Source organism: Sphingobacterium allocomposti, from assembly GCF_008124885.1.
Taxonomy (GTDB): Bacteria; Bacteroidota; Bacteroidia; order Sphingobacteriales; family Sphingobacteriaceae; genus Sphingobacterium; species Sphingobacterium allocomposti.
Window position 1 is genome coordinate 1 of record NZ_VNHX01000021.1, and the last position, 85,733, is coordinate 85,733.

At 46.3% G+C, this 85,733-nt stretch carries 69 protein-coding genes; 38 read left to right on the forward strand and 31 right to left on the reverse strand.

The window, feature by feature from the left end:
• Positions 1 to 211: 211 nt before the first annotated feature.
• The 9 genes from BC792_RS14090 to nagA all read right to left on the reverse strand — a co-directional run bounded on the left by BC792_RS14090 (position 212) and on the right by nagA (position 16,307).
• Positions 212 to 1,078, reverse strand: a complete 867-nt coding sequence (locus BC792_RS14090) for a hypothetical protein (RefSeq protein ID WP_148909655.1) — start codon at positions 1,076 to 1,078, stop codon at positions 212 to 214.
• Positions 1,079 to 1,109: 31 nt separating this feature from the next.
• Complete coding sequence (locus BC792_RS14095) at positions 1,110 to 2,975, reverse strand: SusD/RagB family nutrient-binding outer membrane lipoprotein (protein WP_148909656.1); 1,866 nt, start codon at positions 2,973 to 2,975, stop codon at positions 1,110 to 1,112.
• A gap of 11 nt (positions 2,976 to 2,986) precedes the next feature.
• Complete coding sequence (locus tag BC792_RS14100) at positions 2,987 to 6,136, reverse strand: SusC/RagA family TonB-linked outer membrane protein (RefSeq protein ID WP_148909657.1); 3,150 nt, start codon at positions 6,134 to 6,136, stop codon at positions 2,987 to 2,989.
• A gap of 227 nt (positions 6,137 to 6,363) precedes the next feature.
• On the reverse strand, positions 6,364 to 7,590 hold the full coding sequence (locus BC792_RS14105; RefSeq protein ID WP_148909658.1) for an exo-beta-N-acetylmuramidase NamZ family protein: 1,227 nt from the start codon (positions 7,588 to 7,590) through the stop codon (positions 6,364 to 6,366).
• A gap of 101 nt (positions 7,591 to 7,691) precedes the next feature.
• The gene (locus BC792_RS14110) at positions 7,692 to 9,332 is read right to left on the reverse strand and encodes a SusD/RagB family nutrient-binding outer membrane lipoprotein (protein ID WP_148909659.1); all 1,641 of its coding nucleotides are present in this window, start codon (positions 9,330 to 9,332) and stop codon (positions 7,692 to 7,694) included.
• A gap of 88 nt (positions 9,333 to 9,420) precedes the next feature.
• The gene (locus BC792_RS14115) at positions 9,421 to 12,552 is read right to left on the reverse strand and encodes a SusC/RagA family TonB-linked outer membrane protein (protein ID WP_246155086.1); all 3,132 of its coding nucleotides are present in this window, start codon (positions 12,550 to 12,552) and stop codon (positions 9,421 to 9,423) included.
• Positions 12,553 to 12,746: 194 nt separating this feature from the next.
• Positions 12,747 to 13,412, reverse strand: a complete 666-nt coding sequence (locus BC792_RS14120; protein ID WP_148909660.1) for an N-acetylmuramoyl-L-alanine amidase — start codon at positions 13,410 to 13,412, stop codon at positions 12,747 to 12,749.
• A gap of 53 nt (positions 13,413 to 13,465) precedes the next feature.
• Positions 13,466 to 15,115 carry a glycoside hydrolase family 10-like protein gene (locus BC792_RS14125; RefSeq protein ID WP_148909661.1) on the reverse strand — a complete coding sequence of 550 codons (1,650 nt, stop codon included), beginning with the start codon at positions 15,113 to 15,115 and terminating at the stop codon, positions 13,466 to 13,468.
• 73 nt (positions 15,116 to 15,188) lie between these two features.
• Positions 15,189 to 16,307, reverse strand: coding sequence for an N-acetylglucosamine-6-phosphate deacetylase (gene nagA / locus BC792_RS14130; RefSeq protein WP_246155090.1), 1,119 nt, complete (start codon positions 16,305 to 16,307; stop codon positions 15,189 to 15,191).
• A 510-nt stretch (positions 16,308 to 16,817) separates the two neighbouring features.
• Between nagA and BC792_RS14135 the strand changes: the two genes are divergently transcribed.
• The 3 genes from BC792_RS14135 to recG all read left to right on the forward strand — a co-directional run bounded on the left by BC792_RS14135 (position 16,818) and on the right by recG (position 20,314).
• Complete coding sequence (locus tag BC792_RS14135; RefSeq protein ID WP_148909662.1) at positions 16,818 to 17,207, forward strand: RidA family protein; 390 nt, start codon at positions 16,818 to 16,820, stop codon at positions 17,205 to 17,207.
• 3 nt (positions 17,208 to 17,210) lie between these two features.
• Positions 17,211 to 18,140 (forward strand): EamA family transporter, encoded by a 930-nt coding sequence (locus BC792_RS14140; RefSeq protein WP_246155091.1) that lies wholly within the window; start codon positions 17,211 to 17,213, stop codon positions 18,138 to 18,140.
• 68 nt (positions 18,141 to 18,208) lie between these two features.
• Positions 18,209 to 20,314, forward strand: a complete 2,106-nt coding sequence (gene recG, locus BC792_RS14145; protein ID WP_148909663.1) for an ATP-dependent DNA helicase RecG — start codon at positions 18,209 to 18,211, stop codon at positions 20,312 to 20,314.
• A 4-nt stretch (positions 20,315 to 20,318) separates the two neighbouring features.
• On the opposite strand, the gene BC792_RS14150 is transcribed toward recG, so the two are convergent.
• Positions 20,319 to 20,543, reverse strand: coding sequence for a helix-turn-helix domain-containing protein (locus BC792_RS14150; RefSeq protein ID WP_148909664.1), 225 nt, complete (start codon positions 20,541 to 20,543; stop codon positions 20,319 to 20,321).
• Positions 20,544 to 20,675: 132 nt separating this feature from the next.
• Here BC792_RS14150 and BC792_RS14155 point away from each other — a divergent pair, with 132 nt between their 5' ends.
• The 4 genes from BC792_RS14155 (at position 20,676) to BC792_RS14170 (ending at position 24,467) form a co-directional block, all read left to right on the forward strand.
• Positions 20,676 to 22,469 carry a hypothetical protein gene (locus BC792_RS14155; RefSeq protein ID WP_148909665.1) on the forward strand — a complete coding sequence of 598 codons (1,794 nt, stop codon included), beginning with the start codon at positions 20,676 to 20,678 and terminating at the stop codon, positions 22,467 to 22,469.
• Between the two features lie 165 nt (positions 22,470 to 22,634).
• A complete protein-coding gene (locus BC792_RS14160) occupies positions 22,635 to 23,342 on the forward strand; it encodes a hypothetical protein (protein WP_148909666.1) in 708 nt (235 codons plus the stop codon).
• Entirely contained in the window at positions 23,339 to 24,109 is a 771-nt protein-coding gene (locus BC792_RS14165; RefSeq protein ID WP_148909667.1) for a hypothetical protein, read from the forward strand. Before BC792_RS14160 ends, BC792_RS14165 begins: the two co-directional genes overlap by 4 nt.
• Positions 24,096 to 24,467, forward strand: a complete 372-nt coding sequence (locus BC792_RS14170; protein WP_148909668.1) for a hypothetical protein — start codon at positions 24,096 to 24,098, stop codon at positions 24,465 to 24,467. Before BC792_RS14165 ends, BC792_RS14170 begins: the two co-directional genes overlap by 14 nt.
• A gap of 100 nt (positions 24,468 to 24,567) precedes the next feature.
• Here the strand turns inward: BC792_RS14170 and BC792_RS14175 are convergent, their stop codons facing one another.
• Positions 24,568 to 25,110, reverse strand: a complete 543-nt coding sequence (locus tag BC792_RS14175; RefSeq protein ID WP_148909669.1) for a hypothetical protein — start codon at positions 25,108 to 25,110, stop codon at positions 24,568 to 24,570.
• 95 nt (positions 25,111 to 25,205) lie between these two features.
• On the opposite strand from BC792_RS14175, the gene BC792_RS14180 reads away from it, so the two are divergent.
• The 3 genes from BC792_RS14180 (at position 25,206) to lipB (ending at position 27,673) form a co-directional block, all read left to right on the forward strand.
• Complete coding sequence (locus tag BC792_RS14180; RefSeq protein ID WP_148909670.1) at positions 25,206 to 25,604, forward strand: hypothetical protein; 399 nt, start codon at positions 25,206 to 25,208, stop codon at positions 25,602 to 25,604.
• Positions 25,605 to 25,778: 174 nt separating this feature from the next.
• Positions 25,779 to 26,969: a GTPase HflX gene (hflX, locus tag BC792_RS14185; RefSeq protein ID WP_148909671.1), complete on the forward strand. Its 1,191-nt coding sequence runs from the start codon at positions 25,779 to 25,781 to the stop codon at positions 26,967 to 26,969.
• Between the two features lie 2 nt (positions 26,970 to 26,971).
• Complete coding sequence (gene lipB / locus BC792_RS14190; RefSeq protein ID WP_148909672.1) at positions 26,972 to 27,673, forward strand: lipoyl(octanoyl) transferase LipB; 702 nt, start codon at positions 26,972 to 26,974, stop codon at positions 27,671 to 27,673.
• A gap of 427 nt (positions 27,674 to 28,100) precedes the next feature.
• Here the strand turns inward: lipB and BC792_RS14195 are convergent, their stop codons facing one another.
• The 7 genes from BC792_RS14195 to BC792_RS14225 form a co-directional block, all read right to left on the reverse strand.
• On the reverse strand, positions 28,101 to 28,934 hold the full coding sequence (locus BC792_RS14195) for an MBL fold metallo-hydrolase (RefSeq protein WP_148909673.1): 834 nt from the start codon (positions 28,932 to 28,934) through the stop codon (positions 28,101 to 28,103).
• A 1-nt stretch (position 28,935) separates the two neighbouring features.
• Positions 28,936 to 30,363 (reverse strand): L-serine ammonia-lyase, encoded by a 1,428-nt coding sequence (locus BC792_RS14200; protein WP_148909674.1) that lies wholly within the window; start codon positions 30,361 to 30,363, stop codon positions 28,936 to 28,938.
• A gap of 395 nt (positions 30,364 to 30,758) precedes the next feature.
• Positions 30,759 to 32,462, reverse strand: coding sequence for a glycoside hydrolase family 3 protein (locus BC792_RS14205; protein WP_148909675.1), 1,704 nt, complete (start codon positions 32,460 to 32,462; stop codon positions 30,759 to 30,761).
• A 90-nt stretch (positions 32,463 to 32,552) separates the two neighbouring features.
• The gene (locus BC792_RS14210; RefSeq protein WP_148909676.1) at positions 32,553 to 33,095 is read right to left on the reverse strand and encodes a TetR/AcrR family transcriptional regulator; all 543 of its coding nucleotides are present in this window, start codon (positions 33,093 to 33,095) and stop codon (positions 32,553 to 32,555) included.
• Positions 33,096 to 33,348: 253 nt separating this feature from the next.
• On the reverse strand, positions 33,349 to 33,939 hold the full coding sequence (gene pncA, locus BC792_RS14215; protein ID WP_148909677.1) for a bifunctional nicotinamidase/pyrazinamidase: 591 nt from the start codon (positions 33,937 to 33,939) through the stop codon (positions 33,349 to 33,351).
• Positions 33,940 to 33,944: 5 nt separating this feature from the next.
• Positions 33,945 to 34,622: a response regulator transcription factor gene (locus BC792_RS14220; protein WP_148909678.1), complete on the reverse strand. Its 678-nt coding sequence runs from the start codon at positions 34,620 to 34,622 to the stop codon at positions 33,945 to 33,947.
• A gap of 1 nt (position 34,623) precedes the next feature.
• Complete coding sequence (locus tag BC792_RS14225; protein ID WP_148909679.1) at positions 34,624 to 36,045, reverse strand: sensor histidine kinase; 1,422 nt, start codon at positions 36,043 to 36,045, stop codon at positions 34,624 to 34,626.
• A 223-nt stretch (positions 36,046 to 36,268) separates the two neighbouring features.
• Between BC792_RS14225 and BC792_RS14230 the strand changes: the two genes are divergently transcribed.
• Positions 36,269 to 37,639 carry a DUF4270 family protein gene (locus BC792_RS14230; protein WP_148909680.1) on the forward strand — a complete coding sequence of 457 codons (1,371 nt, stop codon included), beginning with the start codon at positions 36,269 to 36,271 and terminating at the stop codon, positions 37,637 to 37,639.
• 3 nt (positions 37,640 to 37,642) lie between these two features.
• The gene (locus BC792_RS14235; RefSeq protein WP_148909681.1) at positions 37,643 to 38,638 is read left to right on the forward strand and encodes a Kelch repeat-containing protein; all 996 of its coding nucleotides are present in this window, start codon (positions 37,643 to 37,645) and stop codon (positions 38,636 to 38,638) included.
• 581 nt (positions 38,639 to 39,219) lie between these two features.
• Here BC792_RS14235 and BC792_RS14240 read toward each other — a convergent pair.
• On the reverse strand, positions 39,220 to 40,209 hold the full coding sequence (locus tag BC792_RS14240) for an aspartate-semialdehyde dehydrogenase (RefSeq protein WP_148909682.1): 990 nt from the start codon (positions 40,207 to 40,209) through the stop codon (positions 39,220 to 39,222).
• Between the two features lie 443 nt (positions 40,210 to 40,652).
• On the opposite strand from BC792_RS14240, the gene BC792_RS14245 reads away from it, so the two are divergent.
• The 10 genes from BC792_RS14245 to trhO all read left to right on the forward strand — a co-directional run bounded on the left by BC792_RS14245 (position 40,653) and on the right by trhO (position 49,813).
• Positions 40,653 to 41,597: an NAD-dependent epimerase/dehydratase family protein gene (locus BC792_RS14245; RefSeq protein WP_148909683.1), complete on the forward strand. Its 945-nt coding sequence runs from the start codon at positions 40,653 to 40,655 to the stop codon at positions 41,595 to 41,597.
• Positions 41,598 to 41,603: 6 nt separating this feature from the next.
• On the forward strand, positions 41,604 to 42,329 hold the full coding sequence (locus BC792_RS14250) for a YebC/PmpR family DNA-binding transcriptional regulator (protein WP_148909684.1): 726 nt from the start codon (positions 41,604 to 41,606) through the stop codon (positions 42,327 to 42,329).
• Positions 42,330 to 42,605: 276 nt separating this feature from the next.
• Complete coding sequence (locus BC792_RS14255; protein WP_148909685.1) at positions 42,606 to 43,607, forward strand: hypothetical protein; 1,002 nt, start codon at positions 42,606 to 42,608, stop codon at positions 43,605 to 43,607.
• 36 nt (positions 43,608 to 43,643) lie between these two features.
• The gene (locus tag BC792_RS14260; RefSeq protein WP_148909686.1) at positions 43,644 to 44,387 is read left to right on the forward strand and encodes a DeoR/GlpR family DNA-binding transcription regulator; all 744 of its coding nucleotides are present in this window, start codon (positions 43,644 to 43,646) and stop codon (positions 44,385 to 44,387) included.
• A 36-nt stretch (positions 44,388 to 44,423) separates the two neighbouring features.
• The gene (locus BC792_RS14265; RefSeq protein WP_148909687.1) at positions 44,424 to 45,896 is read left to right on the forward strand and encodes a lipopolysaccharide biosynthesis protein; all 1,473 of its coding nucleotides are present in this window, start codon (positions 44,424 to 44,426) and stop codon (positions 45,894 to 45,896) included.
• Complete coding sequence (locus BC792_RS14270) at positions 45,896 to 46,774, forward strand: glycosyltransferase family 2 protein (protein WP_148909688.1); 879 nt, start codon at positions 45,896 to 45,898, stop codon at positions 46,772 to 46,774. The genes BC792_RS14265 and BC792_RS14270 overlap by 1 nt, the downstream gene beginning before the upstream one ends.
• Positions 46,775 to 46,860: 86 nt before the next feature.
• The gene (locus tag BC792_RS14275; RefSeq protein WP_148909689.1) at positions 46,861 to 47,769 is read left to right on the forward strand and encodes a glycosyltransferase; all 909 of its coding nucleotides are present in this window, start codon (positions 46,861 to 46,863) and stop codon (positions 47,767 to 47,769) included.
• A 2-nt stretch (positions 47,770 to 47,771) separates the two neighbouring features.
• Positions 47,772 to 48,524 carry a glycosyltransferase family 2 protein gene (locus BC792_RS14280; protein WP_148909690.1) on the forward strand — a complete coding sequence of 251 codons (753 nt, stop codon included), beginning with the start codon at positions 47,772 to 47,774 and terminating at the stop codon, positions 48,522 to 48,524.
• Entirely contained in the window at positions 48,505 to 48,741 is a 237-nt protein-coding gene (locus BC792_RS14285; RefSeq protein WP_211357547.1) for a DUF3820 family protein, read from the forward strand. Before BC792_RS14280 ends, BC792_RS14285 begins: the two co-directional genes overlap by 20 nt.
• 91 nt (positions 48,742 to 48,832) lie before the next feature.
• On the forward strand, positions 48,833 to 49,813 hold the full coding sequence (gene trhO, locus BC792_RS14290) for an oxygen-dependent tRNA uridine(34) hydroxylase TrhO (protein ID WP_148909691.1): 981 nt from the start codon (positions 48,833 to 48,835) through the stop codon (positions 49,811 to 49,813).
• 150 nt (positions 49,814 to 49,963) lie between these two features.
• Here trhO and fabD read toward each other — a convergent pair whose 3' ends face one another.
• The 4 genes from fabD to BC792_RS14310 all read right to left on the reverse strand — a co-directional run bounded on the left by fabD (position 49,964) and on the right by BC792_RS14310 (position 56,330).
• On the reverse strand, positions 49,964 to 50,848 hold the full coding sequence (fabD, locus tag BC792_RS14295; protein WP_148909692.1) for an ACP S-malonyltransferase: 885 nt from the start codon (positions 50,846 to 50,848) through the stop codon (positions 49,964 to 49,966).
• A 539-nt stretch (positions 50,849 to 51,387) separates the two neighbouring features.
• Entirely contained in the window at positions 51,388 to 52,617 is a 1,230-nt protein-coding gene (locus BC792_RS14300; protein WP_211357548.1) for a M16 family metallopeptidase, read from the reverse strand.
• Positions 52,618 to 52,777: 160 nt separating this feature from the next.
• Positions 52,778 to 55,597 carry an outer membrane beta-barrel protein gene (locus BC792_RS14305; RefSeq protein ID WP_246155095.1) on the reverse strand — a complete coding sequence of 940 codons (2,820 nt, stop codon included), beginning with the start codon at positions 55,595 to 55,597 and terminating at the stop codon, positions 52,778 to 52,780.
• Between the two features lie 10 nt (positions 55,598 to 55,607).
• A complete protein-coding gene (locus BC792_RS14310) occupies positions 55,608 to 56,330 on the reverse strand; it encodes a hypothetical protein (protein WP_148909694.1) in 723 nt (240 codons plus the stop codon).
• A gap of 176 nt (positions 56,331 to 56,506) precedes the next feature.
• On the opposite strand from BC792_RS14310, the gene BC792_RS14315 reads away from it, so the two are divergent.
• Complete coding sequence (locus tag BC792_RS14315; RefSeq protein ID WP_148909695.1) at positions 56,507 to 57,103, forward strand: ribonuclease HII; 597 nt, start codon at positions 56,507 to 56,509, stop codon at positions 57,101 to 57,103.
• A gap of 402 nt (positions 57,104 to 57,505) precedes the next feature.
• On the opposite strand, the gene BC792_RS14320 is transcribed toward BC792_RS14315, so the two are convergent.
• From BC792_RS14320 to rsgA, 5 genes are all read right to left on the reverse strand, one after another.
• A complete protein-coding gene (locus tag BC792_RS14320; protein WP_148909696.1) occupies positions 57,506 to 59,971 on the reverse strand; it encodes a YfhO family protein in 2,466 nt (821 codons plus the stop codon).
• Between the two features lie 577 nt (positions 59,972 to 60,548).
• On the reverse strand, positions 60,549 to 61,235 hold the full coding sequence (locus tag BC792_RS14325) for a potassium channel family protein (RefSeq protein WP_148909697.1): 687 nt from the start codon (positions 61,233 to 61,235) through the stop codon (positions 60,549 to 60,551).
• A 2-nt stretch (positions 61,236 to 61,237) separates the two neighbouring features.
• A complete protein-coding gene (locus BC792_RS14330) occupies positions 61,238 to 63,016 on the reverse strand; it encodes a TrkH family potassium uptake protein (RefSeq protein WP_148909698.1) in 1,779 nt (592 codons plus the stop codon).
• Between the two features lie 54 nt (positions 63,017 to 63,070).
• Positions 63,071 to 64,864: an AsmA family protein gene (locus tag BC792_RS14335; RefSeq protein WP_148909699.1), complete on the reverse strand. Its 1,794-nt coding sequence runs from the start codon at positions 64,862 to 64,864 to the stop codon at positions 63,071 to 63,073.
• A 237-nt stretch (positions 64,865 to 65,101) separates the two neighbouring features.
• The gene (gene rsgA / locus BC792_RS14340; RefSeq protein ID WP_148909700.1) at positions 65,102 to 66,022 is read right to left on the reverse strand and encodes a ribosome small subunit-dependent GTPase A; all 921 of its coding nucleotides are present in this window, start codon (positions 66,020 to 66,022) and stop codon (positions 65,102 to 65,104) included.
• 286 nt (positions 66,023 to 66,308) lie between these two features.
• Between rsgA and polA the strand changes: the two genes are divergently transcribed.
• The 11 genes from polA to BC792_RS14395 all read left to right on the forward strand — a co-directional run bounded on the left by polA (position 66,309) and on the right by BC792_RS14395 (position 80,072).
• Positions 66,309 to 69,107 carry a DNA polymerase I gene (gene polA, locus BC792_RS14345; protein WP_148909701.1) on the forward strand — a complete coding sequence of 933 codons (2,799 nt, stop codon included), beginning with the start codon at positions 66,309 to 66,311 and terminating at the stop codon, positions 69,105 to 69,107.
• Positions 69,108 to 69,109: 2 nt separating this feature from the next.
• Positions 69,110 to 70,225 (forward strand): toxin-antitoxin system YwqK family antitoxin, encoded by a 1,116-nt coding sequence (locus BC792_RS14350; protein ID WP_148909702.1) that lies wholly within the window; start codon positions 69,110 to 69,112, stop codon positions 70,223 to 70,225.
• A 232-nt stretch (positions 70,226 to 70,457) separates the two neighbouring features.
• Complete coding sequence (locus tag BC792_RS14355; protein ID WP_148909703.1) at positions 70,458 to 71,111, forward strand: phosphatidylserine decarboxylase family protein; 654 nt, start codon at positions 70,458 to 70,460, stop codon at positions 71,109 to 71,111.
• 185 nt (positions 71,112 to 71,296) lie between these two features.
• Entirely contained in the window at positions 71,297 to 72,331 is a 1,035-nt protein-coding gene (locus tag BC792_RS14360; protein ID WP_148909704.1) for a sensor histidine kinase, read from the forward strand.
• An 83-nt stretch (positions 72,332 to 72,414) separates the two neighbouring features.
• Entirely contained in the window at positions 72,415 to 73,062 is a 648-nt protein-coding gene (locus BC792_RS14365) for a DUF47 domain-containing protein (RefSeq protein ID WP_148909705.1), read from the forward strand.
• Positions 73,063 to 73,094: 32 nt separating this feature from the next.
• On the forward strand, positions 73,095 to 74,105 hold the full coding sequence (locus tag BC792_RS14370; protein WP_148909723.1) for an inorganic phosphate transporter: 1,011 nt from the start codon (positions 73,095 to 73,097) through the stop codon (positions 74,103 to 74,105).
• A 243-nt stretch (positions 74,106 to 74,348) separates the two neighbouring features.
• A complete protein-coding gene (locus BC792_RS14375; RefSeq protein WP_148909706.1) occupies positions 74,349 to 75,743 on the forward strand; it encodes an OmpA family protein in 1,395 nt (464 codons plus the stop codon).
• 199 nt (positions 75,744 to 75,942) lie between these two features.
• The gene (locus tag BC792_RS14380; RefSeq protein ID WP_148909707.1) at positions 75,943 to 77,358 is read left to right on the forward strand and encodes a tetratricopeptide repeat protein; all 1,416 of its coding nucleotides are present in this window, start codon (positions 75,943 to 75,945) and stop codon (positions 77,356 to 77,358) included.
• On the forward strand, positions 77,355 to 78,113 hold the full coding sequence (locus BC792_RS14385) for a shikimate dehydrogenase family protein (RefSeq protein WP_148909708.1): 759 nt from the start codon (positions 77,355 to 77,357) through the stop codon (positions 78,111 to 78,113). The genes BC792_RS14380 and BC792_RS14385 overlap by 4 nt, the downstream gene beginning before the upstream one ends.
• 75 nt (positions 78,114 to 78,188) lie before the next feature.
• On the forward strand, positions 78,189 to 78,830 hold the full coding sequence (locus tag BC792_RS14390) for an MBL fold metallo-hydrolase (RefSeq protein ID WP_148909709.1): 642 nt from the start codon (positions 78,189 to 78,191) through the stop codon (positions 78,828 to 78,830).
• Between the two features lie 3 nt (positions 78,831 to 78,833).
• A complete protein-coding gene (locus BC792_RS14395; RefSeq protein ID WP_148909710.1) occupies positions 78,834 to 80,072 on the forward strand; it encodes an FtsX-like permease family protein in 1,239 nt (412 codons plus the stop codon).
• A 1-nt stretch (position 80,073) separates the two neighbouring features.
• Here BC792_RS14395 and BC792_RS14400 read toward each other — a convergent pair whose 3' ends face one another.
• On the reverse strand, positions 80,074 to 80,718 hold the full coding sequence (locus tag BC792_RS14400) for a peptidase associated/transthyretin-like domain-containing protein (RefSeq protein ID WP_148909711.1): 645 nt from the start codon (positions 80,716 to 80,718) through the stop codon (positions 80,074 to 80,076).
• A gap of 51 nt (positions 80,719 to 80,769) precedes the next feature.
• Positions 80,770 to 81,045 carry a NifU family protein gene (locus BC792_RS14405; RefSeq protein ID WP_148909712.1) on the reverse strand — a complete coding sequence of 92 codons (276 nt, stop codon included), beginning with the start codon at positions 81,043 to 81,045 and terminating at the stop codon, positions 80,770 to 80,772.
• Positions 81,046 to 81,272: 227 nt separating this feature from the next.
• Between BC792_RS14405 and BC792_RS14410 the strand changes: the two genes are divergently transcribed.
• From BC792_RS14410 to coaBC, 3 genes are read left to right on the forward strand one after another with little or no spacing between them, the layout of a single operon-like run.
• On the forward strand, positions 81,273 to 82,193 hold the full coding sequence (locus BC792_RS14410; protein WP_148909713.1) for an outer membrane protein assembly factor BamD: 921 nt from the start codon (positions 81,273 to 81,275) through the stop codon (positions 82,191 to 82,193).
• 26 nt (positions 82,194 to 82,219) lie between these two features.
• The gene (locus tag BC792_RS14415) at positions 82,220 to 82,549 is read left to right on the forward strand and encodes a DNA-directed RNA polymerase subunit omega (RefSeq protein WP_148909714.1); all 330 of its coding nucleotides are present in this window, start codon (positions 82,220 to 82,222) and stop codon (positions 82,547 to 82,549) included.
• A gap of 9 nt (positions 82,550 to 82,558) precedes the next feature.
• On the forward strand, positions 82,559 to 83,776 hold the full coding sequence (gene coaBC, locus BC792_RS14420; RefSeq protein WP_148909715.1) for a bifunctional phosphopantothenoylcysteine decarboxylase/phosphopantothenate--cysteine ligase CoaBC: 1,218 nt from the start codon (positions 82,559 to 82,561) through the stop codon (positions 83,774 to 83,776).
• Here the strand turns inward: coaBC and BC792_RS14425 are convergent.
• A complete protein-coding gene (locus tag BC792_RS14425) occupies positions 83,763 to 85,124 on the reverse strand; it encodes a methyltransferase RsmF C-terminal domain-like protein (protein WP_148909716.1) in 1,362 nt (453 codons plus the stop codon). The two genes, coaBC and BC792_RS14425, sit on opposite strands and share 14 nt — an antisense overlap.
• Positions 85,125 to 85,186: 62 nt before the next feature.
• Between BC792_RS14425 and BC792_RS14430 the strand changes: the two genes are divergently transcribed.
• Positions 85,187 to 85,570: an SRPBCC domain-containing protein gene (locus tag BC792_RS14430; RefSeq protein ID WP_148909717.1), complete on the forward strand. Its 384-nt coding sequence runs from the start codon at positions 85,187 to 85,189 to the stop codon at positions 85,568 to 85,570.
• The last annotated feature ends 163 nt before the right edge of the window (positions 85,571 to 85,733 follow it).

Genomic DNA, 85,733 nt, shown 5'->3' on the forward strand with positions numbered 1-85,733 from the left:
TTGCAAAAATATCTTCCGGAAAAAGACTCGGACTATTGGATGGTAATGCTTTGAATAGTATGTTTGCCATATTGTTTGGGTACACCTAAAAATAACCATTTTTTAGGACAAACAATAAAAATCCCCGACACTTTCACGTATCGGGGATTCCTTTTTAAAAAAAGGCTTTTTAGACAACCTCTTTATAGCTATGTCTCCCGGAAACGCCGCTCTACAAAGCTGTCGCGACACGAACCCCCGACACTGGAGTTGCAGCGCGATAGCCTGCCAACATATGATGATAAACGCGACCGATGGCTGCTGTCCACCAGTCCGAATAGTTCACCATATTCCCTGCCGAATTTCTTACCGTTAAACTTCCCTGATCGGAACCATCAGGGCCGATCAGCCGGATACGGTAGTCGATCCGCGCTGAACCCGCCGAAATAACGACCGTTTTATTTACAGTTACCGGATGCCATCCCGTTGCTTCTCCGAACGCAACCGGGTCACCAAGATTTTCCCATTCGCTCTTTTCCCCCGTTGTATTATCTTTGGTATACTGAAACTGATACTGTAGCTTTAACGGTGTGGGTACGCCGGGCGTCTCATAAAGAAAGTTGTAAAACTTTACCCAGGCCGTCGTACCGGTATACTCCGTTGTAATGGTCGGATAGGGAGCGTCATTTTTAAACAGAGCCGGCGCTTTTTCAAAATCGTGGACAACCACGTTATATTTTCCTCCCGGAAGTTCAAAATCATGATCGTACGCCAGCGTAAGATTCTCGACGGCCCCTCTATATAATTTCAGATTTACGCGCCCGGGCTGAGTGGCGAAGAACTTGCCCACAGCGCCGCTAGGGATGAAATTATATGCAGCCAGCGGCGAGGTCTCATTTGTCAGCAACTGCCCGTTTAGCTCCACCCTATTGATATTGTTTACCGTACCGGTAGCAATCGGCACCATATAATGTAGCTGAAACTGCGCCGTAGTTTCATCGTCTATCGGAGTTGCCCTGTATTCTACAACATTTTTCTCACAGGATAACGTTAGCAATGCACTGATGGAGATCAACAATATTTTACCTATATTTTTCATAATGCTTCTTTTTCTCATCGTTTTAAATTTGTTATTGCGGCCCATCTCCGGGATAAGCAAACCAAGGGATCGAAGTTTGATAATTATCTGCTGTTCCCGGTATAGGTTTAAGCGTCTCCAACGATTTCAAGTTCCACATATATTCTGAATTATACCGTGGTCTCAGCCTATAGCTCGGAGACCCTTCGTTTCTGACATTATACGCAGACTTTCGTCCCTGAACCTGCGCTGGCCCCAAATACAATCCTTTATACACTTTCGACGGATCCGAATCCCACTTCTGGTCGATTAGCGCCTGTACCCATCCATTTCCGTTGCTTGGATAGCCGCCTGTATAGCTTATATCGTAGTGGTATTTCCTCATATCTACCCATGCCTCGGGCGCTCCCCACGGGTAGAGGGCCACCCACTTTTGCATCATGATGTGGGACAACGTAAGGTTATCCAAACCGCCCACATAGGGACCGTTAACATATTGCGACGCCAACGAGGTAAAGAGCTCTCTCGTAATCTTGTCCCCGCCTGTAGGACTTCCCTCTTTTCCCGGATAAATATATCTCGCCGTCGTCTCCATATCTGCTGCTACGCCTTTCTTAAAGGCATCGAACGCCTCCGCATTACGCCCCATTTTCCAATACGCCTCTGCCAGACAAAACTGTACTTCAGCGTACGTTGTCAAAATATACGGCGCGTCATCCCTATAAATCCATCGCCCTATACCATCGTGCTCGGCGCCCGTAAAGGTAGACGAGATATTACGCCCGTAAAAGGAAGGTGCCGTTCCGATAGAGCCAACTGTACTTGTAAACATACCTCCGTAGTATTCGTATGCTTTAACGCTATCGGCGTTATTAAGATGCTGAAACAGCTTATTGCTTGTTGTCCCCAGTTTCACAGCGGCACGGGGATCGAAGTGCCCCGGCATGTCCGTCAGTGTATCCGTTATAATCTGTTTAGCCGCCAATTTGTAAGGGTGATATGGATTTTGATCCAGCCGGATCTTTTCGCCTGTTGTTTCATCGTATTCCGGAACCGTTCCGGTAAGCACCTGAACAGCCCACTCGTGCTGAAAAAAGGAGTACGACAGATTTGGCCGGGCAGTTCCCCAAAAGTTGTTGAATTCATTATAAGGCGCAGACTGGGAACCTCCGGCAATTTTTACCGTTGCATCATCTGCCGGACTTTGGAACGCCTTTCCTGCAGCTTCTAACAGCTCCTGTGCGTAGTCTTGCGAAAAATTGTTTTTGTTGCTCAACGATGCCAGGTTCCGCACGATGACGGTATAAGCAAATCTAATCCACTTGGTTTTGTCGCCCGCGTATATGTAATCATTATCAGTGATTTTACTTCCGTAATTATGATCGTCCGGACGCTCAAGCAATTCGATGGCTTTATATGCCCATTCTCTCACTTGTGCATAGACGTCCTTCTGGTAATCATAATTATGCGAAAGCAGTCCCGGAACAAAGGCGTCTTTCATGGGCACCTCGCCATGGACCTTTGTTAGCTGGTCCCAGCTGAAAGCCTTCATCGCATAGCCAATCCCCGCAAGGGTCCAATCTTCAGCCTCCAAAGACTGGTTAATTAGGTTCTCCAGGTTCATGCCTTGGTTCCAGTAAACGACGCGCCACAGCTCTCCTCCAGCGTCGCTACCTTCTGTATAATATTGATTGGCAAATGTAGTATAGGTTCCCGAAGTTGTACCCATCATCTGCGTCATGGGACCTATGGCACGGATATCCCAGTATAGTCCTTGGTATTGCTGGATAATGTTGGCCAGGTATAGATAGCCTTCTACCTGGGCCGGAGCATCAATATTTTTATTGACGTCCAGATATTTCTCGCAGCTCCCGAAAATTGCAAATAGCGGTAGCAGATATAATAGTTTCTTTCTCATGATTCAATCCTTTAATTCAATGTCAAGCTAAGTCCAACAGAAAAACCCCGTGGATTCGGTAACGACCAGACGTCATACCCTTCCCCTCCGGTACCGCCTGCTGCTGCAGATACGGTATTCCCTACTGCGTCTATCCCCGAGTAATTCGTCCAGGTAAAAAGATCGTTGCCGACAAAATATATATCCATTCCGGAGATTATTTTTGCCTTACTCAGAAAACGCTGTGGCAGGCGATAGGATAAACGTAACTCCTGCATCCGTAGATAATTAACATTTTTCTCGAGCCAATCTTCGTCGGCTCCTCCATAAATCGTAGCTCCATACGTTCTGTAGTCTAATGCTATCGTGTTTCTTGTCGGATTATCACTATTTTCATTCCCATCCCGCAATACGCCATCGAAGACAACAGGACCGCTCTCCCGCAGCGCAACGGATTCCCAGCTTGTTCCGTTTGTCATCATCGTACGCTTGGTTCCATTGACCACGGTAGCACCAAGCCTTCCAGCGAATAACGCTGACAGACGTAAGCTCTTGTAGGTCAAACTCGATGTCACACCAAACCGCAGCTTCGGCTCTCTATCCCCGATAACAGACCATACCGAACTCGTGATAGGCAGACCCGTCGTTGGACTTATCAAGATATCCCCCTTATTGTTACGTTCGTAAGCAAGACCCGTTAAGGTCGTAATTGGCTGCCCGGTCATGATACCATTTCGGATATTTCCCGAATTCCAGGTGTAGGCATTATAATATTCTGTGACATTTTCCGGAAGGTAAAGCACCTTTGAAAATCCCCGCGAGGCATTCACCCCTAGATTCCATGTTAATCCATCTGGCACTTTTATGATATCACCGTCGATGTGGCCTTCCCAACCCCACGTTTTAAACGATCCTACGTTCATGTTATTCAGGACAAACCCCGTCGCATAGCTTAACCGGAAGCCTTTGACGATCTGGTCGTCATTTCTCGTCCCGAAGTATGTGAAGCTCGCGTTAAGTCTGTTGTTAAACATCCGAAGATCCAAACCTGCTTCGTGGGCAGTCGTCATCTCAGGACGCAAATTTGGATTTGGACCAGTTGTTCCGTATTTAAAGCCTCCGCCCGTCAGTCCCGTTGTTTCCAGCTGAGGATCTATCTCCAGAGGACCGGCATCTTTACCAACCTGCGCCAGCGATCCCCGCAATTTGACGTAATTGATCGCTGGTATAGCCTTCATGAATTCCAGATCGGAAAGGATGAATGACCCTTCGATCGCCGGATAAAAGTATCGGTTATTATCAATAGGCAACGTCGATGACCAATCGTTCCGGCCCCGTAATGTAATAAAAGCTATATTGTTGTAGCCGAGTTCAAATTGTGCTGACAAGGCCTGTATTCTCCGTTTGGTATTCCGCTGGGTGGCCGTCTGCGTCGCAGGATCCGTATTGTTGATCGACTGAAAATCGGGAACGAGAAACGTGGTACCGTTAACGGCCGAACGGGTAATAGCATTCTCGAGCTGGTGATATCCCACCTGTCCGGAAAGGGAAAATTTTTCATTAAAGAACTTATTATTATATCCCGCAATTATGTTGACCGTTGGATCAGAAAAGTTAGACTGCACGAGGTTGTATTGCCCCAGTCCGGCATTTCTATTTGCATAATACGGGTGAGCGGATGTTTCAAATGTCTGCATACCCACATCCCAGCCCACCTGTGCCCTGACGAATGTGTTTTTAACGGGAGTCAAATTCAGCGCTACATTGCTCAGGAACCGATCGGATTTGTCAAAAAACTTATTTCTATAAAGCGCAAATAGCGGGTTAAGCAAGTCTTCATCTACGTAATAATCAGGCACCTTCATGTGACTGCCATCAGCCGCCAGATAGTTTTCCATATTGTCAACCATTGGCCACAGCATTGCTCTGTATAAAGGGCCATCGGTACCTCTCAGCACCTTATTGTTGCCCGTCTTGGTATACTGGATAGCGCCCTCAAATTTCAACCAATCTGTAATTTGTGCCTGTCCGGCAAGGCTAAGGTTCGTGCGGTCGTAACCTGTCGTCTTGACGACTCCATCTTGGTTCAGCTGAGAAAAGCCTGCCCGAAGCGTGGCCTTGTCGGATCCGCCTTCTACGGAGATGTTATGCCTGCCGGAATATCCGGTCTGAAGGATGGCGGCTATGTTATCATATAGCTGCATACCTTCGGGGTATAGACCGCCAAATTTCGACGTAAAATAGTAGTTTGTGGTACCATAGTTTCCGTTAGCATATTTGGTCTGCATATCCGGATAGCCATAGGCTTGATCCCATTTAAAATAGTTGCTGTAGTTTACGCGGCCTTTTCCGGCCCGGCCTTTCTTGGTCGTAATGATAATCGCACCATTAGAGGCGTCTGATCCGTACAATGCGGCAGCAGCTGCTCCCTTTAGGACGGTGACCGACTCCACGTCTTCAGGGTTAAAGTCGTTACCCCTTGATGAAAAATCGAGATTGCGGACCGAATAGGTGCCAGAACCCCCACCTGCCATCCCTCCAAGCGGATCAAAACTAGAGTTGTTCATTGGGACGCCATCGATAACATAGAGCGGCTGGTTGTTACCAGAGATAGAGGTAATATTCCGCAGAACAACTGTCGTAGACGCCCCCGGCGAGCCGCTCGTGGAAGTCACGTTTAATCCCGGAACCCGTCCGGCCAATGCAGAGATGAAGTTTTCCCGTCCCGATTCGCTGATCGTAGCGCCGTCGATTTGCTGCACAGAAGAACCCACGGCACGTCCGGTACGTTTAACGCCGAATTCTGCCGTCACCAGGACTTCCTCTATGGCAGCCTCCTGCGCCTCCAGAGAAACAACAATTTCGTTGCCTGTTCCTACCACGACATCTTTAGACCGATATCCCACATTCGTGAAACGCAAGGTACTTCCCCTTTGCGCATTTATCCTAAAGCGGCCGTTGGCGTCCGTCTGCGTCGAATAGGATGTACCGACCACAGATACTGTTACACCGGGAACAGGCCCGGCAGCGCTGTTGACAACACCTTGGATCAGATTTTGATCGCCGTCGTCAACATACAAAGCTGACTTGGGAACATCTGCATACGCACGGGCCAAAACAGGCTCCAAATGCGCAGACGCAACTATCCCCAGCGCAAAAGAAAATAGTAAGGATTTTCTCATTGTTAGTTAGTTAATTAATAGTTAGTTAGTAGTTAGTTAACAGTACCGCTGAGCGGACTATTAAAAATGCGTGTTTCAACAAACAAAAGTATTTAATTGCAAAAACACGCACTAATATACTCAAGAATTATTAATAACCAAACACTTATGCATCTTTTTCCAATTTTTTGCATAGTCAAAAAAAAACACGCACAAAGGCGTGTTTTAATTTCTAGACACAGGTCTTACTATTCGAAATCAGGATAAAGTAGATACTTTTTCCGCATTTCTTTATATGCTTTTAAATCCGCTTCCCAGCTTTTCCGGATATCGTCTTCGCTTTTGCCCGCCATAATCTGCTTCCGCAGCTCGTCTGTCCCGGCGAGCTTGTCAAAGAACGCCGCTCTGGAAAAAAACTTACTCTTATCCGGCATCTTTTTATAAAAGTCTAATATATAACGAAGCGTAAAACGCTGTTCGTTTGGATCCAGATCCCGCAGATCTACACCATACATTTTCTCCCCTTTACCTTCGACATGTTTGGCCATCCCGGCTTTTTCTCCCGGAGTGAACGTAAAGTCCCCATACACAGGGCTGTTGAAGCCGACAACCTGAAACGGCCAATCCGTTCCGCGGCCAACCGATATATCTGTCCCTTCGAATAGACACAGGGAAGGGTATAACCTAACCGAAAGGTGATTTGGTAAACTGGGCGACGGTATAACAGGCAGCTCATACATCTTACTATGGTCCCAGTTAAGTACCGGGATGACGGTAAGCTTGCACTCGCGTCCCTGCTCCAGCCATTTTTCGCCGTTTATCATTTTAGCCAGCTCCCCTACGGTGAGTCCGTGCACCATGGCGATTTTATGGAAAGAGACATTCGATTTAAACTTATCATCTTTCCGGACGGGGCCGTCCACCTGGTCGCCACATGGGTTAGGACGATCTAAAACGATAAGTTCTTTGTCGTGTTTTGCGCAAAGCTCCATCACGCGGTGTAGCGAAGTGATATACGTATAGAAACGTGCACCGACATCCTGCAGATCAAAGATCATAACATCAATAGACTGCACGATCGAGTCCTGCTTTTCGTTACCTCCGTAGAGCGTGTAAAGCGGCAAACCGGTTTTCTTGTCCACGTCGTTGCTTACTTTTTCACCCCGTTCCACATCGCCCCGAAAACCATGCTCCGGTGCAAAGCCGAATCTGAGGTCCACCTGTTCGCGTAATAGAACATCGACAAGGTGTTCTTTTTCCGGCCCTACAATAGACGTTTGGTTGCCCATCAAGCCAACTTTTTTACCTTTCAGTAAGGGTAGATAGGCCGCCAGCTGATCTGCCGCCGGCTGGATCGCCTCCGGGCTACCGGTCGAGTCAGAAAGAGTGTTGCTTTCGGCCGTTTGTCCGTTCCGCGCCGTACAAGCAGCAGCCGAAAGCAGCAATACCGCAAGAAATAGCATCTTATTTTTCATATTTATGCGTTTTTAATTGAATAACAAACATAAACAAGAAGATCGAGAATTTTCTAAAAAAGCAAAAAAAAACCGGAGGTCACCCTCCGGCCGTACAAATATTAATCTTTTTTGTCCCACCAAATCGGCTCATTGAGATAAGTCGGTAGATCATAGTTTGGCGCAATCAGCCGCAATTGTGCACTATTGAAGTTGAGTTCATACGAAGCCATGGCAAAACGTCGAGGCCAATCAGTAGCCGAAGGGTATGACTGAGTGTATACATGCGTCGGTCTTTTATATCCTTTATAAATTCCGGTCGCCTCGTTATAGTTTCCGTTTTCATCTGTACAGTAGTTCATGCGGCGCATGTCTACCCATTGTTCGGGCGAATAGGACAGCGCGATGTACTTCTGAATCATGACATGACTAAGGGTCAACGCACCAGGGTCTTGCACCACGGAGGTACTCGCCAGGAATGCCTCAATCTGATTCGCGGCTATGCCCATGATTTCCATGTGGATTTTGATCCCTTCTTTATATGCAGCCAGAGCCAGGTCGCGCTGGCTCTTACGCAGGCGGACCTCTGCCTCGATAAATTTCATTTCTGCACCGGTCAATAATAAACCTTTGGAATCTTTCTTATTATACCAGGTGCCCGTTGACAAGACCCTTCCATTTGCTGCCTTCGCCTCCCTTAACTGTACATAGATAGAGTCCGCATTGTCAAATTTGTTTGTCTTCGAATCGTACGCATAGGCTACCGGTCCGGTCAACACCTTGTCCGATGCAAAATCGACGCCTACAGAAGCTCGCATCGTACCATCGCCTTCCTGAGAATGTGGCACAAGTAGCGTGAATCTAGGATCTTGCATGTCATTCGCGCCGGTCGGAGCACCCGTATAGTTATTCCGAATGTAATCGATGTAGAGTTTCGACACACGGGTAGACGCCGACGTATTTACGTATTGTAGCGCCGACTGACTGGTTGAAGTCGTTGTTGCACTTTGGTCTACGTACTGATAAATGGTAGACTCGGCTGCCGTTTTCGGCGCATTCTCCAACGCTGCGAGTATTGCGTCGGGGTCGTATACTGATTTTTTGTTCAAGTGCGAAAGAAATCGTGCCTTTAATCCGTAAGCAAGTTTAATCCAGTTGTCCACGTTGCCCTTATTATATGTATCGCCAGCTGCTAATGCTGGTGCAAACTCTCCCTGGTCCTTTTGCAATTCCACGATAGCCTCGTCAAGCAGCTTGAACACCTCTCCATACACGTATTCCGCGTCGTCAAACTTCGGCGTTAAGATGTCTCTATTGTCAAACTCCTGATATGGTAGCACCCCATAGTAGTCTGCCAGGTATCCAAAACCCCAGGCTTTTATAATCTTAGCAACGCCTACATAGTGATATGCCCCGTCCCGCTGAGCTGCTTCAATCATCGGCTGGAGATTAACTGCCGTATTTACGTACCAGGCCTGCCACGGCCAGTTGGCTGCCGAAGCGTCCGAATACCATCGCGTTAACAGATAGTTTCGCGTAGATGCGCCATATGTGTTTGCCAACTGATGCGTGACATGAGCTGCGCGTGTGCCAGCACTTTCATACCCGTCGGCGAATTGTGCCAGAATGGAAGGCAACCGTTGTTCCGCATTCGGTTTATCTGCTGTACCGCTGTTTGGATTATCGTTTATATCGAGCCATTTATCGCAGGATGATAGCGATAAAACGGCTGTTGCTGTCATTAAATATAATATCTTTTTCATCTGTATAATGTTTCTTTTAATGATGATGAAGCTAACATAAATCACACGTATCCTTTTGCCTAGGGCAATTTATGCAGGGTTCACTCTACTAGAATTTTAAGTTTACACCCAACGTAAATCCAGCCGTAGCTGGCACACCTGCATAATCGATACCGACCGAACCAGAGCCTACCACCCCTGCACCTGCGGCGGAGGTCTCGGGATCTACCCCAGAGTAATTTGTTAAGAGCCACAGATTGGTTCCCATTGCATTAAACGTTGCCCCTTTTATAAATTTCGACTTCGCCAACATCGCTTTGGGCAATGAATAACTTAAACTGACCGAACGCAGCCTGAACCAGTTGACGTTTTCGATAAAATGCGGCGTGTGTTTCGCATAAACATCTTTGTAATATGCTTCGCTAGCTACAACGTCGCGGGTCACAGCCTCGTACTGTCTGGTGTCGGGATTGAGAGCCATCCCCGAAAACTGGATAGTTTCTCCTCTGTTGGCCGTCTGTTTGCTCGTTCCATACACAGTCATTAAGTACTCGGAAGCATTGTAAACGTCTCCCCCTTTACGGAAATCAAATAAAAAGGATAGATCCCAATTTTTGTAAGTCAAAGAGTTGTTCCATCCACCTATAAAATCGGGCTCACGGTTACCGACGTACGTAGTTGTCGAAGACGATGTCAGCGGCATCCCCGTGTTCCAGTCCAACAACAGGTTACCTTCCGCATCCCTTTGCCATACCGATCCGCTTATCCCCATGAAATCTCCATTATTATATGATGCCGCTTTCCCTGTTCCGACTTGGACATCTGTGACATACAAGATGTCTAATCCGCCAATCAGTTCCGCCACGCGTCCGTTATTATGAGAGAGATTCAGCATGGTATTCCATGCGAATTCACCCCGCTTAACCGGTGTCGCAGTCAACGACAATTCAAACCCTTCGTTATTTAACTCGCCGATATTATAGTATGTTAGAATGTATCCTGTTGCATTGGAAACGCGCGGCTGCAAAATCTGATCGACTGAATTTGTCTTATAGTATGTAAACTCCAATCCGATCGCATTCTTTAAAAAACGTAAGTCCGCACCGATTTCGAACGAGTTCGTACGTTCGGGCTTCAATTGATCATTACCACGCGTCCAATGATTTCTAAACCCTCCGCCTATGGTCAGTTCCGGACCGAAAAGACCTGTGGTGGTCACATACGCCGGAGCATCTTTTCCTACCGACGCCCACGACGACCGGATTTTACCGTAGGTCAGGATATCATTCTTCTCAAACAGTTCCGTAAATATTAAAGATCCGGACAAAGACGGATAGAAGAATGAACGGTTCTGTACCGGCAAAGTTGATGACCAGTCGTTTCGACCAGTCGCATTCAAATACGCTATACCTTTGTACCCCACACGGAAATCGCCATATACACCCACGATGCGCCGGTTATTATGCACCTGCGTATAATACTTGTTTTCATTTTTAAAATTCTCCATACTCTCGAATCCGGCCAACTCAAAACTTTCGCCACGCAGTGAGGACGATTTTATCTTAGTATCTTCCGCATTATTACCGATCAACAAATTGAAGTCCCAATCATTAAACTGTTTTTTAAAGTTCAACATCAAGTTGCTGTTCAGGTATTGATATTTTTTGTCCGTATTGGACATCATACCATTCTGCCATGCTAATTTCACACTCGACCCGGGAGAAACGAGTGTATTGAACTGAGAAGTATAATTATCGACGCCTAATCGGTAGGTAATATCGAACCAATCTGTTACATTAATATTGGTGTAGATATTTCCCAAGATGCGATCGGTTTTATCCGTTTGTGGATTTTTATAGATTAACCAGTAAGGATTGTCAGTGTTGTTCTCTAAAGCAATCTGGGGCAACAATAGCTTATTCCGCCCATCGCCCGTCAGATAGTCTTTCATATTGTCATTTCCTGGCCAGATCAGCACCGACTCCATGTACCCGTTTCCAGACGACCCCCACAGTCCAGAGCCTGTCAACGTCTTACGCGTATCGCTTAGGGAGTAAGATGCGTTCGCACCAAAGGTAAATTTCCCCAGCTTCTGCTCCCCGTTGAAGCGCACGGTTGACCGATTGAAGTCCGTTGTAGGCACTACGCCTGTTTGGTAGATATTCGATCCTGACAGGTAGAAGTTTCCTTTGGCTGATCCCCCGGATATGTTGAAGGAATTATCATACACGTTGGCTACTTCGTAGAAGTCTTTCATGTTGTTATATCGCGTCTCGCCGTCGGCGAAAGCATCTCCCCACGATTCGAACGTCTGACCGACAAAGGCTCCATTATAATAGGATCCTTGCTTATATCGTGCCTGCTGTTCAGGAAGTTTATTCACCCAGTTTACGCCAAAACGGGAGCTTATCCCGACCTGCGTGCTACCTTCTGCTCCTTTTTTGGTTGTAATAACGATCGCTCCCGCCGCCGCGCGCAAACCATACAAGGCCGCAGCCGCCGGACCTTTCAAAACAGACATAGACTCAATATCTTCCGGGTTAATATCCAAGGCTCTATTTCCATTGGTTGTCGAGATATTTGTATTACCGTCGAACGCCGAGTTATCCCCTTGTCCGGTGGAATTGTCCATGGGGATCCCATCGATCACAAACAAGGGCTGGTTGTCTCTTTCCAACGACGTACCTCCACGGATTACAATGTTTGCCGACGCGCCTGGAGCCCCGCCGGAATTCGTTACATTGACGCCGGCAATCTTACCGTTTAAAGAATTAATGACATTTGGGTTCTTATTTTTCATCAATTCGTCGGCCTTGATATCTTGCACAGCGTAGCCGAGGGCTTTTTTCTCTTTCTTAATCCCCAACGCTGTCACAACAACCTCGTCGATGGCCGTATCGTCGCCGTCCAATCGAACCGTTAGCTGATTTGATGTGGCAAGTACGTCTTTCGTTTTAAATCCGACCGCAGAAAAACGCAACGTACTAGCGGCGGGCGCCGTCAGAAAAAAACGTCCGTTCTCATCGGTCTGAACAGCGGTTGTCGAACCAACGACAGCCACAGTGACGCCGGATATTGGTCCCGACGCATCCCGAACAGTTCCCGAAATCTGATTTTGAATAACAACACTTGCTTTAGGGAAGATTGCCCGCTTCGTCTCCGTATTGGTCGGTCGAAACCCAGCATACGTGCCATGCATGGCACACCCGAAAGCCACTGTTAAAAGTAGAGCTTTGTTCATATTAGTTTGTTTGGGTTAATTCATAAAAAGGCTTATGCAGTCTTTCGTTTTTTCGAAACAATACTAGAACATTTTTAACAAAAACGCAAGATTTTGCATGTAATATTTCACAAAAAGCGACAAAAGTTACAAAAAAGGGAATTAGGAGGCTTTAGAAAAAGGCAAAAACAGGCAAACACCCGACCAGAACAGCATCAATTCAGAACCAAAGTCGCCTGCAATCCCAAATTCAGGCGTAATTGGTTCATAAACTCATCGCCGGGGTCTGATTTTTGGGTCACATAGGCAGGATCGGTCTCTTTCCACCAGGTTGTATTCTTGAAAACTTGATATTCGTGATGCCCTATCACATGTTCGATCGGATATTTGGCCATCAAATACTGTATTAAAGCAGTATTGGCCTGTAACTGTGCTTCCGTGAGCGGGTGGCGGGCAGATCCAATATTCTCAATGCCTATTGCACAATAGTTCAGCCCAATGGTATGGCGCGCAAACATGGTTTCCGGCAACAACTGAAAGATAGTACCATCGCGTCCGATGACAAACTGAGCAGAAACATTCAATGCGCTGGCTTTTTGCAAATTCGGTCTTCCGGGCAGCTGAACGGGGTCGAACACCCGGATAGTCTTGTCGACAGACAACACCTCCGTCCAATGTACAACAACCATCTTTGGGACAATCTCTAAAGAAGGCGCTTTAATCCCATGTCTATTTTTCAGATATTCCAAAGAAAGCTTCTCCCGTTGTGCATTCCATGTAATCGGACGCTGCACAATGTTTGGACGCTCCTGTGCGCTGGTTAACGTCCACACTCCCCACACCAAAACCGTCGCCAACAGGCCTTTTATCCTCTTCCTCATACAACAAAACTACCTAAAAATTTTAGGCAGTTCTGTAAAGAGTTAGTTATAAACTAGATAACAGACTTAGCGATATAATCGCTTTCGTTGCTCAAACGGTCAATGGCCCGCACCGCAACGGCCCGTAGCTTCTGTCCATTTTTCTCTTTCGGAAAGCTCTTCTCCGTTTGGTCTCTATCCAGAATTTCGTACTCCCATGTTTCTCCGTACTGCGCGTATGCCACCCACTGAAACACCTCGTCGGGCTGCTTATGCAACCATTTGGCAAATACGCTGCTGGTCTGTTTTGTCAAGAGCAACGTCGGAGCTAACAATGGATTGGCCTTAAGCCAAGGCGAACGTGGAACCAGTGCTTTCTGTTGATAAGGACCGGATTTGATCGCATGAACCATGGCCGGACTCTTCGTAAGTCCCGCTATACTCCAATGGATAGCACCCACGCTTTTCGGAATAAGCTGGCGCGTTGCCTCAATCTGGCGGACGATCTCCTGCGGCCTGTTCGGGCTCCTAACCTCTACGGTGTTCAATCCCGGCCACAAATGACGTTGCTGCGTATTTTCCGATTCCCACCACTGCAGCAATGCGGTAAAACTCTGTCGCGCCGGCTCGATCGGCCAATACAGCTGCGGAGCAAAATAGTCGACCCACCCCTTGTTAAGCCATAATTTAGCATCGGCGTAGAGCTCGTCGTACTGTGAAGATCCAGTAACGCCTGCCGGATAACCCGGCTTCCATATTCCGAAAGGGCTGATACCAAACTTGACGTGGTTCTTTTCCGCTTTTATTGAACGATATATACGTTCTACAAATCTATTCACGTTGTCCCGCCGCCAGTCGGCCCGGGAAAGCGTTCCTCCGGCTCTTCGGTATGCGTTCCAAGAAACATCATCGGGAAAATCAGCCCCTCCGTTATAGCTTGCATATGGATAAAAGTAGTCGTCAAAATGTACGCCATCGATGTTATAGCGTTTGACAATGTCCAGCACTACATTGGCTGCATGATCCTGCGTTTTAGGATTTGCCGGATCGAACCAGTACATCCCATTCTTTAGACGAACGGTCATCTCTGGCGCCTTTCGTACCATCGACTCAGACGTGACAGCACCTCCCGCCGAATGGTGAGCACGATACGGATTCAGCCAAACGTGCAGCTCCATACCCCTTTTGTGTGCCTCCTCCACCCAGAACTCCAACGGATCATAATACGGCGAAGGCCGCTTTCCTGTTACTCCCGTCAGAAAATATGACCATGGCTCGTGAGGACTATCGTACAGCGCATCGGCCGACGGCCTCACTTGAAAAATAACAGCATTAAAATGATTATCTTTGAGAAAATCCAACAGTTGAATAGCTTCACGCTTTTGCGATTCTGTCGCATAATTGTTTTTTGTAGGCCAATTTATATTGGCTACCGTCGCCACCCAGGCCCCGCGGAACTCCCGATTTACGACAGGAAGATTCACCCGCAAAGGGACGTCAACGGCTTCTTTCCCTGCTGCCGGAACAGGCTTGGTAGCCGGCGGAACTGTCGCAGCGACCGTAGCGGGCAATACAGGGCTAACAGTGTCTGCCTTTACCACCTCAACGGCAGGAGACTTGAGCTCTTTAGCAGACTTCTTATTTTTACGGGATGCGCACGAAAATAGCACAATCGAAAACAAGAACGCTAAGACCGTAATACTTTTTATCGGTTTTAAATTCATAGGATACAAAACTACACTTTTCCGTATATAACAACGAAACATCCCCTCTTTTCTATATATAGGCACGAGAAAATTACACGACCTGTTCCCCTTCAAAATAAACGGTCTTTACCTGAAAATCTTCATCAAAAACCAAAACATTTGCCACCGCATCTCTTCCGAGATGACCTATATCGGTCCTTCCAATGACCTGTGCTGGGTAGAGCGTTGCCATACGTATCGCCTCGTCCAGGGGGATTCCGACTTTCGTAACGCTATTTTCAATGGCTTGTAAAAGTGTTAATGCCGACCCGCTCAATGTGCCGTCAGGCAAAACATAATGATCTTGCTTAAAAACGTGTTGATAAATCCCGTTATCACATGCCCCTACGGCATCCGTGATTAAAAATAGACGGCGCCCCAACATCCGTTTGCTGAACTTGACAGCTTCGTAATCCACATGTATGCCGTCCACAATGATAGATACGGCGACATTGTGGTCAGCGAATATCGCACCCGGAAGCCCCGTATCCCGATGGTGCAAGGGCGACATCGCATTCCAAAGATGTGTCGCAGCGCGTATCCCTTTGCTAAATCCCTGCATTCCTTGACGAAAGGACGCGGCGCTATGGCCCGCGCTGAGCAGGATACCGCGTTCAAGCAGCAATCGTATACAGACGTCGTCCATTATCTCGGGGGCAACAGTCATCATTTTTACTGTCCCGCTGTCCTCGCTAAAAAGATCATAGATGTGATCGGGCGTCGGATTCAAAATAAGTTCCGCAGGGTGAGCGCCCCGCTTGGCCGGATTCAGAAAGGGTCCTTCTAGATGTAACCCGAGGGAGGCACGGGGCTGTGCTTCCTGAAACGCGCGGATTCCCTCCTTAAAAATAGACAGGGTATTGGTGGCGAGCGTCAACATAAACGACGTGCAACCTTGGGCGAGCAGGCTCTTTTCAATGCGGCGTATACACTCGACGGTAAGATCGGCAGAGAAAAGATCCTTCCCTGTCCCATAGATCTGCAGGTCAATAAGCCCGGCGCAGACGTTGGCCTGGTGCATATCTACCCTGTCGACATTTTCTGGCAGTGCGTACTCGGGAAATATTCCATGGATTCTGTCGCCTTGCATTACCAAAGCATGGTCTAAAAAAATAGTATCCCCATTAAAAATCCGTCCATTGACCAATGCGGTCTTCTTTGTTTCCATCATAACTTGTTTTTTATATAAGCCGGCCTATTTTAGGTCTGTAGTCTAATTTACTACTTTTGTTTTACACAGCACATACGAACGTGATTTGTAAGAAGGCTTATGGCAAATGGCAGATAGCTATAAGCCGTGAAGTTCTTAATTTGTAAAGTCGTTGAGGGAAGCTAATGGCTAATAGCAGATGGCAGATGGCTGTAAGCCGTGAAGGCGTTGATTTGTGAAGTCGTTTAGGGAAGCTAATGGCTAATAGCAGATGGCAGATAGCTGTGGAGACGCAGGATCTTGCGTCTCCACAGCTAAATTCTCACTTCCAATCACGAATAACGGGAACTCACTTTTTGATATTCGGATTCTGCGTTGTAAATTAGCTTCGTGAAGCCACGTGATATTCAACCGAAACTATCCAAGTCCTCCAGGTTCAACAGGAGAGCGATGCTTGTGATGAACATTATCGCCGTTACACTGTTTATTTTGGCTATTATCTATAAACTATTTTTTTCTAAATAATCAACTATGTTGCAGAAACAGATCTTAAATACAGAAAACGCTCCTGCCGCTATTGGCCCCTATAACCAAGCGGTCAAAGCCGGCGGCACGTTATATGTCTCCGGACAGATCCCGTTAATACCCGAAACTATGGAACTGGTGAATACGGGCGTTGCCGACGAAACGCATCAGGTGCTAAGAAACGTACAGGCAATTTTAGAACACGCAGGATATACGTTGGATGATGTCGTTAAAGCGAGTATTTTTATTGCTGACATGGCAGATTTCGCAACGATCAACGAAGTCTACTCGCAGTACTTCCAGCAAAACCAACCGGCCAGGGAGTGTGTCGCTGTAAAGACACTTCCGAAGAACGTCAATGTGGAGATTTCCGTTATTGCCTGGAAAGCCGAATAACCTGTGGAATATCAAAAAAAGACACCGACGAGCCGCAGAAGTTATTTTCTAGCGGCTTTTTTAGCCCCCTTGATGTGGGGCTTTATGGCTATTCCTGTGCGCTGGGTTAAAGAGTGGCCGGCAGAAGACATTTTAAACTTCCGGATTCTGTCAGCGTTGGTCGTCCTATGGTCGTTCATTCTACTATTCCGGCGACGTGCCCTCCGGAAAGATATGCAATACTTCAGATCACTTCCCGCGGCAGAAAAGACGAAAGCGGTCTGGCTAACCCTGTTGGCGTCAATCTTCATTTTTGGCAACTGGTACACCTATATCTATACGATTAATAGTATCAGCGTCCAGTCGGCGGCATTCGCGTACCTGATCTGTCCATTGATCACGACCTTGTGCGCCTTTTTTCTTCTCCGTGAACAGCTATCCGGTATCAAATGGGCCGCATTGGCGCTGGCACTGGTCAGTGTCAGCCTATTGGCCAGCGGGTCGTTTGTGGACGGGCTGTGGTCACTGGCCATTGCTGCATTCTACGCATTTTACCTGATCACACAGCGTGTGCTACAAGGGTTTGACAAACTCCATATCCTTGCTGCCCAGTTAACAATCTGCAGTATCTTTCTCGTGCCCATCCTCTTCATACAAGGTCACCCCGTTCCCGGGGACCTCACCTTTTGGGCAGCCATCATCTTCATTGCTGTCGTATTCACCATTATCCCTTTGTTCCTGAGCATGTATGCGCTGACCCGTATATCATCAAGCACGACGGGGATTCTGCTGTATGTCAATCCGCTCATAGCCTTCGGACTGGCCCTATTCTACTTTAAAGAGCCCATGGATCCACATAAATATCTTGCTTACGGCATTTTATTGGTGGCTATTGTGTTATTCAACGGACAGACGATACGCAAAATACTTCTGCCGCAGCGAAGACAGCATTAGTCGTCTGTCCGCGGCAAAAAAGTTCGGGCAAAAGATAGCAGAATTCCTTAAATTAGCCATTCTTACGCATGGCTGATTTATCTATAGTAACTCCCATAGAATACCTCAAAGGTGTAGGTCCGCAAAAGGCGGATGTGCTAAAAAAAGAGCTCCAGCTGTTCACGATCGGTGATCTGCTGCAATATTATCCTTTTCGGTATATTGACCGCACGGCGTTTCACAAGATCCGCGAGCTCCATGCGCAGATGGTGGGTGCACAAGTTGTCGGGCGGCTCATCAGTGTGCAGGAAGTCGGCGAGAAACGTGGAAGGAGACTGATTGGACAGTTTCGTGATGACACAGGAAGTATGGAACTGGTATGGTTCCAAAGCCTTTCCTGGTTAAAGAAAAGCCTTACGCCCGGATCAGCGTATATTGTCTATGGAAAGCCGTCAGAATTCAATGGGCAAATTTCCATGACGCATCCTGAGATGGAACTCTTCAATGCACAGGAGAAAAAAGTCGGCAACCTGACTATGCAGCCGGTCTATTCGTCGACTGAGAAACTCAAGAAATTTAATCTGGACACCAAGGGAATCCAGCGACTACAGCAGACCGCCTTGGAAACGGTCTACAGGAGTCTACGGGACCCCTTGCCCGATTATATCCTGCAGAAGCATCATTTGCTGGCTTACCCGCAAGCCCTGCTCTCCATCCATTTTCCACAAAACGTGGACGATCTCAACCGGGCAATACGCCGTCTGAAATTCGAAGAATTATTCTTCATTCAGCTCCGGCTTCTACGCAATAAACAACTCAATACACAAAAATACCGCGGACATCGTTTTGATAAGGTCGGCAACAAGTTTAACACCTTTTTCAATGAACGCTTGCCGTTCCCCCTTACCCAGGCACAGAAGCGGGTCATTAAAGAGATACGTCTCGACACCAACACAGGAGCGCAGATGAACAGGCTGGTGCAGGGAGACGTAGGATCCGGGAAGACGGTTGTGGCCCTTATGTCGATGCTCCTGGCGATCGACAATGGCTACCAGGCTTGTATGATGGCGCCTACCGAGATACTCGCCCAGCAGCATTTTTCGGGCGTGTCTGCACTGCTGGGAGAAGGAATCTGCACAGTAAGGTTACTTACCGGTTCTACTCCGGCAAAGGAGAGACGGATTATTCATCAGCAACTGGAAGATGGAACACTCGACATACTGATTGGGACACACGCACTCATTGAAGATAAGGTCAAATTTAAAAATATCGGTTTTGTGGTCATCGACGAACAACACCGCTTTGGTGTTGAACAACGTGCGAAGCTATGGCGTAAAAACGTCATACCTCCACATATGCTCGTCATGACAGCTACGCCTATTCCCCGTACATTGGCCATGACCATGTATGGCGATCTGGACATCTCCGTAATTGATGAGCTTCCCGCGGGACGAAAACCGATAAAAACGGTTCATTTCTTTGAGAACCAGCGTCTGCGTGTCTTCGGCTTTATGCGCGACGAGATCGCCAAGGGCCGGCAGGTGTATGTCGTCTATCCGTTGATTAAGGAAAGCGAAAAGATGGACTTGCTTTACCTGGAAGCCGGATTGGAAAACCTGCAACGCGAATTTCCCCTGCCTACCTATAAAATCAGTATCGTTCACGGAAAAATGCCCGTAAAGGATAAAGATTTCGAAATGCAGCGTTTCGTCAAGGGAGAAACACAAATTATGGTCGCCACGACGGTCATTGAAGTGGGCGTCAATGTTCCAAACGCGTCTGTTATGGTGATTGAGAACGCCGAGCGGTTCGGCCTGTCCCAGCTGCATCAGCTGCGGGGACGGGTAGGGCGCGGGGCCGAGCAGTCCTTCTGTATCCTCATGTCGGGCAATAAGCTCAGCAAGGAAGGGCGGACACGCCTAGAGACGATGGTCCGGACATCAGATGGCTTTGAAATAGCTGAAGTTGACCTCCAGCTTCGTGGACCAGGCGACATTTCAGGCACCCAACAGTCCGGCGTCCTGGAGATGAAGATAGCTAATCTTGCGTCTGATCAAGCTATTCTCATGGAAGCACGGAATAGTGTTATTGAGATCTTCAAGGAAGATCCCTCTCTGTCCGCTGAAAAAAACATCCTGCTAGCACATTATCTTAATCAACGGTCTCCCGGCATTTCGTGGGATAAGATTTCCTGATACATTATCCTCCTTCGCTGACAAGTTGGAGATGACCATATAACTTGTTGAGCACCTCACAGGGGTCCGCATCGATTGCTTTCGCAATAAGGTATAATTCTTCTGCCCTCAGATGTGACGAAGTGTTTAATGAAAGTTCATTTATACGGGCTTTACTCAGCCCCGTCCGTCTGGCTACCATCGATTTATTTACGGATCGCTTTGCTAAAAATTCACCTAACGCTGTCATGATATCTATCAAATGGTTTGCTTAAAACTACTGAACGTATAGAAAAAACATACAAATAATTTCGTTATTGAAAGTTAATTTATACATTTGTATAGGCTAACTATACAAATAACAACTTTTATAGATCAAATTATGGCAATAGACGAACAGATTTTAGTAGAACGGCTGATCCAACGAATAGATCTGGATCGCATTTTTCTTTTCTCTTACTCCTTTTTGGGCAAAGAACAACAGCACTTGATTTTGGTCATGAAACCGGAGGATGGTGTTTCTCCAAAGGTGATGAAACCCGTCATCGAGCTTTGCCTTATCGATATGGAGGGGTTATCTTTTGAATTGATTCCCTTCGGAGAATGGCGCAACAAAGTTCGTCATGGGGGGATTTACTATGCTTACGCTTCGCTGCCACAGCATGAAATGTACCGGTCGCCGCGTAAGGCCACAAAATCGCTTACCGTTCATGAGATTGGTGGTATTATGGAATTAGCGAATCAATGGCAAGTGAAGATGAAAAAGGAAGGGGAGGAATTTCGGGAAGGGGCGTTGAAGTTTGCCGAGCATGGTAATTATCTGAAAGCGACCTTTATGGTACATCAAAGTTTGCAATCGTTCTTGCGTTTGCCACAGGCTATGATACAGGGCAATGCGAATAATCAGCACAATCTGGAGAACAGAATGCGAACCCTAAGCACCTATATCCCAGCATTCAAATCGGTTTTGTTGAGCGAAGCTTTTATGGACGTGGAAACCTTTCGACTACTTGACAAGTGCTATCATGCCGTGAAGCAAAATAGAGATTTGGACATATCGGCATTCGACGCGTCCTATCTATACGATAAATGTTGTGAAATCTCGAAAGCAATAGAGATGCTCTATCAGTTCTTCTTGGATGCGTTGAAGGCCGAACAGCAGGCACGTTTGGAACAGGTCGCACAACAGACACAGATAATGGAAGAAAAGAAGAACGCAACACCAGTTACAGCAAATGCCGGCGGTACGACACATATAAGATGCGAAGACTTCTCCGGTTTTCCTTGGCCGCAACGATACAAGGATGACGTACATGCACTGTTGGATAAGATTCGTGGCAACCACAACCCTGAACAGATGACTCTATTGAATTACCATACCGGTGGCTTTTCGGGCAGTAGTCCATTCCGCTTGGAAGGCGGTGAAGAGCGAGCGGGTGTGAAGGTAGAGCTCTATCTCGTCGTACTAATGAAGAATACAGGGCCTTTTACCTTTAAAACTATGCAGGTGGGTGTAGCGAGTGCGATGGTGGTTTTTCTAGATCTTAAGTATGTGGAAAGAGGTTTGGCTGAAGGAAACAGGTTTGTACATACGGTATGGACGAAGGGGCACGTCCTGCGACGGAAGTCGACTTTTGAGCCTGCTTTTGAATTAGGGGACATCGATTGGCGACAGGAAGGGGAACGTGCGGATAAGCTATGGAAAAGAGGCAAGACAGTCCTGGATAATTTAGTCAGTACGGCTAGAGATGCACAGCCTCTTTTTATTGACTCCGGCCTTTTGATGTTACGTCATATATTGGAAATTGGTGCACATAGCTTTCTACGGGTAGCCATAGACTACATACCGAAAACGAAGAATCTCGACGAGCTACTGGATTGGACAGATGTCGTCGGCCGACAGCTATCGGACTACTTGTTGGATAAAAGTGAGATTCAAGGTCAAATGTTGCACCTCATTCTTCATCCCAAAACGCTGTGGTGGAATCCGGATATACTGGATTCCTTGGAAGAAATAACACCAGACTTCTGTCGCCTGCAGGCGGAGAAGTTGGTTGATCTGTTTGATCGGCTCTGCTGTGGTGCTATTGAAAAAACTAAAAAGCAAGCAATCAGCGCAACCGAGCGCGACTCCTTATTACCTACGGCAGTGGAAGCTGCACAGGATAATAGTTAAAAGCAATCCAAATAAAAGTCCGCTGGAAGCCGTACTCCCATGGCATCTGATACGGTATCCCTGTTGGACTTTATTATAAACTGAATAAACAGAAAGCTACCTGCTGGGCAGATCCTTCGGAGCCCAAGGTGCCCTCGCAGGTATGCTTTTTAAAAACCTAAAAAAATGGAAGAATTACATGATGTGAATGGTGCTCGAAAGACGCGTATAACGTGCTCTCCACTATACTGCGGATTCATCTACTGTATGATGATGAACCGTATCAGCCGTGGCTATACCAGCGACGAGCTCACATTTCTTATAGGGCAGGATGATCATTTTATTTCAAATATAGAATCCCTTACATCCATAGATTTCAGTATGGATCTCTACGGCAGTTTACGTCAAGTGTTTCGACACCCGAACTTTCTGCTACATGAAGGGCAGGTTCGCGAAGAGATTGAACATGAGATGTGTACCTGGCAGGACGAAACGGCGATATACCACCGTATGGAGCGATATGTCAATGAACGAGAAACCGTGACGGTTTTTCAACTGGTAGAAGAGCATCCTGGCTACGCCGATCATTTTACCAATTCGGTTAATATGGAGATAGAAGGCTGCCGGGAAGTGCTACGCTTGCTGATAAAAGAAGGAATATTTAACAAACCCATTCCGCCGAATGATCTGCACAATCATGTAGAATCTATCTTAGAGATGCGTATAAAACCACGTCATCTCCAAACAGAACTTGGTAGGCTTTGGGGAAGAAAAGGAAAGGCGCCAATTAAAAGGACGAAAAAAAGAAGCTATGGATATAAATATGTACTGCATCCCGGTGTATCTATAGCGGATGCAATCACCTTTACAAAACAACAATTTAATAGGCTATGAATAAAATTGAAACCGAATTTCTGGATGTACCTATGGATTTCCGGATTGCATGTGAAGCTTTTGGCATTCGGGTTGCAGACTTCTTACAGCTCATTATTCGCCACGTTACGTTTGCACATCTGTTTATGCATGATGAGAGCGAATATGATCTCGCCACGAAAGCGTTTGTGCAGTCAGACGATAAAATAGCAAAAGCGCAACCGGATTTAAAAGGTAAACAAAAGTTGGGACAACACGCGAATGCTGCCATCCCCCACATTCAGAGCTTGGTAAAACTCTCGATGAACAGAAGCTACAGCAAATCGATGAAACGCGACAAGGGCAGAAAAATAACAGATAAACTCTATCGAGTCTGTTCGCCCCACATCAAGTATAAGCCTCACTTGTATCTGGATGAAGAGACAAAGCTGACACTCACGAAAGACTTCTTGTTGGTGTGCATGCTCCATCAATTTTCACCTACGGTATATATCAATGCTTTAATGCGGTGCATCTCGCTGGCGGACCTATATGCTCGCCAACACCTGGATAAAATAGTATATAACGCTGCACTCGGATTTTATATACGGGTACAGCACGGTTACGGTAAGTTAATAGATAGAGACCATATCAATACATTAGGTTTCAAAGACTTTATCTTAGACTTACAGGAGTTTGATGTCCGCTATTTTTTTATCCAGGATTTAGATCGAAGGAGAGCTGTTTACCGCACAAGATTAGAAGAAATTTTTGAAGAAAAAATAAACCAATACTATGATGGAGAATAAGATAAGTAAATTGGATTTCAAACCCGATTTCCTACAAGCCTGTGAAATATTTGACCTGGAGCCGCACGATGTGCTGCAAAAATTTATAGATAATGTATGTATTCCGTATTTCATTGCCAACCCGATGAACCCCGACCGATGGGCAAATAACTTTATGATACAGTGCGTATTGCCCCGACTGGAAAGTGAGGAACTATTGGAGCGATATGCGGTATTTTTCGATCGTATCACGGAAGCTGTATTAAATGATATGAAAAACAAGGAACAGGTTGCAAGAGAGATCATGGATGAATGGCATAAAGCTGTTCTTGAGGACCGCATCGAGGACGTTATGAAACCCAATAACGCATCAAGTTGACACTACAAGTCTGAAAACAAAATAATAAAGTCCGCAGGGTACTAAAATTTGGAATCTGGCGCGGTACTCCTGCCGGACTTTAATATCGAACTGAACAAAGTCACAACCCTCCTCTCTTGTATATCTCACTTAATACTAGGGGTAACTTGACAAGAAACTCCCGAATAGCGATGTAATCGTGATCTAAAGGGAGTTCTTCCATATTATCTTCAGTATAATCCCGACGTTGAAGAAGATCGTCCAGCACTGTAAGCCATTCTTTGCATGACTTGAACCCATAGAAGGCACACAAGGACTTTGCAGGAAAAGCGCTACTGTCTTCTATTTCAGCGTCAAATACTTCTTGACAATTGTATTGAAATACATCCGCTTTCGCCATAGGTTTTAGCTTATATTTTCTCAAAATAACAAACCCAACTTCAATCATCTGTGCAAGGTGATTAAACATAAATCCATATTCAAAAGTGGTACTTGTTCGCATGGGTGGATAAAGGGAACTATTGATCAGATAATTGAAATTATTCGACCAATTTAATCCCCATTGCTGGACGACTTCTTTGAGAAAACGGTCGGGATCCTTCACGTACTCCTTTCTTAAGTAGCGAAAATGTTTTGTTTTTAACTTCTTTTGCGTACTTTTCATCCTAAATCAGTTTACCGAGGTGTTTAGATATTTTTTTATATTCAACACAACTAATATAAGATAATAAAATATCTTACTAAAATTTTTAGATAAAAATGTCGAATATTAAAGAACGGGTATTACAGATCGCAGAACGGAAGAAAATCAGCAAAACAGATTTCTTCAAGGACTTGGGGCTTTCCTACGCTAATTTTAAAGGGCCTCAAAAGAGCACGGGGCTAAATTCTGACGCGGTGGCTACTATTCTATCTAAGCATCCGGATATCAACCCGACGTGGCTCGTCATTGGAGAGGGCCCCATGTATCGTCATGAGGGTGAGATTGTTCGGGAAGAGGAGGCGCGTTATAACGAACCGGTGGTTGTGAACGAAATTGAGCAGACACTGATCGATGCTCTTAAGCTCGTCATATCCTCGCAGGAAAAAACAATATCTTCCCTTGAAAAGCAGGTGACCATTTTGGAGAATACAATACGGATCCTTCAAGGTAAATAACCTGTCGCCGTACCGTCGACGACCTAGCAGAACGCCGGTATCGTTCCCTCCCCCGGACCCTACACGAGATAAAAATGAAAATCGCCTTACACGCCCCACATACCGTCTGAAGAAAAACCATTATCTTTGCAAGCTTGTTCTATCAACACAAGTCACAGGAAACGACAACAATACATGAGAAAAACAAAAATATACGATACAGCACTTAAACCCGAAACAGCATTACTCGTTTCGGTGATCACACCGGACATTTCAGAACAAAACGCAAAAGATTACCTTCAAGAATTGGAGTTTCTTGTGCAAACGGCAGGGGGAGAAGTAAAAGGTGTTCTCACGCAAAAATTAGCAAAGCCGGAACATGCCACTTTCGTGGGGTCTGGTAAGCTGGAAGAAATACGACAGTACGCGGATGCCGAAGAGATTGACATGATCGTGTTTGACGACGAGCTATCACCCTCGCAGCTCCGTAACATAGAACGCGAACTCAAACGTAAAATCTTAGATCGTTCCAACCTCATCTTGGACATCTTCGCCAAGCACGCGCAAACTGCACAGGCAAAGACTCAGGTCGAACTGGCCCAGCTGCAGTACCTGCTTCCTCGGCTAACCCGCATGTGGACCCACTTGGAACGTCAACGGGGGGGGATCGGTATGCGCGGTCCGGGAGAATCCCAAATCGAAACTGATAGACGGATTATCCTCAACAAGATATCCTTACTGAAAGAACGGCTAAGGGTTATTGACAAGCAGAATGAAACCCAACGTAAAAACCGAGGCGAACTTATCCGTGCAGCTCTTGTAGGCTATACCAACGTCGGGAAATCAACAATATTGAACATGATCTCCAAGTCGGATGTACTCATGGAAAATAAACTGTTTGCGACGCTGGATACAACGGTAAGGAAAGTGGTCATCGACAACCTACCTTTCCTGCTTTCGGATACAGTAGGGTTTATCCGCAAATTGCCTCACCATTTGGTGGAATCTTTTAAATCTACCTTAGACGAGGTGCGCGAAGCGGATGTACTTATACATGTAGTGGATATTTCCCACCCTAACTTTGAAGATCATATTGCCGCCGTAAACGAAACACTAAAAGACATCGATGCTTTGAACAAACCTATTATTACGGTTTTCAACAAGATAGATGCTTATAAACCTCCCGTGGCGGTCGATGAGAACGGTGAAGAAGTGAAGGTAACACTTGAGGATTTTAAGAACTCCTGGATGGCCAAAAACTCCGATCCGGCGATTTTTCTGTCGGCAACCGAGAAAACCAATATCGAGGAATTCAAACAAAAATTATACGAAATTATCTCCGAAATGCATACAGCAAGATATCCGTATAACAATCTGTTGTATTGACCATGAACAAACAAGTACACTTTATAGATTGGGGGCTGACCGATTACCAAGAAGCATGGGATCGCCAGGAGGAGATATTTACCAGAACGGTAGCTGTCAAGAACGAGAACCGCATAAACGGTACCGCCGGCTCCACGCCCAACCACCTGATCTTTACCGAGCATCCCCACGTATATACATTGGGAAAAAGCGGTCACGAAGAATATTTACTGCTGGATGAAGCAGGACTGAAAGAGAAAAACGCTACCTTTTATAAAATTAACCGTGGCGGTGATATCACTTACCATGGCCCTGGACAAATTGTCGGCTATCCTATCTTGGATTTAGACAATTTCTTTACCGATATACACCTCTATCTACGTACGTTGGAGGAGGCGGTGATACGCACCTGCGCGGGGTACGGCATAAAGGCCGGCCGTTATGAAGGATATACCGGCGTTTGGATTGATGCTGACAACGGCAACGCCCGTAAAATATGTGCGATGGGCGTACGCGCCTCTCGATGGGTAACTATGCACGGATTCGCCTTTAATGTGAACGTGGACCTCAGCTATTTTGGGCATATCATCCCTTGCGGAATCGACGATAAAGATGTCACATCTCTGGAGCGCGAACTGGGAAGAAAGCTCGATGTCGAAGAGGTAAAATATACGCTAAAGCAGCATATTGCGGATCTTTTCGGGATGGAACTGATCGGGGGGTAATAGCATTATAAGGGCAGATAGCAGATGATTATAAGCCGTAAAGTCGTTGAGGGAAGCTAATGGCGGATAGCAGAGGCTATAAGTCGTAAAGTCGTTGATTTGTAAAGGCGTGAAGTTGTTTTGATAGCCACGAGCATCATCTAACCATTCTAACTCATTTAACTTTTCTAACCCCTAATAGTAGCCGTAAAACCGTTGATCTGTGAAGGCGTTGAGGGAAGCTAATGGCGGATAGCGGATAGCGGATAGCAGATGGCAGATGGCCATAAGCCGTAAAGTCGTTGATTTGTAAAGAGTACTTCATTCTAACTCTCTAACTCCACCTAACTATTCTAACCCCTAATCCCTAACTCCTAACCCCTAGTTTCTCAATACTCAAATCTCACTTCTAACATCTAATGTCTAACTTCTGACTTCTCCATACTCACTACTCCTTCCATTGTCTATCCTTCGACAATGTCAGGCTGAGCTCGTCGAAGCCCACGACCGACGGCGCAAACAGGTCGCTCACGTCGAACAGTTCTGTTTCCTGATATCGGGTCGCGATCGATAGTTTGATATCCGTACAATAGGGAGCAAATGTCAAGCGAACACATTCGACGCTGTTATTTTCGCCGGATAGATGCGATAAAACCAGATGCCGCAACCGGCTGGTCCGGTGTTCCACGAATGTTTCCAAGGCGATACGGTTAGATAGGTGTCCCCATCCGCTCCGGATACGGTTCTTCAGAAAAAAGGAATAGCGCCCGCTTTCCAGCATGTCTTCATCGTAATTTGCTTCCAGCAGTAAGACATCAGTGTGCCGGATAACATGTTTAACGTTGTCACAGGGCCGGCCCAGATCTGTCAACACGCCAATATTTGTTGCGCCATCAGATACCACAAAGCTACATGGTTCTTTCGCATCGTGGTATTTAGGAATACCATACACGGTCAGGGTGCCGATCCGGACCGTTGCGTTGGGCAAGATGATATGCACAAGATGTTCGGGTAAATGCAGGCGGGAGCCTTTGTACGATCCAGCCGTAATATACACCGGAATCTGGTATCTTTTGCAGAAAACGGCCAGCCCCCGAATGTGGTCGGTATGCTCGTGTGTAATAAATATGGCTTTAACCGATGCAGGCGAGATGCCCAGATTGGCCATCCGCAACTCAACGTGCTTCGTATTGATACCTACATCGATCAACACGGCGTCCGCTGCGTTGGCTATATAATAACAGTTGCCATTGCTGCCTGAGGCTATTGCGCAGTACTTCATATTAACACTCCGGTAAGCTGAGAGGAACTTTAATCGCCAATCCACCGTCGGCTGTTTCCTTATATTTAACATTCATATCCTGAGCGGTCTCCCACATCGTGCCGACCACAGCGTCTAAGCTTACCTTTGCTTTATCCGGATTCGAGTTCAGTGCCAGCTGCGCCGCTGTAATAGCCTTTACGGCTCCCATGGTGTTCCGTTCGATGCACGGAATCTGCACCAGTCCCCCGATAGGGTCGCAGGTCAGTCCTAAATGATGTTCCATGGCAATCTCCGCAGCCATGAGCACCTGTCGCTGCGACCCACCCAGACATTCTGTTAATGCGGCCGCTGCCATTGCCGAGGACACACCAATTTCGGCTTGGCATCCGCCCATCGCTGCAGATATGGTTGCTCCTTTTTTAAAGATGGAGCCGATCTCCGAAGCCGTAGCTATAAACTGCATAATCTTATCTTCCCGATAGCCATCATGAAACACGATGAAATATTGAAGTACTGCAGGGATCACGCCAGAGGCGCCATTTGTCGGAGCTGTCACGACACGGCCGAAAGACGCGTTTTCTTCGTTCACCGACAACGCAAAACAGCTGACCCAATCCAAAATATAGGCAAAATCGTTTCCCCCCTCCCGTATTGCATTTATCCAAGAATCATAGTCGTGATAAGTCCGCCCTGTTAATAAGCGGGTGTTCATCTTTGCTGCCCGACGTTCCACGTGTAAACCGCCCGGTAACACCCCCGTCGTATGACACCCTTTATAAATGCAATCTTTTATCGTATGAAAGATATGCATGATTCCCGCTTTAGTCTCTTCTTCCGGTCGCCAGGCCATTTCATTCTCTATGACCAATTCGGATATCTTCAGCCCTGTCCTCATACACCAAACCATCAGCTCCTGTGCCGTGTCGACCGGAAATGGCAGATCGACTTCGCTCAGTACACCTTCAGCATCATTTTCTTGTACGACAAAGCCGCCGCCGATAGAATAGTACGTCTCTGAAACTGCTGTCCCGTCATGTAGAAAAGCCTGGAAGGTGACAGCGTTCGGATGAAATGGCAAGCTTTCCGTATAAAGAAACATAAGATCTGTCGTATAGGAAAACGCGACGGTCTTTTCACCTCCTAAAACAATCTGCTTTGCTCTTTTGATTTCTTCGACTTTGGGCAGCACCTGATGTACGTCGAACGTTACGGGATCATCGCCGCTAAGCCCCAACAACACCGCAATGTCTGTCCCGTGTCCGATTCCAGTCTTCGCAAGAGAGCCATATAGCAGAATATTCACTCCTTCGACGACGCCAAAGAGGTCTTTATGCCGCAAGACCTCTACGAAGCGCTGCGCCGCACGCCACGGCCCCAAAGTATGCGAACTGGACGGTCCGATACCGACTTTAAACATATCAAAAATAGAGATGCGTTCTTTACCCATTTACGAAATTTAAGCACCACAAAAATATCGTTTAATGTGTAAAAATCGTGTATTATTTGCCCTAATTTTTAAGCACATCCGTTGCCAATATACTAATTATTAGCACGTTCGCTTGCCAATTTTGTATACGAGTGCGTTAGGTCCATTCCCGGGATTTGGGGTTACGAACTTGCTGTACACTATAGCGCCTTCATTGTCCGAAAGACGGAGGCTTCGACGGAGCCTGTGCTGAGCCCGCCCAAGTGATCATAGTGACATTAAAGCTAATAACGTATAACGGGTCGATTAAGAGTTAAATGAGCTCGCGTGGTTAAGAGGGGAGCTCTCATTTAGTCTAACCCTTTTAACTTTATCTACCTACAATACGAATACGCACAACAAATAAGTATAACGACCTACAGTCCCATTCCATATCGGAACTGCTTGTTTATGTCGACCGGAAGCTTACCCTTTGACCGGACTTGCCCGAGCAACACCTTGAGCGCTGCTTTCTGCATAAAGGGTTCATTCTGATAGCCGAGGATAATCGAGCCGCTACGCTCGACCGGTAGGTTGTCCAACACGTAAGGGTTCGTAAACATAACGGTTATCGTGCGACGGCCGGCGATTTTTTCGATAAATGATCGCGCGGCTTCATTTAGGTCGGACTCACTGCGCGGACGCGCCCGATTATCGTGAATCGCCACCACCACCTGATCGTATCTGCGCACCTCCTTCAACAGGTCCTTCAAGTCGTCTTCCGTTTCTTTTCCAGTGACAAAAAACTGTTTCCCATCCGCAAGCTGTAGAGCGATGCCCTTTTCAAAGTCCTGCGCTTGTGCGATTCCGATCGCGACAATAGCAGTTTCCTTTCTTTTATCAAAGGACTTGATTCTTTTGTCCGATTTAAGCACGGTGACAGAAGCGTCGGCCAAGCGTTGGACGAGCGATTGAGATGAAGGACTATTCAGATCGCTTACCAAGCCACGGACATTTACCGGCCGGTATTGGTTAAGCCCCAGCCAATACTTCGCTGCCAACACCCGCTTTACCCGTTGGTCCAATTCAGCCTGCTTGATTCTTCCGCTTTTTACGGCCCTTTCTACAAGATTAATCGCGCGGGCACTATTTTCCGATACCTCTAGCAGGTCGTGACCGGCCTCAATAGCCATAACATCAGCCTCGCCATTCGGAAAAAACTTTTTGACACCTTTCATGTCCATGGCGTCGGTAACCGCCAACCCTTTAAAGCCAAGGTCCCTTCTCAACAGGTCAGTAACCACCTTACGCGAGATGGACGAAGGGATATTGGGCGTGGCATCCAATGCAGGAATATGCATATGCGCAACCATAACGGCCGGTGCCCCCACTTTGATAAGTTCCCTAAACGGGAACATCTCCAGTGTGTCCAACCGTCTCTTAGAAAAATTCAGTTGCGGAAGATCATGGTGGGAATCGACGTCTGTATCGCCATGACCGGGAAAATGCTTTAACGAAGAGATTATCCCACCGTCCATCAGACCATCCATATAGGCCTTCGCCTTACGCGTCACGTTAAACTTGTTGTCTCCGAATGATCTGAAGTTGATAACAGGGTTTTTGGGATTATTGTTAATATCGACCACGGGCGCGAAATTGAAATGCATCCCGATCCGTTGAAAGTCTTTGGCGATCTGTCTCCCCATTTCATAAATCAGCTGCTCGTTCTGTATGGCTCCAAGCGTCATCTGATATGGATAGGAAACGGTAGAATCGGCCAACCGCATACCCAGCCCCCACTCTCCATCGAACGTAATCAATAGGGGAACCTTACTTAACCGTTGATAACGGTTAAACATCTGCGCATGGCGTACCGGCCCTCCCTGGAAAACCACCAAACCGCCTAACTGCTCCTTCTGGATAACCTGGGCAACGGAGTCAATATACTTTTGTCCCAGATTGGTATGCGCCCGGACAAGAAACAGCTGCGCAATACGCTCCTTGGGAGAAAGGGCATTAAAGACCGAGTCGACCCACCGGTTTTTACTATTGATAAATGTGACAAAATCCGGTTTCCTTTGGGCGTAGGCCGATAGAAAAAACACAGAGAAGAAAAAAAGAAAAAGCAGCTTCCTTATCATATTCAGATCTTTAATGTGCCGAAGTACGTGAAAAAAATTGTCACATCAAAATTTTAGCCCGATTTACGACAGAACATGCACAAAATTGCATCACGCTAAATCATATTTCTTCTCCAAAAGCATGGCGAGGTCAATGCCATTCGTTAGCTCTTCGCTGGCCTCTTTTTTCCAGAGCATATCGATGATAAGCAATAAAAATTGTGTCTCCAGCTCCGGATTACTGTACCCCAATTCAGTGAAAGCTTTAACTAAAATCGGCTGTACCGGCTTCATAAACTGTTCGTGCTGCTGCTTAGAAAAGCTGTTATGGGAAAGGCGTTCCTGCAGCTTCCAAAACATTGGCTCTTCAGTAACAAGCTTGCTCGGAAGCAGAATCATGTTCCGGAGAAAATCCTTGGGATTCTTGTACGTCATCATTCCGCGGTGATGCGACAGAACACGCCGGTATCCCGATTTAATAATGTGGGCCAGTAGGGAGTCCTTATTCCCAAAATGCTTAAAAATCAATGCCTCCGAAACGCCGGCTTCCAACGAAATCTCTTTGGTAGACGTGTCCACATACCCTTTCGTCGCAAATAACGATAGCGCCACCTTCATGATCTTCTCTTTACGGCTTAACGTCGTGTCTTTCATCTGAACCAATTTTTAACAAAGATAATCTAGTACATGACAAAATTAAAACAATAAAATGCGTCCTTGCGGGGGAGCGCTGTTGGGGAAGCACTCTTTCGTCTTGCAAGGACGGAAAACTATGCTTTATCATGTACGTACCCAAAGATACTATTTATATCGTCTAACCTCTTGCGATTTTTCTCCATCGACGCCGATCTCCAGCAGGAACCCGTGCACATCCAGAAAACAATGCCAGTCCGCACAACTCCCGCGATCAGTATAGCTGCCCGCCCCGCTGTAGGAACGCCTGCTTTTTACTTTCGAACTGCCGAGGGTCTATTGCTTTCGTGGCGTCTAGCAGTATACCGGTTTGGAAGCCCTCCGACAGACTGTCCATTGCTGTAAAGAACACGCAGTAGTCGGCAGCAAGGCCACAGACGTGAACCTCGTCAACGCCCATATCCTTCAGGAATCCGGAAAGCCCTGTCTTCTTCAACCGTCCGTTATCGTAAAATCCCGAGTAGCTGTCTATACGTTTATCCATACCCTTACGGAATATCGCGCCGATCTTATCTGTCCGCAATTTATCGGCAAACGAAGCACCATCTGTCTCCTGTACACAATGATCCGGCCACAGCACCTGTGGCAATCCATTTAACACGATAGTCTCAAAAGGGGAGTGGCCGGGATGCTGCGAAGCAAAGCTGCCGTGGTCGCCCGGATGCCAGTCCTGCGTAGCGACGACAATGTCATACCTTGACTGTAGCTCATTGATATAAGGAATAATGGTATCCCCATCAGCGACAGCCAGACGGCCTCCAGGCAGAAAATCTTTTTGTACGTCAACAATAATTAATGCGTTCATGTCGTCTAGTCGATTGTGAGCATATAGCCTATACCTCGTATATTGATAATTTTAATTTGCTCGTCCTTAGCCAGATATTTACGTATCCTACTTATAAATACATCGAGGCTCCGCCCTGTAAAGTAAGTATCTTCATTCCAATATGCGCGGATGATCTCCTCCCGGGGAACCACTTTGTCCTTATGTTCAAAAAGGCGCCGCAACAGCTCCATCTCCCGAAAAGAAAGATGTTCCCGGTCGTCGCCGATCGTCAATGTTGACTTTGCGGCGTCCAAGGTGTACTTTCCAATCCGATATTGTTTCGCTGACAGCTGAGCCGGCGCTCGCTTCCGCGTTAACGCCTCAATCCGGACGATCAACTCTTCTATTTTAAAAGGTTTACGCACATAGTCGTTCGCCCCCAGATGAAACCCTTTAACTACGTCCTCTGTATGTGTAAGCGCTGTTAAGAACAAAATAGGCGTATCGCTATCCATCTTTCTGATTTCCTGGGCGACCGTAAATCCATCCATAAGCGGCATCATTACGTCCAGTATGACAACATCCGGCCGCTGGTATTTAAATGCGACCAATGCGTCTCTACCGTTTTCCCTATGTATCACGCGGAAACCATGCGCTTCAAGGCTGTCTGCCACAATCAAAGCCAGGCTCTTCTCATCTTCAATATATAATACATCTATCATATCAGCCGTTCTTAGGAATTGTTAATACAAATGTACTCCCCCCTTTCAATTCACTTTTTACATGAATAGTTCCTCCGTGCTGCTCCACGACCTGCTTGACATAAGCCAACCCAAGACCGAACCCTTTTACCTCATGCAAGTTACCCTCCGGAACCCGATAAAACATATTGTAAATGTAGCCTATATGTTCCGGTGCAATACCCTTTCCCCGGTCGGCAACATGTAGCTGCATATGCGATGGCCCGTCGATTAGCTGAACGGTGATATAGACCGGGTCTCCGGAATACTTTATCGCATTATCCAACAGATTGCTCACGATATTCTTTATATGCGCTTCGTCTACGTGTATAAGATAGACGTCGAAGGGCGGCTCGAATGTAATAAACACCTCCTTTATTGTACTGATACGCGCTGTCTCAAGACAGTTCTGCACGAGAGAAACCATGTCCACCGGCCGCTTCTCCAGCCGGATGCCCTGCAGCTCGTCAACGTCCAGCTGCAGTACGCGCTCAATCATCGTATTCAGGTGTTCCAACTCGTTTTTGGATAGCTCCAGATAGGTATGCATGCGCTCCTTGTCATCTTTCGCAACGAACCGCTGAATAGCCTCGACAGCAGCCATCACTGTCGCTACCGGCGTCTTCAGCTCGTGCGTCATATTATTGACAAACGACTTTTGCAATAAGGCAAGCTGATTCTGTTTCCGAATGGTTTTTAGAAGATACAGAAAAGTACCGACCAAAGCTGTCAACAGCAAAAGGGACAATACAAACTGCAGCCCGAGCTGCCGAAGCAGATACGCCCACGGGTTTTGAAATTGTGCAATGAGAAACTGCTCGTGCTCCGGATTAATAAGAATAGGTCTCGTAATGAGATCCCCCCGCTTGTTCCGTTGGGCAATATACGCTTCAAACTGCTTTCTCGGAATTTCGTCGGTTGTCAGCTGAAAAGAGGTCCTAATGCCCCGCCGTGCAAGTGCGGCAGCCAGTCTAGGCTCCAGCGTATCCAACAGTTGCTCGTTAAAGTCTATCTTTTCCAAAAGGTAAAGAGGCAGCAACTGGTTGGGAGAATCTATATTCCTATCCTTGTCTCTGGAACGTCTCGTACGCCAACGGTGGTAATCCAACGTGTCCAACGTATATTTCAACGGATAAAGATCCAGGTCAGGATAAACCCGACGCATTAACGAAAGCAAACCTTTATGCCGTGTTTCCTGCAGGGAAGTATCATTTTTACGGGCAGGCGGAGCAAGTTCTTGCTGGTAGTAGTTTTGCAAAACGTTAAACAACGACCGCTCAGCCGTTCCTATAAAAATGTCCCGCTCGCTTTTGTAGCTTCCATAAAGCCATACCCCCAATACCAATGCTATCCCGGCAGCCGTTAAGACAGCAATGGCAAGCAGGATTTTATACTTTTTTAACATTATTAATACAAATTTAAATTAGTAGATTTGCAACGCACAAAAAATCGGACAGTTTTAACAAAATATAACACTGATTAACAATTCAATGCACCTTACAGAAGCCGAAATGGAACACAAGAACGTTGTACGTCTTTTTCTGCGACGTTTCCGCATCCGAGTTTTAACAAAATATAACACTGATTAACTGTCCTATTTGATTACTTTTGCTAGTCAAACATTAAGTATGAATCCATTTTTAAAGAGAAGTATTAACTATCCTGTAATAGCCCTTCTTTTATTAGTCATCACCGCTGCGTGTGACAAAGATATGAGTGTGATGTTAGATAATTCCACCACAGGAGATGTTGGGGTATCTTTTGTCGACTCTTTTACCGTGAACACATCGACCGTACAGTTAAGGGACATGCCTACTGCCGCGACGGGATCTATTCTGGTCGGAAAGGCAGCTCTCCCCAACAGCGGGTCCGTATCCTCTACTTCATACTTTCAGATAGGCTTTTCAAACTTTACAAACGATATCCCCCAAGACGCGGTATTCGATTCATTAAATCTTGTTCTTAAACCGCACTCCAGCCGATATTATTTCGGGGATACCACAAAGATACAGGAGATAAACGTACACCAGCTCTCGGAAACGCTGGAAACGAAGACCATAACGGGAGGTATCCAAAACCAAGCCATCCCCGTCTATGTAACAGGCGCGTCATTATTCTCAGATCAGCAATTCGCCTACACGCCTGATGCACTGGGAACATTACAATTCAACCCTCGCATCCGTTCCATAGATACGCTCGACATCAGACTAAATCAGACATTGGGGCAAAACTTGTTCGACTTGATTAAAGCAAACGACCTCCGCGTCAGTTCCAATGAAAATTTCAGGGAATATTTTAAAGGACTTGCACTGGTACCCGGCGATGACAACACTGTAGCCATAGCCTTCAACGATACTATACAAGTCAAAATTAACTATAGTTACGTAGGTACCGATGGATTTAAGAGGACAGGCGCCAAATCCTTAAGCATTGTTGACAGGAATTTCCAATACAACAATATCGAATACGATCGGACGGGAACGGCGTTCGAAACCTTATCTCCTGCCGGCGGCGGGCTTGCCGCATCGGCAACCGGAGGCCTAACCTACGTACAATCGGGCACAGGTGTTGTAGCGAAATTACAATTTCCATCGTTAAAAGAGTTCTTACAGGATGATAATATATCGGTTAATAGGGCGGAGCTAGTGGTTGAAACGTCGTCGCCTACTAATACGATGTACGGCATTCCGGAAAATTTAATGCTTTTCGTTGCCGATCATGACGGCGTGCCGACATCGTTTCTGTCAACGCCTTATGGTACAGGCATTCAGCAGGCGTCCTATATTCCCGGAAACCAAATGGGCGGAAATGGCTCTTATAGATTTAATATGATTGTCTATCTAAAAAATCTAAAATCATCTACGATATACGACAATACATCATTATACTTGAGCACCGGCACGCCAGCACTATTTAGCACATTGAATACTGCTTTTATTGCAACAGAAAACGAAAAACCGAAGATTAAATTGAATATATTGTACACTAAATTTAGATAATTTATGAATAAGAAAAATTGGCTATTGTTAGTCTTAGCCTGCGCTATTGCTTTTACATCATTCAACTCGTGTAGCAAAGATGATGAGGAGGATACTGATAGTGGGCCAACAGAGTGGGTAAGATCAATTGTATTTAAGAACGATCCTAGAAATGGCGCCGCCTCATTTACAATTAATAACGTTGCCTATGTTGTAGGTGGATTTGTTAGAAACGAAGGTGTCGTAAACGATGGTGCGGGTTTCAATGGATCGACCTGGAGCGACATAGCCGATTTTCCCGGTACAGCTCGCCAGATGGCGGTAGGGTTTGCCATAGACGGAAAAGGATATGTTGGAACAGGATCAACAGGTTCTGACGACCTAAACGACTTCTACAGGTTCGACCCTGCGACGAACACGTGGACTAAAATTGCTGATTTTCCCGGTAGAGCCCGGTATGGTGCTGTAGCGTTTACCTTGGGGAACTATGCCTATGTAGGTCTAGGTTCGACGAGAACGGACGCTAAGTTTAGCGATTTCTACCGGTATGACCCTGCAACAGATTCATGGACGGAAATCGATGTGCCATTTAAATACAAAAAAGCATTCGCCTTCGCTTTTGTTATAGGAAATAGAGCGTATGTCGGCGGTGGGTACGCGAACAGCGCATCGCTTCCAGAAGATTTCTATGCTTTCGACGGAACCAACTGGACACCATTAAACGATCTAAACCGTGCTGACGATAGCTATACGTATGACGCTAGAAAATATAATGCAGGATCGTTCGTTATCGGCAACTACGGTTATGTAGTAAGCGGAAGAACAGGTACGAGTGTTACAAGCTCTGTATGGAAATATGAACCGGCTACAGACTCATGGACGGACAAACACCAAGCGCTACCAGCTGACGCCCGTGAAAAAGGAGTTGCCTTTTCGCTAGACGGAAAAGGATATATCACGACAGGCGTTAACGGATCTTTTATCTTCGACAATACATGGGAGTTTACACCTGTACGTTAATACGCCCCTCTAAAATATAATGCGGAAGCCGCCTTCACATTGAGGCGGCTTCCTTTTTTATTACCCCATTGCATTTTATAGCGCCTACTTATGTCCGAAAGCCTGAAGCTTCGACAGAGCCTGTACTGAACCTGACAAAGCACTCAGCCTGACAATATCGAAGGGTGTTTCAACAACGATGGCGTTGTGAGCCCCGTCGAAGGATAGACATATCGCTCTTCGTCAGAGCCCAACATTGCCTCACAAGAAACAATTAACTGGTCGCCACGTTAAGAATCCGAAAGGGAATTTTAAAGCCGTTGATTTGTGAAGGTGTAAAAGAGTTGATCTTGGGAAGGGTCATACAACCATAGAAATACAGCATCCATATACGAATCCTTCATAGTCGAATCGTTCTTCCTCTCATAGGCTGTAGCCATGTAATCCCTCCGGGATTATTCGTCATGAATAGCAACGATTGATTTGATACGTTAAGCACTCTCCCTACGCGGGCTATCGCGGCGGCCTATATAGCGTACAACCGCAAAAATAAACCCGGCACCTTGTTATGCGCCGGGTTTATTTTTGAGTATCCTAAACGATTAGATCAACCCCTTCTTGTTTAATAGCTCGGCTATTTGGACGGCATTGGTTGCCGCCCCTTTTCTCAAGTTGTCTGCTACAATCCAGAGATTTAATGTTTTGTCCTGCGACTCGTCACGGCGTATACGCCCCACGAGCACTTCATCTTTACCGTGTGCATCTTTAGGCATCGGATACTTCAGGTTAGCAGGGTCATCAACCACAATGACGCCTTCCTGTGCTTCTAATAGCTGGCGCACCTCCTGAAGATCGAAGTCGTTTTCAAACTCAATATTCACGGACTCCGAGTGTCCGCCCATTACCGGTATACGAACGGTAGTTGCCGTAACCCGGATACTGTCATCGCCCATAATCTTGTTCGTTTCCTTGATCATCTTCATTTCTTCCTTCGTGTATCCATTTTCCTGAAACACATCAATGTGAGGAATGACATTCAAATCGATCTGGTAGGGATATGCTTTCTCGCCCTCTTTACCAGCACGCTCATCCATAAGCTGGTTTACCGCCTTCACTCCTGTTCCCGTCACAGACTGGTAGGTCGAAACGACCACGCGTTTAATTTTATATTTCTCGTGCAGCGGCTTGAGCACAACCACCATTTGAATCGTTGAGCAGTTCGGATTTGCAATAATCTTATCTTCCGCAGTTAAAACATCGCCATTAACTTCCGGAACGACCAACTTTTTTGTAGGATCCATGCGCCATGCAGAAGAATTGTCGACCACCGTGATCCCCGCCTCCGCATATTGCGGAGCAAACTCCGTTGACGTACCTCCTCCCGCGGAAAACAGCGCAACATCGGGTTGAAGAGCAATAGCTTCAGCTGGCGTCACGACCTTATACTTCTTCCCCTTAAACTCGATCTCCTTACCCTTACTCTTTTCTGATGCGACAGGAATCAATGCTGTTACCGGGAAATTACGTTCTGCTAAAACGGTCAAAATTTCTGACCCAACAAGGCCCGTTGCGCCTACTACTGCAACTTTCATAGTTTAATTAAATTTGTTTTGTTTGTCTATTAATGATTAAATTTTAAGATTTTACTCTAAGGTATCAAACATACAAAAAATACACGATTCCTTTTATAATTATTTTGTAAATTGCAATCAGACCGTGCTTTCTTTTTCAGACATTTAGCAGAATGCTTATTTTTCTAATAATCGAACAACAATTACCGTTATTTTTTTAGACGATTTCAATTGGGAGCGCTGTCCATCTGAGAAAGATCACGCATTACTTCAATTCCAAACCATTGGTTTTTTCTGGAACCGAAACTTAACAAAAGCTTCTTCCAGCAGATTAAATGAGAAACATAGGGCCTACCATACGCACCGCGGCCTTGTACACTTTGCACCTTGAAGGATAGGAGAGCGCACATCCACAACCCTCCACTGTATTCACTCTTGACAAAAAATCAACTATCTTTGTCCCAATGAAAGAGCGTATAATTATCATCGGGGCAAACGGCCAGATCGGATCCGAATTAGCCGTTGCCCTGCGCCAAAAATTTGGCACCGGAAACGTAATCACATCCGACATCCGGCACCCCGAAACACTAAAGGAAGGGGAGATTTTCGAGACGATTAATGTCTTAGATAAAGAAGCGTTGAAAAGCCTTCTGACCAAGCATCAACCCACACAGATATATCTCCTCGCCGCCATGCTATCCGCCACCGGCGAACAATACCCGCAAAAGGCGTGGGACCTGAATATGAACGGCCTATTAAACGTGTTGGATTTAGCACTGGAACTTGGCATAAAAAAGATATTCTGGCCAAGTTCGATCGCCGTGTTCGGACCACATTCTCCTAAGCAAAACACCGAACAGTATTGCATAATGGATCCGAACAGTATTTATGGCATCAGCAAACTGGCCGGCGAGCGTCTCTGCGAATACTATCACCACAAGTATGGACTAGATATCCGAAGCATACGTTATCCCGGCATTATCTCCTGGAAAACCGCTCCCGGAGGTGGAACAACCGACTACGCGGTACACATCTTCTTTGAAGCGTTGAAACACGGAAAATACAGTTGCTTCCTCTCTGCCGGCACTGAGTTGCCGATGCTTTATATGGAAGATGCTGTGCGTGGCACCATAGAGCTTATGGAAGCGCCGTCGGAAAACATCCGTATCCGCTCCAGCTATAATCTGGCAGGAATCTCTTTCACCCCCGCCCAAATTGCCGAAGAAATTAAAAAAATTCTTCCTAATTTTGAGATGTCTTACGTCGAGAACGATCCCCGTCAAGCTATTGCAGACTCCTGGCCTGCCAGCATCGATGATTCTTATGCTCAGCTGGACTGGGGATGGAAGCCAACATTTGACTTGGAAACCATGACAAAAGACATGATCAGAAACCTCAAAACAAACTAATACAAAATGGGTAGAGCCTTTGAATTCAGAAAAGAAAGAAAATTTAAGCGCTGGGCCAAAATGGCAGTACAGTTTACGCGTTTAGGAAAAGAAATTGCTATTGCTGTAAAAGAGGGCGGCCCCCACCCCGAAAATAACTCCCGTCTACGTACCGCTATCCAAAATGCGAAGGCGGTCAACATGCCAAAAGACCGCGTAGAAGCTGCAATTAAAAGGGCCTCTGAAAAAGACGCGAAGGGCTACGAAGAATATGTTTACGAGGGGTATGGCCCTCATGGGGTCCCTGTGCTTATCGAAACGGCAACAGATAATACCAACCGTACGGTGGGCAACATCCGTAGCTATTTTACAAAAGCGGGAGGATCATTGGGAAAAACGGGGTCGTTGGACTTTATTTTTCAACGTAAATCTATTTTCCGCTTCAATGCTACAGAAGACCTGGATGTGGAAGAACTGGAACTCGAGCTCATTGACGGCGGTTTAGAAGAACTTTACATAGAAGCGGACGAGGAAGGAAATGATGTTATTGTCGTCCAAACCTCGTTCGAAGATTTCGGAAATATGCAAAGTCTACTGGAAGAAAAGGGTATCGAAGTTAAGTCGGCAAAACTGGAAAGAATCGCATTATCCCATACAACGTTAACAGAAGAACAGGCTGCGGACGTACTCAAAATGATCGACAAGATCGAGGAAGACGATGACGTCCAAGCTGTATACCATAATATGGAGTAAGCTTTATACCGGCGATATAGGCTGTACGACGAAATTCCGCTCCGGAAAAAAGTTATATTTTATCCCGAGGTCGCGACAGCGTCTGTACTGTCCCTTCGGCAAGCTCAGCATGACATCGTCAGGCTGAGTCTGCCGAAGCCTCACGTGCCTAGTCCTACTGTTCCTTTTTGATAAAAATGCTTCATAGTGATACGCATTGCAACTCCGCATCGGCTGAAGGTTAACATGTAATTTCGTAGCAAGTTTATTAAATTTTTCTTAAATTTATCGTTTGAGATGGTAACGTTCGAGGAGTTTTTCACCAAAAAGAAAATAGACGTATCGCTTTTACAAGCTGATAACCGGCCCCTTTATGATGATTTCCGGCTTCATTATGCTTTAATGGGCGAAAAGAGCTTCGACCATACCAAGAAATTCTGGTTTAATAAACTCCGTCGGCAGTATCCGCTGCCAAAAGCAGCACCCGAACAAGCTGAGCGGGCCGATACGCAGGGGCAAGCCGACAGACAACGCACCAACACTGTTGCCGCCCCCCTGCAGAAGGAGGAGACATCCGAACACACGTCGGGCGGACCTACTTCAGCCACAAGGCAAAACGTCCTTTCCGATAGCCAGAACAAACCTGCCGGATTCAAGCCCCGGTTCAAAGCCGGCGTAACAAAAACCGCCGAACCCCAGCCCGCTGCCGAACAGAAATCCGACGCAGCGGCGCAGCAGGACAACCCGGTCAGCAAACCTGCCGGATTCAAGCCCCGGTTCAAGCCCGGCGTAACAAAAACCGCCGAACCCCAGCCCGATGCGGACCAGAAATCCGACGCAGACACGCAGCAGGACAGTCCGCCGGCCAGCAAACCTACCGGATTCAAGCCCCGGTTCAAAGCCGGCGTAACAAAAACCGCCGAACCCCAGCCCGATGCCGAACAGAAATCCGACGCAGCGACGCAGCAGGACAATCCGCCGGTCAGCAAACCTGCCGGATTCAAGCCCCGGTTCAAAGCCGGCGTAACAAAAACCGCCGAACCCCAGCCCGCTGCCGAACAGAAATCCGACGCAGCGGCGCAGCAGGACAATCCGCCGGTCAGCAAACCTGCCGGATTCAAGCCCCGGTTCAAGCCCGGCGTAACAAAAACCGCCGAACCCCAGCCCGATGCGGACCAGAAATCCGACGCAGACACGCAGCAGGACAGTCCGCCGGCCAGCAAACCTACCGGATTCAAGCCCCGGTTCAAGCCCGGCATGAAAGAAAATAAACCGACAGGTGACAATCCGTCCCAATAACAAAACTAATTACTATCGCAACTAATTGATTAACATATGTTAAAGGAAGAAAGACAAGCCTATATTATACACCAGATTAACCTACACAACAAGGTGTTATCGTCTGATTTAAGCGTACAGCTGAATGTTTCGGAAGATACCATTAGACGGGATCTTAACGAGCTGGCAGAAAACGGCCAAGTGCTCAAAGTATATGGAGGGGCACTATCCAAATCTTTTCAATTCCCTTTTCAGGAAGGAAACGTATACGCGAAGGAATCGAAAAAAGAAATCGCCAAAAAGGCAATCTCGCTCATTCAGAACGGAATGACCGTCCTGGTCGGCGGCGGCACCACGATGATCGAGTTAGCCCGCCTCGTGCCGAACGACATCCATTGTACCTTCTTCACGATCAGTCCGCTCGTCGCTCTAGAGCTCGCTGAAAAGGAAAACATCGAAGTTATTCTGATTGGCGGAAAACTATCCCGGAACACGAATATTGTCACCGGCTCCCAGGTGATCAATGAGCTTTCCGATCTACGCGTTGATCTCTGCCTGTTAGGAACCAACAGCTTGTCGCTTGACGAAGGTATTACTGACTCCGACTGGGAAGTAGTGCAGATCAAAAGAGCCATGATCAAGTGCTCTAAAAGTGTGGCAATCCTTAGTATCACGGAGAAACTCAATTCCAATCAGAAAATGCGTGTTGCTCCGTTGCGGGATGTATCCTATCTGGTCACCGACCTCGACCCGGGACACCCAAAGCTAAAGGAATTCTCAAAGTCATTGACCGTGCTATAACTAAAAAAGCTACTGATTCGCAGAAATTGATTAGGTTTGCAGGAAAAAGCAGCTATGCCCTCTACCGAGCGTGAAGAAAGTTTAAAAGCGAAAACAGCGAAGGGATTTTTGTGGGGAGGTCTTTCAAACGGGCTTCAACAGATTTTTGCCCTGGCATTCGGCATCGTCCTGGGACGTATACTCATGCCCGAAGACATGGGAATCGTCGGTATACTGACAATCTTCTCCGCCATAGCTGCTGCGCTGACGGAATCTGGATTTGTCAGTGCTTTAAGCATTAAGAGAGATATTACGCATAAAGATTATAACGCTGTGTTCTGGTGCTCCATTACCGTAGGCGCAGCGTTGTATGCCACCCTTTTCCTTCTCAGTCCGCTTATCAGCCGCTTCTTTGAGATTCCTGCACTCACCACACTCGCGCGGGTCGCATTTTTAAACTTTCTTATCAGCAGTTTCGGTGTATCGCACAGCGCCTACCTTAACCGGAATCTACTCATCCGCGAGCGGGGCATCGCGACGATGCTTGCTGTCGTCATTGGCGGCGTCTCAGGGGTTCTTGCCGCACTCTTTGGGCTTGGATATTGGTCGCTCATCGTCCAAAATCTCACATATTGCCTTATTGTCAACGCCAGCTTCGCCTATTTCTCTGCCTTTCGTCCCACCTTTCGCATCGACCTCCGGCCGATAAAACCACTCCTGCAATACAGCAGTAAGTTATTGATTACCAATGTTTTTATTAACATAAACAACAACTTTCTGACTACAATCCTTGGTAAGTTTTTCCCGACCGCCACTGTGGGACACTACAATCAAGCCAATAAATGGAACCTCATGGGGCAAACCTTGATATTAAGCATATCGAACAACCTAATACAGCCGCTAATGACTGAGGTTGCCCAGGGAGACGACGCCAGACGCATCCGTGTATTCCGAAAGGTGTTATCACTTATCTCGTTCATCACATTTCCGATGATGTTTGGACTGGCCTTAATTTCCCACGACTTTATCGTACTAACCATTGGCGCGAAATGGGCTACCAGTGCAGCATATCTCAAGGTGGTCGCTTTCGGGGGAGCCTTCGCCGTCGTTAGCAATGCTTTTTCGAATTATACGCTCAGCAGAGGAAACTCGACGGTGTACATGTGGAACATCATTAGTTTCGGACTACTGCAGGTGGCCCTGTTCTTTATGCTGAAGGATGTCAAGCTGCTTTATCTTCTCGGGGCCTATACCGTTCTTAACATGATATGGCTTAACACATGGTATATCATTTGCAAAGACAGCTTAAATTACAGCTTTTCCTTTCTGTTCAAAGATGTCTATCTATACGCGGCCACAGCGCTCATTAGCTTTATAGGCACTGCCTTATGGATAGACAGCCTCGCGGAACCATACATCCGTCTCTTTATGAGCTTGCTATCAATGGGAGGCATTTATCTGGCTCTATGTTTTTTCCATTCGCGATCAATGTTTCTCGAAATTAAAGATTTCTTTTTAAAAAAAATGTGATGAGGGTATTGAGTATTATTGTCTCCTATAACTTTGAACCATGGCTGGACAAATGCCTGTCGAGTCTGCTGAATTCGACATACCCAACAGATGTTATCGTAATCGACAATGCCTCGCGAGACAATACCGCCGTACAGATCCGTCAAAAGTACCCGGAGGTCCTATTAATCGAAAACAATGAAAACCTAGGCTTCGGCAGGGCGAATAACCTGGGCATCCAATATGCGCTCAAAAACAACTATGATTTTGTGTTCTTGGTAAATCAGGATGCCTGGGTACATCCAGATTGCCTCAACAACCTACTAAACACTTCGTATCCCGAACATGTAGGCGTCATCTCTCCGTTACATTACGACGGTACCACGCAAGCTCTAGATAAAGGGTTTAATCACTATATCCAGTCGCTCGATCTACGTCTCGAAAATACGACAGCCCCATTTATAAATGCAGCATTTTGGCTCATCCCCTCGACGACCCTCACGCGCATCGGTGCGTTTTCGCCGCTGTTCTATCATTATGGAGAAGACAAAGACTTCGCAAACCGCCTCCGCTATCATGGGCTCACGATCGCTGTAAACCAGCAGGCCATTGCTTACCATGATAGGCAATCCCGGCCGGAAAAGCTCCCGGAGACAGCCATTTATAAAAGCGAGTTTGTATATTTTCTGACCGAATACGCCAACATCAACTATACTTTTATAAAAGCATTCGGTTATTCCGTAATAGCGGCGCTAAAAAAAGCGGTTACTAAAAGTACTGCGCTTTCTTTCACTGCCTACATCCGAATATCCGTAGCCCTGATAGGACGGACGCGCGCTGTTGTCCGGACAAGAAAAGAAAATAAGGAATCCGGCAATGGACACAGGAAGTACATATAGCCGGCCATAGAGGGCATGTTTAATTTTTCGTCCATAATAGACCGCTTTTTTCTACTTTTGGCATATTTTTTCTTCTTTTGTTTTACATGCGAGATCTTGCCCCCATCATACTGTTTGTCTACAACCGGCCGAAACACACCCGGCGCACACTAACGGCGCTTGAAAAGAACCTTTTGGCAAAAGACTCACTGCTGTATATTGTTTCTGATGCACCCAAGAACGCAGACTCCGTGGAAGCTGTTAATGAAGTTCGCGCGGTTATTAGAGAACCATGGGAGTTTCAGCACATCACGATTATCGAACGTACCCGCAATTGGGGACTGGCCGAAAATGTGATCGACGGAGTGACAAGGATCATTAACGAACACGGAAAAGCCATCATACTGGAAGACGATCTGGAAACATCTCCTTATGCGCTTACCTACTTTAACGATGCACTGCTCCGTTATGCAGATGAAGAACGCGTCATGGAGATCAGCGGTTACATGTATCCGGTGCAGCACCCGAAGCGTCTGCCAAAGTCGTTTTTCTTCCGGGTAGCGAATAGCTGGGGGTGGGCTACTTGGAAGCGAGCATGGGATAAATTTAACCCCGACATCCACGAACTGACAAAAGACCTTAGCCGACAGGATATCCGCGACTTCACCATAGACGGCACCGAAAATTTCTGGAAACAGGTTAAAGAGTTCAAAGCCGGAAAAAATAATTCCTGGGCTATCCGCTGGTACCTTTCAATGTTTAAACACCGTGGGCTCGCTCTCTATCCCCGGACATCGATGATCCAAAATATCGGTACGGACGGCTCCGGTACCCATTCGGATATAGACAACGTATACCGGGTGGAGCTCGCTCAAAGTAAATTGAAATATTTTCCGACAGAAATAACGGAGAACCCGAAAGCCTATGCCGCGATTAAATATTTTTATAAGCACCGAAAGGGAAATCTGATCGAGCGGATAATCCGCTACATATTAAAAAAAACACGAAATATATAACCGTGACAAAACCAAAAATTTCCATTATCACCGTCGTTTTTAATAACGTCCGCGATATCGGGTACACACTCCGGTCGGTGGCGGATCAGACCTACACATCGGTTGAATACATCGTTATTGACGGTCTATCCACAGACGGCACCCTCGATGTCATCGAACAATACAGATCTCATATAGACATTCTTATCTCTGAAAAAGATAACGGAATCTACGACGCCATGAACAAAGGCCTCCGGCTTGCAACCGGAGATTACGTCCTGTTTTTGAACTCCGGTGATGAGCTCTATGAAAGCACGACCCTGGAAAAAATATTTAGCGGCAACGACCACGCCGACATCTATTACGGAGAAACAAAACTGGTAGACGAGCAGCGGAATGTTCTCGGCGACCGGAGGCATAAAACACCCGAGGTGTTTACGTGGAAGTCCTTTAAATACGGCATGAATGTCTGCCACCAAGCCATCTACGTGAGGCGCGAACTTGCAGAACCCTACGATACACAATACCAACTTAGCGCTGACATCGACTGGGTTATCCGCGCCGCAAAGAAGGCAAGGCACATTGTTAATGCTCATTGTTACGTCGCTAAGTATCTTGTCGGAGGGATGTCCCAACAACGTCACCGGCAAAGCCTGCAGGAGCGGTATCGTATATTTTCTAAATATTACGGCGCCATTCCCAATTTAATCAATCATGGAGTCATCGCTATCCGTCTACTCCTATACCGTTTAAAACATGGAAACACCAAAGAATAACCTGTTCGACCCGAATATTCTGGTCCAACTTGCAAATACGAAAATGCCTTTTGGGAAATACCAGGGATGGTTATTATGTAACCTCCCGGAACCCTACCTCGTATGGTTCCAACGGAAAGGCTTCCCACCCGGAAAGCTTGGTATGCAGTTGGCTACTCTCTATGAAATAAAAATTAACGGCCTCGAGCATCTGTTGAAGCCCCTGATCAAAAAGTGACTTCCCTCAGCCCACGGTCGTTTTTTTTTTCGTATCTTTGCGCTAACATTTTTTTAATCATTAAACGCCGTTTGCAGCGGTATCAATGCATATGAGTAAGTATCAAACACTGCTGTACTATTGTTACAGCCCCATCGAAAACGCCGAAGAGTTTGCGGCAACACATTTAGAATTCTGTAAATCTTTAAATCTTGTCGGACGCATTATTGTAGCTGACGAAGGGTTGAATGGAACGGTGTCCGGAACTGCGGAGGCCTGCCAGCGCTATATGGAAGCTGTGCACGCAGATCCCCGCTTCGCCAAGACTGATTTTAAAATTGACGATGTTGAGGAGCCTTCGTTTATCAAGATGCATTGCCGTTATAAGCCGGAAATAGTGCACTCCGGCTTACGGAATCCCGAAATCATCAATCCGAACAAACAGACGGGGAAACATCTGGAGCCGAAGGAATTTATGGAGATGAAAGATCGGGATGATGTCGTGATCCTTGATGTTCGCTCAAATTACGAGCACAGTGTTGGCCGGTTTAAAAACGCCGTAACGCTGGACATCGAAAATTTCCGTGAGTTTCCGGAAAAAGTAAAGGAACTCGAGCAATACAAGGGCAAAAAGATACTAACGTATTGCACTGGCGGTATCAAATGCGAGAAAGCATCCGCGCTGCTATTAAAAGAAGGTTTTCAGGACGTATATCAACTGCACGGAGGAATTATTAAATACGGAAAGGAAGCCGGAGGCAAAGATTTCGAAGGAAAATGTTATGTTTTTGATAATCGTGTCACCGTTGATGTCAACTCGGTTAATCCGACAATCGTATCGACCTGCAAAAACTGCGGAAAAGTTACCCCTAAAATGATCAACTGCGCCAATCCGGAATGCAACGAACATTTCACACAATGTGATGAATGTGGCTGGGAGATGAAGGGCTGCTGTTCGACGACCTGCATGGAGCATCCCCGCAGAAGGGAATACGACGGAACTGGTTACTATGTTAAGATACCGCAGCCTGTCAATGCCGAGAAAGTAAGCAAGAGAAAACACAAGAAGTTCTCTCCTCAGGAGCCGGCCTAGCCGTGCAAAAATATAAGGCTGATGGAGGTTCAGCCACCCTTATACAGAAGGAAGACGAAGCTATCTACGGCTTATACCGATAGATAGCTTCGTTTTTTTAGTGCCGCTCCCTTAACATAACAATGTCGTCCCGGTTGGCTGCACGCCCTTTTATAAAGTGGCAGATGAGGTCTGTACCGACCGGTCGACTTTTTTGACCAACCCTTGTAGTACGTTGCCCGGCCCGACCTCCACAAATGTATCTGCGCCGTCGGCCAACATGTGCTCTACAGTCTGCGTCCACCGTACCGCTCCGGTAAGCTGAGCTATTAGGTTGGCTTTGATCTGTGCGGGATCCGTGTATGCCTTGGCATCAACGTTTTGATAGATAGGACAAATCGGCGTGCTAAACTCTGTTGCTTCGATTGCCCTTTGCAGTTCTAGCTTTGCGGGCTCCATCAACGGCGAATGGAATGCTCCTCCCACATTCAACTTTAGCGCCCTTTTTGCGCCTGCTTCCGTCAATAAAGCGCAGGCTTTATCAATTCCTTCGACCGTACCCGAAATAACCAGTTGTCCAGGACAATTGTAGTTCGCCGGCACGACAATGTCTTCCACCTGTGCACAGATCTTTTCAACGGTTTCGTCATCAAGCCCAAGAATCGCGGCCATCGTCGATGGCTCTGCCTCGCAGGCCTTTTGCATGGCGTTCGCCCGTTGTGAAACCAGTTTAAGGCCGTCTTCGAATGATAGTGCTCCTGCAGCAACTAGCGCCGAGAACTCGCCCAAGGAGTGACCCGCGACCATCGCCGGCTGAAACCGTTCTCCCAGCGCTTTCGCAAGGATAACCGAATGTAGAAAAATGGCCGGCTGCGTTACCTTGGTCTGCTTTAAATCTTCGTCTGTACCAGAAAACATGGTGTCTGTGATACGAAAACCCAGAATGTCATTTGCTTTTTCAAACAATGCTTTGGAGTCCTCGCTCAGGTTATAGAGCTCCTGCCCCATTCCTACGAATTGGGCCCCCTGTCCCGGAAATATATAAGCTGTCTTCATTAAAAAACTAAAAAGTAAAAAATAACTTGTTAAAGATGGTATACTTCTCTATGCCTCTGAAATCACGGTCGCCGTGCATAACTGGGGATAAAAATAAAGATTATAGTTCATATGTAATAACACGGGGCCCGACAAAATCCGATTAGGCTCGTCATCGACCGCTTACAGACCTGCGGATATAGTGTAAAGCGGATTTGGTGATTAGAAGTGAGATATTAGATATTAGAAGTGAGAAATCAGGGGTTAGGGGTTAGGAGATAGATCGTGATTCGTGATTAGAAGTCAGAAACCGGTGTTAGCTTTACGAATCAGCAACCTTATCAACCTTATTAACCCTATCAACTTATCTAGCTTTACATCTTCACCAATCAACGACTTTACGGTTAATAGCCATTAGCCTCGCACTTCACAAATCAACGACTTTACAGCTTATAGCCATCTGCTATCTGCCATAAGCTTCCCTTAACCACTTTACTAATTATCAACTTTACGGCTTCACGCCTTTTTCGACGCCGGTCGCGACCAAAACCACAGCACAATCATCTCTCCGGGACAAAAGCCAGCGAACTCAGGTTCCGCTCATCAAAAACATCCTGCGCTATGTCTAGCAGATCCCCAGCGGACACGGCATCAATCTTGTCAAAGACTTCGCTCAATGAGATAACCCTGTCATAGTCCATAATATTTTTAGCAACGGCAATAATCATGCTCATCCTGTTTTCCTCAGCCAAGGCGATCTGACCTTTAAACTTATTTTTAGCTTTCAGCAATTGACCGTCCGAGATCGCTTTTGTGGTTAGCCTGTCAAGCTCCCTAAAAACAAGCTTTTTTGCCCGTTGTACCTTTTCCTCGTCCGTGCCGAGGTAAATCGTAAACAAACCCGTGTCCGAAAAAAGCGTGTAATTAGATTCTATGGTGTAGGCTATGCCATATCTTTCGCGGACGGACAAATTCAGAATCGAACTCATCCCAAACCCGCCCAGCATATTGTTCAACAACAATAAACCCGTCTTACGCTCGTCGTGTAAACCATATGCCCCTCCGCCCAACATATAGTGTACCTGATTAATTGGTTTCGCTATCTCCACATGCTCTTTGACAGTCAGACGTACCTCCCCCCGCTTCCGCGTAGGCTTATTTTCCTTGACCGGTTCGAAATAACGTCTTAACATCTTCTCCACCGTCTCCAATTTGTAGTCGCCCGTGATTCCGATGACTACTTCATGCGTGTGATAGTTTTGCTGTATAAATCGCTGTATACTTCCTTTATCAAACGTATGCAAGTCTTTTTCTAGCCCTAAAATGTTGTGTCCAAGGCCCGAGCCCCGGTAAATAAGATCTTCATAGTCATCAATAATAGATTCTTCCGGGCTATCCAGATAAGAAGCCATCTCATCCGCTATCACCCCCTTTTCCTTTTCCATCTCCTCTTCAGGGAAGGTCGAATGGAACATAATATCCTCGAAAAGATCGAGCGCCTTCCCGAGGTGGGGCTGGAGGATCGACGCATGTACACACGTATACTCCTTAGTCGTATAGGCGTTCAGATCGCCGCCAACCGCTTCCAAATGATTGAGGATCTGCTTCATGGAACGTCGTTCCGTCTGCTTAAAAAGAAGATGTTCAATAAAATGAGCTATCCCAAACATCCCTTCTTCCTCATCCCGGGAACCAGCATTGACGACGAGACATACGTGGGTAATAGGCGATGTTTGCCGATGAAACACCGCTCTAATTCCATTATCCAAACGGATAACTTCATATTCCATATTTTTCAAAATAAAATAAACAAGCCTAAACCCCTTGCCTCTGCGGGCGGTAGCCGCTGGCTTGATTAAAATCCAAGAGGCAAAGGTACGCAATAAATAGTTAACGGCTATAACCTCTTCCGATTACAGCCGTTAATGTACCGCACATATGTGATTATTTTTACATTCTAGGAGGACGCATGCCGCCAGGGAAACGATTTTCCTGTTGAGGCGCCATGCCCGAAAACTTCTGTAGCCTGAACGTAAATGTCAACATAAAATAACGTCCGAGCCTATTTGTCCGGCTATCCGTGATGAAGTAGTCGGATACCGTCCTCGAAATATTGGTCTGCTCATTGAGCAGGTCGAACGCCTGGAGACGAATTGTCCCACGTTGTCCTTTTAACAGACGCTGTTCGAGATATGTATTGATAATGAAGGGATTCTGATTAAAATTGCCATAACCGTTATTAAACGTTTTCGACAAGTCCACGCCAAAGATAGTCGTCGGCGTCAGGTTGACCGATCCAATCAGGTTCGGCGTCCATGACGACACGGCCCTATTGCCCGCGCTGGAAGACGTATTATCGGTTACATTATAAGAATAGCGTACTCCCGGATTGATTTCTAGGTTTTCAGACGGATTGTAACGGAACATCAGCCCCTGCATAAACACCCAGTTGTTCGCTATATTTTTTTCTCCTTCGACCGCGTCGGGATCGCTCGAGATATAGGAGATATTCTTATTAAAATTCACCGACCCCATTAACATGATATTATACGTCTTCTCCTTTAACGATTTCCCATAGTGGTAAAACGAGTTTACACCGTAAACGTTATCATCCGACGCATTTAAATATCGTATCTCCTGAAACGAACCTACCGTAGGGTCTGCATAAATTTTGTTAAACCCGACGATCTTGTTATTCGTTAAGTTGGCATTTAGCATGGCGAAAAACGTGTTCCCCTTCTGGAAGTCGCCACTACGGTACCGGACACGCATCTGATGTTGAAACTCCGGATCGAGGTTTGGATTACCAATAACCGTATTGGTTCTGTTGGTACTAACTTCAAACGGAAGTATCTGCGATACCCCCGGCTCCGTAGCGGACCCGGAATAATTGATGCTTATATTTTTTTGTCGCGAAAATTTATATTCAAAGCGCACGATCGGAATAACGTTAAAATTCCGCCTGTCAATAATCGCCGATTCCGACGTACTGAAGGCATTTCCGCTTAATATCGTTGGCATAACAGCCGCACCGATCGAATACACCATTTTCTCGCCGCTATGGATAAAACTAGCTCCTACGCGGTGTGTAGAAAACGAATAATCGTAGTTATAGTCGTAATTAAGCCGGGGATCATTGATGATGCCGCCGAGACGATCATAGCCGTTTTGTCTATTATTATTATCGTAATCATTAACATTAAGATCGTAGGTGAACTCTAACCGCCCCGTTTCGCTTAAGGGTTCGGTATACGACAACGTTCCGCCTGCATTCCAGCTCTTGTTCATCACCTCCTGAACAGTGAGTTCATAGATAGAATCAAGAGAGGCATCCGGATCCGTCTGGCTGGCAACGAGATTATCCAGCACGCGATTGAAGTCGCTTTCTGTCGACGCATTATCATAATTAAAATTGAGGAATAAATTCCGGCCTTTGTCATTGAGCTTCCGGTTGTATAAACCGCTAATACTATAACGCGGCGAATAGGTCTCTGTCATGGTCTGCTGACGCTGTATATTGTTCAGTACGTCACCAAAAAAGATCGTCCTGTTATCAAAGGCCCGGCCGTCGTTATTGTCTATGCCAAACTGGGGAGTTAGTTTTATATAATCTTTATCCGAAATATTCCATTCTAAATTAGCTTCGAAACGGTGGTTCGCCCGGATGCTGTTGTTATCAGAGTTCGCCTCGTCACGCTGGTCCAAACCAAAATTATAGGTGCTCGTGGTCGACAACGTTGTATTATCATCACGCCCAAAAGAGTAGCTTCCGTAAACTTTCAGCTTGTCGCTAAAGTCATGCCGGATATTAACACCGATAGAGCCTGTATTCGTCAATCCTTGCGCATTGTTCCAGCCCCCGCCCCCGGGGCGTCCTCCTCCGCCTTGTCTACGGCGGGCCCCACCCCCCATTGTATTGAAGTCGAAGAGCTGCGCATTCATATTGTTCAAGTTGGCCAGGACAGATACTTGGGACTTATCCGTCAGGCCCATCCACATTCCCGTTGCCTGATAGCGGTCTTCTGTACCATACCCGGCTCGTAAGGTAGTCATATACCCCTTGTTGTATTGCGGGTCAATCTGGATATTTAACACCTTCTCAGAGCTTCCCGTTCGGTTGCCTGTCAAATTAGCCATGTCTCCATAGTCGTCCACGACCTGGATCTTTTGAATAATATTAGCCGGTAAGTTTTGGGTTGCCGTTTTTACGTCTCCGCCGAAGAAGTCCTTGCCGTTAATCCGAATACGGGTGACAGACTCGCCCTGGGCTGTAACATTACCGTCTTTATCAACTTCCACTCCCTGCAGCTTTCTCAGCGCATCTTCGGCAACAGATCCTTCCCGCAGTTTCAGATCCTTGGTAGAATACTCCACTGTATCGCCCTTAACCTGTACAGTCAGAACGCCATCTACGACCACTTCTTCCAACATATTCGCTATCCCTTGCAGTTCGAAAGAGGAAAGAACCATCTTCTCCTGACCTGCCGGGAACGTAAATTCCCTCTCAAACGGTTCAAAGCCGATGCTACGCACTCTAATGGTAAACCGATCGGATTTCACGTTTTCGAACGTAAAGATTCCGGCGGGAGAGGAACTCGTGCCTAACGTATCCTTCCCGTCGACCAGCTGTACTGAGGCACCCGCGACCACCCGCGATTCTTTGTCCCGCAACATTCCCTGTACCGTCCTGCCTCGCTGGGCATATGCCCCTGTGACGGAAAGGGTAAGAAAAAAAAACAAAACTACCGTTACAATTCTCATATTATTCATCTTCTCATCTTTAGTTAATTGTGGTTTCGAGCCACACCTCCATCGTAGGTCGGTCCTTTCCTGAATTTCCGCGCTTTACGGCGTACGGACTACGTTGCATGGCCGCCCGCGTGCTGGCTGCCTTGGGAAGCTGCAGTAGTGAAAAACCGTCGTAAATACCTATCTTCAATTGTATCAGCTGGCCACTATCCCGCTGCAACAGCGCTTTGGGCAACACAGCTTCGTAATATAATACATCGTCCTCGATCTTGGCAACGGCTTTTACACCATAATGGTTCTGCAGCGATAGTATGCCATCCGGAACCGCACGAAAGCCCCGTGCAAAATAGCCTCGGGAACGGCTTATTAGTTCACTCTTTACATCCGTGGGAGACCCGAAATCCTGACTTTGTATAGCCCGCTTCACCTCTCTATCCGGATGGGGAAATAGTAACACCGCATCCTGCTGATTTTTTCTTTCAGCCAACATGCTAAATAAAATGCCATTTCTGACGGCCGCTAGCTGCAGCGCCGGATCTGCCACCCGGACAGCCACATAAAGATTTAAATCATCCTGACCAAGCTGATACGACCAAGGGCCTTCAGGGGCCGCGTCGACCAATGTAGGCCATTCCGACAGATCTCCATCGATAGCTGAAGGGAGAAATTGTCCGATCTGAAACGGTTGCTTTTTTTGAGCGGACGCCGAAAGAAAACCGAATAAGCATAGTAAACCGACAAAAATCTTTCTCATATTCGCTTTCTTGTTTAATTGAGCTGTCTTTTATTTTAATTACAAAGGAAATAAGAAGAAGTGTAAATTAGTGTAAATAGGGTGCAATAACAGATAAGTTACATCGATTTTGCCCCTTACGGGCACTAATCGGCAACAAACCGGGCATTAATTGATATTTTTTGTAATTTCGTACCATGTTACTTTCTACGTTCCAACATGAGTTTATCGAAGCTGGCTGTGACGAAGCAGGAAGAGGATGTCTGGCGGGACCGGTATTTGCCGCCGCTGTTATCTTTCCTCCAGACTACCGCAACGCGCTGCTGAATGATTCTAAACAACTGTCGGAAAAAAAGCGTACCGAGCTCCGCCCGATTATCGAGCGCGAGGCACTGGACTTCGCCGTAGCAAGTGTGTCTGCTGAAGAGATCGATAAGATAAATATTCTGAACGCCTCTTATTTGGCCATGCATCGGGCGCTTGATAGCTTAAAAACAAAAGCGGCTTACATCATTGTCGATGGAAATCGCTTCAAGCCGTATCAAAATATCCCGCACCAATGCGTCATAAAGGGCGATGGCAAATACCTCTCGATCGCCGCAGCATCCATATTGGCCAAAACCTATCGCGACGAATATATGGATGGTCTGTCAAAAGATTTTCCTCACTACGACTGGTTGTCCAACAAGGGATACCCAACGGTAAAACATCGGAACGCCGTCCTTGAGTTCGGCATCTCTCCACATCATCGAAAAACTTTCAGGGTTACAGACCCTCAATTGAAACTATTCTAGTTAATTGGAAGTGAGAATTTAGATTTGAGTAGTGAGACGCAAGATCTTGCGTCTCCACAGCTATCTGCCCTTAGCCATTAGCTTCCCTCAACGACTTTACAAAGTAACAACTTCACGCCTTATAGCTATCTGCCGTAAGCTATCTGCCCTTATTAACTTCACGACTTTACAAATCAACGACTTCACGCCTTATAGCCATCTGCTATCTGCCATTAGCTATCTGCCCTTATTAACTTCACGACTTTACAAAATCAACGACTTCACAGTTCATAGCCATCTGCTATCTGCCGTAAGCTATCTGCCCTTATTAACTTCACGCCTTTACAAATCAACGACTTCACAGTTCATAGCCATCTGCTATCTGCCATAAGCTATCTGCCTTATTAACTTCCCTTCACACGGCTACCCCTTCTTGGCTTTTCGTTTTAAAGTAAGCCAGACCGCAACCACCAGACCTCCGATTAGTACGATAGAAGCAATCAACGAAACGATATTGCTGATACGAACCGAGGACGGAGCAAATATAAACTCTATGGTGTGGTTGCCCCCCGGAATCTGAAGCGCCCTAAGCAGATAGTCCGCGCGGATAATCGGCACTTCCTGACCATCAATGTACGCTTTCCACCCCTTGTCATAATATACTTCCGAAAAAACCGCAAAAGCATCGTTTGGCGACGTCGACTCATATCTTAATGTGTCGGGATGATAAGAAGTTAGCTTAATTTCCGCATTTGCTGGGGCTCCGAGTCGGGAGGCGTTCAACTGGTTTTTAAATTCTTCGTGCACAAAGGCCTCCTTACGCGGATCGAAGCTACTGATCGCCTGCATTTCCTGGGCGTTATCCTTCACAAAAGTCACCTTATTTACGAACCACGCATTGCCGGCAGCCGTGCTCCTACGTTGGATTTGTTCTGCACCATTCTGCGGATTACGCGTAATTAAGTACCTAACATTCAACATATCCAGCACATCTTCGTTTATCGCTCCGTTAAACTGGTGTTCCAGCACCTCTTGGAAGCGCATTAATTTGGCCGCATGATAACCGCCTATACTTTTGTGAAAATACGATGCCCGTGCGTCGGAGAAAGGATTGGTTGTCAGGTCCATGACCCGATAGCTTGGATCCTTATCGAGACGTATCAACTGGTCGACCTCACGCTCAACGACATGCGTCTTGGCGCGCTCTTCCACAAACGAGTCATTGTTTAGATAGCGTTTGTCTACTGCCCAAAGATCTGCAAGGGTGACAATGCCCAATATAGCGACAAACACCGGTACACTTAGTTTGTTCTTCAGATAGAACCAAACAAGGAGAAATGTGATTGCCACGATGAAGAACGAACGATACGCATCGCCTGTTGCAATCGATGTCCTATCTTTAATTAGCGCTTTGGCAAATTCGTTGCCCGCACCTTGATCGCCGAGCTGCTGACTGATCGACGCGATATAGTCCTGATGTCCGGAATTTTTGAAATCTAAAAACAAGCTTGGCATTAACGCAACCAGCAAACAGAATCCGCCGACGCCCGCAAAGGTATATAGCACAGTCTTGTGGATGTTCGGAATCTCTTTTCCCCGTAAAAACAGCTCGTTGACCGCCAGTACCGCGAGGAGCGGCATCAGCAGAGCCGGAATGACCAAAATAGATTCCACCGCTCTGAACTTGTTATACATCGGAAAATAGTCGAAAAACAGGTCAGATACCAATGGGAAGTGGCGTCCGAAAGCTAAGAAGATACAGAGCGTCGTGGCGCCTACGATCCACCACTTGATACGCCCCTTAACAATGATCAGCCCCAGAACGAACAGGAAACATACGCCGGCTCCGAAGTACCACGGTCCCGACGTAAACATCTTTTCACCCCAATACGTCGGAATTTGTTGCGCAATCTGCTTCGCCTGTCCCTCTGGAAGACCCATTTTTTTAAAAAACTTGGCAACCTCCGAGTCTTCTCCCAATACGCCCCCAGATCGTCCACCATAGGCATTAGGGATTAAGAAAGTGATATTCTCGCCGACTCCCTGGCTCCACTCATATGCGTATTGCCTATCCAACCCGCTGGAGCTGCCTCCGCCTTCCTCTACCTTCTGGATATTAGCCTTTCCCCGCGTTGTCAGTTTGCTGTATTCGTAGGTCGGAAACAGCACGGATGCATTCACAAGAACGGCTATAATTACTGCACCAAGCTGAAGAGCCGCCGCCTTTGCAAAATTGCCTAGTTCCTTATTGCGGATAGCATGATAAAGTTCGATAAATACGTATACCAAGATAGCTATAAACAGGTAGTATGTAATCTGCACGTGGTTCGTGCGGATTTCCATCGCGAGGAAAAAAGCAAGCAGTGCCGGTCCCCACAAACGGCTGCCCCGGAAACACAGCAACATTGCCCCGATGATAGGAGCCATATAGGCGATAGCATAGGCTTTGTTCACGTGCCCCGCTTCGATATAAATAAAGTTATACGATGTAAAGGCTAAGGCTACCGCTCCAACCGCAGCAAGCCAAGGCCTAACCCGCAATACAGAAAGCAGAAAGTAGCCTCCCAGCAGGTACAGCAATACGATATCCGTCGGCACCGGAAAGATCGCCCGTATCCCACGGTTTATATAACTGGTGACGTTGCTTGCGTGTTCATACCATATCTGATAGGTGGGCATCCCGCCAAACATCGAGTTTGTCCACAGTGGAGCATGTCCATCTTTCGCCCGGTAGTCGAAGAGTTCCTTTTGACTTCCTTCCGCCTGAATGACGTCGGACTGAACAAGCGTCTTACCTCCGAAGATCGGCGAAAAATAAAAAAACACCAACACAATAAAGATGGCGATAACTATTAAATGCGTCGAGTTTTCCTTAAACCACTGTTTCATATGTAAATCAATTGTTTATTCTTTAGTATCTATTTCAATATATTCTATCGCGCTTTTTCTCAATGGCATTCATGAGCTCGTTTCATGCTGCTTTGGACGGTTTTAATGGCCATATGGAGTGTCCAAATTAATTTGTCCGTAACTTGTTTGCTTCTTCTGGCGCTCATGCGACTTCTTGGTCGTTTGTGTATATTGACTTTGTCTATTTTCAGTTGCTTCAATGAGCTCACCCCGTTAGGTCTGGCAATCATCGACCTTTCATATCTGTTGTTAACTTAAATATCTGCCTATATATGTTAGCCTCCTTATGCGGCTCCGTTATAGAGAATACAAACACGCTGTAAGCTGTAAAATCAAGCAACGATTAGTTATATTAAGTGCCAAAAATATAGAAATGATTTGAGATTATCAGCAAAAATGTGTTAATGTAGAGGGGAATAGGTTGCCGTTAGCGCCGGTAGCCGGCGGGCAATGACACAGCTCCTGTCCGATGCAAGGCTTGCCGTTCTACGGAGCCTCGTAACTCTCCAGCACGCCTTTCAGGAGTTCACTCCGAAATGGCACGGAGCGCGTCTTTTTAATTAGCTTTCTGAATAAGCTTTTTGATATCTCCCAATTCGCCGAACACGACCAGCAGGTCGTCTGCCTGTAACAGCGTATCAGAGCTGGCAATTCCCGACGCCTCCTTATGTAGCACGGTTTTTCCGTTTACGTTTCTTTCCGTAGACTTAACAGTGGTCAATATGATCACCCTGTATCTATTGGTTAAATTTGCCTCTTTCAACGACATACCGACATATTTAGCTGGCACGCGCGTTTCCACTATACTATAACGGTCAGATACCTTAAATGAGTCGATGATGTCGATATTGTCCAGACGCATCGCCAAGCGCTCTGCCGCTTCCTCCTCGGGCATGATGTACTCGTCAATCTGCATAGCCTGTAGCACGGTCTTCTGCAGGTCAGAGACAACGCGGCCAATGATACGTTTCACCTGCAACTGTTTAAGCAGCGCTGTGGTCAGCAGCGATGCGCCTTCATCTTCTCCGATGGCGACGATCACCGCATCACTGTCCTTCAACGGAAGCGACATCATAGCCTCGCGGTCGGTGGTATCCATACACACCGTATGCGTGATGCGATCTTTTAGCTGTTCTACGATATTGAGGTCTTTGTCGGCCGCGATCACCTCATGCCCCAGCTCAGTCAGGTGGACAGCAAGTGATTTTCCAAAATGCCCGAGTCCCAAAACGATATACTTCATCTTTAAAACAAAATCTTCTCTGTGGGATAAATATAGCTTTTATTCCTCGTGTTCTTAATAAAAGCAACAAGTAAAGTCAATGTTCCTACCCGACCGACAAACATCGTACAGGCGATGATCATCTTTCCGGTAGAAGACAGCGAGGGCGTCACGCCGAGGCTCAGGCCGCAGGTGGTATACGCCGAGACCGTCTCAAACAGGAGATCTTTCATCTGTTTGTCGGGGTCTGCAAAGTTCAGCAATACAAAGCTGAATGTTATGGTAATCACCGACAACAAAATAATGGCAAACGCCTTGTTGACCGATTCGGCGGCGATACGTCTTCGAAAAATCTCTATAGACTCCTTTCCGCGGGCCAGCGCGAAAATATTCAGTATCGCGAGCGCCACGGTAGTCACTTTTACCCCTCCGCCCGTTGAGCCCGGCGACGCACCAATCCACATCAGCGTGACGACCATAATTAAAGTAGGGCTCGCCAAAAACCCCATGTCGACACTATTGAAGCCTGCTGAACGGGATGAGTTCGCCATAAAAAAGGATGTCACCCATTCGCCAAAGATCGACGAATCTTTAGTCAATGTGTGCCGCTGTTCCAGCAAAAAATACGATCCCGTAGCCAGTATAATGACTACCGCATTACATAATAATATAAAACGGGTATTAAAGGTAAACGATCGCGGATGATGAACATATCTTCGACGGAGGATAAACTCGTACACGATCCATTTCGCCTTCTGTTTCAGAAAAGTATAGAAATTATATACCGTACCGAAGCCTAGTCCCCCTAAAACGAAGATTCCTGCTACACACAGCTGAAAGGCGTAGTTAAAGCGATACGCTTCATGCTGTATTCCATCCTGCAGGATAGAAAAACCAGAATTACAGAACGACGATATCGCGTGAAAAGCCGCGAAGAAAGCCCTGTCGGCAACGGAGTCGAAATGGGCAGCTTCTAACGAAAGGAAAATAAAAACGCCGCCGATCATTTCAAAAAACAGCGTGATAAAAATGACCGTGAGCAAGGTGGAAATTACTGAGTTAAGCTTGTTCTCGCCTAAAATTTCGCCGAACATCAACTGGTTTTTGTAGGAAAACCCGCCTGAAAAAAAATAGCCAAAAAAACCGGTAAATGTCATGATCCCGAGCCCTCCCAGCTGTACGAGAATCATGATGACAGCCTGCCCAAAAACAGAAAAGTTCGTCGATATATCCGTAACGGTCAATCCGGTGATGCATACCGCGCTCGTCGCCATAAACAGAGCATCCACAAAGCTCAGAGGAGCTACCAAGGTCGTGCGCGGCAACATCAGTAAAAGCGTCCCCAATAAAATCAGTGCGATAAAACTGATGACGAACAGGATCGTCGGATTGAAATAAAAATTATCAAAGAATAGACTGTTTCTGGAAAGTTCCGAGAAGAACACAATAGCTATCCCCAGATAAATCCATTCCGCTTTCGAAAAGTAAGCATCCGCACTTAAACGCGACAAGCCGATGACGACAAAATATCCTATAAGCACCAAGCCCGAAATATGGGCCACGTTGACTTTCCGTTGAGTAAGGATGCCAGCAACCGTCCGGAGCCCTTCTATCACGAAGAGCAGATAAAACGCCCCGATAACAATCCGTTCCGAAATCTCTGCTACTTCTTTATCCGTAATATAACCGATATGCACGACTACCGCCAATGCGCAGATCATGCTCAGATAGAACATGATCTGGTCTACCAACTTCGTTCTATACTTAAATAAAATTCTAAAAAAACTGATAACCGCTTCCATGCTCTACAAACTTAAGGATAATTTTAGAAGCGGTCCGTAATACAGCGTTTATCATCACTTTTCTACGCCACTCTCCTCCTCATCCTTCTTAAAGAGCTTTTTAATGAAGCTTTTTGTCTTTTTAACGGTGTTCTCCGTTTCTTCCAGGGTATTCTTGGCCTTCGCTGCAGTCCCCATCAGTTGTGCTTCCCTTTCCTTACTGATGCCGGCAGTCTGCTTGATTCCGTCCAGCAGGCTTTCCCATAGGTTTTTAAAAAACGTATGTTCCGGTACACGTCGGTGATTAACTTTACCAACATGATACTTCTCGTTCGCATCGGGATTGCTGTCATTAATAATTAGCTGGTTAACCAAAAAGGACAACGCACGCTTAGATTTCTTCTGCCCCTGATCGTCAAGCAAGTCTATCTTGAGGTTATTGTAGTCGAAACGGAAATCGCCCCAGCTTCGGTGATCCGTACCCTCAATATGAAAACGGACACCGCGGATGTTGCCAGAAGCCACCTGCACATTTAAAAGCGGGTATAAGACCTTGTTAAAGGCAGGAGCCCCCATAGGCCCTACGCTGCCACTATACGAGTGCGCACCGTTTTTACTCAGCATGTCGAAAGCAAATTTCGCGTGCAGATTGCCACGATTCATTATCTTTGCCCGAAGATCGGCCCGAAGATACTTGTCGGTTTTTAGGGCGGACGAATCGTTCGTCACGTTGGTCAGGCGTCCTGACGCTTGGTCGAAAGTGATCGTGCCCTCCCGGTGGAATTTACCGCTCATTTCCCCATAAACAACATCTATATTTTCGACTATCACCGTGTCTAAACGCACCAGACTTTTAACACGCATAAGCTTCTGGTGCGGCGCTTGGCCAATCTGATTAACGGGAGTCTTGGGAAAACGCTTATCTCCGAACAGATGGACAGAACCATCTTTTATCTGCACCTTCTCGGCAATCACCTGCTGGTTTTCGACAAGCTTCTGAAAATCCAGCTTTTCCGCACGTAATGTATCGAAGTGCAGCGTGGTCATCGTCACATTTTTACCTCTCTTCTTAAAATATGCTGTTCGGTCCATGACCGGCTTGTAGTGTACGTTAGTCAAAAGGATATTCTGATCGCGCGTGTTAATCTTTAATTCGTCGAATTTCGCCATGTAGAAACCGTCGGAAAACTCGTATGTAAAGCCAGGGACGGCCACCTCAACCAGCTTTGTATAATAAAAACGTGTGGTATCGGCCAACGACGTCTCATCGATCAGCACGTCGTGCACCCGGATCTGGATATTTTTCAGGGACACATCCGACGACTTCCCTTGGTCGATTTTGGTATATTTAAAGGAAACGTCATCCACTTGTATATCTTGGACGTTCACGGAAGTGAGCACATCCTTGAAACTTTCGTACAACGTCTTTCGAGGGGGCCGCGCCAGCGTATCATTGTAACTATGGTATTTATGTATAACGTGGATATCGGGAGAGTCGAAGCTAATAGATCTTATATTGAGCTTTCTACTTCTCAATACGTCTAATATACCGAATCGTTTGATCTTTAGCGATTTCAGGCGTATGTCATACCGATTATCGGGAGCCTTTTGGGCTGTCTCCATCTGCTGGTAGATCACGGAATCGGGGACAAGCTTAACATTTGTCAGCGTGACATTGCCCAACGCCAGATTCAAATCCATGTCATCATAAGTTAGCCGGTACAGGCTATCAGAGGAGTTCTTCACGACCGCTGCTAACTTATCTTCTACAAGCGGTCTCCAGTTCCGGGAAAAATACCATAAAATACCCCCAAGGGCAACGACGATCGATAGAAAAATACCGATGACCCATTTCCAAATTGGCTTCATATATTGGCTGTCTATGTGGCGCGATTAGCTTACTAACTCCTTAACTATAAATATGCTTGTCCGTCAACTACAGATGATCCACCCCCACTCCCCCGGTGGCCCAAGCGGATATCCATTGCATGAAAGATAAACGTTAAAATAAACACTTTCTGAAAAAAGAGAACCGGACACTCCCGTCCGCCCGTTCCTTTTCTCTAAACAAACATCGAGCGATTCTGTTTTTTGGTGTTAAAGAGTTTAGCTTCGGGTATCCTGATTGTGATAGATGCTCAGGTAGCTTTCATAACGCGACGCCTCGATCTCGCCGTCTTCAACAGCCTGGATAATTACGCAGCCCGGCTCATTGATGTGGCGGCAATTGTGAAACCGGCATTGGTTCATCCGTAGACGCATCTCCGGAAAAAAATGAGACAGCTCGCCTTTCTCAATATCAACGACACCTAACTCCCGAATTCCGGGTGTATCGATTAGCTTCCCGCCAAACGAGAGGTTGATCATCTCAGCGAACGTGGTCGTATGCTTGCCCTTATCAGACCAATCGGATATTTCTCCCGTCTTTAAAGCTGCCGAGGGCTCTAACATATTGATCAAGGTAGACTTCCCTACTCCGGAGTGCCCGGAAACAAGAGTCGTTTTGCCCTGGAGAAGGTCTTTTACCAGATCGACATTCGTGCCCTGTTGCGCCGACACAGCATAACAAGGGTATCCGATCTTCTCGTACAATTGGGTGTATTCCGCCAGGATATCCAGTCCTTCCTCGGAAAAGAGATCCAGTTTGTTAAATACTAAAATTGCCGGAATGTCGTATGCCTCCGCCGTCACCAGAAACCTATCGATAAATCCCAACGATGTAGGCGGAGAAGCCAACGTGACCACAAGTATTGCCTGATCGAGGTTTGCGCCGATGATCTGTGTCTGTTTGGATAAGTTAACCGATTTTCGAATGATGTAGTTCCTTCTGGGTTCCAGCGCCGTAATAATACCGCTCGTCTGATCGGGCTCTAACTCAAACACGACCCAGTCGCCGACAGCTACAGGATTCGTGGTCTTTATACCTTTGGTCCGGAACTTTCCTTTAATACGGCATTCTACACGCTTGCCGTCCTCTCCTTCTACAAGGTACCAGCTTCCAGTGGATTTAGTTACAAGCCCGCGCATATCAAAATCGATGGTTTTCCAGAAATATCGAACATCTCATTCCACAAAAATCGCAAATTAAATCAGATATTATCAATAATAAGCGCTTTTTTTGGAGGCGGCGGGCTCCGTCGAAGGATACGCGATCAAACAATTCCGGCTAATGGACAGCGCCAGCCTGACAGGGGCGTATTGCATGTTAGCCGTCGGTCTCCGCGGCCAACAATTTCGACATTTGGCCCTCCTGCGTACATCTTTTGCTTCTTATTTTGCCTACCTTTGTAGAGAACGATTAAACATGACATCGGTGAAAAAATTATTTCTTCTAGACGGTATGGCACTGATTTACAGAGCCTACTTCGCCCTCAGTAAAGTGCCTCGTTTAACCTCCTATGGCCTCAATACAGGTGCCATCATGGGGTTTACCAACACCTTGTTGGAAATCTTGAAAAATCAGCAGCCCACACATATCGCCGTCGTATTTGACACGGATGCTCCAACGAACCGTCATATCGAATTCGAAGCCTATAAAGCACATCGCGAAAAGATGCCTGAAGATCTGGCGAAGTCGATACCATTCATCCACCGGTTAATAGAAGGCTTTAATATTCCGATCATAACCAAAGATGGATACGAAGCTGACGACATTATCGGTACGCTCGCAAAAAGAGCCGAACAACAAGGTTTCACGGTCTATTGTATGACTCCCGATAAAGATTTCGGACAACTGGTCTCCGAGCGCATCTTTATTTATAAGCCCGCCCGTATGGGGAACGGCGCAGAAACGCTTGGCGTGTCCGAAATTTTAGAAAAGTGGGAAATCACAGATGTGTCACAGGTTATCGATATTCTCGGCCTCTGGGGGGATGCTGTCGACAATATTCCGGGTATCCCCGGAATTGGCGAAAAAACGGCGAAAAAACTTATACAGGAATTTGGTTCTGTAGAGGGAATCATCGAAAACAGCTACCAACTGAAAGGAAAGCTAAGGGAAAACGTGGAGAACTATGCTGCGCAGGGCCTTATCTCGAAGAAGTTAGCTACCATTCAATTGGATGTACCTATTGATCTGAATGAAAAGGCCCTTGAAGTGGAAGAACCGAACCGCGAATTACTGGAACCCCTTTTTGCCGAGCTCGAATTTAGGACACTTGGAAGACGGGTGTTTGGCGACGATTTTAACACGGTAGAGGTAGCCAGTAGAGGTGGGGGCGGACAGATGGACCTATTCGCGGCTAATATGGTGGAAAATACAGCGCCGGCGGTAGAAAAAGAAGAGCCCGTGGTGCCCAGCCGGAATATACATAATACGCCACACACGTACCACTTGGTAGACACACCCGACGCCCAGCAGGAGCTGGCCGCCAGATTAGGCAAATTAACAAGTTTCTGCTTCGACACCGAAACGACATCTTTGGACGCGCTGTCGGCGGAGCTTGTCGGAATATCTTTTGCATACGAAAAAGGGGTGGCGTACTACATCCCTGCTCCCGCTGATGCTATGGAAGCACAGGCTATTGTCAACATTTTTAAGCCCGTGTTCGAAAACCCGAACATCGAAAAGGTCGGCCAGAACCTGAAATACGATATTCTTTTGCTTTCAAAATATGGCACCCGTGTACAGGGCCCGCTGTTTGATACCATGATTGCCCATTACCTGATTGATCCGGACACGAGGCATAACATGGATATTTTAGCTGAGAACTACCTCGGATATACGCCTGTATCGATCACGGAACTGATCGGTCCCAAAGGTAAAAACCAATCCAATATGCGTGATGTTGCGGTCGAACTTGTCAAAGAATATGCCGCCGAAGACGCAGATATTACCTGGCAGCTACACGAAATTTTTAAGCCGCTGCTAATAGATACACACACCCTCGAACTCGCTCAGCAAGTTGAATTTCCGTTGATTTACGTCTTGGCGGAAATCGAGAAAAACGGCGTCAAAATAGATGTCGACACATTAAAAGCATTTTCCCTGTCGCTGGAAGAAGATATAAAAAGGCTCGAAGCTACAATTTACGAAAAAGCGGGCGTGCAGTTTAACATTGCCTCGCCGAAGCAGCTGGGAGAAGTGCTTTTCGACAAACTGCAACTGGATCCAAAAGCAAAAAAAACGAAGACCGGACAGTATAAGACCGGAGAAGACGTGCTTCTCGCTTTAGCCAACAAGTCGGATATTGTACAGGATATCCTTGACTTTAGGCAGCTGCAGAAGCTCAAGTCGACGTATGTCGACGCGCTTCCGGGACTGATCAGCAACACAACCGGATTGATCCACACCTCATATAACCAAGCCGTGGCGGCCACGGGCCGGCTGAGTTCGACAAATCCCAACTTGCAAAACATTCCGATCCGCACGGAAAAAGGGCGTGAAGTCCGGAAGGCTTTTATTCCACGGAATCCCGACCATGTCCTTTTATCGGCAGACTATTCCCAGATCGAACTGCGTTTAATTGCAGAGCTGAGCGAGGACAAGAATATGCTGGAGGCTTTTCAGGCCGGACACGATATCCACCGCGCAACGGCGGCACGCGTCTATGGTGTCACGCTGGAAGAGGTCAGTGCCGACCAGCGCCGCAATGCAAAGGCCGTCAACTTCGGCATAATCTATGGGCAGTCGGCCTTCGGGCTGTCCCAAAGCTTAGGCATTCCCCGTAAAGAAGCCGCCACGATCATTGAGCAATATTTTGCTCAGTACACCGGCATACGGCAATATATGACTAAAGCTGTCGAATTTGCCAAAGAACATGGCTATGTCGAAACGATCCTTAAACGTCGGCGTTATCTAAGAGATATTAATTCCGCAAACATGACAGTCCGTGGATTTGCGGAGCGGAACGCCATCAATGCTCCGATTCAGGGCTCAGCGGCCGACCTGATCAAAATAGCAATGATCAATATCCAAAAGGATATTGAAGTGAACAACTTGAAAGGAAAGATGATAATGCAGGTGCATGACGAGCTTGTCTTTGACGTGCCCAGACAGGAAGTCGAGGTGTTTTCAAAGATCATCATGGAGCGCATGAAAAACGCTATTGAACTGCGTGTTCCGATTGAGGTAGAGGTAGGTGAAGGTAAAAACTGGCTAGAAGCACACTAGGCATGAAAAAAACAGGGATACTTTTATTGAGTTTATTCATTAGCATATTCGCTGCTGCACAGGTGGATAGCCCGACGAGAGACACACTCTTCGAACAGGCTCCGCAAGGATTGGTACGTTTCTATTTTGACGACCACTACTTTCTCGTTGATAAAGATTGTGCGTTTAAATCGATCGAACGCGTATCACAGTTTGTAGTAGCCAAGAACGTGTTCCACGGCGAGTTCCGCGATTTTGACCGAAACGGAAAGGTGATCTTAACCGGAAGCTACAATCAAGGGGTAAAAGAAGGCCAGTTTAAAGCGTACCACCCCAACGGTACTTTAAAATGGGAGGCAGACTTCTCCAATAACACCCCGAGGGGGGAATGGAAATATTATTATCCCGATGGTAAGCCTATGCTGATTGTGACGTATGATACCACCGGGGGGAGGATCAGCTCATTTTGGGATCGGATCGGACGTCAGCGGGTAACCGACGGCGAAGGTAACTATATGTTTAAAATGCCATTTGAGTTCTACAATGAATACGGATATCCTTTTTTTGAACGTAAAGGTAAAATCAGAAATGGTGTTCCCGTAGGTTACTGGACCACGCATCTGGTTGACCAAAGGAACAAGAAGGTCCTTTTCACAGAAGAAGTGTACGATAAAAACGGGATGTTAACGGAGGGATACAATCTGTTTCTCGATGCCGGCTACAAGGTCCCGCTAACGATAATACCCTCCCAGGCATTTTTTACGGCGGAACGGCTAATGTCCAAGCCCTGTAGCTTCGATGATTACAGCGGATTCAACAGCTACCTGTCGGACAAACTGAATAGTGCGTTCGCTGCTAGTCCCTCCCACAAAAACATCGCCGACGAGTTTGCCTATAAGGTAGCCCTAGACAGTGAAGGCGTTCCGGAAATTATTACGCTTAGCAAAAGGTTACAGACGGAAGACATCAACAAATATCTGGAAATGGTTATAAAGGACATACCTTTTTACTTCCCCTCCCTCGACGAACAGGGACAACCTATTCCCGACACGCTGACCGTCTCCGGAAAGCTGAGCACCAACGAAGTGGGCGCGTTCACCTTTCACAGCATCCAGATCGAAAGAGAAAAACAGCGGTAGCAGGAAGTGACTTCATATAGGAGCCGTCTGACGGACCGGAGCCGGCAGAAGGAGCCGCCGGGCCAGGGGAGGCGGCCGGCGGTTGGCAACCAGCGATTATTAATTGTCTATAAAAGCAAATTTATCTAAGTTTGCAAAAGATTAAGTCGTGAAACATGCATGTTCGCCGCGTCGAGCCCGCAGATCATTTTAGTCCGATGAACACAATACAAGCTAAGTAATACACGTACATATGAAATTCCATAAAGAAGGATACACCAGTTTAGCCATCGTTATCCTATTCGTTTTCATCATCAACGCTTTGGCAGACTACTACGATGCTCCGGCCTCATTGAAGTGGTTTCTGTATATACTATCTGCCTTACTGGTCGTTACTATTCTCCAATTCTTCCGCAGTCCGATTAAACGGATCGTTCCCGACGAGGGCACCGTCCTTTGTCCGGCGGATGGCAAAATTGTCGTCATTGAAGAGACAGAAGAGACCGAATACTTTAAGGATAAGCGCCTGCAGATATCCATCTTTATGTCTCCGATCAATGTGCATGTCAACAGGAACCCTATAAGTGGCGTGGTTTCCTATTTCAAGTACCACCCCGGGAAGTTTTTGGTTGCGTGGCACCCGAAGTCGTCCACAGACAATGAACGCACGACCGTGGTGGTTAAAAATTCGGCAGGGACAGAGGTGCTTTTCAGACAGATAGCAGGGGCAATGGCTCGCCGTATAGTGTGGTATCTTAAGGAAAAAGATCAGGTAAAACAGGGCGAGGAATTTGGCTTCATAAAATTTGGATCCCGCGTCGACGTTTTCCTTCCCGTGGGAACCCAGGTACATGTCAATATCGGCGACAAAGTGGTAGGAGGAAAAACGGTAATCGCAAGTTTTTAATATGTTAACACGAAACCCGTACCTTAGATGCGCTGGTTTCGGAATAAGAGGGAAACGACACTCTTATCGGACAGGAGAAGCTCCGCGATGCACTTCAAAGCGAACGCACCCCCTGAAAGGGACGCCGGCGTGCCGTTGAAATAAAAAGCGGGCCATAAGACCTTACAACAACGAATTAAACAGATATGAACTTCCGAGTTTTTATTCTCCTCATTGCCGCGGCGACCGGTTTTTCCATCGCTTTAACCGACTATCTCCACCGCGGGAGCCTCGGCGTTGCCCTATTGATATTTGTCGCCACGGGCATCCTAAGTTTCGTCGTTTTACTAAACCTGTTTGAACGGTATATTTACAAAAGAATCCGAAATGTTTATAAATTGATCCACAATCTGAAGCTGGGAAAGGATCTAAAAGATGCCCTCGGCGAGCATATCGCCGACGATCCGGTGGCTGATGCGGAGCGGGAGGTACGCGACTGGGCAAAACAGAAGGCCTCAGAAATCAACACACTCAAGGAACAGGCGCAGTTCCGCAAAGAGTTTCTGTCCAATATCTCCCATGAGTTCAAAACGCCCTTATTCGCGACCCAAGGATATATCGAGACATTGCAGGACGGACTTATCGACGACGATCCGGAGATTGCAAAGAGCTTTCTGGAAAAAGCCTCGCGAAACCTCGACCGCCTCAGCTATCTGATTCAGGATCTGGACGAAATCTCTAAATTGGAAACAGGGATCATATCGCTGTCTATCGAAAAGTTTGACATCGTCGCCCTTATTAAGGAGTGTATAGAAGACCTCGAATCAAAAGCAGCTACCAACAACATCAAGCTAAGGTATAAAGGTAAGTCCCAGCATGCTGTTTTCGTTAAGGGCGATAGAAAACGTATCCAACAAGTACTGATCAACCTCATAGACAATTCCATAAAATACGGAAAAAAAGGTGGACTGACAACCATCTCCATCTTCCCGCTCTTCGACCAGATATTAGTAGAAGTAACGGACGACGGGCTGGGCATTGAGGAAAAAAATCTTCCCCGCGTGTTTGAACGGTTTTACCGGGCGGATAAAAGCAGATCCCGCGAGATCGGCGGGTCCGGCCTTGGCCTGGCTATCGTTAAGCACATTATCGAAGCGCATGAACAGAACGTTAACGTACGTAGTACGGAAGGCATCGGAACAACCTTTGGATTCACGCTCGAGCAAGCAAAGGGTCATTAAAATGAGATTCACGTTACATCACTACCGATAAACTTAACATTAACTTAACATTTCATTCATAATTTTGCACAAATTCAATCACTATGTCTTTAAATAGCATTTTTCAGTATTTCGTTCCGAAGGACAAGAAGTTCTTTCCTTTGTTTGAACAGGCAGGCGCTAACCTTATCGAGATGGCTAAGCTGCTACAGGAAACAGTTTATTCCACCGATTTAACGAAACGCGCAGAGCTGAACAAAAAACTAGAAGATCTGGAGCATAAAGGAGACAACATAACCCACCAAATCCATTTAGAGCTTGGAAAAAACTTTATCACCCCATTCGACAGGGAAGATATCCACGCGTTAGCAAGCTCCTTAGACGACGTTGCCGACTTCATTCATGGCGCATCTAACCGTATGGAACTGTACAAGGTACATACGCCAAGCCAGCCCATGAAAGAAATTACCGACCTAATTGTCGAGGCAACGGAACATGTGGCAAAAGCAATCAACGAACTGAAAGATCTCAAAAATATACGCAACATCACCGATTCCTGTGTGCGCATAAACAGCGTGGAAAACAAAGCCGACTACATCTTTGACAAAGCCGTCGCAGAACTCTTCGAATACGAAAAAGATGCCATCACATTAATCAAAAATAAAGAAGTGCTTTCGGCCATGGAAGACGCTACCGATAAATGTGAAGACGTGGCTAACGTATTAGAAAGTATTTTAGTAAAGAATGCTTAAAGATAATAGCATTAAGAAAGCATAACATTATGATGATTTCCACGTTACTCATTGTCGTTATCGTTCTTGCGATTGCTTTTGACTACATCAATGGTTTCCATGATGCGGCCAATTCGATTGCAACGATCGTTTCAACGAAAGTCTTAACCCCCTTTATGGCTGTAGTCTGGGCTGCGCTGTTTAACTTCGCCGCCTATTTTTATTTTACGGACCATAAAGTGGCCAATACCATCGCCAAGACGGTATTGGAAGAATATATTACATTAGAGGTTATTTTTGCAGGATTAGTTGCTGCAATATCCTGGAACTTATTTACCTGGTATTACGGTATCCCTTCCAGCTCTTCCCACACCCTGATCGGCGGGTTCGCAGGTTCAGGAATGGCCTTTGCCTGGATAAGTGGTGTCAATCCGTTCTTAGCGGTAAACCAGAGCGCTATTTTAAAGACCGTTTCTTTCATCGTGTTGGCTCCCATCCTGGGAATGCTTATATCGGTGATCATCACTCTAATTATTATGAACCTCGCAAAGCGGTCCCGTCCTGCGGTAGCTGAAAAATGGTTCAAGATATGTCAGCTGATATCGTCGGCCGCACTAAGCTTCGCACACGGAGGAAACGACGCACAGAAGGTGATGGGTATTATTGCCACAGCGCTGATCGCTGAGCAGGTGATCCCCAACTTTGAAGCGATGCCAGCCTGGGTACCGCTGTCCTGTTATATTGCTATCGCCGCCGGTACCATGAGTGGTGGATGGAAAATTGTCAAAACTATGGGAACGAAGATTACGAAGGTTACTCCCCTTGAGGGCGTTGCGGCCGAAACTGCCGGAGCGGTTACATTGGGTGTGACGGAACATTTCGGAATTCCCGCCTCGACAACGCATACCATTACGGGATCTATTATCGGAGTCGGCGTCGTGAAACGCGTGTCGGCCGTACGTTGGGGGGTAACCATCAGCCTGCTTTGGGCATGGATTCTGACCATCCCCGTCAGCGCCGTATTAGGAGGCATCACCCTAGCGATAATCCATTTTATTCTATAATGTAGTATTTAAACTACATCCATCTGATTTTTATCGAATTTCGACCAAAAAAAATCAAAAAATTTGGCGTTTCTAAATAATATATATACTTTTACGCGACCATTTTTGTTGGCATACAGCAAAAATGGTCGTTAATAAAGCTTTTTCAAGAACCTGTTATTTTTGGCATCGTTATTGTTAAGTTATGTTAAAATAGAAAATTGAAAACAATTAAAAATTTTTAATAACCTTAAAAACAAGAGTATGAACTATTCTACAATTAAAAAAACAGCTGTTGCAGCGTCTTTAGTAGCCGCTTTAGGTTTCGCTGAAAGCGCTCAAGCACAAACTCCAACTGTATTTGGTGGAAGATCACAATACAGAACTTGGTCTATCGGTGTACAAGGTGGTATTACTACACCTAACGTACTTGTTGGTGGATCCAACGCTTTTGGACAAAAAGTTGGTTATTTCCAAAACAAAGTGGGTGAGTACTATGGCTTGACTATCCGTAAGCAATTCTCTCACCTATTCGGTTTAGAATTAGAAGGTAACCGTGGCCGTATCAAAACATACAACCATGATGTATCTGGTCCAGCTGTAGAGCGTACTTACGCTAACGGTGGTCAAGCTCGTTCTGCTGAAGTAGATGTAAACTGGGCAGCTAGCTTAAATGGTGTTTTCCAACTGGGTACTATCGATTTCTTAAGAAGAGAGAACGCTGTTAACTTCTACGCTAAAGTAGGTTTGGGTGTTATGGCCAGCAACCCTGTACAATTCTCAAACAACGACTTCACAGGAACAGAAGTATTTAACAGAAAAGGACAATGGGGTGAAGAAATCTTCGGTGACCGTGAAGCAGTTGGCGACAGAGACTATAAATTAGGTGCTTTCGTTCCAGTTGGTGTAGGTGTTAAATTCAAATTGTCTGAAGTGGTTGCCTTGAACTTGGGTTACACAATGAACTTCACAGACGACAACTTGTTGTACGGTCCTGCTAGAACTGACTACAAAGGTAAATTCTCTAACGTTTATGGTGGTCTAGAGTTCACTCTTGGTTCACGTGACAAGGAGAACTTAACATTCACTAACCCAGTTGCTACATTGTACGACGAATTGAAAGATCCTTCACTACGTAATGAAGTAGAAGCTTTGAAACAACGCGTATCTACACTAGAAGGTACTGTTGATCAATTGAGCAAAGATTCTGATGGTGACGGTGTATCTGATAAATTTGACAAATGTCCAGGAACTCCTGCAGGTACTGCAGTAGATGGTTCAGGATGTCCAATCAAATTCCCAGAGCCAGTTGCTCAAAATAACGCAACTACTGGTGCTTACTACGCGCCAATCCAATTCGAGTTCGATAGCTCAGTATTGAAAACTGAATCTTACTCTACATTAGACAGATTAGCTAAAGAGTTGCGTGACAACAACGCTACTGTAACTTTAGATGGTTATGCTTCTGCAGAAGGTACTGAAGCTTACAACTTGAACTTATCTAAAGACCGTGCTAATGCAGTAAAACAATACCTAGTTAACGCTGGTGTTCCTGCTTCTAACATCACTGCTAACGGTTATGGTGAGGCTAACCCAGTTGCTTCTAACGCTACTGAAGAGGGTCGTATCCAAAACCGTCGTGTAGAAATCAAAAAATAATTCTGTAACAGAATTAAAATAAAAGAAAGCCGATCCGTATTAGGGTCGGCTTTTCTGTTTATTATCAATATTTTATGTTACCTTTGTACCTCCCGATGTGAAAATGTGGAAAACAAAATCACCGGAAGTCGCATTTTCTTTATAAATTTCTTCTGTAGTAGGGATTGCAAGCGTTCTATAATTAAAAGAAAGGAGTGATATGGAAGAAGATTTCGAATTTGGTTCGCCCGAAGAACAAAAGCTATCAGTAGATCGATACGAAGAAATGATCCGAAACCAAGATCAATACTTCTTTGACGCCAAAGCTTTTGAAAGCATAATAGAATATTACAGTGAAAAAAACGATCCCGTAAAGGCTTTGCAAGTAGCGGATTATGCCACCAGCCAACATCCCTACGAAACGTCCTTTCTTTTGAAAAAGGCGCAGCTATTTGCAAGAACCCATCAACTCGAAAAAGCCCTCCAAGAGCTCGACAAAGCCACAATCCTTGAGCCCAGCAGCGGCGAAATGTGTCTTCTCAAAGGAAATATCTTTCTCCTACAGGGCGACCTCGAGCAAGCAGAACATCTTTTCCTCCAAGCGCTGGAGCTCGGGGAAGACACCGTAGAAGCATATCTACAGATCTCTGAACTTTACCAGCTAAAGGGTGACTACGAAACGGCTATCCAATATCTTAAAAAGTCGCTGGAAGCTAACATGGAAAACGATGAGGCTCTACATGCCCTGGCTTTTTGCTACGACGTACTGGAAAGACCGGAGGAAAGCATACCATTCTATAAAGGGTATATTGACAACGATCCGTATTCTTACGCTGCCTGGTTCAACCTCGGTATTGTATACGAAAAGCTCGAGCGCTTCGAAGAGGCTATCGACGCCTACGATTATGCAATGCTCATCAACGAATCCTTTGTGCCGGCGTACTTCAACAAAGGGAATGTGCTGGTGAACCTTCAAAAATATACTGAAGCTATTGACGTGTACAAGCAAACCTTCGAACACGAGAAACCTACAGCGGACGTATACTGTGCCATAGGCGAATGTTACGAAAAATTGGAACATATGGAGGAGGCCCGGGAAAACTACCGGAAAGCGGTAAAACTGGACGCGAAGCTTGCCGACGCATGGTTTGGAATCGGCGTTACGTTGGATTTCGACGATCGCTATTTCGAGTCGCTCCATTTTTATAAAAAAGCCCTGGAACTTGACGACACAAACCCCGATTATTGGTTTGCTATCGCCGATGCAAGGTATAAACTCAACCAGTTCGAAGAATCGGAGTTCGCATACAACAAAGTCGTTGAACTTAACCCTACTGACATCGAGGCCTGGCTGGATTATTCTTCGATTTATTTTGAACAGGGGAAGTACATAGAAGCAATCGATGTCATGGCAGATGCCATTAAACAAAACCCCGAAGCCTCCGAATTGTATTACCGCGTGGTGGCCTATCTTTTCGCCAATGGGCAGTACAATGAGGCTCTCAATTTTTTGGAACTAGGTCTCGCGACCAACCCGGAGAAGTTTTACATCCTCTTTGATTATTTGCCCCAATTGCAAGGAAATAAAATTATTGTCGACATCATCCGGAAATATACGAACGATAACAACACATGAAGAAGCTAGGCTTGATCGGCTACCCACTAGGACACTCGTTCTCTAAGAAATATTATTTGGCCAAGTTTGCAGACGAAAGCATAAAAGATATCGACTACGATTTATATCCTCTCGAACATATCAGCGAATTTCCAAAGCTCTATGAAAACGACCCCGATTTCTATGGCTTCAATGTAACTATCCCCTATAAGCGGGAGGTCATTGTTTATATGGACGAATTGTCTCCCGAAGCCGAGCAAATGCAAGCGGTAAATTGTATACAGGTGCGAAGAGATCAGGGTAAACCCTATCTCAAGGGCTTTAATACAGACGCCTTCGGCTTCGAACATTCGCTCCGACCGCTCCTAAAATCCGAACACAGACAGGCCCTCGTCCTGGGCAACGGAGGGGCTGCCCAAGCCGTCTATTATGCGCTCGACCAACTGAAGATTCCATTTAAGATCGTGAGCCGCAGTAAAGACAAAGGCGATCTCACATATACAGAGCTGACAAAAGAAACTGTTGCCGCTTTTCCGATTCTAATCAATTGCTCTCCCGTAGGAACATTTCCGCGGGTTGAGGAGTCGCCGGAAATTCCGTACGATGGGATTACCAGCCAACACCTGTTATATGACCTCATCTACAATCCCGAAGAGACCCTTTTTCTGAAAGAAGGAAAAGCACGTGGAGCAACTACAAAAAACGGGTACGAAATGCTGACACTGCAAGCTGAGAAAAACTGGGAGATCTGGAACGAGCCAAACGGTACGTTTTAATATCGCTTCGACTTTACCGGCATACCTAAAGCAGGAGTGCTCGGTATTAAAAGGAATAATTTCTATTTTTGATGTATGGTTAATATACACACGTTCACCTTTAATCCTTTTCAGGAAAATACCTACATCGTCTACAACGAAAAAGGAGATTGCGCAATATTTGACCCAGGGATGTCGAATCCGCAAGAAGAGCGTATTTTCACATCCTATATCGAAGAAAAAGGGCTAACACCCGTCGGATTATACAATACGCACTGCCACGTCGACCATGTTCTAGGCAACCGCTTCGTCTATGACCAATATGGACTTATTCCCCAAATGCACGAAGGAGAAGTTCCTGTGCTGGTATCAGCCGAAAGCCGTGCGCCGATGTTCGGCATCCGGTACGACAGCTCGCCCATACCGGAAACCTTTTTACAGGAGGGAGAGACTATCCAAATTGGAGCAGATACTTTACAGATCTTGCTCGTTCCGGGGCACTCACCGGCCCACCTTTGTTTCTATGGGGCGCAACAGAACATCCTTATCGGCGGAGACGTGCTCTTTAGAAATAGCATCGGAAGGACAGACCTCCCGGGAGGAAATCACCAGCAACTTTTAGACAACATAGCGAGCAAAATATATACACTGCCAGACAACACAACCGTTTACCCAGGCCACGGCCCCACAACGACCATAGGATTCGAAAAAAACACTAATCCGTTTATCCGGGGCTAACTTATGAGACTACCCTTATACTTTGCTAAGCGCTATCTGTTTTCGAAAAAGTCGCTAAACGCGATCAATATCATTTCGGTCATAAGTGTCGTCGGGGTACTCGTAAGCAGCGCAGCGCTCGTGATTGTTCTGTCCTTTTACAATGGGATGGAAAACCTGATCCTGTCGTTATACAGTGCCTTCGCGCCCGAGCTACGTATCGAACCTGCGACTGGAAAAGTCTTCGATCCGAAGCAGCAGGTGTTTGAAGACCTCCGGCACAACCCGCATATTCAAAGCTATACCGAAGTTCTGGAAGACAAGGTGCTGATACAGCATGAGCAACAACAGTTTATAGCGCAAATAAAAGGCGTAGAGCCGGCTAGCCTCCTCCAGGTTGACCATCGGAGCATGTTATATGCCGGAGACTTCGACATCCTACGCGACAGCGTCCCCCGCGCACTGATAGGAGCTCAGGTGCAGGCGAACCTTCGTGTGCCCCTCGAGGGGCCCGACAATGCTATCCGTCTCTTTTCTCCACGCAAAGGAAGCTCCGGAATGAGTCCTAATCCGCTAGACGACATCAATGTACGGCAACTTTCACCTGGCGGCGTCCTACACTATCAGCCGGGCTTCGACAACCTTGTTATCACACCGCTGGACTTTGCGAAGGACTTACTAAATGAATACAATAACATCTCCGCTATTGAGATATATACCAAGGATTCGGCGCAGGCCAGCCACCTCCAGGAGGAAATCCAACATAATCTGGGAGACAGCTTTATCGTCAAAAACCGGGAGCAGCAAAATCCCCTCCTTTATAAAACCATCCGATCAGAAAAATGGATTGTTTTCTTTATCCTTACGCTGATCGGCATGATTGCCATCTTTAATATTATTGGCTCCTTAACCATGTTAGTCATTGACAAAAAACAGGATATGGCAGTATTAAAAAGCTTAGGAGCAAACAAATGGCTAATTCAACGGATTTTCTTCTACGAGGGCGTGATGATTGCGTTTATCGGAGGTATCGTTGGCATAAGTATGGGTTTCGCCTTCTGTTTATTACAGCAAGAATATGGTATTATACGGACCGGAGAGGGAGCGAACGCCATAATGGACGTGTACCCGGTAGATATCCGCGCGTTGGACTTTCTTTTCGTATTTATTACGGTAATGGTTGTCGCGATGATCGTTTCTTACGTTGCATCCCTGCTAAGTGTCCGCGAAATAAAGGATGGTTCCGTGCGGTACACCGATTAAATTAGTATTGAAGCCGTTTTCTGCTGTAATCGCCCTTCACGATAGAATTAATAAACGATCCCCACGCAAAGGGACTAAGCAGGGGGTTGGCAAAGCGTTGGTTAACGTTTCTATTTGTCATGTTGATATGCCGCTGCATGGAGTTGAACGTCTGAATCTCTTCAGCACTACGGGGAACCACGCGGGATAAGGCAGCCAGAGCCTCCGGAGACAAGTTTCTCCGAATGCGGGAAGCGTCATCGTCGCTTACATCCAAGGCCAAAAAGGCCATATTAAACTCTTCGATACTGGCCCACGGAAAGGGCATAACGGCGGGCAATTCAATCACGAGACTTTTCATGTTTATCTTGGCCGTCAGTTTATCGGATGCAGTATGCGGGATGACGTAGTCTACCGGTTCAAAACCTACGGATGTAAACCGGATGGTGTCTCCAACGTGGGCGACAAAAGAAAAAAATCCTTCGTTGTCAGCCGCATACGCCGTATTATTATAACTCTTGTTCGTTACCGTTACGAAAGGCACAGGAAGCTCGCCGCCAACAGACGTGATAAGCCCGCTGAACTGGATAATTTTTCTTTCCTGTCCATAAAGCGTAACTCCGTAAAAAACGAAGATTAAAATAAATAAATAAGAAACTCTACCCATCACCCAAATTTATGCAATCCTCAGCTAAAATGCTGTTAAATTGTGTTAACCCTACAGCTGTGCCGGGGTAATAGCGTTGGGATCATTCATGTCCGTTAAGTTGATAGCCTCAACAGCTGTGATTTCTGGTACAGCTTTACGGATCGCCTGCTCTAAACCTGCTTTGAATGTCATAATGCTCATAGAGCAACTGGCGCATGTTCCCAGCAACTTCAGTTTAACTACATTATCTGGAGTAATCTCTTCCACGCTGACGTTCCCGCCATCCGTCTCCAAATAAGGACGAATGGTATCTAATGCTTGTTCTACTCGCTCTTGTAATGTCATTTCTTTTCCTAACGTATTTATTGATGTAAAGATAGACAATTTATGAAAAATATTCGGATAGATAAAAACAATAACCTATAATTCAACATAACACTGACATCACTCCTATTCTGCGGGTTAAAGAATGTTAAAACCCTCCTTATAAGTAGGTTTACGTTGGAAAATCGCCTATCTTGCAACACTAAAATTTAATTGAATCTTATCTGATTTTCACGTATCTTTGTAAAATGTTTTTAAATAGACGCTTAGTTTCATTGTTGGTCGGCGCATTGGTGTTCTTGATGGCAACGGGTTGTAAGAGCAGGTTTGAAAAACTCCGCGCCAGCAACAATATTGCCATGAAATACCAGGAAGCGGTTAAGTATTACGAAAAGAAAAAATATTCCAAGGCGCTGGTCCTTTTTGATGACCTGATGACCAAATACCGGGGACAAGCAGAAGCGGAGGACCTGTATTATTATACAGCTTATACCAATTACCGTCTCCGCGACTACACGTCCGCCCGTTATCATTTTAAAAATTTTGCAACAACTTACCCGAATAGCCCGCGCGCAGAGGAGTGTCGTTTTATGTCGGCGTATTGCTTCTATGTGGATTCCCCCCGGCCTTCTCTGGATCAGGAAAACACCAGAAAAGCTATTGACGAGCTTCAGCTGTTTATCAACCTATATCCAGACGGAGAAAAAGCAAAAGAAGCCGGAGAGCTTATTCAAAAACTGCGCGACAAGCTTGAACAAAAGGCCTATGCCAACGCCAAATTATACTTTGACATGGGACAGCCCGACGATTATCGTGCAGCAGTCATTGCGTTTGAAAGCATGCTTCGGGAATACCCAGACACTAGATACGCGGAAGAGATCGAATTTTTGATACTTAAATCCCAGTACTTATTTGCGCAAAACAGCATGCCTTACAGGCAGGAGGCGCGCTACAATGAGGCTATAGATTATTATCAGTCATTCGTAGAGCATTATCCCAACAGCAAGTTCAAAAGAGAGGCCGACGACCTGCGGGCGAGCGCCGAAAAGGAAATAGCTTATGTTGTAAAACGTATGAATGAGATTAATAAAATGCGGGAAGAACAACAGCGTGAACTAGGCATAAGCAAAGAGGAAGCAGCAGCAACTGAAGCTGCTTCAAAAAAATAAATTAAAAATCTATATAACATTTAACGATGAGTCAAAATAAAAACACTTCTGTCCCCAGTTCAACAGTAACTAGAGATTTAAGACAATTAGATAAGGGAACCGGCAACATTTACGAGTCTATCGTGATTATCGCTAAACGTGCCAACCAAATAGCCGTAGATGTTAAAGAGGAGCTCAACGGAAAGCTGGCCGAGTTTGCCAGTAACAACGACAACCTGGAAGAGGTTTTCGAAAACCGTGAGCAGATTGAAATTTCAAAACACTATGAGCGTCTTCCTAAAGCAACACTTATCGCTGTCGACGAGTATCTAAACGACAAAGTGTATTTCAGAAATCCTGCCAAAGAACAGGAGTAAAGATAGCGCATGTCTCTCGAGGGCAAAAATATAGTGATTGGTATATGCGGCAGCATTGCCGCATATAAAATCGCGTCCCTTGTCCGTCTTCTGGTCAAAGCAGGCTGCCGCGTTCAGATTATCATGACGCCTGACGCGAAGGAGTTTGTCACACCCCTAACGCTCGCCACGCTGTCGAAAAATCCTGTCCTTGCAGACTACTTCGACAAAGATACGGGAGACTGGAATAATCACGTCGAGTTAGGCTTACACGCAGATCTCTTGCTTATAGCGCCGGCCACAGCGAATACCTTGAGTAAGATGGCTCATGGAAACTGCGACAACCTCCTATTAGCAACCTATCTTTCTGCCCGATGCCCGGTTATGTTTGCTCCCGCGATGGATCTCGACATGTGGAAACATCCGGCAACCCAAGAAAACGTAAATCGATTAATTTCTTTTGGCAATCTCTTGATCCAACCTGCCCATGGCGAACTGGCCAGCGGATTGGTCGGAGAAGGACGACTTGCCGAAGTAGAAGATATCTTCTTATATATTCAACGTTTCTTCGAAAAGCCGGCCCTCCCCTTACAGGGAAAAAAGGCCCTCGTATCAGCAGGCCCTACCTATGAAGCTATCGATCCGGTACGTTTTATAGGGAACCATTCCAGTGGAAAGATGGGCTTCGCCATTGCGGCCGCACTGCACCGCTTAGGCGCCGCTGTGACGTTGGTTAGCGGCCCTACCTCGCTTGCAACGCCTCCAGGTGTCACACGCATTGACATCATGTCTGCCGCCGAGATGCTGAGGGCATGCCAGACCAATTTTCCCTCTTCCGACATTATCGTGATGAGCGCCGCAGTAGCAGACTATACTCCCGTAGAAACGGCTCAACAGAAAATCAAAAAGAAAACGGCAACCTTCGAGGTTAAGCTGAAGAAAACCACCGATATACTAGCTACGCTAGGTAACGAGAAGGCTAAACATCAAACGCTTATTGGATTTGCTCTAGAGACGGACAACGAACTAGAGCATGCCTTAGATAAATTGAGACGTAAAAACCTCGATTATATTGTATTAAACTCAATGCGTGACACCGGGGCAGGGTTCGGAGTCGACACCAACAAAGTGTCCATAATCGATCGGGCCGGTAATATCACGTCCTTGGCGCTGAAAAGCAAAAAGGCTGTTGCGGACGATATCTGTCAGATAATTATCGACCACCAGAAAGACATTACAAATTCATGATACGCACTTCTTTCGGATAGTAGTTGTTTATCCGATTAGGAAGCACTTTTACCCAGCCAATATTCACCGCCTTGTACCTTACTAAACACCAGCCTCGACCTTGGAAGTCCTGCGGATCTAATGCTTCCTTTCTTAAGTATTGCAGGGCAACCTCTAGGTTAACATCCTGCGCGGCTATATGCTGATGCACATGTATGCTGCAGGCCAGCTCATGAGAAGGAAGGAACTCCCGCCCGGTCCACTTTCCGATATTAGTCCCCGCGCGTTTGATGTAGAGCACCTGTTTCAACCACTGCAGATCGTCCAGATAAGTTTTAGGGAACATATAGAGCTCATCGGCGTGCATGAAGTAAGAAAAAGATGTATGTTCTTCAATCCAGTTCTCCAACTCTTTTACAGGTACTGTAGCCTTTTCAGGCCGAAGCCGCTTTCTTGAGAACGTAGGCTGATCAGTCCGTTTCCGCAGCACCGCTATAAAGAAGCCCTCACCGCGCAGCTGATGGGGATAAAAGCGGTAGCCGACAGCGCCATGGATGCGCGATGTGGTCCTTTCTATGCCCCACGCCGCTTCAATAGGGATCTCAATAGACTCGAAATCATACTGTGATAACAACCAGTCCAATATATCTTCGTTCTCTTCCTCAGAATATGAACAGGTTGAATACACAAGATAGCCGTCAGTAATTAATGTTTCCAAAGATTCTGCTAAAATGCGCTTCTGCCGGTCGCTGCAGAGCTTGACGTTCGCCAACGACCACTCATCTATAGCCTGTTTATCTTTCCGGAACATCCCAGACCCCGAACATGGAGCATCTACTACCAGCAGGTCAAAATATCCCGGCAGCCTTTTAAAAGACGATGGATCGTTGTTGGTTACAACAACGTTGGCAGATCCCCAACGCCCCAAGTTGTCCAGAAGTATATTGGCCCTTGATTTTATCACCTCGTTTGATACAAGCAGGCTACCCTCTCCTAGATAGCTGTTTAACAACGTAGATTTTCCTCCTGGAGCTGCACACAAATCGAGAGCCCTCGCTCCAGCGTCCTTTAGGCCTACGGTCTCGAGAACATGCGCAATAAACATAGAAGACGCCTCCTGCACATAATAGCAGCCGGCATGATACAGCGGATCCAACGTAAAACTCGGCCGACCGGGCAGATAATATCCCAGATCACACCAAGGAACAGCATCCGCGCCGGAGAAAGGAACCTCCTTTTGTTTAAACGGGTTGAGGCGGATCGACGTAACTTTGTCACCCTGCTCGTGAACAGCAGCGAAGGCTTCAGAATCAAAGCCCTCCCTTTCATTCAGTCGTTGCACTAAATCATTTGGAAGAAAATTACCCATTATTTATCGTTTATTTCTCTGTAAATTTACCACAATAAGCACGAAACACAAATGCTGACAAAATGAAAGATTTCAAAAAATACTATATTGTCCCTGCCGATCCAGAAGACGTATATAAAGCACTAACAACAGAGACTACTATCCGCCTATGGACAGGAGACCTCGTAAAGATCGATCCCAGAGAGGGGGGCGAATTCTCCATGTGGGACGACGCTATCCAAGGTCGTTTTGTAACGCTGGAACCGTATAACAAAATCGTGCAACAGTGGTATTTTGGTGACCAAGAGAATCCTTCACTGGTAACAATTAAGCTCCATGAACATAAAAAAGGGACGTCCTTCGAGCTCCACCATAGCAACATCCCCGATGAAGCCTTTGATGACATTGTAGAGGGATGGAATAACACCTACATGGCGTCGCTAATTGAGTTTTACGAAGAAGAATAGTAATAAGTAGCTAGTATCACGTAGTGGGATTGGAATATCAGACAGGGGTCCCACATCTGATGTCTCCTATCTCACATCTCTTAACATAAAAAAGCCCCTTGCAGTTTCCTGAAGGGGCTTTCCTGTAAAATTAGGCACCGACCTACTCTCCCACCTGTTACGG

Coding starts and splice junctions, on each gene's coding strand:
- BC792_RS14365 (WP_148909705.1), top strand. CDS start 72,415: ATGTCTTTAAATAGCATTTTTCAGTATTTCGTTCCGAAGGACAAGAAG.
- BC792_RS14310 (WP_148909694.1), bottom strand. CDS start 56,330: ATGAGAAAGATTTTTGTCGGTTTACTATGCTTATTCGGTTTTCTTTCG.
- pncA (WP_148909677.1), bottom strand. CDS start 33,939: ATGAACGCATTAATTATTGTTGACGTACAAAAAGATTTTCTGCCTGGA.
- BC792_RS14200 (WP_148909674.1), bottom strand. CDS start 30,363: ATGGGTAAAGAACGCATCTCTATTTTTGATATGTTTAAAGTCGGTATC.
- trhO (WP_148909691.1), top strand. CDS start 48,833: ATGAGTAAGTATCAAACACTGCTGTACTATTGTTACAGCCCCATCGAA.
- BC792_RS14380 (WP_148909707.1), top strand. CDS start 75,943: ATGGAAGAAGATTTCGAATTTGGTTCGCCCGAAGAACAAAAGCTATCA.
- BC792_RS14175 (WP_148909669.1), bottom strand. CDS start 25,110: ATGAAAAGTACGCAAAAGAAGTTAAAAACAAAACATTTTCGCTACTTA.
- BC792_RS14355 (WP_148909703.1), top strand. CDS start 70,458: ATGAAATTCCATAAAGAAGGATACACCAGTTTAGCCATCGTTATCCTA.
- fabD (WP_148909692.1), bottom strand. CDS start 50,848: ATGAAGACAGCTTATATATTTCCGGGACAGGGGGCCCAATTCGTAGGA.
- BC792_RS14195 (WP_148909673.1), bottom strand. CDS start 28,934: ATGAAGTACTGCGCAATAGCCTCAGGCAGCAATGGCAACTGTTATTAT.
- BC792_RS14300 (WP_211357548.1), bottom strand. CDS start 52,617: ATGGAATATGAAGTTATCCGTTTGGATAATGGAATTAGAGCGGTGTTT.
- BC792_RS14245 (WP_148909683.1), top strand. CDS start 40,653: ATGAAAGAGCGTATAATTATCATCGGGGCAAACGGCCAGATCGGATCC.
- BC792_RS14255 (WP_148909685.1), top strand. CDS start 42,606: ATGGTAACGTTCGAGGAGTTTTTCACCAAAAAGAAAATAGACGTATCG.
- BC792_RS14135 (WP_148909662.1), top strand. CDS start 16,818: ATGTTGCAGAAACAGATCTTAAATACAGAAAACGCTCCTGCCGCTATT.
- BC792_RS14260 (WP_148909686.1), top strand. CDS start 43,644: ATGTTAAAGGAAGAAAGACAAGCCTATATTATACACCAGATTAACCTA.
- BC792_RS14160 (WP_148909666.1), top strand. CDS start 22,635: ATGGAAGAATTACATGATGTGAATGGTGCTCGAAAGACGCGTATAACG.
- BC792_RS14320 (WP_148909696.1), bottom strand. CDS start 59,971: ATGAAACAGTGGTTTAAGGAAAACTCGACGCATTTAATAGTTATCGCC.
- BC792_RS14210 (WP_148909676.1), bottom strand. CDS start 33,095: ATGAAAGACACGACGTTAAGCCGTAAAGAGAAGATCATGAAGGTGGCG.
- BC792_RS14165 (WP_148909667.1), top strand. CDS start 23,339: ATGAATAAAATTGAAACCGAATTTCTGGATGTACCTATGGATTTCCGG.
- rsgA (WP_148909700.1), bottom strand. CDS start 66,022: ATGCGCGGGCTTGTAACTAAATCCACTGGAAGCTGGTACCTTGTAGAA.
- BC792_RS14170 (WP_148909668.1), top strand. CDS start 24,096: ATGATGGAGAATAAGATAAGTAAATTGGATTTCAAACCCGATTTCCTA.
- BC792_RS14270 (WP_148909688.1), top strand. CDS start 45,896: ATGAGGGTATTGAGTATTATTGTCTCCTATAACTTTGAACCATGGCTG.
- BC792_RS14230 (WP_148909680.1), top strand. CDS start 36,269: ATGAATCCATTTTTAAAGAGAAGTATTAACTATCCTGTAATAGCCCTT.
- BC792_RS14360 (WP_148909704.1), top strand. CDS start 71,297: ATGAACTTCCGAGTTTTTATTCTCCTCATTGCCGCGGCGACCGGTTTT.
- BC792_RS14425 (WP_148909716.1), bottom strand. CDS start 85,124: ATGGGTAATTTTCTTCCAAATGATTTAGTGCAACGACTGAATGAAAGG.
- recG (WP_148909663.1), top strand. CDS start 18,209: ATGGCTGATTTATCTATAGTAACTCCCATAGAATACCTCAAAGGTGTA.
- BC792_RS14220 (WP_148909678.1), bottom strand. CDS start 34,622: ATGATAGATGTATTATATATTGAAGATGAGAAGAGCCTGGCTTTGATT.
- BC792_RS14315 (WP_148909695.1), top strand. CDS start 56,507: ATGTTACTTTCTACGTTCCAACATGAGTTTATCGAAGCTGGCTGTGAC.
- BC792_RS14350 (WP_148909702.1), top strand. CDS start 69,110: ATGAAAAAAACAGGGATACTTTTATTGAGTTTATTCATTAGCATATTC.
- BC792_RS14155 (WP_148909665.1), top strand. CDS start 20,676: ATGGCAATAGACGAACAGATTTTAGTAGAACGGCTGATCCAACGAATA.
- BC792_RS14090 (WP_148909655.1), bottom strand. CDS start 1,078: ATGAAAAATATAGGTAAAATATTGTTGATCTCCATCAGTGCATTGCTA.
- BC792_RS14335 (WP_148909699.1), bottom strand. CDS start 64,864: ATGAAGCCAATTTGGAAATGGGTCATCGGTATTTTTCTATCGATCGTC.
- hflX (WP_148909671.1), top strand. CDS start 25,779: ATGAGAAAAACAAAAATATACGATACAGCACTTAAACCCGAAACAGCA.
- BC792_RS14235 (WP_148909681.1), top strand. CDS start 37,643: ATGAATAAGAAAAATTGGCTATTGTTAGTCTTAGCCTGCGCTATTGCT.
- coaBC (WP_148909715.1), top strand. CDS start 82,559: ATGTCTCTCGAGGGCAAAAATATAGTGATTGGTATATGCGGCAGCATT.
- BC792_RS14405 (WP_148909712.1), bottom strand. CDS start 81,045: ATGACATTACAAGAGCGAGTAGAACAAGCATTAGATACCATTCGTCCT.
- BC792_RS14395 (WP_148909710.1), top strand. CDS start 78,834: ATGAGACTACCCTTATACTTTGCTAAGCGCTATCTGTTTTCGAAAAAG.
- BC792_RS14385 (WP_148909708.1), top strand. CDS start 77,355: ATGAAGAAGCTAGGCTTGATCGGCTACCCACTAGGACACTCGTTCTCT.
- BC792_RS14205 (WP_148909675.1), bottom strand. CDS start 32,462: ATGATAAGGAAGCTGCTTTTTCTTTTTTTCTTCTCTGTGTTTTTTCTA.
- BC792_RS14110 (WP_148909659.1), bottom strand. CDS start 9,332: ATGAAAAAGATATTATATTTAATGACAGCAACAGCCGTTTTATCGCTA.
- BC792_RS14275 (WP_148909689.1), top strand. CDS start 46,861: ATGCGAGATCTTGCCCCCATCATACTGTTTGTCTACAACCGGCCGAAA.
- BC792_RS14390 (WP_148909709.1), top strand. CDS start 78,189: ATGGTTAATATACACACGTTCACCTTTAATCCTTTTCAGGAAAATACC.
- BC792_RS14100 (WP_148909657.1), bottom strand. CDS start 6,136: ATGAGAAAATCCTTACTATTTTCTTTTGCGCTGGGGATAGTTGCGTCT.
- BC792_RS14410 (WP_148909713.1), top strand. CDS start 81,273: ATGTTTTTAAATAGACGCTTAGTTTCATTGTTGGTCGGCGCATTGGTG.
- BC792_RS14125 (WP_148909661.1), bottom strand. CDS start 15,115: ATGAATTTAAAACCGATAAAAAGTATTACGGTCTTAGCGTTCTTGTTT.
- BC792_RS14430 (WP_148909717.1), top strand. CDS start 85,187: ATGAAAGATTTCAAAAAATACTATATTGTCCCTGCCGATCCAGAAGAC.
- BC792_RS14120 (WP_148909660.1), bottom strand. CDS start 13,412: ATGAGGAAGAGGATAAAAGGCCTGTTGGCGACGGTTTTGGTGTGGGGA.
- BC792_RS14250 (WP_148909684.1), top strand. CDS start 41,604: ATGGGTAGAGCCTTTGAATTCAGAAAAGAAAGAAAATTTAAGCGCTGG.
- BC792_RS14305 (WP_246155095.1), bottom strand. CDS start 55,597: ATGAATAATATGAGAATTGTAACGGTAGTTTTGTTTTTTTTTCTTACC.
- BC792_RS14150 (WP_148909664.1), bottom strand. CDS start 20,543: ATGACAGCGTTAGGTGAATTTTTAGCAAAGCGATCCGTAAATAAATCG.
- nagA (WP_246155090.1), bottom strand. CDS start 16,307: ATGATGGAAACAAAGAAGACCGCATTGGTCAATGGACGGATTTTTAAT.
- BC792_RS14180 (WP_148909670.1), top strand. CDS start 25,206: ATGTCGAATATTAAAGAACGGGTATTACAGATCGCAGAACGGAAGAAA.
- BC792_RS14375 (WP_148909706.1), top strand. CDS start 74,349: ATGAACTATTCTACAATTAAAAAAACAGCTGTTGCAGCGTCTTTAGTA.
- BC792_RS14105 (WP_148909658.1), bottom strand. CDS start 7,590: ATGAAAAATAAGATGCTATTTCTTGCGGTATTGCTGCTTTCGGCTGCT.
- BC792_RS14415 (WP_148909714.1), top strand. CDS start 82,220: ATGAGTCAAAATAAAAACACTTCTGTCCCCAGTTCAACAGTAACTAGA.
- BC792_RS14095 (WP_148909656.1), bottom strand. CDS start 2,975: ATGAGAAAGAAACTATTATATCTGCTACCGCTATTTGCAATTTTCGGG.
- BC792_RS14285 (WP_211357547.1), top strand. CDS start 48,505: ATGGAAACACCAAAGAATAACCTGTTCGACCCGAATATTCTGGTCCAA.
- BC792_RS14325 (WP_148909697.1), bottom strand. CDS start 61,235: ATGAAGTATATCGTTTTGGGACTCGGGCATTTTGGAAAATCACTTGCT.
- BC792_RS14400 (WP_148909711.1), bottom strand. CDS start 80,718: ATGGGTAGAGTTTCTTATTTATTTATTTTAATCTTCGTTTTTTACGGA.
- BC792_RS14225 (WP_148909679.1), bottom strand. CDS start 36,045: ATGTTAAAAAAGTATAAAATCCTGCTTGCCATTGCTGTCTTAACGGCT.
- BC792_RS14330 (WP_148909698.1), bottom strand. CDS start 63,016: ATGGAAGCGGTTATCAGTTTTTTTAGAATTTTATTTAAGTATAGAACG.
- BC792_RS14115 (WP_246155086.1), bottom strand. CDS start 12,552: ATGAACAAAGCTCTACTTTTAACAGTGGCTTTCGGGTGTGCCATGCAT.
- BC792_RS14370 (WP_148909723.1), top strand. CDS start 73,095: ATGATTTCCACGTTACTCATTGTCGTTATCGTTCTTGCGATTGCTTTT.
- lipB (WP_148909672.1), top strand. CDS start 26,972: ATGAACAAACAAGTACACTTTATAGATTGGGGGCTGACCGATTACCAA.
- BC792_RS14240 (WP_148909682.1), bottom strand. CDS start 40,209: ATGAAAGTTGCAGTAGTAGGCGCAACGGGCCTTGTTGGGTCAGAAATT.